The organism is Anabaenopsis sp. FSS-46 (assembly GCF_029891665.1).
Lineage (GTDB): Bacteria > Cyanobacteriota > Cyanobacteriia > Cyanobacteriales > Nostocaceae > Anabaenopsis > Anabaenopsis arnoldii.
Genome location: NZ_JANQDG010000111.1, coordinates 57,672 through 173,014, shown reverse-complemented (window position 1 = coordinate 173,014; position 115,343 = coordinate 57,672). Strand labels below are relative to the sequence as shown.

General features: G+C 41.3%; 113 protein-coding genes, 6 pseudogenes, 1 CRISPR repeat array and 1 riboswitch (2 of these 121 cut by a window edge). Of the genes and pseudogenes, 44 read left to right on the top strand and 75 right to left on the bottom strand.

Annotation, left to right across the window (positions count from 1 at the left end; translation table 11 throughout):
• The 7 genes from NWP21_RS13655 to NWP21_RS13625 form a co-directional block, all read right to left on the bottom strand.
• Positions 1-1,346, bottom strand: the 5' portion of a protein-coding gene (locus NWP21_RS13655) for a WYL domain-containing protein (RefSeq protein ID WP_280793106.1). 775 nt of this gene lie to the left of the window's left edge; only the first 1,346 of its 2,121 coding nucleotides appear in the window; it begins with the start codon at positions 1,344-1,346; the stop codon falls past the left edge of the window.
• A 300-nt stretch (positions 1,347-1,646) separates the two neighbouring features.
• Positions 1,647-3,197 carry a hypothetical protein gene (locus tag NWP21_RS13650; protein WP_280793105.1) on the bottom strand — a complete coding sequence of 517 codons (1,551 nt, stop codon included), beginning with the start codon at positions 3,195-3,197 and terminating at the stop codon, positions 1,647-1,649.
• 3 nt (positions 3,198-3,200) lie between these two features.
• Positions 3,201-4,805, bottom strand: a complete 1,605-nt coding sequence (locus tag NWP21_RS13645) for a hypothetical protein (protein WP_280793104.1) — start codon at positions 4,803-4,805, stop codon at positions 3,201-3,203.
• On the bottom strand, positions 4,798-5,208 hold the full coding sequence (locus tag NWP21_RS13640; RefSeq protein WP_280793103.1) for a hypothetical protein: 411 nt from the start codon (positions 5,206-5,208) through the stop codon (positions 4,798-4,800). Before NWP21_RS13640 ends, NWP21_RS13645 begins: the two co-directional genes overlap by 8 nt.
• Before the next feature lie 5 nt (positions 5,209-5,213).
• Positions 5,214-6,029, bottom strand: coding sequence for an RAMP superfamily CRISPR-associated protein (locus tag NWP21_RS13635; RefSeq protein WP_280793102.1), 816 nt, complete (start codon positions 6,027-6,029; stop codon positions 5,214-5,216).
• 1 nt (position 6,030) lies between these two features.
• A complete protein-coding gene (locus NWP21_RS13630) occupies positions 6,031-7,032 on the bottom strand; it encodes a CRISPR-associated protein (protein ID WP_280793101.1) in 1,002 nt (333 codons plus the stop codon).
• Positions 7,017-8,552, bottom strand: a complete 1,536-nt coding sequence (locus NWP21_RS13625) for a type III-B CRISPR-associated protein Cas10/Cmr2 (RefSeq protein WP_280793100.1) — start codon at positions 8,550-8,552, stop codon at positions 7,017-7,019. The genes NWP21_RS13630 and NWP21_RS13625 overlap by 16 nt, the downstream gene beginning before the upstream one ends.
• A gap of 688 nt (positions 8,553-9,240) precedes the next feature.
• Positions 9,241-11,859: direct repeats of the CRISPR family, unit length 36 nt; unit sequence GTACGCTTCCCTCTGGGAAGCGGAATTAATGGAAAC.
• Between the two features lie 107 nt (positions 11,860-11,966).
• Between NWP21_RS13625 and NWP21_RS13620 the strand changes: the two genes are divergently transcribed.
• The 6 genes from NWP21_RS13620 (at position 11,967) to NWP21_RS13595 (ending at position 15,261) form a co-directional block, all read left to right on the top strand.
• Positions 11,967-12,605 carry a histidine phosphatase family protein gene (locus tag NWP21_RS13620; RefSeq protein ID WP_280793099.1) on the top strand — a complete coding sequence of 213 codons (639 nt, stop codon included), beginning with the start codon at positions 11,967-11,969 and terminating at the stop codon, positions 12,603-12,605.
• Positions 12,606-12,834: 229 nt separating this feature from the next.
• Positions 12,835-13,059, top strand: a complete 225-nt coding sequence (locus NWP21_RS13615) for a DUF433 domain-containing protein (RefSeq protein WP_280793098.1) — start codon at positions 12,835-12,837, stop codon at positions 13,057-13,059.
• A gap of 106 nt (positions 13,060-13,165) precedes the next feature.
• Positions 13,166-13,393 carry a DUF5615 family PIN-like protein gene (locus tag NWP21_RS13610; protein ID WP_280793097.1) on the top strand — a complete coding sequence of 76 codons (228 nt, stop codon included), beginning with the start codon at positions 13,166-13,168 and terminating at the stop codon, positions 13,391-13,393.
• 148 nt (positions 13,394-13,541) lie between these two features.
• Positions 13,542-13,880, top strand: coding sequence for a hypothetical protein (locus tag NWP21_RS13605; protein ID WP_271731942.1), 339 nt, complete (start codon positions 13,542-13,544; stop codon positions 13,878-13,880).
• Between the two features lie 12 nt (positions 13,881-13,892).
• The gene (locus NWP21_RS13600) at positions 13,893-14,897 is read left to right on the top strand and encodes an LLM class flavin-dependent oxidoreductase (protein ID WP_280793096.1); all 1,005 of its coding nucleotides are present in this window, start codon (positions 13,893-13,895) and stop codon (positions 14,895-14,897) included.
• Positions 14,890-15,261, top strand: a complete 372-nt coding sequence (locus tag NWP21_RS13595; protein WP_200988012.1) for a hypothetical protein — start codon at positions 14,890-14,892, stop codon at positions 15,259-15,261. Before NWP21_RS13600 ends, NWP21_RS13595 begins: the two co-directional genes overlap by 8 nt.
• Before the next feature lie 51 nt (positions 15,262-15,312).
• On the opposite strand, the gene hypB is transcribed toward NWP21_RS13595, so the two are convergent.
• The 11 genes from hypB to NWP21_RS13540 all read right to left on the bottom strand — a co-directional run bounded on the left by hypB (position 15,313) and on the right by NWP21_RS13540 (position 25,425).
• The gene (hypB, locus tag NWP21_RS13590) at positions 15,313-16,167 is read right to left on the bottom strand and encodes a hydrogenase nickel incorporation protein HypB (RefSeq protein WP_271731946.1); all 855 of its coding nucleotides are present in this window, start codon (positions 16,165-16,167) and stop codon (positions 15,313-15,315) included.
• Positions 16,158-16,499: a hydrogenase maturation nickel metallochaperone HypA gene (hypA, locus tag NWP21_RS13585; RefSeq protein WP_280793095.1), complete on the bottom strand. Its 342-nt coding sequence runs from the start codon at positions 16,497-16,499 to the stop codon at positions 16,158-16,160. The genes hypB and hypA overlap by 10 nt, the downstream gene beginning before the upstream one ends.
• Before the next feature lie 42 nt (positions 16,500-16,541).
• Positions 16,542-17,615: a hydrogenase expression/formation protein HypE gene (hypE, locus tag NWP21_RS13580; RefSeq protein WP_271731950.1), complete on the bottom strand. Its 1,074-nt coding sequence runs from the start codon at positions 17,613-17,615 to the stop codon at positions 16,542-16,544.
• A 38-nt stretch (positions 17,616-17,653) separates the two neighbouring features.
• Positions 17,654-18,793, bottom strand: a complete 1,140-nt coding sequence (gene hypD / locus NWP21_RS13575; RefSeq protein WP_280793094.1) for a hydrogenase formation protein HypD — start codon at positions 18,791-18,793, stop codon at positions 17,654-17,656.
• Between the two features lie 46 nt (positions 18,794-18,839).
• On the bottom strand, positions 18,840-19,091 hold the full coding sequence (locus tag NWP21_RS13570; protein WP_271731954.1) for a HypC/HybG/HupF family hydrogenase formation chaperone: 252 nt from the start codon (positions 19,089-19,091) through the stop codon (positions 18,840-18,842).
• A 74-nt stretch (positions 19,092-19,165) separates the two neighbouring features.
• Complete coding sequence (gene hypF / locus NWP21_RS13565; RefSeq protein WP_280793121.1) at positions 19,166-21,544, bottom strand: carbamoyltransferase HypF; 2,379 nt, start codon at positions 21,542-21,544, stop codon at positions 19,166-19,168.
• A gap of 44 nt (positions 21,545-21,588) precedes the next feature.
• The gene (locus NWP21_RS13560) at positions 21,589-22,767 is read right to left on the bottom strand and encodes a hypothetical protein (RefSeq protein ID WP_280793093.1); all 1,179 of its coding nucleotides are present in this window, start codon (positions 22,765-22,767) and stop codon (positions 21,589-21,591) included.
• A gap of 135 nt (positions 22,768-22,902) precedes the next feature.
• Positions 22,903-23,739, bottom strand: coding sequence for a NifU family protein (locus tag NWP21_RS13555; protein ID WP_271731958.1), 837 nt, complete (start codon positions 23,737-23,739; stop codon positions 22,903-22,905).
• Between the two features lie 204 nt (positions 23,740-23,943).
• Entirely contained in the window at positions 23,944-24,165 is a 222-nt protein-coding gene (locus NWP21_RS13550) for a hypothetical protein (protein WP_271731960.1), read from the bottom strand.
• Between the two features lie 8 nt (positions 24,166-24,173).
• Positions 24,174-24,413, bottom strand: coding sequence for a hypothetical protein (locus NWP21_RS13545; RefSeq protein ID WP_271731962.1), 240 nt, complete (start codon positions 24,411-24,413; stop codon positions 24,174-24,176).
• 34 nt (positions 24,414-24,447) lie between these two features.
• Entirely contained in the window at positions 24,448-25,425 is a 978-nt protein-coding gene (locus tag NWP21_RS13540) for a hypothetical protein (protein WP_271731964.1), read from the bottom strand.
• Positions 25,426-26,162: 737 nt separating this feature from the next.
• Between NWP21_RS13540 and NWP21_RS13535 the strand changes: the two genes are divergently transcribed.
• Both NWP21_RS13535 and NWP21_RS13530 read left to right on the top strand, forming a co-directional pair.
• On the top strand, positions 26,163-27,125 hold the full coding sequence (locus tag NWP21_RS13535; protein WP_271731966.1) for a hydrogenase small subunit: 963 nt from the start codon (positions 26,163-26,165) through the stop codon (positions 27,123-27,125).
• A gap of 48 nt (positions 27,126-27,173) precedes the next feature.
• Complete coding sequence (locus tag NWP21_RS13530; RefSeq protein ID WP_280793092.1) at positions 27,174-28,769, top strand: nickel-dependent hydrogenase large subunit; 1,596 nt, start codon at positions 27,174-27,176, stop codon at positions 28,767-28,769.
• A gap of 66 nt (positions 28,770-28,835) precedes the next feature.
• Here the strand turns inward: NWP21_RS13530 and NWP21_RS13525 are convergent, their stop codons facing one another.
• Entirely contained in the window at positions 28,836-29,627 is a 792-nt protein-coding gene (locus NWP21_RS13525; protein WP_280793091.1) for a Uma2 family endonuclease, read from the bottom strand.
• A 153-nt stretch (positions 29,628-29,780) separates the two neighbouring features.
• On the opposite strand from NWP21_RS13525, the gene NWP21_RS13520 reads away from it, so the two are divergent.
• Positions 29,781-30,203 carry a hypothetical protein gene (locus tag NWP21_RS13520; RefSeq protein WP_280793090.1) on the top strand — a complete coding sequence of 141 codons (423 nt, stop codon included), beginning with the start codon at positions 29,781-29,783 and terminating at the stop codon, positions 30,201-30,203.
• A 109-nt stretch (positions 30,204-30,312) separates the two neighbouring features.
• Here the strand turns inward: NWP21_RS13520 and NWP21_RS13515 are convergent, their stop codons facing one another.
• The gene (locus NWP21_RS13515) at positions 30,313-31,299 is read right to left on the bottom strand and encodes a metallophosphoesterase (RefSeq protein WP_280793089.1); all 987 of its coding nucleotides are present in this window, start codon (positions 31,297-31,299) and stop codon (positions 30,313-30,315) included.
• 112 nt (positions 31,300-31,411) lie between these two features.
• Between NWP21_RS13515 and NWP21_RS13510 the strand changes: the two genes are divergently transcribed.
• Positions 31,412-31,873: a hydrogenase maturation protease gene (locus NWP21_RS13510; RefSeq protein WP_280793088.1), complete on the top strand. Its 462-nt coding sequence runs from the start codon at positions 31,412-31,414 to the stop codon at positions 31,871-31,873.
• On the opposite strand, the gene NWP21_RS13505 is transcribed toward NWP21_RS13510, so the two are convergent.
• The 4 genes from NWP21_RS13505 to NWP21_RS13490 all read right to left on the bottom strand — a co-directional run bounded on the left by NWP21_RS13505 (position 31,874) and on the right by NWP21_RS13490 (position 33,358).
• On the bottom strand, positions 31,874-32,248 hold the full coding sequence (locus tag NWP21_RS13505; protein ID WP_271731978.1) for a hypothetical protein: 375 nt from the start codon (positions 32,246-32,248) through the stop codon (positions 31,874-31,876).
• 18 nt (positions 32,249-32,266) lie between these two features.
• A complete protein-coding gene (locus tag NWP21_RS13500; RefSeq protein WP_280793087.1) occupies positions 32,267-32,401 on the bottom strand; it encodes a hypothetical protein in 135 nt (44 codons plus the stop codon).
• A gap of 294 nt (positions 32,402-32,695) precedes the next feature.
• Positions 32,696-33,013, bottom strand: coding sequence for a hypothetical protein (locus NWP21_RS13495; RefSeq protein WP_280793086.1), 318 nt, complete (start codon positions 33,011-33,013; stop codon positions 32,696-32,698).
• A gap of 132 nt (positions 33,014-33,145) precedes the next feature.
• Complete coding sequence (locus tag NWP21_RS13490) at positions 33,146-33,358, bottom strand: hypothetical protein (RefSeq protein WP_280793085.1); 213 nt, start codon at positions 33,356-33,358, stop codon at positions 33,146-33,148.
• A 260-nt stretch (positions 33,359-33,618) separates the two neighbouring features.
• Here NWP21_RS13490 and NWP21_RS13485 point away from each other — a divergent pair, with 260 nt between their 5' ends.
• Positions 33,619-34,845 (top strand): RNA-guided endonuclease TnpB family protein, encoded by a 1,227-nt coding sequence (locus NWP21_RS13485; protein ID WP_280793084.1) that lies wholly within the window; start codon positions 33,619-33,621, stop codon positions 34,843-34,845.
• A 112-nt stretch (positions 34,846-34,957) separates the two neighbouring features.
• On the opposite strand, the gene NWP21_RS13480 is transcribed toward NWP21_RS13485, so the two are convergent.
• Positions 34,958-35,422 (bottom strand): ankyrin repeat domain-containing protein, encoded by a 465-nt coding sequence (locus tag NWP21_RS13480; RefSeq protein ID WP_280793083.1) that lies wholly within the window; start codon positions 35,420-35,422, stop codon positions 34,958-34,960.
• Between the two features lie 462 nt (positions 35,423-35,884).
• Positions 35,885-36,081, top strand: a riboswitch (cobalamin riboswitch).
• A 21-nt stretch (positions 36,082-36,102) separates the two neighbouring features.
• Here NWP21_RS13480 and NWP21_RS13475 point away from each other — a divergent pair.
• Positions 36,103-36,531 (top strand): DUF1636 domain-containing protein, encoded by a 429-nt coding sequence (locus NWP21_RS13475; protein ID WP_271731982.1) that lies wholly within the window; start codon positions 36,103-36,105, stop codon positions 36,529-36,531.
• A gap of 189 nt (positions 36,532-36,720) precedes the next feature.
• On the opposite strand, the gene NWP21_RS13470 is transcribed toward NWP21_RS13475, so the two are convergent.
• From NWP21_RS13470 to nifH, 13 genes and pseudogenes are all read right to left on the bottom strand, one after another.
• Positions 36,721-37,020, bottom strand: a complete 300-nt coding sequence (locus NWP21_RS13470) for a 2Fe-2S iron-sulfur cluster-binding protein (RefSeq protein ID WP_200987994.1) — start codon at positions 37,018-37,020, stop codon at positions 36,721-36,723.
• Between the two features lie 117 nt (positions 37,021-37,137).
• Complete coding sequence (locus NWP21_RS13465) at positions 37,138-37,509, bottom strand: iron-sulfur cluster assembly accessory protein (RefSeq protein ID WP_271731985.1); 372 nt, start codon at positions 37,507-37,509, stop codon at positions 37,138-37,140.
• A gap of 53 nt (positions 37,510-37,562) precedes the next feature.
• Positions 37,563-38,363 (bottom strand): HesA/MoeB/ThiF family protein, encoded by an 801-nt coding sequence (locus NWP21_RS13460; protein WP_271731986.1) that lies wholly within the window; start codon positions 38,361-38,363, stop codon positions 37,563-37,565.
• A 10-nt stretch (positions 38,364-38,373) separates the two neighbouring features.
• The gene (nifW, locus tag NWP21_RS13455; protein WP_271731987.1) at positions 38,374-38,691 is read right to left on the bottom strand and encodes a nitrogenase-stabilizing/protective protein NifW; all 318 of its coding nucleotides are present in this window, start codon (positions 38,689-38,691) and stop codon (positions 38,374-38,376) included.
• A complete protein-coding gene (locus NWP21_RS13450; RefSeq protein WP_271731988.1) occupies positions 38,688-38,897 on the bottom strand; it encodes a CCE_0567 family metalloprotein in 210 nt (69 codons plus the stop codon). The genes nifW and NWP21_RS13450 overlap by 4 nt, the downstream gene beginning before the upstream one ends.
• A 245-nt stretch (positions 38,898-39,142) precedes the next feature.
• On the bottom strand, positions 39,143-39,619 hold the full coding sequence (locus NWP21_RS13445; protein ID WP_271731989.1) for a NifX-associated nitrogen fixation protein: 477 nt from the start codon (positions 39,617-39,619) through the stop codon (positions 39,143-39,145).
• A 20-nt stretch (positions 39,620-39,639) separates the two neighbouring features.
• Positions 39,640-40,029 (bottom strand): nitrogen fixation protein NifX, encoded by a 390-nt coding sequence (gene nifX / locus NWP21_RS13440; protein WP_271731992.1) that lies wholly within the window; start codon positions 40,027-40,029, stop codon positions 39,640-39,642.
• A 70-nt stretch (positions 40,030-40,099) separates the two neighbouring features.
• Positions 40,100-41,428, bottom strand: coding sequence for a nitrogenase iron-molybdenum cofactor biosynthesis protein NifN (nifN, locus tag NWP21_RS13435; RefSeq protein WP_271731993.1), 1,329 nt, complete (start codon positions 41,426-41,428; stop codon positions 40,100-40,102).
• A 134-nt stretch (positions 41,429-41,562) separates the two neighbouring features.
• The gene (gene nifE / locus NWP21_RS13430) at positions 41,563-42,942 is read right to left on the bottom strand and encodes a nitrogenase iron-molybdenum cofactor biosynthesis protein NifE (RefSeq protein WP_271731995.1); all 1,380 of its coding nucleotides are present in this window, start codon (positions 42,940-42,942) and stop codon (positions 41,563-41,565) included.
• A gap of 174 nt (positions 42,943-43,116) precedes the next feature.
• A complete protein-coding gene (locus NWP21_RS13425) occupies positions 43,117-43,446 on the bottom strand; it encodes a Mo-dependent nitrogenase C-terminal domain-containing protein (protein WP_271731997.1) in 330 nt (109 codons plus the stop codon).
• A 137-nt stretch (positions 43,447-43,583) separates the two neighbouring features.
• Entirely contained in the window at positions 43,584-45,119 is a 1,536-nt protein-coding gene (gene nifK, locus NWP21_RS13420; protein WP_271731999.1) for a nitrogenase molybdenum-iron protein subunit beta, read from the bottom strand.
• Positions 45,120-45,323: 204 nt separating this feature from the next.
• On the bottom strand, positions 45,324-46,826 hold the full coding sequence (gene nifD / locus NWP21_RS13415) for a nitrogenase molybdenum-iron protein alpha chain (RefSeq protein WP_280793082.1): 1,503 nt from the start codon (positions 46,824-46,826) through the stop codon (positions 45,324-45,326).
• A 125-nt stretch (positions 46,827-46,951) separates the two neighbouring features.
• A pseudogene (gene nifH / locus NWP21_RS13410) lies at positions 46,952-47,413 on the bottom strand (nitrogenase reductase); the annotation flags it as partial.
• Positions 47,414-47,523: 110 nt separating this feature from the next.
• Here nifH and NWP21_RS13405 point away from each other — a divergent pair.
• The gene (locus NWP21_RS13405) at positions 47,524-48,927 is read left to right on the top strand and encodes an integrase (protein WP_280793081.1); all 1,404 of its coding nucleotides are present in this window, start codon (positions 47,524-47,526) and stop codon (positions 48,925-48,927) included.
• A 225-nt stretch (positions 48,928-49,152) separates the two neighbouring features.
• Here the strand turns inward: NWP21_RS13405 and NWP21_RS13400 are convergent, their stop codons facing one another.
• From NWP21_RS13400 to NWP21_RS13390, 3 genes and pseudogenes are all read right to left on the bottom strand, one after another.
• Positions 49,153-49,467 (bottom strand): type ISP restriction/modification enzyme, encoded by a 315-nt coding sequence (locus NWP21_RS13400; RefSeq protein ID WP_280793080.1) that lies wholly within the window; start codon positions 49,465-49,467, stop codon positions 49,153-49,155.
• Between the two features lie 40 nt (positions 49,468-49,507).
• Positions 49,508-49,981, bottom strand: a complete 474-nt coding sequence (locus NWP21_RS13395) for a restriction endonuclease (RefSeq protein WP_280793120.1) — start codon at positions 49,979-49,981, stop codon at positions 49,508-49,510.
• Between the two features lie 1,155 nt (positions 49,982-51,136).
• A pseudogene (locus NWP21_RS13390) lies at positions 51,137-52,156 on the bottom strand (site-specific DNA-methyltransferase); the annotation flags it as partial.
• Here NWP21_RS13390 and NWP21_RS13385 point away from each other — a divergent pair.
• Positions 52,125-52,433, top strand: coding sequence for a hypothetical protein (locus NWP21_RS13385; RefSeq protein ID WP_280793079.1), 309 nt, complete (start codon positions 52,125-52,127; stop codon positions 52,431-52,433). The pseudogene NWP21_RS13390 and the gene NWP21_RS13385 sit on opposite strands and share 32 nt — an antisense overlap.
• A 464-nt stretch (positions 52,434-52,897) precedes the next feature.
• On the opposite strand, the gene NWP21_RS13375 is transcribed toward NWP21_RS13385, so the two are convergent.
• From NWP21_RS13375 to NWP21_RS13325, 11 genes and pseudogenes are all read right to left on the bottom strand, one after another.
• Positions 52,898-53,089 (bottom strand): hypothetical protein, encoded by a 192-nt coding sequence (locus tag NWP21_RS13375; RefSeq protein ID WP_280793078.1) that lies wholly within the window; start codon positions 53,087-53,089, stop codon positions 52,898-52,900.
• Positions 53,082-54,416, bottom strand: a complete 1,335-nt coding sequence (locus NWP21_RS13370; RefSeq protein ID WP_280793077.1) for a type ISP restriction/modification enzyme — start codon at positions 54,414-54,416, stop codon at positions 53,082-53,084. The genes NWP21_RS13375 and NWP21_RS13370 overlap by 8 nt, the downstream gene beginning before the upstream one ends.
• Positions 54,417-54,509: 93 nt before the next feature.
• Positions 54,510-56,264, bottom strand: coding sequence for an N-6 DNA methylase (locus NWP21_RS13365; protein WP_280793076.1), 1,755 nt, complete (start codon positions 56,262-56,264; stop codon positions 54,510-54,512).
• 347 nt (positions 56,265-56,611) lie between these two features.
• Positions 56,612-57,046, bottom strand: a pseudogene (locus NWP21_RS13360) (AAA family ATPase); the annotation flags it as partial.
• Positions 57,016-57,189 (bottom strand): hypothetical protein, encoded by a 174-nt coding sequence (locus tag NWP21_RS13355; protein WP_271760943.1) that lies wholly within the window; start codon positions 57,187-57,189, stop codon positions 57,016-57,018. The gene NWP21_RS13355 and the pseudogene NWP21_RS13360, both read right to left, overlap by 31 nt.
• Positions 57,190-57,340: 151 nt before the next feature.
• On the bottom strand, positions 57,341-57,697 hold the full coding sequence (locus NWP21_RS13350) for a group 1 truncated hemoglobin (RefSeq protein WP_271731348.1): 357 nt from the start codon (positions 57,695-57,697) through the stop codon (positions 57,341-57,343).
• Between the two features lie 191 nt (positions 57,698-57,888).
• Positions 57,889-58,791 (bottom strand): Fe-S cluster assembly protein NifU, encoded by a 903-nt coding sequence (nifU, locus tag NWP21_RS13345; protein ID WP_280793075.1) that lies wholly within the window; start codon positions 58,789-58,791, stop codon positions 57,889-57,891.
• Positions 58,792-58,883: 92 nt separating this feature from the next.
• Positions 58,884-60,080, bottom strand: a complete 1,197-nt coding sequence (gene nifS, locus NWP21_RS13340) for a cysteine desulfurase NifS (RefSeq protein ID WP_280793074.1) — start codon at positions 60,078-60,080, stop codon at positions 58,884-58,886.
• Positions 60,077-60,430, bottom strand: coding sequence for a 4Fe-4S binding protein (locus NWP21_RS13335; RefSeq protein ID WP_271731345.1), 354 nt, complete (start codon positions 60,428-60,430; stop codon positions 60,077-60,079). The genes nifS and NWP21_RS13335 overlap by 4 nt, the downstream gene beginning before the upstream one ends.
• Before the next feature lie 72 nt (positions 60,431-60,502).
• Positions 60,503-61,951, bottom strand: a complete 1,449-nt coding sequence (gene nifB / locus NWP21_RS13330; RefSeq protein ID WP_271731344.1) for a nitrogenase cofactor biosynthesis protein NifB — start codon at positions 61,949-61,951, stop codon at positions 60,503-60,505.
• 1,324 nt (positions 61,952-63,275) lie between these two features.
• On the bottom strand, positions 63,276-64,124 hold the full coding sequence (locus NWP21_RS13325) for an HIT domain-containing protein (RefSeq protein ID WP_280793073.1): 849 nt from the start codon (positions 64,122-64,124) through the stop codon (positions 63,276-63,278).
• Positions 64,125-64,843: 719 nt separating this feature from the next.
• On the opposite strand from NWP21_RS13325, the gene NWP21_RS13320 reads away from it, so the two are divergent.
• From NWP21_RS13320 to nifT, 5 genes and pseudogenes are all read left to right on the top strand, one after another.
• Positions 64,844-65,143, top strand: coding sequence for an Asr1405/Asl0597 family protein (locus NWP21_RS13320; protein WP_271731342.1), 300 nt, complete (start codon positions 64,844-64,846; stop codon positions 65,141-65,143).
• A gap of 36 nt (positions 65,144-65,179) precedes the next feature.
• The gene (locus NWP21_RS13315) at positions 65,180-65,377 is read left to right on the top strand and encodes a DUF2949 domain-containing protein (RefSeq protein WP_271731341.1); all 198 of its coding nucleotides are present in this window, start codon (positions 65,180-65,182) and stop codon (positions 65,375-65,377) included.
• A 471-nt stretch (positions 65,378-65,848) separates the two neighbouring features.
• A complete protein-coding gene (nifV, locus tag NWP21_RS13310) occupies positions 65,849-66,979 on the top strand; it encodes a homocitrate synthase (RefSeq protein WP_271731340.1) in 1,131 nt (376 codons plus the stop codon).
• Positions 66,969-67,287 (top strand): annotated as a pseudogene (locus NWP21_RS13305) (nitrogen fixation protein NifZ). Before nifV (NWP21_RS13310) ends, NWP21_RS13305 begins: the two are co-directional and overlap by 11 nt.
• On the top strand, positions 67,232-67,435 hold the full coding sequence (nifT, locus tag NWP21_RS13300) for a putative nitrogen fixation protein NifT (RefSeq protein WP_271731339.1): 204 nt from the start codon (positions 67,232-67,234) through the stop codon (positions 67,433-67,435). Before NWP21_RS13305 ends, nifT begins: the two are co-directional and overlap by 56 nt.
• A 111-nt stretch (positions 67,436-67,546) precedes the next feature.
• Here the strand turns inward: nifT and ylqF are convergent, their stop codons facing one another.
• From ylqF to NWP21_RS13275, 5 genes are all read right to left on the bottom strand, one after another.
• Positions 67,547-68,431 carry a ribosome biogenesis GTPase YlqF gene (gene ylqF / locus NWP21_RS13295; protein WP_280793072.1) on the bottom strand — a complete coding sequence of 295 codons (885 nt, stop codon included), beginning with the start codon at positions 68,429-68,431 and terminating at the stop codon, positions 67,547-67,549.
• Positions 68,432-68,485: 54 nt separating this feature from the next.
• Positions 68,486-68,860: a VOC family protein gene (locus tag NWP21_RS13290; protein WP_271731351.1), complete on the bottom strand. Its 375-nt coding sequence runs from the start codon at positions 68,858-68,860 to the stop codon at positions 68,486-68,488.
• An 88-nt stretch (positions 68,861-68,948) separates the two neighbouring features.
• Positions 68,949-69,419: a CYTH domain-containing protein gene (locus tag NWP21_RS13285; RefSeq protein WP_280793071.1), complete on the bottom strand. Its 471-nt coding sequence runs from the start codon at positions 69,417-69,419 to the stop codon at positions 68,949-68,951.
• Between the two features lie 316 nt (positions 69,420-69,735).
• A complete protein-coding gene (locus NWP21_RS13280) occupies positions 69,736-69,906 on the bottom strand; it encodes a hypothetical protein (protein ID WP_280793070.1) in 171 nt (56 codons plus the stop codon).
• 236 nt (positions 69,907-70,142) lie between these two features.
• Positions 70,143-72,011 carry a tetratricopeptide repeat protein gene (locus NWP21_RS13275; RefSeq protein ID WP_280793069.1) on the bottom strand — a complete coding sequence of 623 codons (1,869 nt, stop codon included), beginning with the start codon at positions 72,009-72,011 and terminating at the stop codon, positions 70,143-70,145.
• Positions 72,012-72,192: 181 nt separating this feature from the next.
• On the opposite strand from NWP21_RS13275, the gene NWP21_RS13270 reads away from it, so the two are divergent.
• Both NWP21_RS13270 and NWP21_RS13265 read left to right on the top strand, forming a co-directional pair.
• Positions 72,193-73,476 (top strand): ATP-binding protein, encoded by a 1,284-nt coding sequence (locus NWP21_RS13270; protein WP_280793068.1) that lies wholly within the window; start codon positions 72,193-72,195, stop codon positions 73,474-73,476.
• On the top strand, positions 73,469-74,080 hold the full coding sequence (locus NWP21_RS13265; RefSeq protein WP_280793067.1) for an RloB family protein: 612 nt from the start codon (positions 73,469-73,471) through the stop codon (positions 74,078-74,080). Before NWP21_RS13270 ends, NWP21_RS13265 begins: the two co-directional genes overlap by 8 nt.
• A 127-nt stretch (positions 74,081-74,207) precedes the next feature.
• Here the strand turns inward: NWP21_RS13265 and NWP21_RS13260 are convergent, their stop codons facing one another.
• Positions 74,208-75,443: an LL-diaminopimelate aminotransferase gene (locus tag NWP21_RS13260; RefSeq protein WP_280793066.1), complete on the bottom strand. Its 1,236-nt coding sequence runs from the start codon at positions 75,441-75,443 to the stop codon at positions 74,208-74,210.
• 241 nt (positions 75,444-75,684) lie between these two features.
• On the opposite strand from NWP21_RS13260, the gene NWP21_RS13255 reads away from it, so the two are divergent.
• On the top strand, positions 75,685-75,957 hold the full coding sequence (locus NWP21_RS13255; RefSeq protein WP_271733921.1) for a GlsB/YeaQ/YmgE family stress response membrane protein: 273 nt from the start codon (positions 75,685-75,687) through the stop codon (positions 75,955-75,957).
• Positions 75,958-75,971: 14 nt separating this feature from the next.
• The gene (locus NWP21_RS13250) at positions 75,972-76,331 is read left to right on the top strand and encodes a pentapeptide repeat-containing protein (protein WP_271733922.1); all 360 of its coding nucleotides are present in this window, start codon (positions 75,972-75,974) and stop codon (positions 76,329-76,331) included.
• A gap of 68 nt (positions 76,332-76,399) precedes the next feature.
• Here the strand turns inward: NWP21_RS13250 and dcd are convergent, their stop codons facing one another.
• Both dcd and NWP21_RS13240 read right to left on the bottom strand, forming a co-directional pair.
• Positions 76,400-76,981 (bottom strand): dCTP deaminase, encoded by a 582-nt coding sequence (gene dcd, locus NWP21_RS13245; RefSeq protein WP_271733923.1) that lies wholly within the window; start codon positions 76,979-76,981, stop codon positions 76,400-76,402.
• Positions 76,982-77,067: 86 nt separating this feature from the next.
• Entirely contained in the window at positions 77,068-77,604 is a 537-nt protein-coding gene (locus tag NWP21_RS13240) for a P-loop NTPase family protein (protein WP_271733924.1), read from the bottom strand.
• Positions 77,605-77,864: 260 nt separating this feature from the next.
• Here NWP21_RS13240 and rph point away from each other — a divergent pair, with 260 nt between their 5' ends.
• The 6 genes from rph to NWP21_RS13210 all read left to right on the top strand — a co-directional run bounded on the left by rph (position 77,865) and on the right by NWP21_RS13210 (position 84,878).
• Complete coding sequence (rph, locus tag NWP21_RS13235; protein ID WP_280793065.1) at positions 77,865-78,608, top strand: ribonuclease PH; 744 nt, start codon at positions 77,865-77,867, stop codon at positions 78,606-78,608.
• Positions 78,609-78,794: 186 nt separating this feature from the next.
• Positions 78,795-79,517, top strand: coding sequence for a 6-phosphogluconolactonase (pgl, locus tag NWP21_RS13230; protein WP_271733926.1), 723 nt, complete (start codon positions 78,795-78,797; stop codon positions 79,515-79,517).
• A 213-nt stretch (positions 79,518-79,730) separates the two neighbouring features.
• Positions 79,731-80,492, top strand: coding sequence for an FHA domain-containing protein (locus tag NWP21_RS13225; protein ID WP_280793064.1), 762 nt, complete (start codon positions 79,731-79,733; stop codon positions 80,490-80,492).
• An 84-nt stretch (positions 80,493-80,576) separates the two neighbouring features.
• Positions 80,577-81,320, top strand: a complete 744-nt coding sequence (locus NWP21_RS13220; protein WP_280793063.1) for a M50 family metallopeptidase — start codon at positions 80,577-80,579, stop codon at positions 81,318-81,320.
• Between the two features lie 38 nt (positions 81,321-81,358).
• Positions 81,359-83,116, top strand: a complete 1,758-nt coding sequence (locus tag NWP21_RS13215; protein ID WP_348519779.1) for a protein kinase — start codon at positions 81,359-81,361, stop codon at positions 83,114-83,116.
• 580 nt (positions 83,117-83,696) lie between these two features.
• The gene (locus NWP21_RS13210; RefSeq protein ID WP_280793062.1) at positions 83,697-84,878 is read left to right on the top strand and encodes a M20 family metallopeptidase; all 1,182 of its coding nucleotides are present in this window, start codon (positions 83,697-83,699) and stop codon (positions 84,876-84,878) included.
• 110 nt (positions 84,879-84,988) lie between these two features.
• Here NWP21_RS13210 and NWP21_RS13205 read toward each other — a convergent pair whose 3' ends face one another.
• Positions 84,989-86,044: a hemerythrin domain-containing protein gene (locus NWP21_RS13205; RefSeq protein ID WP_271733931.1), complete on the bottom strand. Its 1,056-nt coding sequence runs from the start codon at positions 86,042-86,044 to the stop codon at positions 84,989-84,991.
• A gap of 545 nt (positions 86,045-86,589) precedes the next feature.
• Here NWP21_RS13205 and NWP21_RS13200 point away from each other — a divergent pair.
• The gene (locus NWP21_RS13200; RefSeq protein ID WP_271733932.1) at positions 86,590-87,138 is read left to right on the top strand and encodes a DUF2231 domain-containing protein; all 549 of its coding nucleotides are present in this window, start codon (positions 86,590-86,592) and stop codon (positions 87,136-87,138) included.
• Positions 87,139-87,323: 185 nt separating this feature from the next.
• Complete coding sequence (locus tag NWP21_RS13195; protein ID WP_280793061.1) at positions 87,324-87,551, top strand: DUF167 domain-containing protein; 228 nt, start codon at positions 87,324-87,326, stop codon at positions 87,549-87,551.
• Between the two features lie 42 nt (positions 87,552-87,593).
• Here NWP21_RS13195 and NWP21_RS13190 read toward each other — a convergent pair whose 3' ends face one another.
• Positions 87,594-88,217 (bottom strand): glutathione S-transferase family protein, encoded by a 624-nt coding sequence (locus tag NWP21_RS13190; protein ID WP_280793060.1) that lies wholly within the window; start codon positions 88,215-88,217, stop codon positions 87,594-87,596.
• A gap of 226 nt (positions 88,218-88,443) precedes the next feature.
• On the opposite strand from NWP21_RS13190, the pseudogene NWP21_RS13185 reads away from it, so the two are divergent.
• The 3 genes and pseudogenes from NWP21_RS13185 (at position 88,444) to gatC (ending at position 90,077) form a co-directional block, all read left to right on the top strand.
• Positions 88,444-89,073: pseudogene (locus NWP21_RS13185) on the top strand (SOS response-associated peptidase).
• Between the two features lie 58 nt (positions 89,074-89,131).
• Complete coding sequence (locus NWP21_RS13180) at positions 89,132-89,653, top strand: photosystem I assembly protein Ycf3 (protein ID WP_271733935.1); 522 nt, start codon at positions 89,132-89,134, stop codon at positions 89,651-89,653.
• 130 nt (positions 89,654-89,783) lie between these two features.
• Positions 89,784-90,077 carry an Asp-tRNA(Asn)/Glu-tRNA(Gln) amidotransferase subunit GatC gene (gene gatC / locus NWP21_RS13175; RefSeq protein WP_271733936.1) on the top strand — a complete coding sequence of 98 codons (294 nt, stop codon included), beginning with the start codon at positions 89,784-89,786 and terminating at the stop codon, positions 90,075-90,077.
• 243 nt (positions 90,078-90,320) lie between these two features.
• On the opposite strand, the gene aroA is transcribed toward gatC, so the two are convergent.
• Entirely contained in the window at positions 90,321-91,670 is a 1,350-nt protein-coding gene (gene aroA, locus NWP21_RS13170) for a 3-phosphoshikimate 1-carboxyvinyltransferase (RefSeq protein ID WP_280793059.1), read from the bottom strand.
• A 133-nt stretch (positions 91,671-91,803) separates the two neighbouring features.
• Here aroA and NWP21_RS13165 point away from each other — a divergent pair, with 133 nt between their 5' ends.
• Complete coding sequence (locus NWP21_RS13165) at positions 91,804-93,354, top strand: FAD-binding oxidoreductase (RefSeq protein WP_280793058.1); 1,551 nt, start codon at positions 91,804-91,806, stop codon at positions 93,352-93,354.
• Between the two features lie 36 nt (positions 93,355-93,390).
• Here NWP21_RS13165 and nifV (NWP21_RS13160) read toward each other — a convergent pair whose 3' ends face one another.
• From nifV (NWP21_RS13160) to arsM, 4 genes are all read right to left on the bottom strand, one after another.
• Positions 93,391-94,506, bottom strand: coding sequence for a homocitrate synthase (gene nifV / locus NWP21_RS13160; RefSeq protein ID WP_271733939.1), 1,116 nt, complete (start codon positions 94,504-94,506; stop codon positions 93,391-93,393).
• A gap of 115 nt (positions 94,507-94,621) precedes the next feature.
• Positions 94,622-95,632 (bottom strand): arsenosugar biosynthesis radical SAM (seleno)protein ArsS, encoded by a 1,011-nt coding sequence (gene arsS, locus NWP21_RS13155; RefSeq protein WP_280793057.1) that lies wholly within the window; start codon positions 95,630-95,632, stop codon positions 94,622-94,624.
• A 64-nt stretch (positions 95,633-95,696) separates the two neighbouring features.
• Complete coding sequence (locus tag NWP21_RS13150) at positions 95,697-96,632, bottom strand: inorganic phosphate transporter (RefSeq protein ID WP_280793056.1); 936 nt, start codon at positions 96,630-96,632, stop codon at positions 95,697-95,699.
• Positions 96,633-96,670: 38 nt separating this feature from the next.
• The gene (arsM, locus tag NWP21_RS13145) at positions 96,671-97,639 is read right to left on the bottom strand and encodes an arsenosugar biosynthesis arsenite methyltransferase ArsM (protein WP_280793055.1); all 969 of its coding nucleotides are present in this window, start codon (positions 97,637-97,639) and stop codon (positions 96,671-96,673) included.
• Between the two features lie 252 nt (positions 97,640-97,891).
• On the opposite strand from arsM, the gene NWP21_RS13140 reads away from it, so the two are divergent.
• Positions 97,892-98,512 carry a class I SAM-dependent methyltransferase gene (locus tag NWP21_RS13140; protein WP_280793054.1) on the top strand — a complete coding sequence of 207 codons (621 nt, stop codon included), beginning with the start codon at positions 97,892-97,894 and terminating at the stop codon, positions 98,510-98,512.
• Between the two features lie 9 nt (positions 98,513-98,521).
• Here NWP21_RS13140 and NWP21_RS13135 read toward each other — a convergent pair whose 3' ends face one another.
• The 5 genes from NWP21_RS13135 to psbB all read right to left on the bottom strand — a co-directional run bounded on the left by NWP21_RS13135 (position 98,522) and on the right by psbB (position 103,718).
• The gene (locus NWP21_RS13135) at positions 98,522-99,100 is read right to left on the bottom strand and encodes a Uma2 family endonuclease (protein WP_280793053.1); all 579 of its coding nucleotides are present in this window, start codon (positions 99,098-99,100) and stop codon (positions 98,522-98,524) included.
• Between the two features lie 104 nt (positions 99,101-99,204).
• Entirely contained in the window at positions 99,205-99,939 is a 735-nt protein-coding gene (locus NWP21_RS13130; protein WP_280793052.1) for an HAD family hydrolase, read from the bottom strand.
• Between the two features lie 592 nt (positions 99,940-100,531).
• The gene (locus NWP21_RS13125; protein ID WP_280793051.1) at positions 100,532-101,611 is read right to left on the bottom strand and encodes a 30S ribosomal protein S1; all 1,080 of its coding nucleotides are present in this window, start codon (positions 101,609-101,611) and stop codon (positions 100,532-100,534) included.
• Between the two features lie 298 nt (positions 101,612-101,909).
• Entirely contained in the window at positions 101,910-102,017 is a 108-nt protein-coding gene (locus NWP21_RS13120; protein ID WP_089093525.1) for a photosystem II reaction center protein T, read from the bottom strand.
• 171 nt (positions 102,018-102,188) lie between these two features.
• Positions 102,189-103,718, bottom strand: a complete 1,530-nt coding sequence (psbB, locus tag NWP21_RS13115; protein ID WP_280793050.1) for a photosystem II chlorophyll-binding protein CP47 — start codon at positions 103,716-103,718, stop codon at positions 102,189-102,191.
• An 843-nt stretch (positions 103,719-104,561) separates the two neighbouring features.
• On the opposite strand from psbB, the gene NWP21_RS13110 reads away from it, so the two are divergent.
• The 5 genes and pseudogenes from NWP21_RS13110 (at position 104,562) to NWP21_RS13090 (ending at position 110,547) form a co-directional block, all read left to right on the top strand.
• Positions 104,562-106,202 (top strand): ABC transporter substrate-binding protein, encoded by a 1,641-nt coding sequence (locus NWP21_RS13110; protein ID WP_280793049.1) that lies wholly within the window; start codon positions 104,562-104,564, stop codon positions 106,200-106,202.
• Positions 106,203-106,325: 123 nt separating this feature from the next.
• Complete coding sequence (locus NWP21_RS13105) at positions 106,326-107,351, top strand: ABC transporter permease (RefSeq protein ID WP_271733949.1); 1,026 nt, start codon at positions 106,326-106,328, stop codon at positions 107,349-107,351.
• A 320-nt stretch (positions 107,352-107,671) separates the two neighbouring features.
• A pseudogene (locus tag NWP21_RS13100) lies at positions 107,672-108,088 on the top strand (WD40 repeat domain-containing protein); the annotation flags it as partial.
• Positions 108,089-108,542: 454 nt separating this feature from the next.
• Positions 108,543-109,331: an ergothioneine biosynthesis protein EgtC gene (egtC, locus tag NWP21_RS13095; RefSeq protein WP_280793048.1), complete on the top strand. Its 789-nt coding sequence runs from the start codon at positions 108,543-108,545 to the stop codon at positions 109,329-109,331.
• Positions 109,306-110,547, top strand: a complete 1,242-nt coding sequence (locus tag NWP21_RS13090; RefSeq protein WP_280793047.1) for an ergothioneine biosynthesis protein EgtB — start codon at positions 109,306-109,308, stop codon at positions 110,545-110,547. Before egtC ends, NWP21_RS13090 begins: the two co-directional genes overlap by 26 nt.
• Here the strand turns inward: NWP21_RS13090 and NWP21_RS13085 are convergent.
• A complete protein-coding gene (locus NWP21_RS13085; RefSeq protein WP_280793046.1) occupies positions 110,544-111,245 on the bottom strand; it encodes a serine/threonine protein kinase in 702 nt (233 codons plus the stop codon). The genes NWP21_RS13090 and NWP21_RS13085 overlap by 4 nt on opposite strands.
• A gap of 267 nt (positions 111,246-111,512) precedes the next feature.
• Here NWP21_RS13085 and egtD point away from each other — a divergent pair, with 267 nt between their 5' ends.
• A complete protein-coding gene (gene egtD / locus NWP21_RS13080) occupies positions 111,513-112,544 on the top strand; it encodes an L-histidine N(alpha)-methyltransferase (protein WP_271732326.1) in 1,032 nt (343 codons plus the stop codon).
• A 149-nt stretch (positions 112,545-112,693) separates the two neighbouring features.
• The gene (locus NWP21_RS13075; protein WP_271732327.1) at positions 112,694-113,425 is read left to right on the top strand and encodes a hypothetical protein; all 732 of its coding nucleotides are present in this window, start codon (positions 112,694-112,696) and stop codon (positions 113,423-113,425) included.
• An 11-nt stretch (positions 113,426-113,436) separates the two neighbouring features.
• Here the strand turns inward: NWP21_RS13075 and NWP21_RS13070 are convergent, their stop codons facing one another.
• Both NWP21_RS13070 and NWP21_RS13065 read right to left on the bottom strand, forming a co-directional pair.
• Positions 113,437-114,567, bottom strand: a complete 1,131-nt coding sequence (locus NWP21_RS13070) for a quinone-dependent dihydroorotate dehydrogenase (protein WP_280793045.1) — start codon at positions 114,565-114,567, stop codon at positions 113,437-113,439.
• 183 nt (positions 114,568-114,750) lie between these two features.
• Positions 114,751-115,113, bottom strand: coding sequence for a four helix bundle protein (locus NWP21_RS13065; protein ID WP_280793044.1), 363 nt, complete (start codon positions 115,111-115,113; stop codon positions 114,751-114,753).
• A 119-nt stretch (positions 115,114-115,232) separates the two neighbouring features.
• On the opposite strand from NWP21_RS13065, the gene NWP21_RS13060 reads away from it, so the two are divergent.
• Positions 115,233-115,343, top strand: partial view of a hypothetical protein gene (locus NWP21_RS13060; protein ID WP_280793043.1) — the start only. The gene runs 282 nt beyond the window's last position; 111 of the gene's 393 nt are visible here — the first part of the coding sequence; it begins with the start codon at positions 115,233-115,235; the stop codon falls past the right edge of the window.

Here is a 115,343-nt window from a genome sequence, read left to right as displayed (position 1 = left end):
ATATTTTCAGTATTATCAATGATATGTGTTTGTAATAGTCGTTGCTTAAATGTTTCGTAGATAACTAAAGCTTGGGGGTCATTTAAACTATTGGCTTGAGACTGAATAATGTCAAATACTTTGATTAACTCTGACTTAGAAAGGATACCAGTACCCGCAAAGTAACCGTTACGCATAGGAAAACCAGATAAGATTCTGTAGGGTTTTAAAACTTTTTCGATATCTTTACGAATTGTAGCCTTTTCACTTTGGGGGTGATAAATTACCCCAGCTTGTGCAAGAGATTGAGTCAGAGTTTCTAAACTACCTCCACCTGTGTTAGGTAAAAAAGGGTAGTGGAGAATAAAACGAATTGTACCGATTAAACGTTCAAAAACCTGTTTATCTGAGTAAGAATGTAACCTATGGAAAGATTGCCATTCATGGGAGTTACATTCTGGGCGATTTTGACTGACTAGGGGGAAAGTAGAATTAATGATTCCTTGAGTTTCTAGCCATTGTAAATCAGCGGCGATCGCATGGGATTGGGCGTAAACTCCACCCACCAACTTAGCCATAATAGCAGTAATTTCCGCGATAGAGTTAGTCAACTCCGGTACATAACCCAGAAGATTTTGTAAAAATTGAGGTTGAGTGAGATGAAATTTACCAATCCCAGGATAGTTAATGATTAAAAATATTAAATACATCAAACGTTCAAAATCTAACAGCTGACTATAAGGATGGGGTGTGATATTTCCGTAGCGATTTTGAAAGTTGATAATTTGACGGGGAATATCTGCAATGAGTTTAGTGACTTGGTGTGGAGAAAATTCCGGTGCGGTGACATCAATTTTATTCACCGTGGCGAATCCTTCCCCAATTACCGGTGGAAAATCCTGCAATATCCTATACATACTTTCAATAATTTCCGCAGGAACTTGGCGTTGGCGTTGTTGATTCCACTTGATACAAGTTAACAGTGGAGTTTGCAAATACCAGCCAATCCAATCAGGTGGGGTTAATTTCCATTCTGCCAGTTGGGTGTCGGTTTTGCGTAAAAAGTCCATGCGGAAACAACGCTTATAATTAGTCGCATCATAGATTACACTTTTACCCAATCTAAATATAGTACAAATGCGGTTGATGACCGTGGTTTCTATGGTCTGCCATTCCCCTTGAATAGCTGGGTCACCATATAACTCAGCGCGGATATTGTCAGTAGAGATGATTTCGTAATTTCCTAGGTTGGATAGTAGTTTTGCAAAGGTTGATTTACCGCTTCCTGGTGTCCCGATGAGAACATGAGCAATCCCTTGAGAGTTGGTTTTAGCTATCTGTTGATTGGGGAATCGGGATCTGGGCATATAAGGTATATATGAGAATATTTACAGCAGGTTGTATTCTTTAGTTAACAGTGGGCAGTGAGTGGTAAATAGTTACTAGCTACTATCCCTCATAACTGTATTTATTTTAGTCAGGGATAAATCATGATTGTACATTGCTCCTGCGAATGACTAACTGGGATATTTTGTTAAACCAACTTCAAACAGGAGTAGTATCTGACAGCTTCCACCACAGAGATCCCGGACTTCTGGAAGAAGTCCGGGATCTAAAACCCCATCCCAAAGCTGATCAATTTCCCACTGGTTGGGATATTAATTTTATCAAAGAGAATCTGCTATTTCTTGAAGTCTTTTAACTAGCTTCTCTCGGTTGTAAGGTAAATTAAAATAGTTGATTGCTGTTAAAAATGGTTGTTTAACATAATCTATATAGACTTTCATCACATCTGTTGACTGATGTTCTTTACCTGCTGATAAATAAGCTATTAACTCCTGATCTTCAACTCCACGCAAGTTGTGCATAAATTGGTTACGTAGGTCATCATCTGTATTTCTGGAACCGCGACAATACGATACTAATAACGGCCATTGCGGAAAATTATTATCTATATTATTTAACCAGGCAATCATACCAAAGTTTCTATTAGTTATCTGAAAATCATAATCTGTTACCAATGAAAATTTTGTAACGGGAAATTTTAATTTTTCTAAAATCTCAACTTTGATATCAACACTGGGATATTTAACAGATTTGTCTTTGTCTAAAAATAAACCTGATCCAGTCCATACCAAGAATTGGGAAACTTGGTGAGAACTACCATTGAAATTCACAGTTTGATTAATCGTTGCTACCCGTGATAAGATAGCTACCTTTAAAAAAGTTTCCTGAGCCGCAGCTAGGAGAGTAATACCTTGAAGATAATTCTTTTGCTTGAAGAAAAATCCAACTAGTTCTAGGGTATCAACAATACGCTGAGTAGCTTGGGGAATGGTCAAATCTTGACTACTATCTGTTAGTGGGCTATGGAGATTAAAGAAATCAACGATTTTCTTTAACTCACCAATGGCGGTTTGATCTATTCCCTCTATATTATCTAATAATTTCAGTGCTGCACCGGGGAAGCCGCTTGTAATTAACTGCTTGGCTTTTTGAATCTGCATTCCTCGCCAATAATTAGAGCTTTCTATGGCCTCAGCTTTCGATTGCTTTTGGTAATTGTCGTCGAAATATTCGTTACTAATTAGAAACTTAACTTTGGGAAATCTTCCTAAGCTGATAAATTGCACCGCCGAAGATATAGCAGGTGTACCCGCCTGATGGCTAATATAAACAGTTTTGGGTGGACTATAGTTTAATGGGTATAATTGCTCTTTTACCAAAGAAAGTGTTTCATTCCAATTATCTATACCTTTATTATTTTGGTTTGTGGGGGATAAAACTAAAAACTCAATCTCACAAGCAAAGTGCTTTTGCAGATACCATTTTAATAAAGGTTTGAGAGTATAAGTATCTTGCCAGTAAGGACATTTTTCATAAATTATCTGTTCTTCCTGGAATATTGGCTTTTGATCTGTTAATAAAACTATAATTTTTTCCAGCTTGATTTTTGCTTCTAGTAGATATTGAGTATAAGTGTCAATCAAGGGAAACTTTAAATCAGAGTCGTAATGACCAGTTTGATTTTCATATACTAAACCTAAAACTCTTGCAGGCAAAGTGTAACCTGCACTTTTATCATTAGAGTCTAATGGTAAGGGGGCAAATTCTGTACATTCCAAATCATATCTAATTTGACTGTATAAACTACTCCAGTTTTTATCATGCTTGAGCATGATATCACTATTACCTGTTGTTAGTATCCAGATACTCATAGTTTATTCTCCCCAAAGTTTAGTAAAATCACTATCGCCTAAAAACCTTAAAAAATCCCGTGTAATTTCATCTTTTTTATCAGGGAAGATTGTCAGTAATTCAACATACTCTCTACCTTTACGGTTTATTTGTCCTTCTTTATTTCTAGTATGGCGTGGGTACATACGATGCCAAATTCTGCCTATTTGTCCCATTCTCCCGGTGAGACTTGAACCCTTGATTGAGCTATGTTTATGGTAATTACCATGAAACCATTTGACGGCTAAACTATCATCTTCTTCTTCCGCAATACGTCCCCACACTTGAACTTTTTGCGGATGAAATGATTCACGCCATGTACTTACCTGATTAGATGATTGTTTCCCTTTGAATTGCAGCCAATTATTGACTTCTTTTTGAACATTGTTGAGAATGTTAGTGATATGGCTGAGATTATTTACAGGAAAATAATATGTATTTGATGGTTGGTTAAATTGCCAATGACAACCAATTGAATGTCTATCATATTCTTCAAAAAAAATGCTATGGTCAATGCGTCGCCAGGATTTACCAAAACCACCAAGGAGCATAGCAAATTTTAAGATTTGTTTGACTAGTCTTCTTAATTGTTGATTGTATTCTGGGGAAACATCGCTCATGGTGAGAATGGTCAGGGTTCCCGCATTTAACTGATAAACAGGGATTATGGTATTTGCACCATATTGATATTCCTCCATCTCTAAATCTGTAGTATGAAAAGCAATTCCCAACTGTCCTACAATCGGACCATTTTGGCTGAAGCCCCCCCAAAGTTCTTGAGTTAATTCTTCGGCGGTTCTTTCGTTGGTAACACCACTGAATAAACGTAAAGTGTGACCACGCAAGGCGGCTTTAAAAATATTGGGTCGAAATTCACCTGTTTCATCAACTAGCGTTGAGGCTAAACCTTGTCCCCGCAAGTTAACAGAGAGCAATTTGGTTTGGGGATGATTAATAGGTTGACCGTAACCAGCACTGACTCTAGAACCAATACCTCTTTCTATAGCTCTGTCCCAAATACCCCAGATAGTTTCCCACTCACTAGCTGGGAGGGTTTCAGTACTAGAAATACCAAACACTAGGGTGGGTTGATAAAGGGAGATTTGAATAAAAGCTGAGTGGTTGCTATGATTTTTAACTTGCCAATCTTGTTGAGGATGAACTACATCAATTAAAGATTGTTCAACCCATGTTCCATCTTTGGGATAACCACCATGAAACCGGAGTATTCCTGGTTGGGTATCCTGAGTTGTCAGTTGTCCACCGCAATATCTGCGACGTTGTTCTGGTGTACAACTACGTAAAAAAGCACCTTTCATGCTTGCACCTGGATAAAAGGGAAATCCTTTAGCAGCAATGACTGGTCGGATGATATCTTCGTCTTGTCCACTGTTGGAAACAAAACGCCAAGTAATTTTATATTCTTTTGTTTGCACATTGGTGCTAAATCGAGGCGCATCCCGTGGGACACCTTCTACCCATTCATCAACCCATCTCTCGGATTGTTCACGATTGCCAATATAGTGAATTTGTCCCCGTCCTGAGATTTGGGCTTGAAACATAAGGGGGACTTCTCTACTATTAGTCATCATCGCCTCCTAATTTTTTGTACCGTTGAGTCCACCAAACTAAGCTGTCACAGAATTGGGTCAGAACAGCTAAACAAATTCTTTGGTCTTCAATGGGGAGTTCCCACAGTTGGGTTGCAACTTCTTCAATTTTCCCTGTGTTACCAGTGCTAACATCTTCTTGGGGAAGTTTGATTCCTCCCCTGAGCATGATTGCTGCAAAGCTTTTCCAGGTATCGCGCCAGTATCGGCCTTTGGGTGGTTCTTTGTCTAACAGTCGTAATTGTTCTCCCCAGAACCGTTCTAAACCGAAAGCTACAGTTGTTCGCATTTTGTGTGATTGACCAATGACCCCTTTTTGGTCACGGTGTTTCAGGACTAAGCGTTGTGCTTCTTGATCTAATCCGTAGGATTTCCAACTCATATATTTTAGATTCCACTTAAAGTCAACTGACAATGACCAAAACCAATAGATTCTAAGCCACCAAGATAAATATCTGTACTGTGATCACCATTGAATGGGTCCCATTGTTTCCCAGATTTATCATCCCTAATCGCAATGGGGAAAACTAAAATGGTTCCTTCTGGTAAAGCTTCAGTGTTGAAAAAACCATGACCATCAACTACCTTTTGGTCAAGTTTTAAGCGTACTCGACTTTGACGATATAAAGCCATGTTATGAATCATAGCAATATCACTGTCATCTACGATAACTGCTGGCTTTTGTTGTCCAGAAGGGAACCAGGGTGATAAGTCTACGGTTTTTGTGATGGTTAGGAAACCTAAATTGAAAAATAAGGTTTTTTGACCTCTTGATTCTCGTGCTTTTAAGTTTCTTGAACCTGTATAGGGGTCGGGTATATCTATGTTTTTGAGAGCGTCACCAGCAATTCTTTGGTAGCGTTGCAGTAGGCGAGGACTACTCACCCACACGATGGGTTGACCGGGACAAAATACGGGTAGCCACAATATAGAAGCGTATTCAAATTTGATGATAGATTCATTATTGGTTTCTGATTGTTCCGCACCGGATTCACTACCATACCAATAATTTGCCGCTTGGTCTCCATCTATCAAACGCATTTCTGAACGCAGACGACCACGAATTGAACTACCTGGAAGTATACCTGTTTGGGTAAATTGGTCACGGAAAATCAGGTTTAAATTACCGCTTTCTTCTCCAGCAGTTGCACCTACATGGAGCGGTGCTAAGGTTTCAATGATACCATAAGCTTTCTTGTACATCTTATGCTACTCCTTTAATTTCTATTGGTAAACATAAACCGCATCCTACTTGTTTGAGGCTGTAACCTTCTTTAGGAAACCATGCTGTATCCCACTCCCACCAAGACTTATTTACAGATGCTTCTAAAACGTACACACTACCAGGGGGAACCGCATAACGTCCCCTACCTAAATTACCTTTAGCACGGAAGCGATAAGGTATTGCTTTATCAGTTAGCATCTCTAGGGTTTGGGGGAAGTTTTCATGGTGAGGATAACGGTAAGACAAGCGATTAGAACCCCAAATACCTGGGGTAATTAAGGCAAAAGTGCGTTGAATGGGTTGATTTAATAAATCTAAAAGTTTTTTGTTTTTAATTTCCTCACACTCAATTTCTACAATATGATTTTCACCGCCAAAGCGATACCAACCAGATTCTAGGGGATAGGTTGATAAATAAACTAAACAGACATCTTCAGGTATTTGGACTGAGTTTTCTAGAAATAAACCATCAGACTTTTGTACACAACGTTGTGAGTACTTGAGTGTTGGGTGGTTGATTTGGGGATGTAAGAAAGGAAGATATTCCCAAGGGTTTGCTGCTACTGATTTATTAGATTTAAGGACTTTGGGAGCAAGTCCCCAAGAGTTGATTGTTTGCCAACGATAATCCGGCTCTAGTTTCTCACTTTGATTTTCTAACTGCCATTGACCATTGTTAAATTGCCACTCATCTACTCCTTTATTAGCAATTATTTTACTCCAGGGAATAGGAATATAAAAATTTTGTTTGTCCTGAACTTTAGCCCAAAATGGTCCGGCGACAAATAGATTAGCACTCAAATCATGTTGAGTAAATTGCTGATTAACTTTGTTAGCGCTAAATATTAAGCCGGATAAGGTTGCAGCTTCTGGAGGAAATTTAGCGCCTGAACGACCAACTAAATTTTCAGGTGACAGAAATGCTCCCGCACTTCCATACATCAACCCTAAAGGATGAATAGTAACTAGGTACTTAAACATAAATGCCAACCTACTTTAATTAAATCACTTATCCAATCAATTTTCGCTTTTGTTCTATCAGCATCATCAGCTTCATCACTAAAACCTACGATATATTTGGATTGTTCATAATTTAATAATATTTGACGCTCTCCTGGAAAGTAAATATCAAAGAAATTAAGAGCAAATTCTTCTGATAGTTGTTTTTTCTCAAGATTAAAAGCACGTCGTGCTTCTAATTGAGCTAAATCTTGATAAACATGACTCCAGTTATTTTTACCTTCCCTGTCTTGATATTTTGTCAATATATATAGATAATCCCAGGGACAAGTCCACTGGACATATTGACCACTATTAAAGACAACTCTAATAGTAATTCTTCCCCGACCTGAAGATTTTGCTAGTTTTTCTGCTTCTCGACAATGTTGTAAGATATCTCTTTGGGGAATGCCAGATCCTGCCCAAATAAAGCCCACACTTAATCCGATCTTCTGCCCATGTTGTTGCCAAATTTTGGGTAGTTTAATTAACCATTGAAAAGCTTGATTGGCTGTAATAGGTTCTTGGTTTTCTTCGCGGTAAATTACGCCTAAAAAATCGTCCCCACCTGCATAAACTACCCGACCAATTTCTTTAGGAAAGTCTCTGGTAAAGTTGTTTCCCCAGTCGCGCATCGCCTGACTAAAGTTTTTGAGTTCATCATCACCATTTGGTAAACCTGCTAATTTTTTGAGATGTTTTCCCACTTCATCTCCATCACCCATAAACCAACCTGTCCAGAAACTCGGGCCACGATGGATTTCACTAAAGCTTTCTACTTTAGACATTCCCAACTTGTTAGCAATTTCTGATAAAGTTACTAACCGTTTAACCAATTCGGGAATACTTAATTTTTCATTCAGAGCAAAAATAATCCCTTCTGGTTCCTTATTTGGTGGACAACGTTCTGAGACACAGGCCAGACTTCTATAGAATTGTCGAATATTATCTTTTTCTGCTGTCCATCGGCGATTGTTAGGGTTACGTGTTTCTGCACCTAATTCGGGAAAAGCAATCCCATCGGTACCAGTTAAGCTAGAACTTTCACCAATCCAATTTACTGCAGTCCAGTCCCGAGAAAGTTTACTGGTTTCTAAATCCTCCATTGCAGCTTGGATACTTACACCACTTCCTTGAAATACTTCCCAAGTGTAACTACCCCACAGTTTCCACTCTCTTTCCCAATGATAGGTATTTGTGATTCTGTCTTCTATCCATTGGCGACAAACTTGTAAAATATTTTTCCAAGCAGAAAATAAAATTTCTTCAGTTTGGGCTTTGCTCACATAACCTCTAATGAGAATACGATTTGGCATCCCTTTTTGCAAGTTGTGACTAGCTGGAGAAATCACTTCTGTTTCTGGGGGTTTATGAAATTCTTGTACTAGCTTTTGACTTAGATAAGAAAGTATTAAAGATGCACCATATAAATCTCTGAGCTTTCGTGATTTTTCAATGAATCCCTGAACTGGTGCAAAGGTGATAACAGTATATTTGTCCATGTACTTTGTATCTCCTTTTGGTGCTTAATTCTTAAGATACACGCTTTAGTTAAAATTTTCTGTGGTAAAACATTTTGTAATTATTGGTAATACTGAAAAACGTTTTTTATGTAAAAATATTAACTTTGTTGAGCTAAATATTTATTTTTATTGATATATAAAGAAATACATCAATAAATTTAACTATATTTTTCAGTATGTATCCTTTAGTGGTTTTGTGTCACGTTTTCATCTTATCTGTGACCACACCAATGTAAAATCTTTTTCGTGCGAATGACGAAATTTACCCTATGGGGGTGGTAATAAATCTGTGATTGTCTTGAAAATACTAGATTGATCAGCATTTCCTGAGTGGTGTACCCAGTTACCACCGGAATGACTATCTGTAATAGCGATCGCACTCACCCACCGGAATGACTAGCGTTTAAGCTGACATAATATATATGAGGTCATCAGGCTATATTACCACTGGGTTACCTACCGGATCGAGGTATGGCTAACTCCATAGGACGGAAGGTCAGGTAAAATGGCTGGAATAATGATTCTTCTGTTTTGAACCTCGGTCGCTTACTGGGTAAGGGTTTCAGAGTTTTTACTACTATGCCAAAGTCCATTTCAGCCGTTAACTTTTTTGAACCTCGGAAAGTGCCTCTGGACTTCTTACGAGGTAAGGGTTTAGAATGGAGGGGTACGCTTCCCTCTGGGAAGCGGAATTAATGGAAACTAGAGAAAGGATTGGAGTCAGCACCCCCATTACCTTTGTGTACGCTTCCCTCTGGGAAGCGGAATTAATGGAAACTAAGAGAAACACCAAATGACTTTAATCTTAGGTAGATTGTACGCTTCCCTCTGGGAAGCGGAATTAATGGAAACGAGAGAAGTCCCCCGCCAGCAAATTTCTTCATATCTACGTACGCTTCCCTCTGGGAAGCGGAATTAATGGAAACTCGTCTGGAATATCTACTTCTAGATAACCCTCGGAAAGTACGCTTCCCTCTGGGAAGCGGAATTAATGGAAACTCTTGTTTAGATAAAAAAAAAGCTTTATATCTTTTGTACGCTTCCCTCTGGGAAGCGGAATTAATGGAAACTCACCGACCTGTGACAGTCTTTCTACCTGTTCCTCTGTAGTACGCTTCCCTCTGGGAAGCGGAATTAATGGAAACTGAAATTGGTGGTGTTCCCAAAAATATACTCGACCGTACGCTTCCCTCTGGGAAGCGGAATTAATGGAAACAGCTAGACTCTCTTATTACACCGTTGGTTCTTATTCTATGTACGCTTCCCTCTGGGAAGCGGAATTAATGGAAACAGTGGCGGAGATCCCAGACCAGCTAAGATTGAAAGTGCGTACGCTTCCCTCTGGGAAGCGGAATTAATGGAAACCCTCTATCACATGGAGCAAAAAGTAGTGTGTCATTTTTTGTACGCTTCCCTCTGGGAAGCGGAATTAATGGAAACTAGGATTGTTTCTACCCTCTTCTTCTTTTCTAGCCGTACGCTTCCCTCTGGGAAGCGGAATTAATGGAAACAATGCTGTACGCACTGTCCAGCTATAGGCAGTGGACGGTACGCTTCCCTCTGGGAAGCGGAATTAATGGAAACTAAAACCCTCTGTTCTAAAAGAACTGAATCTATAGCATGTACGCTTCCCTCTGGGAAGCGGAATTAATGGAAACTATACCAAGACATCTGCTCAACTCTAACTGTCTGACTTTACCGTACGCTTCCCTCTGGGAAGCGGAATTAATGGAAACAGCCCCTCCAGTGCTGGGGACCTGATAACCTTAGCATGTTAGTTGTACGCTTCCCTCTGGGAAGCGGAATTAATGGAAACCAGAGGGGGAGGTTTTTTGCGTTGCAAGCTAGGTAGACGTACGCTTCCCTCTGGGAAGCGGAATTAATGGAAACAACCCAATGATCTCATGTCTAACCCCATACACTGAGATAGAGTACGCTTCCCTCTGGGAAGCGGAATTAATGGAAACCAGGCTGGGTATGTGTGGTGCTAAGTCGCTGCACAAAACGTACGCTTCCCTCTGGGAAGCGGAATTAATGGAAACCTATTGTCTTTCTTGACAAACAGAATTTTGGGCTCGTACGCTTCCCTCTGGGAAGCGGAATTAATGGAAACTTTTTTAACTAAGCTACTCACGACCTTCTCTTTAGAGAGTACGCTTCCCTCTGGGAAGCGGAATTAATGGAAACATCTTTCGGCAATATTCAACATCGACGCGAACGTTGACGTACGCTTCCCTCTGGGAAGCGGAATTAATGGAAACCTTCTAACCATTTCGGTATTAATACCGACGTAAAGGAGTACGCTTCCCTCTGGGAAGCGGAATTAATGGAAACCTTTTTGCATTGGCTGCAAACTCAAGGTTCCTTTTGTACGCTTCCCTCTGGGAAGCGGAATTAATGGAAACTAACTCTAGGGGATTGAATCCCGAGTCGACTAAAGTACGCTTCCCTCTGGGAAGCGGAATTAATGGAAACAACAATTCTATTGCCATGTTTGGATTGGTTTTCACGTACGCTTCCCTCTGGGAAGCGGAATTAATGGAAACTTCTATCAAAATAGATTTTGTCTTACTTGACTGAATGTACGCTTCCCTCTGGGAAGCGGAATTAATGGAAACTGAATGACAAACGCTAGTATATCCCCTGTATCCAGGTGTACGCTTCCCTCTGGGAAGCGGAATTAATGGAAACTCGAAAATCCATTCAGGGTAAAGAGCAGTCTCATCTAGTACGCTTCCCTCTGGGAAGCGGAATTAATGGAAACACCAAGAAGCAGGTTGTTAGACCGGTAGTATGCCTGGTACGCTTCCCTCTGGGAAGCGGAATTAATGGAAACAACAGGAAAGTGTTTTAACTGTACAGCTATCATTGAAGTACGCTTCCCTCTGGGAAGCGGAATTAATGGAAACATAGAAACTCAAGTTCTAGGGGGTCGAATCCCCAGTTTGTCCGTACGCTTCCCTCTGGGAAGCGGAATTAATGGAAACCTTTTGAGAGTTTAGGGGATTTAAGCCCATACCTTCGTTGGTACGCTTCCCTCTGGGAAGCGGAATTAATGGAAACTGTCTCTTTCCATAACTTCTACGGATAGTCCTGTCAACTGGTACGCTTCCCTCTGGGAAGCGGAATTAATGGAAACTCCTCAGGCTTGTATGCTCCTTCTTTGAGGAACTTTTCGTACGCTTCCCTCTGGGAAGCGGAATTAATGGAAACTTTTCGGGCGAATCTGTACCAGGTCAAAGGTAGACTCGTACGCTTCCCTCTGGGAAGCGGAATTAATGGAAAATGTCTAGGCTTTTACCTGGAAGTGAGAAGATAACTACATATTCAATAGCCAAGTCTGTGGTAGTTTATTTCTGCACAAGCTCCTTAATTTCCAAAGCCACGGCAGCTATGACACTTAATTTATACTTACTACGACATGGAGAAACTACTTTTAGCCAAAGTGGTAATTTTTGTGGTCAAACTGATGCAGATTTGACTACAGCAGGAATGGAAATGGCGGAGAGTTTTGCTAGTGTTTATCAAAAATTGGACTGGTCAGCGGTTTATGTTAGCCCCATGAAGCGCACAATAGCAACGGCCAAGCCGTTTTGTGATGCTGTGGGTGTCAATATGCAGTTGCGTGACGGATTGAGGGAAGGTAGTTATGGCGAATGGGAAACTAAGAGTAAATCCTTTGTGCAAGAGAATTACTCAGAAAACTATGTTAAATGGTTAACAGAACCGGCCTGGAATGCGCCCCTAGGTGGAGAAACGGCGGTAGAGATTGCTAACCGTTCTATGGCGGTAATTGCTGAAATTCAAGAAAAACATCCTCAAGGTAATGTTTTGGTAGTTTCCCATAAAGCTACAATTCGGATTATGCTTTGCAGTTTACTGGGAATTGATTTAGGACGCTATCGCTATCGGGTCAATATTTTAGTTGCATCGGTAAGTATGCTTAAATTTGATGTTAATGGTCCCTTGTTAGAAATATTAGGCGATCGCCATCACATACCCGATCATCTGCGCTCTCGTCCGGGAACTTGATAATAGGGTCTGGGTATAAGTTGACCTTGAAATCATACTCACTTACAAAGTGCGATCGCCGATCCTGTAGGGTGCGTTAATGAAATGTAACGCGCCATTTTTTTATTGATGCAGCCAGCAGAGTTGGCGGTGATATGATAGATAGGTTAGGTTAAGGAAACAATAGCTTTTTGCTGCTCTACGTCAGGATAGAGTCAATTTAGGTAATAACGGAGGTAACAAAACCTTAATGGAAAGTCGTATCCATATCCATCCAGATATTTGTAATGGAAGACCCATTATAGCTGGAACCCGAATTTCTGTGCAAACAATTATGGAATTTTTGGGAGCAGGAGATTCTATTGAAGAAGTCCTTGAAGAATATCCTTCTCTGAATCGAGAAGATATTTATGCGTGTATCCAATTTGCAGCAAGATTGATGGCGAATCACTATGAAGTAAGAAAAATTGCATGAATGGTTTTTTCTTCGATGAAAATTTACCAGCTAAAATCCTGTTCACTCCATCTTTACCCATCGTTCATGTTTCAGTTTTAGGTACGAGTCCAAGTGATACGGAAATTTGGCAGCAAAGGAGAAAAAACTGGTTATTGTTACGAAAGATGCAGACTTTTCTGATCGACTGATGCTTGATTTTTCCCCACCTAAAGTAGTACATCTCCGTTTTGGCAATATGCGAAAACGCGAATTTCATCAGTTTTTAGCTCGTACTTGGCCACAGGTTGAAGCTTTGGTAATTGACCATAAATTGGTTAATGTCTATTTAGATATAATTGAAGCATTTAGATAATTTTTGCGGTTCTTCAGTGCGATCGCCGATCATGCAATTTGTACTTATTCCTTTGTAAAAATAGAAATAAATCCTATAAGTCAGGTTTAATTGACAATAATATGTTATATTAAATAGCGTGATGACCGCTACATAAATATCAGTTGATATGATTGCTGAACATATCCTGGCTAAAGAATTCACAAGAGTCGTAACTCAATATTACCCAACACTTGGGGAATTACTAGACGGGTGTCATGTGAAAGTTATCACCTGTTTTTGGGGACGACCAGCTAAACGTTTGCAATATATAGGAATTTATTGCTGTGAAGAAATACTTCCTCATGTGCAAGCGCAAAAACATATACTCAGAGAACTAGCACATAATATGGGGCTAGTGGAAGTAGTCTGTATGAACGCGAAGCGACTGCTACGCGATCCGATGTCCAAGCTCAAGCAGACCAATCCCCGGTTGTGGTTGGAATTGCAATGGGTGACAACTAAATAGCGATCGCCAAAAATGAAAACCGGAATTTTTTGCAATTACGAAAACCATGATCAAAATACTAGTCACAGCATCTGGGAACAGGTAGCGCTAGTAAAAGAGGCGGAGAGTTTAGGTTTTGATTCAGCTTGGGTAAGTGAACATCATTTTAATGAGTTCAATCTCAGCTCATCTATGTTGGTGTTGATGGGACACCTTGCGGGACTAACTTCAACTATTCAATTAGGTACAGCAGCAGTATTATTACCATTTCATAACCCGATCCGAGTAGCGGAGGATATTGCTACTCTCGATAATTTGTGTAATGGTAGATTATTATTTGGGGTGGCTAAGGGTGGGCCATTTCCCCAACATAACAAGCATTTTGCTACACCCATGGGGGAATCTCGCGCCAAAATGTTAGAGGCGATCGCCCTGATTCAACAGCTGCTGTATGATGCTGATGTTTCATTTAAGGGAGAGTATTATCAATGCGATCGCTTGACAATTACCCCCAAACCCTTGCAGCATAGAATCCCAGTTTACATAGCCACTGGTGATGATCAAGGTATACAATTTGCGGCTGAAAATTCCTTTGGCTTAATGGGGGGGCCGCCATTCTCCTTAGAGAGATTAAAAAATACCGTCGCTAAATATCGATCTGTGAATCCTAGTGGCGCTGAGAAACTAGTATTAGCACGGTTCTTTTATGTTGGTAAAACAAACGATGAAGCAATCAGCGCCGCATTACCATTCATCCGTAAATTCAGCCAAAAAATGCAAGCCAACACGGCGCAGATCATCCAGAAAGGCTCAAATCCTCACCAGAAACCATTTGACCGCACAAATATTTGTTTTGATGAAGACTACTTAATTGAGAACTCAATTATTGGTGATGTGAGGACTTGTCGCGACAAAATCACCAGATTTCAGGGCGAGTTAAATCTCGACACACTAGCGCTCAAACCCTCCTCCTTTGTTTTGCAAAACAACTTAGAGAGTTTGCAGCGTTACAACCAAGAGGTTCGGAATTATGTCTAAACTACACCAGCTTCCTCCTGATGATTTACCTCCCACCGAGGTAACAAAACAAGATGGAATGCTGCATCTAGAGTTAGAGCGGTCTACTGGTATATGCTTTTTTCAGGCCTGCGATCGCATTACTCAAGTACTCTTATCTAAATGTCAATGGTATCTCACCAAGAATAGTACCACCCTGACACTAATCATTGACTGCCCTGATATAGTATCTTACTGGCATATAGTCAGTAATATTCCCCAGTTAGGAAACAGGTTAGAACGGTTTACCAGTGATGCCAAAATTCGCGTTTATCCTCCCTTTGGCAAAGGTACACCCTTTGAAATCAGGGTGAATGAGATTTCCGCTTATCGGGATTGGCTATAATACCCAACCTGTCCCATCATATTCACCCTTCCCGTCCTGCGGGGAGGGAATTTAACTGAGTTCAACAGAAACTGGGAGAAAATCAGCAACAGTTGCTGATAACCACCCATACCAACCTTCTAAACCCATACCAGTAGTAGCAGAAACCTGGAAAACCTGAATTTTAGGGTTAACCTGTCGCGCATACTCAATACATTTTTCTACATCAAACTGTACATAAGGCAATAAATCAACCTTAGTGAGAATCATAATTTCACTAGCGCGGAACATATGGGGATATTTTATCGGCTTATCTTCTCCCTCAGTCACCGAGAGAATCACTACCTTAGCTTGTTCTCCCAAATCAAATAAAGCTGGACATACTAAATTTCCCACATTTTCAATCATCACCACAGAATTGAGAGGGGGGTTTAACTGCTGTAAACCCCTAGCAATCATAGCAGCTTCTAAATGACAACCAGTACCCGTATTAATCTGCACAACCTTACAGCCTGTTTCCTGAATCTTTTGAGCATCATTAGCTGTTTCTTGGTCGCCTTCAATAACACTAATAGGTAACTGGTGTTTTAAATCTTGAATCGTCCGGGTGAGCAGAGTGGTTTTTCCAGCACCAGGAGAACTCATTAAATTTAAAGCTAAAATATTGCGTCCTTGAAACCATCCCCGATTCTGGGCTGCTAACAGATTATTTTTAGCTAATATATCTTGTTCTAAAGATATAGTTGTGCCATGAATTTTAGCATGAATTTGAGACTCTTCACCCTGATGATCATGGGAATGGGTAATTACAGTACCATCAGGTAAACTGTGAGTATGAGTGTGGTGATGATTATGTTCCACCTCACCTGTGGCTAAATTAGTGATTGTAATGTGAGCATTATCAGAGCAACCGCAGGTTACACACATAATTCCTCTATTTCTATTTCTTTAATTTTCAGTTCTTCACCGGTTATTAAATCTAATTCCACGCTACCACAGCTACATATACCAAATGGTTTATTTAAACTTATTTCCGCTTTGCAAGTACGACAGCGTGCTAAACCAGGGATTATGTTAATTTCTAATATGGCTCCTACTAATACTGTACCTTGAGTACAGATGTCAAAACAAAACTCTATAGCTTCCGGTAAAATCGCCGAAAGTGCGCCAATTTCTAAAACTACGCGGTTAACTTTTGCCCCTTGGGCCTGTTCGCTCACAATAGCGACAATATTTTGTGTAATTCCTAATTCGTGCATATTTTGCTCAGATTTGAAACCACAGATACACACAGATAAAAATTAACAAATTCTCGGTAATTGTTCCCCCACTAACATATCAACAATTCTTTGAGTCCCAAAAGTTGTTTGTAATAAGACAACTCCCGGAGGTGAAGCAATAACCTCACCAATTATACAAGCATCTTTACCGGCGGGGTGGGACTTCATCGCTGATAATACAGTTTCTGCGTGATTACCCCCTACCACCACAACTAATTTACCTTCATTGGCTAAATATAAGGGGTCTAAACCTAAGATTTCACAAACTCCTTGTACCTCTTCCCGTATAGGAATAGATGGTTCATGGACACGAATACCAACATCAGAACTGAGAGAAAATTCATTTAAAACCGTCGCTAAACCGCCCCGTGTAGCATCCCGCATGGCGTGAACTTCAGGACAAACATTCAGGATAGTTTTTACTAAACTGTGTAATGGTTGACAGTCACTTTCTATATGAGTTTCTAATGCTAATTCCCCACGAGCGATTAAAATCGCCGTACCATGATTTCCCAACTCACCATTAATAATTACTACATCTCCCACTTGGATATTATGGGCAGAAATGTTAATTCCTTCAGGAATTACCCCAATACCTGTAGTATTAATAAACAGTTTATCCGCCGCGCCACGATGCACAACCTTAGTATCACCTGTGACAATCTGCACGCCAGCTTTTTGGGCGGCTAATTTCATACTCCCAACCACCCGGCGCAAGGTTTCTACAGGTAGACCTTCTTCTAAAATTACGCTACAAGTGAGGTATAAAGGTGTAGCACCACTAACGGCTAAGTCGTTAATGGTACCATTAACGGCTAATTCCCCAATGTCACTACCGGGAAAAAATAAAGGGTCTACTACATAGGAATCTGTGGTAAATGCCAGTCTATCACCTTGTGCTGTGAGATGAGTTAACTTTAAACTGGCTTGGTCTTCTAGTTGTGCAAGAATTTGATTATCAAAACTGCTGACAAAAATATCTTGGATTAAATCCCGCATGGCTTTACCCCCGCTACCGTGGGCGAGGGTAATATGAGTATCTCTAAGTTTAGTTTTGGGGGGGTTTTGGGTTTTGTTGTTGGGGAAAATATTCATGTTTAAATATTGAGTCAGCAGCAGTATTGATGATTCTGCTATGGGGTTAAGGCAATTTTTGCGGCTTTTTTACTCATGGCAGCAAGTCTGCCATATTTGTAATAGGCTGCACAGGCTCCTTCGGAGGAAACCATACAGGTTCCTATAGGTGTTTCTGGTGTGCAAGCTGTACCAAATACTTTACATTGCCAAGGTTTTAAGGTTCCTTTCAGGATTTCTCCACATTGACAGGCTTTGTGGTCTCTGACTTTTAAGTTAGGAATAGTAAATTTTAGTTCTGCGTCAAATTGGGCATATTCAGGACGGATTTTTAAGCCTGATTTAGGTATGTCCCCTAAACCCCGCCAGTCAAAGTTTTCTCTAACTGCAAAAACTTGGTTGATGGCTTGCAATGCGACTAGGTTTCCAGCTGGTTCTACTAATCTGTTATATTGATTTTCAACTTCGCAACGATTTTCTACTAGTTGCTGTAGCAGCATCCAAATTGATTGGAGTATATCTAAGGGTTCAAAACCGGAAACTACTATAGGTTTATGATATTTTTGAGAAATAAATTCATAGGGTTCTGTCCCAATTACCATACTCACATGACCAGGGCCAATAAATCCATCTAGTTGTAAGTCGGGGTTATCTAGTAGGGCTTGGAGGGCGGGAATTACCAGGACATGATTAGAAAACATACTAAAATTAGTGATGTTCTCCGCTGCTGCTTGTAAGATGGTGAGGGCGGTACTGGGGGCGGTGGTTTCAAAGCCTAGGGCAAAAAAGACTATTTCTTTATCGGGGTTGTCTCTGGCGATTTGTAGACTATCTAATGGCGAGTATACCATGCGAATATCTGCGCCCCTAGCTTTGGCTTGCAAGAGGCTAGTATGGGAACCGGGAACCCGCATAGTGTCCCCAAATGTGGCGAGGATAACGTTATTATGTTGGGAGATGGCGATCGCATCATCTAATCTTCCCTTTGGCATCACACACACAGGACAACCGGGGCCATGTATCAGTTCTAGGTTATGGGGAAGGATATCTTCAATACCATATTTAAATATAGAATGGGTATGTCCCCCGCATACCTCCATGATTTTAATAGGTTTTTCTAGCTGCTGACTAAGTTTAGTGATTTGCTTGGTTAAAGCTGCGGCTTTTTCCGGTTCTCGAAATTCATCAACGTATTTCATAAAAGTATTTTTGCTGATAGCGTAGCGTGGCGTAACCCGTAGACCTTTAATTACTCACTGCTTGAGCTAGTTCTGCTAGTAGTTGTAATGTTTCCTTTGCTTCTTCCTCATTAATCCGATTCATAGCAAAACCAACATGAACTAGTACCCAATCACCAATACATTTTTCTGGGGGATGTTCTTCATTAACAATACAAGCAATATTGACTTGACGTTTAACTCCACCGATATTAACTATCGCTAATTTATGGTTAATATCGCTGATTTCGATAATTTGACCGGGAATTCCTAAACACATTGTTTTTTTCTGTAAGAATAACCATAGGGTAGCCGTACAACCTTACTTTGGGGGAAATTAACCTCAACAGCATTTTAAGGAAGATTCATTAATTGTGCTGCTGTAATCACCCCCTGTCCCAATGATATATTGCCATCATTGGCAGGAAATAAATTATGGGTCAGTACATGGATACCTAAGTTTTCTAAACCTGCCTTTACCTGTGCTAATAAGATACAGTTTTGAAATACACCCCCTGTTAAAGCCACCTGATTAATTACATTTTCGTGACACAGATGTTTAACTAAATTGACAATAGTTTGAGATAAACTTGTATGAAACTTTCTAGCTATATCTGATGGCTTAACTTGTTTTTGTAAGTCCCGAAGTAAGTCTGCCCACATTGGTTTGGAGTCTATATAGTAAATACTATCGGAAAAATTCACCTCAAAAGGATAAATTAGAGTTTCTTCATAATTATTTAAGCTGTGAGGATTAACTAAAGCCTCCATGGCGATCGCAGCTTGTCCTTCATAGCTGCATTTTTCGGGATAAATACCCATAGCAGCTGCTACCCCATCGAATAACCTCCCAACGGAGGAAGCGAGGGGGGAATTAATTCCCTGTGCTAGAGCTTGATTAATCAGCTTTAAAGGCTTTTGCTGTAAAAATTTGATAATTTCCAAGTCAGAATATTCTTGTTGACAAGTCTCCCAAAGATCGGCGCTGAGTAAATGGGCGTAGGTGTTACGCCAAGGTTGATAAATAGCCTGTTCACCCCCAATCATAGCTACAGGCTTAAAAGTTGCTAATCGCTGAAATCGGCGATAGTCTGCTAACAGAAATTCACCCCCCCAAAATGTAGCATCTTCGCCATAACCTAAACCATCTAAAGCAATACCTAAAACTGGGGGTGCATTTAAAGGAATACCATTTTCTGCCATACAAGCAGCAATATGGGCGTGATGATGTTGGATGTGATGCAGTTTAACTTTATTCACAGGTGCGACTTCCTTACCCAGTTTTGTCGCCAGATATTCAGGATGTTTGTCAACAGCGATCGCCTGGGGTTGATGTTCAAATAAATTTAAATAGAGATTGAGGGTATCATGATAGCTATAAAAAGCCCCTGCATTTCCTAAATCCCCCAAATGCTGAGAAACAATCGCCTCATTTTCCCGCAACAGACAAAAAGTATTTTTTAACTGACTACCCATTGCTAAAATCGGCGGTACCTGCTCAAATCCTGGGGGTAACTTCATCGCTGCTGGTGCGTATCCCCTAGCTCTGCGAATGATTTTTACTCTATCATCAACCACCCGCACCACAGAATCATCAACTCGGTTGACAATTTCGCGATTGTGTAAGAGAAAATAATCAGCTATTTTACCTAACTTTTCCCTAGCTTCGCCATTATCAATACATTGTGGTTCATCAGCAATATTCCCACTAGTTAACACAATAGGGCGATTCATCCGCCGGAGAATTAAATGATGTAAAGGCGTATAAGGTAACATAAAACCCAGGGTATTTTGTCCTGGTGCAACTGCAGGCGCAATGGGAAACTGAGGAATTATCTGCCCATCTTCATTTTCCCATGGTTTCTGATGTAACAATACAATCGGCGCAGCGGGACTCTGTAGTAATTCCCTTTCCCTGGGGTTGACTATACAATATTGTTCAATAATAGAAATATCCCGCGCCATTAAAGCCAAAGGCTTATAATCACGGTGTTTACGTTGACGGAGTTTTTGCACAACCGCTTCTTGAGTTGCATCACAAGCTAGGTGAATACCACCCAACCCCTTAATAGCCACAATCTCCCCTTTTTGCAGCAAAGTACAAACAGCATCCACATCATCGAGCATAGAAAACATGGAAGCCGTCACAGGTTGACCATCGGCGCGTTCTAACCAAGCTGTGGGTCCGCAAGTATGACAAGCTACAGGTTGGGCATGAAAGCGGCGATTTTCCACATCATTATACTCCTGCTCACATTCCGCACACATAGGGAACGCAGACATACTGGTATTGCATCTATCGTAAGGAATCCCACGAATAATACTGAAGCGCGGACCGCAGTGAGTGCAATTAGTAAAAGGGTAACGAAAAAACCGACTAAAGGGGTCAAAAATTTCTTGTTGACATTGGGGACAAGTCGCCGCATCAGGAGCAATTTCAGTTTTAATAGAACTGCTGACACTGTGAGCAATCACAAAATCAGGAAAACTCCACTTACCCTGATAAGGTGTGCGAATCAACTCCTGAATTTTTGCCAAGGGGGGACATTCAATATATAGTCGTTCTACAAACTCAGCGATCGCCTCCTCACTTCCAGACACCCGAATCAAAACCCCCTCACCATCATTACAAACTTCACCACACAACCCCCCAGCTTTAGCTAGACGATAAACAGTAGGGCGAAATCCGACACCCTGAACAGTACCACGAACTCTAATTTCTTGGGTTACCACATCTTCCATGGTTCTTTTTTTGCGCCTGAGAATTTAAAAAACTGTTACTGTAACCGCCACAACAAAACCCGATTATTTCCAGAGTCAGCAATCACCGCAGTATTACCGCAAACCTTCACCCCATAACACCAATTTAAACTATCTCGCCTGGGTAACCCAAAATTACGATTTTCACCTTTACTCTGAAAATTTGCTTGTCCGGCGATCGCATCAGCCACCGCCCCCTGCAATAATAATAAAGATTTCCGTCCTTTCCATCCTAACAACCGGGAATTAGCAGTATCAGCAACCAGCAAGCAATCATTACCAACACCTACACCATAAGGCATACTCATACTACCAGCACTAGGAAAATAAACACCTTGATTCATTTCCACAACATCAAAGCTTTGTTGTCCTAGAACCACCGCACAAGGCGCATTATTTTCTGTAGGTATTCCCTCCCAAATCATTACCCGATGATTCCCCGCATCAGCCACCACTAAATTATGATTCCAAATTGTCATATCATGACACCAGCGCATACTCGCAGCAGTAGGAGCACCCCCCCCATTTTCATGGCGCGATATCAGATTTGGTTGTCCCAAAACTAAATCAGCTGGTTGACCATTTTCTGTAGGTAATTCATGCCAAATTAATAACCGCCGATTTCCCGTATCAGCCACAAATAACTTACCTTGATGATAGAAAACACCATAGGGCCAGTGCATAGTATCAGCTGCTGCTAGAGTACCTCTATTGGGTTCACAATGGCTAAAATCAGCTTGACCTAACACTAAATCTGCTGGTACATGACTATCCTCCGGGACATTTTCCCAAATCAATACCCGATGATTCCAAGCATCAGCAACCGCTAACCCATGACCACAAGCACAAATTCCCGTAGGAACACTAAAAGTATTTCTTCCTGGTGAACCTTTAGCATTTTGTCCCTCATGGTGAAAATCCGGTTGTCCAATTACCCAGTCAGCTGGTTGACTATCTCTAGTGGGTAAATTTCGCCATCCCAATAAGCGGTGATGTCCTGTATCGGATACCCATAATGGACCGGTTGGAGATAATAAACAAGCACCACGGGGGCCAAACATAGATACCGCACTAGGTACTATAGGCACTGCTAATATTTCTGGTGTAATTATATCACCTAAAATCACCTCTGCACCATGAGGGGATAATAGTAATAACTGGGACGCAGGATTAATAATATTGATGGGTATATCCATTAACCACAGATCAAGATTGATAAATACAGGGTATTTTTTTTGAGGGAACAGGGAATAGGGAATAGGGAATAGGGAACAGGGAATAGGGAACAGGGAATTGGTGTGTACTTCATGAGAATGTAAAAACTGCTGATATTAAAGAGAATATTTAGGCAATTTTACAAACACTTTATCGGTTTTAATGTGTACTGGATAAGACTGTAATGGAATATCCGCAACAGTTAAACATTCACCAGTTTGTAAGTTATACTGAAATCCATGAGATGCACAAGTGAGAATGTGATTATCTAACTTACCTCTATCTAAAGGAGTTGCTAGGTGTGGGCAAGCATTCAGGTAACAGTTAACATTTTCACCATGACGATATAAAATCAGGGAATTCTTGCCTATTTTACCTGTCAATATTCCAGATGGGGGAATTTGATCCACTGTTGTCACTTTCACCCAAGTCGCTGTATCCTCCGGATAAAATGCACTATTGACAGCGGTAGCACTATGATTAACAGCAACAACTTTAGTAATTTCGGGACAATGATTTTTTATCGCCTGTTCCACACTTTGAGTTAAGGTTAAATTGGAAGTGGGACAGCTGCTACAAGTACCAATTAATTTAACTTCTACTGTATCAGGTGCTTTGAGTGCTGAAAATTCTACATCCCCGTTATGGCTTTTTAAGCCTGGTCGAACTTCTGCAAGAGCTGCTTGAATTCTGTCTATTAAAGGTGCTTGTGGCGGTTTAATTAGTTCGTGGTACAGCAGAACTGAATATACTATGTCATCATCTACTGCTCGGCGCAAGGCCGATATTGATTCTTTTTTGACGGTTTTAATTAAACTGGTCAGTGCTGCTTTATGTAAATCTTCAATGGCTCTTTTTAGTCCTACAGCTACACACCTTTGGCTTTCATCCCATTGGGATATAATCGCTTCAAATCGGTTAATCTCTGTAACTAATTCTTCCAGCTTGGTCATGAGATATTGGTCGATAGTTGGTAGTATTTGGCTGACTTGGTGATAGAATTATTAGCCAAGTTATCAATTTTCTTATAGGCTCGGTATTTTCCCGCCCTCTCATTTAAATAAAATTTGCTGCAATTAACTACTAAGCGCAGGGTATACAGATGAATACATATAAATCCTGATTCATCTGTATTTGATTAATTGCAGATGGTAGATTTATTTCATTTTGAAATCTTTCAATAAATATGGCATCATGGCACCTGTAATTAAACTAGATACTGTCACTGCTAGGTAAAAAGGGAGTGCAGTTTGAGATAATATCAATATGAGAGAACTAATACCTGAAGCCATGAGAATTTTTTGGAAAAAATCCCATGGGTCACGCAGAAGTTTACCTTTGAAAAATAATTTGGCAGATAGCCATCCCAGTTCTAACATTATGCCTCCTAATAACTGCTGAATAGGTTGAGTAGAGCAAAACTTAATAATATGGCGGGAATCACACCAGCAGGGGCAAATAATGCCCCTAAAGTGGCAGAAAATTGATAGCCAATATCTTTTCCTGCTAATATCATGGCACTAATTGCACCACTAAACATTGATAATGCTGTAGCTATCAATATCCAGGTAATTTCTGTGGTTAGGTTTAAGTTACCATCTGCTAAGTTGGTGAGTATTTCTGTCATGGTGATTCGGTGATAGGTGTAAGTAAATTCCCAACTAATCCATAGTTACGCGCATTTGTACTTCTATATCTTGTATAGCTTGGGTAACAATTTCTGCTTGTTCTTGCTGTTCGTGTTTGGTGAAAATTGCCCAAGCTTCTTGATAGTAATTATATGCTTGGAGGAGGTTTTGAGGATTCCCCAATTCTGGCTTTTCTACATCGTCGGGTAAGTTGAATAAGGCGTTGGCTTTATTCGATATGGTGTTGGCGTATTCTAGGGGGGTGTCTCTGGGGTTACGGACTTTGAGGGCTTCGTCATAAGCTGCGATCGCCCGTAAGTTATTATCCAAAGGATGGGAACTGACTAAATATTGCAAAGCATTACCCAAATTGTTTTGCAACATGGCATATTCACGAGGATGGTCAATTAAGTTAATGTGCTTTAATGCTACTTCAAAGGATTGTACTGCTAACCCTTGGCGTAGGTATTCTTGTTGTGAAGCCATGGGCATAGACAAGTAGGCGATCGCAATATTATTGTATAAAATTGCGTATTCCTGTGGGTAATCCTCCCAAGTAAACACCTGTAAAGCCTGATGATAAGCTTGGATACTGTCGGTCATCCGTGCCAGATTGAATGGTACTAACGACTGCAAAACCAGCCCCAGATTCATCTGTGCCTCTGCCACTTCTTCCGGTAATGCTAATTGCTGTAAAATTGGCAAAGCCTGCTGATAATTTGCTTTGGCTTCTAGCAGCAGTTGAGAACCGCCATCAGGTATACTTTGTAACGTCCCTGCCATCCCCACCAAAGCCCTGGCTTGCAATAGGGGGTATTCCTCACCACACATCTGATAGGCTCGGTAATATAGACCCATTGCATTGCGTAAATCTTGGGCCGTTTTGGGCTGCTTATGAAAGCCTTGAGCCATTTCAATCAGCATCTGGATTTTTTCTGCTACTGTGGCCGACTCCGAGCCAATAGCTGCGATCGCTGCTTTTACTGCTGAATCTGTAATAGTGGGGTTCATAACTGCCGTGATTTGGTCAAAGCCCATTAGTGGGTAAATTTATCAACTCGGCGGATGTACACAGGTTTAAAATCCCATAAATCAACACTTGGCAATTAAGCCCAAAATCAAATCCAAGTAGGTAAGAATGAAATCGGCGCTATAGCATTTCCCATGCTCGTGAGGTACAAAGTTTTTTAGTTTTAGGGAGCAGGTAACGAATTAGTGTGTACTTCATTAGACACATCAAAAAGCTATAGATTAGATTAATCTATCTGGAAAATTTAGAAAATCAATTCTTTTACCATAAGGCATCTGTTGAGCAAAATCAACCGGTAAATTGCCAATATTGATATCACCTTTAAACACCTGAAATATTTATAGAATTTCCCATGATCGTGAGGTACAAAGTTTTTTAGTTTGAGGGAACACCGGAACAAGGAATAGAGAATAGGGAATTGGTGTGTACTTCATGAGACTGAAAAAGGCTTTAATTTACAAACCCTTTGATCTGATTTAAGCAGAAAATGACGGGCACCGATGCCCAACCCACAAGATTTATGATATTTATTTACTTAAAAACTGCTGTAAAAGGTATTTGTACGTTGGTAACTTCAAGAGTATATTATCTTTTGATGAAGAAAAAATAATCAATTCAAAAATTAAATTATAATAATGAATATTGATTAACAGGTGATACTCTACAAGTCTCATCACCTCCATCAGTGCATAACCAACAATACAAAAATGTGTAGCTAATGACTAACGTACTATGGCTGCAAGGTGGTGCGTGCTCAGGTAACACCATGTCATTTCTCAACGCCGAAGAACCGACAGTGTGCGATTTAATTGCCGACTTTGGCATTAAGGTACTTTGGCATCCCTCCTTGGGACTGGAACTAGGTAACGACTTACAAACCCTCCTCTGGGACTGCTTCCTAGGCAAAATTCCCCTAGATATCCTAGTGTTTGAAGGCAGCGTTGTAAATGCTCCCAATGGTACAGGGGAATGGAACCGTTTCGCCGATCGCCCCATGAAAGACTGGTTAACCGACCTATCCCAAGCGGCTAAATACATTGTAGCAGTCGGAGACTGCGCCACATGGGGGGGAATCCCTGCCATGTCACCCAACCCCAGCGAATCAACAGGGTTGCAATATCTCAAGCGTCAACCAGGGGGCTTTTTAGGTCAGGATTTTGTTTCTAAAGCCGGACTACCCGTAATTAATATTCCCGGATGTCCCGCCCATCCCGATTGGATTACGCAGATATTAGTGGCGATCGCCACTGGACGCATAACCGACATCGCCCTAGATGAATTGCATCGTCCCCAAACCTTCTTCAACACATACACCCAAACAGGCTGTACCCGTAACGTTCACTTTGCTTACAAAGCATCCACAGGGGAATTTGGTCAACGTAAAGGTTGCCTATTTTATGATTTAGGTTGTCGTGGTCCGATGACCCACTCATCCTGTAACCGCATTTTGTGGAACCGTGTTTCCTCCAAAACTCGCGCCGGTATGCCTTGTTTAGGTTGTACAGAACCAGAATTCCCCTTCTTTGACCTCCAACCAGGAACCGTATTTAAAACCCAAACAATCATGGGAGTACCTAAAGAACTACCCCCCGGAGTCAAACCCAAAGACTACGCCGTGTTGACCATGGCCGCTAAAGATGCAGCCCCAGCTTGGGCAGAAGAAGACTTTTTCACAGTTTAGAGAATGGGACTAGAGACCCCATTCCTGAATTAACTACAGGAGAGGAGAATGGCAATTAAAACATTAGATATTTCCCCCGTTGGTAGAGTTGAGGGGGATTTAGATGTGCGCGTTGATATTGAAAATGGGCGGGTAGTCAACGCCTGGACACACGCCGAACTGTTTCGCGGCTTTGAAATTATCTTACGCGGCAAAGACCCCCAAGCCGGATTAATTGTCACACCCCGGATCTGCGGTATCTGCGGTGGTTCCCATCTCACCAGTGCATCTTGGGCATTAGATACACTTTGGGGTACAGAAGTACCCCGCAATGCCATATTGGCCAGAAATTTGGGTCAAATTGTGGAAACAATGCAAAGTATACCTAGGTATTTTTATGGATTGTTTGCCATTGACCTCACCAATAAAAATTACCGTCGTAGTCGCTTTTATGAAGAAGCTTGTCGCCGCTTTGCAGCTTTCACTGGTAAATCTTACGAAATTGGTGTGACAATTTCCGGCAAACCTGTAGAAATCTATGCTTTATTCGGCGGTCAATGGCCGCATTCTAGTTACATGGTTCCTGGTGGTGTGATGTGCGCCCCCACCCTCACCGATATTACCCGCGCTTGGGCCATCCTGGAATACTTCCGCACCAATTGGTTAGAGCCTGTATGGTTGGGTTGTTCCCTAGAACGTTATGAACAAATCCGCACCTATGATGATTTTATGGCCTGGCTAGATGAAGACCTGAATCATCGTGAGTCTGACTTGGGTTTTTATTGGCGCATGGGTTTAGATATCGGTCTTGATAGATATGGCGCTGGTGTTGGTAAATATGTCACTTGGGGATATTTAGCCCATGAGGACAAATACCAAAAGCCCACCATTGCTGGGCGCAATGCTGCCATGATTATGAAAAGTGGTGTATATGACAGCTTCAGCGATACTCACACTTTAATGGAGCAGTCCCAAATCCGGGAAAATACCACTCATTCCTGGTATGATGAAGGTATCGCAGATATTCACCCAACCAACCGCACTACTAAACCCACTGTTAATAACAGTAAAGACTTTGACAATGCTTACTCTTGGTCTAGTGCTGTACGTCACCAAGATTTCGGACGATTAGAAGCTGGACCACTAGCCCGGCAGTTAGTAGCTGGTGGTAATCACGGCGAATCCTGGCAACACCATGACGGATTTATCCTAGATGTATTTAAGCACATGGGTGGTGCTAGTGTTCACTTACGCCAGTTAGGACGATTGCACGAGATTGTCAAATTATATCGCCAAGCTGAACACTGCTTACGGGAGTTTAAATTAAATGACCCTTGGTATATTAAACCTACAGAAAAAGATGGCCAGGGTTGGGGCGCAACGGAAGCAGCGCGGGGAGCTTTGTCTCACTGGGTGGAGGTAGAAAAGGGTAAAATTAAAAATTACCAAGTAATTGCTCCTGGTACTTGGAATATTGGCCCCCGTGACGGAGAAGGTAACCGCGGTCCGATTGAAGAAGCTTTAATCGGGACACCCATAGAAGATTCTACCGACCCGGTGGAGGTTGGTCACGTGGCGCGATCGTTTGATTCCTGTTTAGTGTGTACTGTTCACGCTCACGATGCGAAAACTGGCGCAGAGTTGGCACGTTTTCGTACTGCTTAGGTGTAGTTTGATGTCTTGGTAGCAGCAAGTTGTTAATTGTTGCTATCAATGATTATTTGACCCACCCTACAAAATATCAGGATCAATTCCCCGGGATTGTAAATAGGCTCTGAGTTTTTCCTTTTCTTGGCGTTCTTGTTCTGCGCGTTGGCGTTCTTGTTCTGCGCGTTGGCGCTCTTGTTCTGCGCGTTGGCGTTCTTGTAAAATCTTCTCCACCGCCCAGGGTAACAAGTTACCTTGATTATCCCACCATCTCAACCAATAACCACTGCGCCCTTCCTTGTCTCCCCGCCATGTTCCCAAAAATAGCCCCATACTCTCTACCCAGTGGCGGCCATTTTCATCCGCTGACTTTAACTCATACCGCCCATTTTCTAACTGATAATATTCTAATAGTCCTCCCTCTGGCTCAAAAATTACATACACTGGTACTTGTAAAATTTGTTCATAAAAAAACCATTTACCGGGTGGGTATGTACGTTTGACTGAATATTCCCCCCCCTCTTTATCTGAAAGAAACTCCATGACTATGGCGGGAATATCTCCCTCTATGTGGGGTGTATAGCTTTTCCTATCTGGTAATATTTCCTTAACTACCGGTACATATAACCAATCCGGGGCTTTAGCAATAAACTGGCCATCAAGGGTAGCAGATAGCCCAAAGTTAGCGGCGATTAACATTTGTGGTTGGATAAAACCAGCAATTTCTAAACTTTCTCTTAATGCACCTGCTAATAGTGGTTGTCCTGTATTATCCACCGGTTCATCCTCTAGGTCTAAGTCCTGCGGTAATGGTTCCCAAGTGATAACTATCCCTGGGGGTGATGTGGTTTGACTAACTAGGGAGGATGTTACCATAAACACTACCTGTTATTTATGACGATTATAATCCAATTTCTCAACAATGCCCATTATAAAAATATCGTAGCTTAACATACTAAAAGTAATAGCGGTAATGGGTTAGGCTAGCTATGATGCACCTCACAAAAAATCAATTTACACGGTAAGCCTGTGTCTGATATACCGCTACATAGATATCTCCCTCGCCTCCCTGAAGCCGCACTACAAGAATTCATAGAATGGTGTGTTTTAGAGCAAGCAAAAGCCGCCGAATGTAATTTTACTCCAGACCAAAGTAAGTTAAATAACTTACCACCCACAGAGTATATTACCCAACTCATTGACCAGTTTATGAAGGTGAAACCTGACCCCATTAAAGCTGGTTTAGTAGCTGCGATCGCCGGGAAAGAAGCTGACCAACATGGTTTATCTGGATTGGCAGTTATAGCCGATTTTATAGCACTTTATGTCAAGTATTTAATTCCTAAAGATGGCAATACTCCACAACAAGCAGAAATGATCCTAACTGACGCATCACAAAAGCAGTGTGAAAAATTTATGGAAATTGCCAAAAAATATGATGTAACTTTTTAGTTAGCTGACAGGGTTTGTCTCATTAAATAGACAAACCCTGCACAACTAACCTGATTAGTTAAATTGGCAAATCTGGAAATCTGAAAATCCTGTCCATCCAGCAACCGGATTATTCCAAAATTTCTTGATTGATTTCAAATAAATTTGGATTACGTGGATCAACAGTTACTCTTAACCAATGAACATTGGGGGAACCAAAAGTCTCAACACGGGTAAAATTGGGGATAATTCTGCCCAATGAATTGTTTAGAGGTTTATCAATACGAAAGTAATGACTATCTCCATGTACCAGCATCACTGGCTTGCTATACTCTTCTAATTCAAGTTTTAAGGCATTAATAAAATCCTTAAAACCATTATTTTCAGCATTGGCAGGTACTCTAAAATCATCGGGGTTAGCATGGATCACAATTACCATACCCAAGTTATTATTACTTTTAGCGATCGCAAATGATTCCCTTAACCAAGCTAAGTTAGCTTCGTTACGTTCGGCATACTCAATATTATTTTCTGCATTGCGTCCCAGGTTATTGTTACTACCAATAACATGAATACCACTAAAGAAAACATCACCATGAGTCCAGTGAACGTTTTCACGAAACTTACTGTAAACAGGGTTATTACTTTGACGGTTGAGTGTAATTTTTCTGCGTCCAAAGCTGACATTTCCAGGTGTAAACATAGAGCGCAATTTTTCTAAGCGCTCAATAGGATCATATCCACCCGCGGCCGGACGATGACAGTCTGTCCACTCATTGTCACCAAATATATAAATTAGAGGATCTCTAAATTGTTGGAATGATTGTAACCTATCTGCAAACAACTCATCTGAGCAAAGACTAGAACCGCTCTTAAAATCCCCATCGTGAATGACAAAACGCACCTGAGATTTATTAATGTCTGTAATCAGCTTTTCATACTCCACTTCTTGCCGATCATCATAAGGGATATCCCCAATTAAAGCAAAGTCGAAGCGTCTGGGACTGTAACCACCACTATCAGACCTTATTTGTGCATTGGAGGGAGAAACCAAACTGACAGAGACACCAAATAAACAAAAGGGTATCAGGGTTGTAAGTACTTGTTTAAATTTCATATCCTGGGGTTTTTGCTCACAAAAAATTTATTTGATGCTAATAGTTTCGGATTAAGATCATCTTAAGTATATATTTAGCAAATATTAAATTTTCCACTCAACTCATACCATTATGCTAACTATTATCGGTTGCGGTAACCTCAACCGCAGTGACGACGCTGTAGGCGTAATTATTGCTCAACGCCTACAACAATATCTAGCCCAAAATCCCCATACCCATGTGCAAGTATATGACTGTGGAACCGCAGGGATGGAAGTAATGTTTCAAGCTAGAGGTAGTCAAGAATTAATAATTATTGATGCTAGTTCTACAGGTTCAGAACCAGGTGCTGTATTTCAAGTCCCCGGACAAGAACTAGAAGCATTACCAGAACCTAGTTATAACTTACATGATTTTCGCTGGGATCATGCTTTAGCAGCTGGGAGGAAAATCTTTAATCAAGACTTTCCCCAACAAGTAACAGTTTACCTTATTGAAGCTGCCAATCTTAATTTAGGACTAGAACTAAGTCCGGTAGTGCAAAATTCTGCTGATTTAGTTTTTCAAGAATTAGTCAGTAAATTGAATCACTAATTACGCCCAATCACGATAAACTGAAAGTTCATCTACCCTCATTTCAAAAGGTACACCCTGACTATCGGGGGGACAAACCCGAATTTTAGCACTGCTGATAATAGAGTGAAGTAATGTTCCCATGGGGACAATTTTTTGTAAAACCCGCCAGTTAGTAACTTGATCCGGACATTCAATTACTAGTGTCATCGCATTAGCGCGGGTTGTGACATACCAGCGACAATTAGAGAGTAGATTTTGAATGGTGCGATCGCACCCGTGATAAAAATACCTACTAATAGAATACTCTAGTTGTTGCCGTAGTATAATATCTGCCGATGTCGGCTGCATAGGATGAGAATCATCACTATCAAAATAGAAATTATTCTTAGCCATCTCTCGTTATGATCCTAGTTATTTGCCAATAGCCATTCCATAGAGAACATCTTGAGTTTCCTCATCATAAAAAGCACCAATTACAGTACAATTAATTCCCAAATAGTTGCTAACTAAATAAATTTTGTTTCCCACAAAACCAGCTAATTGCATAGCTGTTTGATAATTTGTCTATTCAGATACCAAAAACCAAGTTACAGCGCCACCTCTGACAATGAATGGCCTGATTGACGCATTAGTAACCCGTCTGTTCTCTGAAATCACCCGCTTTGAGCAAATGTGTACCTTTATATAATCCAGATAACATCCCCTCTACGCGATAACAGAGTAAATTTCGATTTTCTCAAAATCATCTGTTGGTATTGGTTGTGCGATTTGTCGCCAGAGATATAGATAATCTTCTTGAGAAATAAACTGTTTCCGGAAACGTCTCGCTCAACGTCTATTTCACACAATAGGATAAAACTTATCTCTGTCAAAGTTAAACTGTGGCTGTTGTAATGGCTGTACTGGACTCTGCTGCAAAGCGGTTGCTTGATACCTATATTGAATAAATTGATCAGCTTCAAAATAATGTGTACCCCAGACAAAAGAAACCCGCAGTCCCAAAGCTCTAATTGGCTTGTCTTGGATTTGGACTGAGATTACCCCAGCAGTGATAAGCTCTTTATTTTTCAAGCCTAACAACCTATTGACATCAAGTTTATCAAAGTCAAAAATAAGTTGTATATCTTGGTTATGGAGATCAGCTGATGTTGCAATCACCCCTAAATGATGACCGCTATCCAGAAAGCAATATCTTAGTCTCCTATCCTGATATTTCCAACTAGACCTATAATAAACACAACTAATTTAAAAAAAGCATCACTTGATACTTTTTGCTGGTATAATATGATTTTATACTCCATCATCAATTAATTCATAGGTGAGTGCGAGAGAATTATTGTCAACTTCCAAATGATAGATACCATCCACCATTCCCCACATCCCACGAAGTAGATAAACCTCCCTAGGATATAAAGCCCTTTCCTGGGTAACTGCACTAGTTAGCCAGATAAACGAATGCAGGGGATTATTGAGATTTAATTTCACCCCCCTAAAATTTGGCATAAACTTTAAATTAATGGGGGAGCAAACTGCAACTTAAATTATACCCACATATAGACATTACTACCATTATGTACACATAATAGAGTGCATACAGTGAGGTAACTCTATTATGGACAACAATCAAATGACTATTTCCATGGGCGACACTGCTCAAGAGCTAGGCGTGTCAGTAAAAACGGTTAGACTTTCGCATTATGAAAGGTGATGTAAGTCCTATGGGTATATAATGTTAAAGTTAAGAAAACATTGGAGGTCGAACAATGTTACTCAGTTTTCAAACAGCACTGATACCAAACAACAAACAGGTGTCAGCTTTCCGTAAAGCTTCTGGTACTGCACGACACGCCTATAACTGGGGAAATGCTGCAATCCTAGAAGTTTTGAAACTGCGGGAAACTGATAAATCTGTCAAGATTCCATCTGCAATTGATTTACACAAACGATTAGTTGCACAGGTAAAATCTCAGCATGATTGGTATTACGAAGTTAACAAAAATGTCCCACAAAAAGCTTTAGCCGATTTACGCCAAGCATGGGATAGATGTTTCAGAAAAACATCTAAACAACCCAGATTTAAGAAAAAAGGTCAGCGCGATTCTTTTTATTTAGAGTCTGGGACTAAAGCCAAACCAGGGATTCAAAATGATGGTAAGCGGGTCAAGCTTCCTAGTATTGGCTGGGTGCGATTAGCAGAACCGTTACCAGTTACAGCAATTCATAATTGTGTTATTAGTCGTCAAGCTAACCGCTGGTTTCTTGCTATCAAATATGAGATAGAAAAACCTACCGTTAACGCTAAACGCCCTAGTGTTGGGGTAGATATCGGTATTAAGGAATTAGCTGTAACTAGTACAGGTCAGGTATTTTCTAACCCTAAAGCTTATCGCCGGATGAGTAAGCGCTTAAAGCGTTTACAGCGTCGCGTGAGCAAGAAAGTAAAAGGTTCTAAAAATCGCGCTAAAGCTGTTAAGAAGCTGGCTAAACTGCACGCTAAAGTTGTCAATATCCGTAAAGATTCAATCCATAAATTGACTCACTATCTAGCTAAGAACCACAGCGTTATTAAGATAGAGGATTTACACGTCAAAGCATTTCTCAAAAACCATAAGTTAGCAGGTGCAATTGCTGACTGTGGTATGTATGAATTTAGGCGGCAGTTAGAGTATAAAACGGAGAAATTCTCAAGTCAACTAATCATTGTTGATAGGATGTTTCCCAGTTCTCAGATTTGCTCTAACTGTGGTAATCATAGGCATAAAATGCCACTGAAAAACCGTGTTTATATCTGTCCCGATTGTGGACACACTGAAGACAGAGATTTAAACGCAGCCAAAAATATTGACCGGTGGTTTGAGAATATTTTTATTCCTGAACGGTCAGAAACGGTAAGCTTTACCGGGATTGCTTGCGAAGCGGACAAACCTCTGAGAAGTCATTCTCAGACCGCGATGAAACAAGAAGTTAACGCTAAAATTGCCAGTGGGTAGTTTTGGGTAAGTTTAACCGAGCGGATGAGTGTAAGGATCTACATAATTTGGACTCACCTGTACAGATAAGTAATAATGCTTACTAGCATATCAGTAAAGCCTGTCTAAATTATTAACTTTCGGCGTTTTGAAGTAACCTTAATATCTCCATATTGCTAGCTAAATCTATAGCCATACAATCATCAAAATTCCTTAAATTTAAGTTAGGTTTGTGTTGTATAAGTAACTTAGCCACCCCCGTCTTCCCTGCTGATGCTGCATACATTAAAACAGTTGCACCGTTATCATTTTGGTTATTAATATCAATTTCTGTAGCTAGGAGTAAGCTAATTAGCTCATAATGATTACCACAACAAGCAAACCATAAAGCATTATTGCGATCATAATTTTTGGCATTAATATTCACGCCTAAGTCAATTAGCTCTTTGACTACTGCATATACTCCTTCTCTAGTAGCTTTTATCAAGGCTGTGTCGCCATTTTTACCTTGTCGATTTAAGTTATTGGGATTATAACCATTTGCTATCAGCCATTGCTGGGTAACTTCACTCAATTTTTGCTTTTTGATCTGATTCATAACTAATCCTTGATATCCCTAAACGGACTCATCAATTTGAATAGAGGTTTATAGCGAAGTAGAAAAAGTCCAGAATAAGATTTACGCAGATTATCATGATTTTTTTGTTGCATCTATCTCCGGTCATGCTGAAGTTTTAGCTGCACCCAAGTTCAGAGATAAATCTTGGCAGGGTTTTTTGAGATTTAAGTTCACTAGCAACAATTTAGCTTATTTATATATTATCACTCTGATAAGTTTGAATTATGAATGATTTATAAAGATCCCCATACATCTGTAGAATAATTGGCTGAAGAAAATCTAAAAATGCAGCTAAATTACAAATCTAATAAACTAGATATTTTTTGGTATCGTTTGTATTTAGTCCATGTTGTAGCTTACTTACTGCTACTGATGCCGTAAATGCCTTACAGGATGTCTGAACTTTCTGATTTAATGTGTGATAAATTTGACGAAAATATGCTAAATTACTATATATTCGGTTCTAATATAAATTAACTATTAGAGGTAAGGGGGAAAGTTCGGTGTAAGTCCGGCGCTGTCCCGCAGCTGTAAACCGATTTTAGATTTTTAGTTTGAGATTTAAAACACCAAAAACACCAAATTTAAAATTTAAAATTGCCTAAGTCAGAATACCCGCCGATATAAAAGTAAATTAAGCTACAATCTACGAGGTATAGATGAGAGCAGAACATACAATATTTGTTTGTACAACCTGTGGGAGTAAGTGGGAAGGCGGTAAACGTGTAGGTGAAAGTGGCGGAGAAATACTTCTCAAGCACTTACAAGCACATTATCCCCATTGGGAATTGAACACAGAGTTTAGGATTCAACCGGTAGAATGTATGAGCGCATGCGATCGCTCTTGTGTTGTTTCCTTTGCTTCACATGATAAATATACTTATCTTTTCGGGGATCTGTCTCCTGAGCTATCGCCAGCAGAAGTAGAGGGTATATTCCAGTGTGCTGGTAAATATTATGCACACCCGCAAGGTTTGTTACCCTGGGGTGAACGTCCAGAACCTCTCAAGAAAGGAATTTTAGCTCGTATTCCAGCAGTACCTACGCCCTTACAGATAAATTGTACTGAGGCAAAAATCTGTAATTAAAAAAAAAGATGAAGGATATACTTCATCCTTCATCTTGATTGCAGTTTAGCAGTGGGTGTAGTAGATGAAAAGATAATGAAAGACAGATAAACACAGATAAACACAGATGAATATCAATAAATCTTGAGTTTATCTTGGTGAAAACTGCTGTAAGCAAATATTGCTGATAGTAGCGGTTTAAGCAATATTCTATACAAGATATGCTTCTTGGTGGGTCTTAATTGTGCAATTAGAGCGAGGATAGGTAACGCAAAGTAAAGCGAATCCTTTAGATACTTGCTCGTCATCTAAGAAGTTTTGATCAGATTGATCAATTTCACCTTCTACAACTTTTCCTACACAACTCGAGCAAGAACCTGAGTGACAAGAGAAAGGTAATTCAATACCATTTTCTTCTGCTGCATCCACAATGTTAGTATCTTCATCTACTTCAATTGTGGTGTCCAGTCCTTCTTTTTTGTTGATTAATCTCACTTGGTAGGTAGCCATTTTCCGATTCTCCTCAAAATTTAGACGATCAGATGGATGTCTCGAAGTTTATCTAGTGAACTCTGCGAGTAGCAACGCGGAAGACAGCAGCACATTGATGGGGTTCAATTCCAAGTACTATTTGCAAGGTATCCCCGTAGGTGTGCCATCATCTGTTTTGAAGGATTTTCCGCAACCGCAGGTATCACTTGCATGAGGGTTAGTGAACTTAAAGCCACTTTCCATTACCCCTTCTACAAAGTCGATGATTACCCCTTCTAATAACGGCGCACTTTTGGCATCAACATAAATCAGCACATTCCCCTGCTGAATTACCAAGTCATCTGGTTTTGGTTTGCTGGTGATCTCAAGACCATATTCATAGCCACTGCAACCACCATTTTGCACAGATACACGGATACCTTTTTTAGTCTCGTTATTATCAGAGGCTGAACTTCGTAAAAATGCCCGCAGACGAAATTCTGCTTTTTCTGTTAAGCTAACAGCCATTACCTTTCCTGCCGATTTCTAGTGTGGGGATTTGTGTCAATTATGACTAAAAACTACGTTGTACAATTGCTGGTAGCTTCCATTGATGGGGAGTGACCATATCTCCAAGGCGCAGTGTTACCACATACGGGACAAGCGCGATCGCGCTGAGAACGGCGCTTGGCAAATTCCATGCGATTCAAGTCAATGGTCAGCAATTGCGATAACAGAGGTTGACTAAACCCAGTAATCAGCTTGATGGCTTCCAACGCTGTTAGACAAGCTAGTGTCCCAGAGACAGCGCCGAGAACTGAAAAAGCACGTCTGTCCCATTCCGGCTTTTCTGGAAACAAACAGGATAAACAAGGAGTTACACCTGGAATAATGGTAGTTAAGTAAGCCTCCATCCCGTCCATTGCTGCTTCCACCATCGGTTTACGCCAGCGTACACAAGCTTCATTGAGCAAATTGCGTTCTGTAAAATTGTGCGCGCAATCTAGCGCCATATCAGCCGATTGTACCAACGAGTCTACATTTTCTGGGGTGATGTAATCATGAACTACTTCCACCTGGACATCAGGATTAATTGCTTCCAGAGTTTCTTTAGCCTTGAATACCCTTGGCTTACCTACCCAATCATCAGTCATTAAAATCTGACGATTCATATCATCCAAGCGCAAGTCACCACCCCGGACTAGGATTAGCCGCCCAACGCCCGCTACTGCTAAGTAAAGCGCCGCCGTACCGCCTAATCCCCCCACACCCGTAACCAGAACTGTTGCAGACTTCAGGCGTTTTTGAGCTAGTTCGCCAAAATTTGGGAGCATCATTTGGCGACTATAGCGTTCCAACTCGGTAGGCGTTAGGTTGATCACTTTTTACCTCCTAATCAGAAGTGATTTCTGTCAGCGTAACTACATTCTTGGGCTTCTCATTAAACACCTTGAACAGCTTTTGTTCATGGGGGGTTGATTCCAGGAAAACATCATAAGCTTTTTGCAAAGCCAAAGAATATTGATCAAGTCTTTCTTCTGTACTCAAATCAGGAGCATGATCATCAACTTCCGCCATATATTGCGAAAATTTCTTCAAAATATGTAACCGATTTACATTGACAATTTCTTGGTCGTAGGGCAAATTAAAAAAATTAAAAAATTCCTCCGCATCTACCAGCTTTTTGAATTCATTCATAGTTCCACTCATTGAGAATTCTCCAGAATTTTGAGTTGTTGCTTAAGCTCATCTAGCTGTTGATAGATTTTATAAGTCGCAGCCGCCACATCCATAAGTGTTTTGTAATCTGTGGGCAAACCTTCGGCTAAATCATGCAGATCCATCTTCATTTGACCAGCTTTACTATTCAGGCGCTTAATTTGGTTTTTCAGTTCTGTAATACTTGTTTCGCTCACTAGTACTCCTTATGATCAACACCGCATAAAAATCCCCATAAACACCTTTGTATCTATAGTCATCCTATTTGACTTGAGAAATTATGAGTGAGGAAAGGGAACAGGGAACACACCAAACAGGGAACAGAAATTGTTCATGAATCATTTAGGATTGCTATATTTAGCAGTTTCAGATCCCGGACTTCTTTCATAAACTCCAGACTCTTGAGCATCTACACCAGAAGTCCGGGATCTCCAAAGCTGTTTTAAAGGTTACCTACCTCGGCGAATCTTTTACCTAATTCAATACCTTTCTGCACATAGGCTTCTCCCTCCTGGGCTAATTTTTCTAGGGAGTCAAAACCAAATCTGTGCGCATCACGCAAGGTTTTTTTAGTTAGCAAAAGACGACCAGAAAAAACCAGCGCCCAGCCAAATCCTTCATGACTTAAGTCAAGCACTACCTGAGAAATTAAGCCTGTTTCCTGTTCTACACCAGCCGCTACAGCGCGGAAAAATGCCATAATCCGAGCTTGAGTAATCGGATCAACTTCACCCTCTAGGGAAATTTCCCGTTTCTTCTGTTTCGTAACTACAAAGGGTTTGAGTATTAATTCATCTGACCAGTTACGATAAACGCCATAAGTGTCTTGTCCACGGATTTGCTGGACTAATGTCTTGAGAAAGGGCGAGTTGAAGACTACTGTATCACTGCTTCCGTTCACACTATTATTTGTACTCATACCGTGGCTTAAACTTCAAGTTAATCTGCAAAGTTAGGAGTGGTTTGTCTCAATGCTTTACGTAACCAAGGGGGAGGATTACCTTTGAGGGTTTTTACTAGTTTTGTGAGAACTTCACTAATTTCTTCTGCTTCTGATTTGGCTTTGACTGGGGTAACGCCTTTCTTAATTAAACGGGCTGCGGCACTACCACCAATGGCAGCAACATAAACGATGGTACAATCCACTAAAGCATCAAGTTTAGGGGTGATTTTATCCTCGTTACCATCTTCTTTGAGATCACCCTCAAATTTGAGAGTTTCCAGAAATTGATATCCCTCGTCAGAGATTTCATAAACATCAATTTCTCTAGCCCACCCGAAGTGAGCATTAATATGAACTCGGTCACTGGTGGTAAAGGCAATTTTCATTCTCTTTTTTTTGTGAATTAAGGATCGGGTATTGCGTGTAGGGTATGGGGGATTGAGAAGTAATTGATTCTTAATCCCCATTCCCTAAGTTCCATAAGTGTTTAACTCTCTCTTCTTCAGCCTCTAAAAATAGATTACCAATGCCAAATAACAGCTCTATAGTGCCTCGGTAGCCCACTTTAGTAAAGTATCCATTACCCAAGCGGTCGTAAATGGGAATACCTAGACGATAGAGAGGAACTGAGAGACGTTTCGCGATCGCACCTAGATTAGAATTTCCAATCAATAAATCAGAACCCAGGGCTAATTGCTCAAAATCATCTAAATCGCCGATGGTGACACTTTTTACCGGGAGTTTTTCCAACAGCGGCGATCGCGTCGTAGTCACCGCCCCATGAATTTGACTTCCCATGGATTGCAGAAAGTTAACCATTGACCATAACAAATCCGGTTCTAACGCCAAAGACACTCGCTTGGCACTAAAGTAAAAATGACTATCTAACATCGCATCTTGTAACTGGCGACGTTGACGGCGGTATTTTTCCGGTACGGGATTGCTACTGAGAATAGATAATGCTTGCAGGAACTCATCTACCGGTTCCAATCCCGTCAGTTCACCAAACACCTCGTAGGGGATATTAAACCGATCCTCCAGGATTTTAGCCGCCGGTCGCATACTCTCGCCCAAAGCGATGGTAAAGGCTGAACTACCTACATCTCGTAGTTGTTTTAAGGTAGTACCACTAGCTGTAATAGCAGTATAACCATCTTCTAAATGACCATCAAGAGAAGCCCCCAGGTCAGGAACAAAGATTGGCACTAAACCAAAGGCTGTTACCATCTCTTTAATTTCCTGTATATCCCCCGGTGTAAACGCAGAACCTGCCAAAATAGTAACTTGTTCAGTTCTGATACCACCAGCTTGGGGGATTTCCCTGACTATACTTTCCACAGCCGCCCCAAATCCATCTTGCAACGCCCCCTTAAAGTCTGGGGTAGTAGCATATACAATGGGCAGATAATTTAGGGACTGATGGCGATCGCGGATTTCCTTGAGAAACCGCTCTAGCTCATCTCCTCTAGTTTCCGTCAGTCCTGTACTACATAAACCAATAATTTCGGGACTGACCTTCTCCACCAAAGTGAGAATTGCTTGTTCCACATTCTCCTCACCACCCAAGATAGTAGTAACTTCGGTCATGGCTGTAGTGGCTAGGGGAATAGCTTCCCGAAAATGCCGTACAAGCACAACTTTAGCGAAGGCAGTACAACCTTGGGAACCGTGAAATAAAGGAATCATCCCCTTCAAGCCCAAAAAAGCTAAAGATGCACCTAAAGCTTGGCTTTGTTTCAGGGGATTAACTGTAAGTGGTTTATGAGGAAGATTAACAATCGCCATGGCATTTATACTTATTCGTTGGTCTATTGGAGATCCCGGAGTTCTGGTGTAGATGCTCAAGAGTCTGGAGTTTATGAAACAAGTCTGGGATCTGAAACTGCTAGTCGTTGGTCATGAGCCTACAACCCTTCCCCTCATCTCTCAGACTCTTCCCAAGGGGCGGGTTTACGTATTTGTTCCCAAATAGGGCTATACAGAGCCTCATATAATTCCCGTGCCATCTCCACCATACCCACATAACCAGCATAGGGATGGTGGCGTTCTTGGTTGATATCCAGGAAGGGAATCCGGGCTTTTAACGCCGTGTATTGATTACGACCCCCGGCGATCAACATATCAGCGCCGGTGTCCTTCACCAGCTTTAACAATTCCTTAGCGTTACCCTTCTCCATCATGATGCCATCATTACCAATCAACCTCTTGATCCGGGCTTTATCTTCCTCAGTACTTTTTCTAGTACTAGTAGCAACGACTTCTATACCCAAGTCCTTAGCTGCGGAGATAATCGACCAACTCTTGACACCACCGGTATATAATACAACCCGCTTCCCTTGAAGTCGAGCGCGATAGGGAGCCAAAGCCAAATCAAGAGCTGCAGTTTCTTGGGCAATTAACTTTTCTGTGCGCTCCTGCAAATCAGCATCGCCCAATTGCGCCGCAATATTTCGCAGACAGCGATTCATATCATCAATGCCATAGAAAGACTCTTCAATGTAAGGAATGTTGTAACGTTCCTCCATCTTTCTAGCCATATTCAGCAACGCACGGGAACAGATCATCACATTGAGCTTGGCCCGGTGGGCGTAACGAACCTCGTCATAGCGAGCATCACCCGTTATTTTAGATAAAACACGAATGCCTAACTTTTCCAGCAGTGGTGTGACTCCCCACATTTCCCCGGCAATATTATACTCACCGATCAAGTTAATATCATAAGGTGTAGTTGTTTCCGGTTCTGCCGTACCAACTACATATTCCAGCAAAGCCTCACCACCAAAGCGGTTACCCAGGTTCTTACTACCAATGAACCCCGGAGCAATCACAGGAATCACAGGGGTACCAGTTTTCTCAGCCGCAGCCTTGCAAACAGCATCTATATCATCGCCAATCAAAGCAGTGACACAAGTAGCGTAGACAAAAATGGCTGGGGGATTGTAGCGTTCTTTAAGTTGCAGAATCGCCTGATAGAGCTTCTTTTCACCCCCGAAAATCACATCATTCTCACTCAAATCGGTAGTAAAACCCATCTTGTAGAGTTGGGGACCAGAGGAAAGACTACCACGACTACCCCAAGAATTACCAGCACAGGCAATAGGCCCATGGACCAAATGAGCCGCATCAGTGATTGGCACCAAAGCAATCATTGCACCATCAAAAGCGCAACCTCCTTGAGCCGCACCGGGCTGGGCTTGTTGGGTACAAGACTTATTTTTCTTCTCACCCTGTTTGTGCTGATTGTGTTCACATCCCGACTCACTCAGCAGCTCATTAATTTTGCCTTGGGTAATTTTCATGTCTCTTCTCTTGCTAGATCGACGTGTTAAATAGTAACTAATAGACTGCTTGCAAAACTCCTCTCCCGACCACATTCACACCGGATAAACCATTAATAATAATCTGTGTTCATCTGTGGACTACTTATCATAAAATGTACTTTTGCAAGAGCATTAAAAAATCAATATCACTGCCTAACAAATATACTTGGTGACATCTTCCCCACGTTCATCAGCCAGAAAAGATAAAGCCCGAAAACGCATAGCCACCAACTCATCATATACAGGATTGAGTTTACACAAAGCCGGAATATGGAAAGTCCGACCGAATAAATTAACATTACGCTCAAAGGGACAACAGCAAGGAATGACCTGGCAGATTATATGAGCAAGATGATAATTTCTCACTTCAATCCCATCTATTAAACCACGCAGAGGATTGAAGATTTTCTGAAACCAACCAGACTTTTGATAGTTAGGTGGATGGTAATGATGATCAGAGTGAGTATGATGTATAGTTTCCATAATAGATACCTCCATTAAAGATGTAATTTGCTAGAAAAAGGTAAGTAGCGGCTCTAGGGGCGCTGGGGATGAGTATCACCCTTTTTGCCCCTAGCCCTTACTCCCCTTCCTTACCTTTGATTAGCACTCTGCAATTCTTAGCGAATCAAGTCGTAAGAAATATCTGTTTTAGAAGGAATATTGGTGTTGCGATCGATTTCTTCAAAGATTGTATTGACAATCCAGTTGAGCAAGTTGATCACACCTTGATAACCGATAGTGCTGTAGCGGTGTAAGTGGTGGCGATCCATGATAGGATAACCAATTCTGACGAGGGGAACCTTACAATCACGCCACAGGTACTTACCATAGGAGTTACCAATCAGCAAGTCTACAGGTTCAGTGAACAGTAAAGAACGCATATGCCATAGGTCTTTACCACCCCAGATGGTTGCGCCTTGACCAAAAGGACTAGAATCTAGTAGAGCTTGAAGTTCTTTTTCAAACACATCATTGGAGTTGTGAACCAAGATATGCACAGGTTCAGCACCCATTTCTAACATGAAACCAACTACGCTGTATACCAAGTCTGGCTCACCGTAGATAGCGAAGCGCTTACCGTGTAACCAAGCGTGGGAGTCGGTCATGGCATCAACTGCGCGACCGCGTTCGATTTCCAACTCTTGGGGAATGGGCTTACCGCTCAATTCACTGAGTTTCATCAAGAACTCGTCAGTAGCCTTAATACCCCAAGGACGGGAAACTACAACTTCTTGCTTCCATTCTTTTTCAATGTACTCACGGGTCTTAACTGTGGAGTGCGCTTGCAGAAACACTGTAGCCTTAGCGTTGATGGAGTCTGCGGCATCTTCCAACTTAGTACCACCGGGATACATATCGAATTCACCTGTGTTGGGTGAATCCAGGTAGTCACTGTTATCAGCTAGAATGGTGTAGTCAAAACCGAATAAACCTGCAATACGCTTGATTTCACGGTTGTTACCTACGTAGGTGTCAAAACCTGGGATAAAGTTGATTTTGCCATTGCTGGTAGCTTTCTTCTGACCTGCGGTGAGGTTAGAAAGAATACCCTTCATCATGTTGTCGTAACCAGTGATGTGGGAACCAACAAAGCTAGGTGTGTGAGCATAAGGGACTGGGAAATTCTTAGGAACTGAACCAGCATCCTTAGCGTTGTTGATGAACGCTTGTAAGTCATCACCAATAACCTCAGCCATACAGGTGGTGCAAACAGCAATCATCTTGGGCTTGTAGAGTTGGTAAGAGTTAGCCAACCCATCAATCATGTTCTGCATACCACCGAATACCGCTGCGTCTTCAGTCATGGAAGAAGACACACCAGAGAATGGCTCTTTGTAGTGACGGGTTAAGTGGGTACGGAAGTATGCAACGCAACCTTGAGAACCTTGTACAAAGGGTAAAGTGCCTTCAAAACCCACAGCAGCAAAAATTGCACCTAAAGGTTGGCAACCTTTAGCAGGGTTGATGGTTAATGCTTCACGAGCAAAGTTCTTTTCGCGATATTCCCAACCCTTGGTCCATTCTGCAACCCGTTCGATTTCTTCGGGGCTGTGACCGTTTTCAAATTCCTTCTTGTTTTGGAAGAGTTGTTTGTACTCTGGTTGGTGGAATAACTCAACGTGGTCTTGAATTTTATCTGGATTCTGAGGCATTTGCTGGTTCTCCAAGCTTACATGATTCGTTAGTAATTGGGAAATTTGACCGGAATTTAAGGATGGGGGTGGGAATGTCACTCAAAATTCAGAATGCAAAAATCAAAATTAACTTTTAACTTTTGAATTTTGAACTTTGAATTCCCAACTCCTCCCCTGGGGCTAAGACCCCAGGCCATCCCTATTTATCCTTTTTCCACTGATTTAGGCGGTAGCTTTGGCTTTAGCTTTAGCGTCAGCCTTTTTGCTCCAGGGAGCGCCAATTAGTCCCCAGGTTGGGCTATTGAGTGCCAAATCCATATCGCGAGCGAAGATAGCGAAGCCATCATAACCGTGATAAGGACCGGAGTAATCCCAAGAGTGCATTTGACGGAAAGGTAGACCCATCTTTTGGAAGACGTACTTCTCTTTCACACCAGAAGCAATTAAGTCTGGTTTAAGAGCCTTAACAAACTCCTCAAACTCGTAAGCAGTTACGTCGTCGTAAACGATGGTGCCATTTTCGATGTAGTGAGTGGTACGTTTGTAGTCGTCGTTATGAGCGAACTCATAACCAGTACCAATCATTTTCATACCCAAGTCTTGGAAAGCTGGGACAACGTGGCGAGGACGCAGACCACCAACCATCATGGCGACAGTCTTACCTTCCAAACGGGGGCGATACTTGTTAACGATCGCATCCATGGTAGGCTGATACTTAGCGATCACCTTCTCAGCGTTTTCTTGGATCTTGGAGTCAAACTTAGAGGCAATTTCCCGTAAGGACTCAGCAATCTTGGTAGGACCAAAGAAGTTGTATTCTAACCAGGGAATACCATATTTCTCTTCCATGTGACGGCTGATGTAGTTCATCGAGCGGTAACAGTGGATGAGGTTCATCTTGACGTTGGGGGTCATCAACATTTCGTTGATGGTACCATCACCAGACCACTGAGCAACTACACGCAAGCCGATTTCTTCTAGTAAGATCCGGCTAGCCCAAGCATCACCACCGATGTTGTAGTCACCGATAATGGCTACGTCATAGGGGGTAGATTCAAAGTTAAGTGTACCGTCAGCCTTAGCTTTGTCAGCTCTGGGGAATACCCAGTCACGAATCATGTCGTTAGCGATGTGGTGACCCAAGGACTGGGAAACACCGCGGAAACCTTCGCAACGTACAGGAACAACAGGCTTATCAATCTCTTTTGCTGCTTTTTTCGCTACAGCTTCGATGTCATCCCCAATTAGACCGATGGGACATTCAGACTGAATAGAAACACCACGGTTTAGAGGGAATAATTCTTCCAACTCTTGGATTAATTTCAGTAGTTTTTTGTCACCACCGAAAACGATATCCCGTTCTTGGAAGTCAGAGGTAAAGTGCATAGTACCAAAGGTATCAACACCTGTAGTACCAATGTAGTAGTTACGACGACCAGACCAAGACCAGTAACCGCAACCTACAGGACCGTGGCTGATGTGGATCATGTCCTTAATAGGACCCCAAACCACACCCTTAGAACCTGCATAAGCACAACCACGGGCGGTCATTACACCAGGAAGAGATTTGATGTTAGACTTAACACCGCAATCGCTCTTACCTTCTTCAAATACGTTTAAGTGCTTTTCGCGTTTTTTCTTAGCTTTATCAGGGTAAGCTTCTAGAACTTCTTTAATAAGTTCTTTTCTTTCTTCAACAATCTTGTTGTTTTCTGGAGGTGTCATTTTAGCCTCTCAAGTTAGTAAGGATCTGGGGATAAGGTAGATGGAATTCCCCTAAAGGATAAGGGGAAGGTCAAAGGTAAAAGGTCAGAGATAATTCTTACCTTTTCCTTTTTCCCTGTGTGTTATTACTTAGCGGCTGCTTTATCTGCTGCTAACAGTTTTTCTGCTTCTTCGTCGCTTTCGAGAATACCGAACTCGATCAACAGTGCTTCTAATTCATCCATCTCGATAGGAGTGGGGATGGTGAGGTTTTTGTTGTTGATGATCTTCTTAGCTAATTCACGGTATTCATGAGCTTGATTGCTGTCAGGTGCATACTCGTTAACTGTCATCCGACGCAATTCAGCGTGTTGAACAATGTTGTCGCGGGGTACGAAGTGAATCATCTGGGTGTTCAAACGTGCAGCCAGAGTTTCAATCAATTCGATTTCGCGGTCAACCTTACGGCTGTTACAAATCAAACCACCTAAGCGCACACCGCCGGTGTGAGCATATTTAAGAACACCACGAGCGATGTTGTTAGCAGCATACATCGCCATCATTTCACCGGAGGTAACGATGTAGATTTCTTGTGCTTTACCTTCACGATCAAGAGCGGTAATATTGTCCTTATAGGCTGTAAATGTTCATTTTTAACAATGTTTGCTGTCATCATTGTCAATGATGAACAGTTTTTTTATCAGGGTAAATCTAGGGTATGAACAGAACACAGGAAGCATTTGCCGATTTTCACCAAACAGCCAGGAGCGATGGGGGATATATAGGTAGAATGCAAGCAGTTACAAATCAAGAAAATCACCTGATAGCAAAACTAGAAACGGAATTAAAAGCTGTAAATAATAGACTCAAAGCTGCTAGGGTGAATGTTTCCGTCAGAAAATCTGGTAAGTCACTACAACTGAGAAGCACCCTACCCATTAAACCAGGAGATTTTGACAAAAACGGTATAGGAACAAAGCAATATGATATTTCTTTGGGTATTCCCTTTAATTTTGATGGCTTACGGACTGCAGAAGAAGAAGCCTATGAGCTAGGAAAGTTAATAGCCAGAAAACAGTTTCAATGGACTGAAAAATACTTAGGTAAAACTCGCAATAAAGTTACAAACAAAACCATTGGTGATTTAATTGCAGATTTCGAGGTGAATTATTTTCAAACTAGAAAACGTAACCTGAAAAGTGAAAATACATTTAGTAGCTATTTTTATATTGCTCAAAAACACCTACCCAAGGAGAAATTAGCAATAGATATTAACTTTATTACAGCTGTAAAACTTTGTAATTCTTCAGATAGTGTGAAAAATGAGCTAATTAAAGTTATTCGGGTGCTGTGTAAATCTTCTGGTTTAGAAGTCCCAGAACTGAGTAATTTAAAAATCAAACCGACTGCTCAACGTCAGCGTGATATACCCAGCGATGTAGATATAGAGCAAGAATATCTCAAGTTTGAAACCTACTCAATCAACCGCCCTAGTAAATTACTCACTAGGGAAGATAGGAATAATTGGAAACTATGGCGCTGGGTATACGGAATGTTAGCCACCTATGGATTAAGACCTAGGGAAATTTTTGTTAATCCTGATTTAGATTGGTGGTTATCTTCAGATAATATCATTAATACTTGGCGAGTAAATCAAGAGTGCAAAACCGGTGAAAGGGAAGCTTTACCATTATATCCCCACTGGGTAGAAACCTTTAATTTAAAGACTGACACAGAGGCTATTGAATTATTAAAAGCCAAAATTCACGGTAAAGTTACCAATAAACAAATTAACTCTGCTCGTCATGGTACGGACAGATGGTTTAGATTTGTGGGTATTCCTTTTCAACCTTATGATTTACGCCACGCTTGGGCGATTCGCGCCCATTTAATGGGGATTCCTATTAAAGCTGCTGCTGATAATTTGGGTCATTCGGTAAATATGCACACATCTATTTATCAAAGGTGGTTTAGTTTAGAAAATCGCAAGGTGGCTATTGCACAAGCTATTAATAAAAAGTCGCAGATGGAAGAGTTGCAAGATATGATTTTTCAGTTGCAACAGGAAAATGAACGGTTGAGATTTGAAAATGAACGCTTGCGTTTACGGTTGAATGTTTAGGTTTAACAGGTGTGGTTAATTACAGTATATTTCATCTGAGTAGGTACAAGGGCGGGCAAGATGCCCACCCCACAAAAGTTTTATCACTCATATCTGTATTTCAGATTCATGCAAGGTGCTGTAAATCGTTGGAGAAAATAAATTTTAGGCTGAACTACTCCGCGGATGAATCCGGGGGGTTCCAACTTACTACGTAAGTTTCGTTCTTCTTTTGCTACCTCATGCTTAATCATTTGGTAAGCCTAAATCTGGTAATTCTTCTACAATCTTCACAGTTTCTAAACTAACGGTAATGATTTGTTTAACTAACCTGACTATATACTGCTCATCATCAAGGCGGTTGGGATCATTGGTAATTCCGCTGAGTTTATCTGTCTTAACTTGATATTGGTCTATAATCCAATCCAGGGCGGAACGGTTACCCAGGCGGTAGTTAAAGACTTCTGGGGGTATACCGCTTAAGGTGAGAAAGTCATTATATTTGATTTGGGTTTTATCTTTGGATAGGCGCATTTTTTCCACAAGCCAATAAGAGTTCACAACTTAATAGTAAGCAGCATTGGTTTTTGAAGAAAAAACTTTAATCTTCTTCAAATTCACCGTCGAAATCAGTCAGTGATGCCTCTTCTGTTTCAATTTGATCAATTTCTTCATCAATCATTCCTAGTTCCTTCTTAGCAAATACACGCCGCGCCCGTTTATCTAAGATTTTGATAATGTTAGTTTTATCCCGCTTGATAGATTCAATATCTTCTTTTTGAATTAGCACCATATAGTAACGAGACACTTCCATCATCCGATAGGCATAGTGAAAAGCATCTCTGGTAAACTCCCCAGTAGTTACAATCATAACGACATCAGCCCCAGTTACAAAAGTCATACCGACTTCTTTCGCCAGCACTTCAACATCTACACGCTTGGTATTTTTGCATTGAATTTGCCAACGGTGATAAACAAAGCGGTCTGATGCAGCTAATACATCTACTTCACCTTGGCCTGTTTCATAATCCCTTTTACGCCACTTAGTAAAACGTAGGCTAGTTAGACGAATCATCCAGATAGCAAGCAATTCTAGAGCTTTACCTTTAATATGCTTATCAGGATTGTCTAAGTCTTGGACAACATCATCAAAGCTACGATTTAGTTCAGTTTGGGATATTTCTGTTATGTCTGCAATAGATTTTAGTAGTTGAGATAATAATTCCCTCTGTGCTTTCTCAGTTAGCTTGACAAGATTGGGTTTAGCACCCCGTCCCCCTGTTGTTTTTTCGGTTTCAATTAATCCTGTATTTACGAGAGGTTGAATAATATCTTTCACAAATAACTTGGAAGGAAATCTTACTTTATAAACACTGATACAATATTTAACAATTTCATTCCATTTAGTTAGCTCTGTGATGCTCATTTGGAGCATTGCCAATAAGAAATACTTTTGTTCCGAAGTGAGCGTGTAAAGTTTATCAATATCATCCTTATCAACTTCTAGGATATCGTATACTTGATCCCAGTTAATTTGATCTGTTTTCTCAAAAATTCCAGCCTCTTGTAACCATTGTCGCATCGTGCTGGCATATATAGCATTGGGAGATAGAGAATAGCCCATCTCTTGTAATTCGTAACCAATTAAATCAAGTTTTGGTTTATCACCTCTACTATTGATTGCCTCAATTGCTTTTAAAAGCGACATACCGGCTAAGTTGGTGAGGACATGACGCGCAAAAATTTTAGCTACTTCTTTAGGATTATCCTCATTGTCTAAAATTTGATTACCGAGGTCTGATACCTGATACTGCCAATCATCATCTCCTATTGACTCAACTAACTTATAAGCACGAAGAGAGAGAAATGTATTCATAGCAAGTTTACTACGATTATCTTCTTGCTGAGAGTTATTCTGTGTTGAGTGATTGGAGTAATACGTTCTTGAAATTTCATTTTGTAGGGCGTGGCGATCTGGCTGAGAAGATATACATAATCTAACCAAATCAGGTAATTTCATCTTTTTCGGTGTAAACTGATGCCCATAGGTAAACTTAAGTTTTTTATCTGTCATATTGCTGTTCTCTGATTGAAATAGATCCAACTGACGTGCAGTACCTTGATGATCAGGTTCTGGTGTAATCTTAACAACATCAGGTGCTAATTCCAAAGCTTTAATTTTGACCGCTTTTTTATCTATCAGTGGAGTAACAACCAATGGGGCATCATTTTCAAATCGAAATTTTGATGCTTTAATATAATTCTGATCTAATTCAAATGCTAACCAGCGTCGTTCTAGTGTCTCAGCAACGCGCCCTGTAGTATTTGATCCAGCAAAGGGATCTAATACTAAATCACCTGGTTCTGTGCAAAGTCCAATTACAAACTCTGGTAAAGCTTGAGGAAAGCGGGCGGGGTGAGGTTTAATACCTTCTTCTTTACACCGCCTTTGATAGTAATCATTCGATGCTGTATTAGAAGCGGAAATGACATTTACAGGTTGTGCCATGTCATTTTCTAGAATCCAATTAAACTCACCTAATACTGGTTTACCAATGAATGCAGATGAACCAAATTCTGAATCAATTATGATATTTGGGGGAATTGCACCGCCCCGATCATTTTTGAACTTCTTGGAAATATCATGTCCAGATGGGCGTAGTTTTGCTTCATAACCATTTTTTAATAGGTTTTTCATTGCATCACTATAAGGGCGTAAAACGCGCTTATTATTTGCTTTAGGATGGGGATCTTTCGACAGCCACCAAACAGTATTTACAGCATCTTTCACCCGTTCTCTACGTACTGTCACCCACTCAGCAGGAGTAGGAAGTTTTGCAGGGTTGTACCAAAAAAGCTCCTGAGCTAGATGAAAACCTAATCCGCCCTGGGATTTTGGTTTGCATAATTCTACAACTAGCTCAAAATGATAAAGTGATCGCACTGGTACTCCCTTATGCCAAGTACCACCAATATCTATCACCAGCGAGCCTTGAGGCTTGAGAACACGGTAAAATTGACTGGCAAAGGTCTTAAACCATTTAATGTATTCATGAGCATCTACATTACCATACTCTTTTTTACGCACTAGAGCAAAGGGAGGGGAAGTACAAATTAAGTCAATACACTCATCAGGTAACTCTCGCATCAGGTCTAGGCTGTTACCTAAGTAAGCAGCACCTAAATGAGTAAAATAGTATGGCTGACTAGTAATATTTATGAAATTATCAAAAATTGTTGGAGTACGCATAATCCTATTATTCTATAAAAGTCCAAGTAAATATATACAGTTACAAATTTTCATAAAAATCAGTATAAAAAATTGGAACTTTAATCAAGAGTGTAAAACCGGTGAAAGGGAAGCTTTACCATTATATCCCCACTGGGTAGAAACCTTTAATTTAAAGACTGACACAGAGGCTATTGAATTATTAAAAGCCAAAATTCACGGTAAAGTTACCAATAAACAAATTAACTCGGTTGAATGTTTAGGTTTAAAAGGATGTTTTATAAGTTTTCAGCCGTAATTGTCATCAAATGATAGGGGTATTCCTAGTTTCCCTGTGGTTTAGAACCCCACCCCCAACCCCCTCCCCTCTTGAGGGCTATTCATTACTCACATCTTTCTTAACAATCTTGAAACATTTATGTGGCAATGGTTTCAACGCTTGAAAATTTCCCTACTCTTGACAAAATGTACCTTATTTTTCTTGAGAAAACCCTTATTTTATTGAGAATCATCAACGGAGGATTAAGGTTTGGGGGTTTGCGAGCGATCGCTCTCACGAATGTTAAGAAAGATCCGGGTAATGGATAGCCTCTTGAGGGGAGGGGGCTAAGAAAAGGTATAACATTCACACTTGCACCCCTATCTAACAAGGCCATAACTTCTAAAGAACGGTTTTTGTAAGTCAATGTCAATGGTAAATAAGGCATAGTGCTAGAAACGCCAGGAGTATTACTCCGCTGAATGAAGGGAAAGCTTCTACCCTCAATCACGTTTTTCCTCCTTTTGTGCGGTCAGCAGATCAGATAATGTTTGAGCAGCTTCATGAGCATCATAGGGAGACCAGAAAACAGCTTCTGTAGATGCTAGTTGCTCTAACAGCAGGTTTTCTTGTTCTTGATGGTTAGCTAATTCTAAATTGTATCCTTCTTCTTTTGCTACCTCATGCTTAATCATTTGGTAAACCTAAATCTGGTAATTCTTCTACAATCTTCACGGTTTCTAAACTAACGGTAATGACTTGTTTAACTAACCTGACTATATACTGCTCATCATCAAGGCGGTTGGGATCATTGGTAATTCCGCTGAGTTTATCTGTCTTAACTTGATATTGGTCTATAATCCAATCCAGGGCGGAACGGTTACCCAGACGGTAGTTAAACACTTCTGGGGGTATACCGCTTAAGGTGAGAAAATCATTATATTTGATTTGGGTTTTATCTTTGGATAGGCGCATTTTTTCCACAAGCCAATCTATGGGTAAGTCTTTATTTTCTAGATGTTTGAGGCGATATTGGGGCTGTTTTTCGTAGTTGATATGGATTTCTGCGAGTCGTTTTCCTGCGGTGACAAAGGGGTGAAAGTCAGGAGCGTAGGGAATGCGGGGAAGTTCTTTTTTGAGGTTGGCTGCGTAGCGTTCCCGGTAGTGGGGATGATGGAGGACTGCATAGATGTAGTAGAAGATGTCCCATTTTGTAATTGTGGTATCTTGGTAATGGTGGCGATATGCTGATAATGCCCAGTCTGTGATGTTTTCTTGGCGGTTTGTTCCGTCTTCCTTGTAGGTGTAAAAGGGGAAACATTGAGCTTTTTCAAAGGCAAAATCTAAAGATAGAATAAACCTTGAGATGAAAACACCAAAATCTTTTCTATTTCCCACTCCTGGAAGACAAATCACCCGATTTTCTGCTTCAGTTTCAGGATTGGGGAATATTACAGGGAAATTTCCACGTCTATCAATTAAAACTTGATCAAAATAAACATACTGTGAAGTAAATGGCCTATACAGAGCTATTCTGATGTTGGCTAAATTAAATTCTGTAGAAACACCAGCATTTAATAATTGTTTTAATTTACTACTCCATTTGATTTTTTCGTCATCATATAAAACAAAAGAGTCAATATTTTGTTCAGATTTGGCGCTGGTTTTCCACTTAAAAACCTGTTCGTTATAAGTTTCAACTAAAACATTGATATTTTTAATTAAATCCTCAACTTGATAACTATAAACCCAATTATCCCTATTTGTACTAATACCTAAGCTGTAAAGTGAAAAAATTGCTGAAGTCTTTACAGATGTAGATTTTGTCTCTTTATTACCTATGGGTAAAAATTCATGATAATCTAGTGTTAACTCACTGGTTAACCAATTATAATTTTTATCTGGTGTAATTTCTTGCCATTCTACATTACCAGTATGCTCAAGTTTTTCTAAATAGGCTAACTTTTGTTCTTTTGTCCAGGTGTCATCTATTGCAGCGTAATATATTTTGGCTTGTTTCATAAATCCTTTGGTTCTAACCCGGTTTTCTTAGCAATCTGAGCAAGCATTTTTGAGCCAATTTCATCACCATCTCAAATTCTAGTTTGTCAGCAATCACTTTTTCTTCACAAAGATATTCACACTCACACCTACCTGAATACCAAAGACATTATAAACAGGTTTATCTGTCCGCTTTCTGATATTACCGCCTAAATCAAAAATATAGATGTTAGTAAATTCTTTTTCCAGAAATTCACGCATCCCATCAAAAGACAGCGCATCAATAAAACCGTTATTAGTGACAAAAGCAATAATCCCCTCCTCCCCAATTCTATCACTCGCCCAGCGAATCGCTTTGACATAGGTATCTGAAAGTTTATTTTTTAATGTCGCCTTTGAGGCTTTGGCGTAGGTTGCAGCTACCCGGTCATCTATACCAGTTTTATCTTTATTAGTATATTTCCTATTTTTATTATTATCATTTTCATTCATCTGACCGACATTATAAGGAGGATTCCCAATAATCACAAATATATCTGATTGTCTTTGTCTTTTCACCCGTTGCATATTTTCCGGGCTAAATAAATCTAACTGTGTAATATTTTGGTCTTCAAAGGTATCAACTAAACATATTCCTGGAAAAGGTTTATATTCTCCTACCTGCTCAAAATATTCATGTTCAATATTGAGGGAGGCAATATAATAAGGTAATAACATCACCTCATTACAATGTAACTCATGGTCATATTTGTGAGGTAAAGCGGACTTTTGGATCTCGACAATTTCCCGCATTACCCGGATGATAAAGTTACCAGTCCCCACAAAGGGGTCAAGGATATGTACACCTGGGTCAACTAAGGACTGATTAAACTCTTTTTGTAAAATCTCTTCTACACTCCTGACCATAAAATTTACAATGGGTTGGGGAGTATATACAATCCCGTGGGTATCTGCAACTTTGACGGAAAAACCTTGAAAAAATCGCTCATAAATTTTATTGAGAAAGTCTTGCTTACGAGAAAAATCATCAATGGTGGCGGCGGTTTCTTCAATTGCACCGTAAAATCTATCTAAACTACTTAAAAAATGACTCCTACTAAAAGACCTGGAAGTTAATGCATTAATTACCTTCTCAATTTCTGCTGCAATAATATTACGTTGGGTAAAGTCAGGATTGTTAAAGACACTTCTAAAAATTCGCTCGGTTAATAAATGTTGAATTAACATTTCTTCTACCGCTGCTTCTGACAAGTTCGGGTTAATTGACTGGCGACAAAGTTGGAAGAAATCACCAAAAGCATCAATAAACTTTTTATTCTTCTTTTTTTGTTCCCGAATTAATTCTAGTAAAGCCGTTGCGTGTTCCTTCACCCTCACACCAAACTCTTCGACTGCTTTATCCCATTGTTCAATAGCTGGGGGGCGATATTCAAATAAATGTCGGACTACATCGACTAAATTTTGGGGGTTGGTGATGTCTTCATCTAGAATACATTTACCATCTTGGTAGAGAATGGCTCGATCTGGTTGCTGAAAAATAATATTATCTTTGGGGTAACCCTTAGCAAATTTTTTCTGTAGTTCTTTTTTTAGGTCGTCTTTCGTGTCTTTAGCTTCCCAGTAAGCACGGGGTAAATTATAGTCATCTACTAAAGCTCCATCTATTCTTAGCTGTTGTTTTTTTTCTCTTTTTAGGCCATATTCTTGGATGAGAGTCCATTGGAACTGTTGACCGCAGGATTCGAGTAACTTTTGAAAAGCAGCTTTAACGGCGGTTTCGTGGACAACGCCCATTTTTTTAAACTGTTCTAATTCTTGATAATACTGCTTAACGGGTTTGTGAGTTGTCTTGAGATTAAGAGTAAGCATATAAACCCTGATATTTAAATGATTAAAAAATCCAGATAAAAAATCCAGATTGTCAAAATACTATACTGTAAATTTTTAGTGTAATGACTGTATTTGTAAAAGTGGTAAACTTCTCAAACAAAAGTATTATTTTTTAAAAGTCTGTAACCCGTTTATCAAAATTTATGTATACCTCTTGACACTAAGAAATAAATAGGGTAAAAATATCAATAAAAAGCCAAGAAAAAGCCGACAAAACGCCTCTTTTAGAAAATTTACTGCGGTGAAATTAGGGCAAACTTAGGGCAAGATTAAATCATCATCTGATTCCAAATAATAGGAGAAACCCTAGAAATCAGGGCTTAATCTTCACGGATAGGCATAGCAAAACCACCACATACAACGTCACCCAATACGTCGTAAGATACGAAATCAACGTCTTGGTAAGCGCCGTTTTCTTCTAAGAAGTTGATGGCGGTGATAATACCACGACCTGCACAACCTACACCGGGTTCTGGACCGCCGGATTCCACGCAGCGAACGCCACGGAAACCGGTTAACATTACTTCTTCAAGTTCCAAGTCTTCAACTGCACCACGTTCAGCAGCCAAGTGAAGAACGGTGGTTTGAGCTTTACTGTGGAGCATCAAACGGGTGGAGTCAGCTTTGGGATCACAACCAACGATGAGGATGCGCTGACCCATTTCTGCCATAGCCGCCAGGGTGTTTTGAGAAGTGGTAGATTTACCGATACCACCTTTACCGTAGAAAGCTATCTGTCTAATTTTCTCGTCAACTGACATGATGATTTTTCTCCTGCGATTTGTTGGTTTGTGTGGTTCTGTGTGTTGACGTTCACGCCTGTTGAGCTACAGCAGTGAGCGCGTGTTGTAGAACGTCGCGGGGGCGATCGCTCCACAGCATAATTGAAGGGTTTTGGTGTCATAATAGTTCGGGGTTAAGTTTTTGTTTAGTTGGTTTCCCGTGTCATTTGTCCAGTGGAGACTGGACAAATGACAGAGAAATTACACACATTAGAATAGGTAGAGAAAACAAGTAGGATGTGAAGGAGTGATACGCCAATCAATGCAGATTTCTTACTTGTTCAAAATAGCGGCTTTGAGGCTAGAGACTTTAGCCATTGCAGCGCTAGCGTCTTCTGCTGACACTCCACTGGCGGTCATGGCTGCAGTCAGGTGCTTGCTCACAGCTTCAAAGTGTTGCTCACTGAGCTTCATCCCTGAGTGGGTTTTGTCCATAGCACGGCCAGAGTATTGCTTTGGACCTTCGAGAATTTGAGAGAAGAAAGCAATTTGATGAGCGCGTTGTTTCGCCATATCGGTTTTAGCGAAGAAGCCTTTGAGGCTGTTGTCTGCCATAATGCTGTTGTGAAAGGCATCAACTACTTTCTCAATTGTTGGCTGTCCACCAATTTTGTCGTACAATGTACTCATGTCCTGTTCCTTTCGGTGTGAGTTGGATAATGCTATCGGCAATGAGGTGTGAAATACTTTCACCTATGTGCTGTTGCTGTCCTTGTTCAGTAGGAATGAATTGATGTGGCGATATCTATCTGCTTCAACTCCTACTTGCCGAATATTCAATGGTTAACAGGTTATATTTCCGCTGTGTGTAAGTCTCAAAGTTATGGTTCCACCGCTTCTACTACCAAGTTTTGGCTCACACGTTCTTTTAACCTAGCTTCAATAGCAATCTTGAGAGTAGCTGTGCTGCTAGAACAAGAACCACAAGCGCCTTGGAGTAGTACCTTGACTTTATTGCCTTCTACGTCGTAGAGTTCCACATCTCCACCATCAGCAATCAGTACGGGTCTAACCTCTTCATCGAGAACTTTTTGAATGAGTGCAATTCTTTGCACATTGGTTAAAGGTTTTGATGATGGCTGGGGAGAGTTAGCAACTGCGACTTTATGCTTACTGTCAGCGGTTAAAGCGGCTTTTTCCTTTACATCTCTTATAATATCATCAATATTCGCTAAACAGGAACCGCATCCGCCACCAGCTTTTACATAATTTGTTACTTGTTCGGCTTCCGTAAGATGATTTTCTACAATCACACGGCGAATTTTGGCTTCAGTAATACCAAAGCAACTACAAATCAATGCACCCTCTTCATCGTCATCATGGGTAGGGAGGGCTATACCTCGATAGTTATAAATAGCCGCTTCTAAAGCTTCTTGTCCCATGACAGAACAGTGCATCTTGGCTTCTGGTAAGCCACCGAGGTAATCTGCAATCTCTTTATTAGAGATTTTCAAAGCTTCATCGAGGGTTAAACCCTTGACCATTTCAGTTAAAGCACTCGAAGAGGCGATCGCACTAGTACAGCCAAAGGTTTGAAAGCGAGCATCTAATATTTTATCAGATTCGACCTCAACTTTGAGGTGTAGTCGCAGAGCATCACCACAAGCAATACTCCCAACCTCACCGGTGGCCACCTTAACACCAGGTTCGCTGGTTTCTTCAATAGCTCCCTGATTTTTGGGATTGTAAAACAAGTCTAATACTTTATCTGTGTAGTCCCACATGGTCAATTTTGGATTTGAGATTTTGGATTTTAGATGAGGGACTAGGAACTAGGGATGAGAAAAAATTCTACATACCCCATACCCAGCAGTCCCTAGCTATGAATGAGTGCTTGTTCTTGCAGCCAACCGGCATTATCATTCTGGAAAGGGGACATAGCCCGTAAACGTTGGACAATATCAGGCATTACCTCTATAACCCTGTCAATTTCAGACTCTGTAGTGTAGCGAGACAGACTAAAACGAATAGAGCCATGTAAAGTAGTATAGGGTAAACCCATTGCCCGCAAAACGTGGGAAGGTTCTAAAGACCCAGAAGTACAAGCAGAACCAGAGGAAGCACAGATACCATGCTTGTTCAGGGAGAGCAGAATTGCTTCACCTTCAATATATTTGAAACCAATATTAGTGGTGTTAGGTAATCTCTGCGTTACATCCCCATTGACTTCACAGTCAGGGATTTTGGCCAGTAAGGTTTGCTCTAAGCGATCGCGCAATTTTCTTTCTCTGGCGGTAGCCTCTTCTAAATGTAATAATTCTAACTCTGCTGCCTTACCTAAAGCAATAATACCCGGAACGTTTTCTGTTCCTGCCCGACGGCCACGTTCTTGGTGTCCACCAATCAGCAAAGGACGGAACCGCACACCGCGCCGGACATACAAAGCCCCAATTCCCTTAGGAGCATGGATCTTGTGACCAGACAGAGTTAACATATCTATGGTACTAGTCTTCATGTTCATGGGAATTTTGCCCACAGCTTGCACCGCATCCACATGAAAGATAGCGCCAGACTGTTTGACTCTTAACCCAATTTGCTCAATAGGAAACACCGTACCTGTTTCATTATTGGCATACATAATTGTTACCAAGGCGGTGTTCCCAGTCAGAGAAGCTTCTAACTCATCTAAATCTAACTGTCCCTGAGGATTTACCGAAAGATAGGTAACAGTATAACCTTGAGTTTCCAGTTGTTTGCAGACATTCAAAACTGCTGGGTGTTCAACCTGGGTAGTAATGATATGTCGCTTTTGGGGTTGTGCTAACAATGCAGCCCGAATGGCGGCGTTATCTCCCTCTGTACCACAACTAGTGTAGACAATTTCCGACTCATCAGCACCAATCAGGGCGGCTAGTTGTTGGCGTGCTGTTTTCACAGCTTTGCCCAGTTGTCCACCAAAGGTGTGCATACTAGAAGGATTACCGTAGTAGTCCCGTAGATAAGGCAACATCACCTCTAAAACTTCCGGGTCTACTTTTGTTGTAGCATTATTGTCTAGATAAATGATGATCATCCTGATACACCTACTACTTCGCTCTGATGTCGAGATAATTGCTCGGAGAATTTTTGGGAGTAATAATTAAACCAACGCTCCCAATAATCTTGTTTTTTGGTTAATTTTGCTAAAGAGCGATTGTAATTAGCAAACCAGCTTTCCCAATAATCGTGGGGTTGTTTTACACAACCATTAGAAGTAGGACAAATAGCTTGACACTGAGGGACAGAGTAAATACTACCGGCGCAGTTTGTGCAAAGTGCAGCATCAATTACATGATGACCGTCAATTACTTTAACTGCGTCATTGGGACATACAGACAGACAACGATTACAGGAAATACATTGGCTAGTGATTTGATAAGCCATGATTATTCTCCTTTGTGATTACTGAGTATGGGGTACTGGGTATGGGGAAATATCTCCCCTATTCCCTACTCCCTAATCCTGATTGGCTAATTCCTGGATATATTGCTCGTAAAATTCCAAAGCAACTTTTGAAATCACGTCGTAAGCTTCAACAGTCTGTATTCCCGCTGCTTGCAATTTCTCTTGAGGACAGTTACCAATCTTAGAGACTAAAATTGCTTTGCAATCTGCGATCGCTGCCATAATATGCTCAAAAGTGGCTTCTTCTCCAAATCCACCTTGACAATATTGGTCAATTTTACGATGACCAACAAAGCTAACTTGATTACCATCCACCTCATAAATCTGGAATTCCTTCGCATGACCGAAGTGTTGGTTAACCAACCCACCGCCCTTGGTGGCTACTGCAACCAAGATTTTAGGATTATTGGCAAATTTCTTGCCCTTCTGCGCCTTTTCCTTGGCTATTTTTAGTTCTTGTTTAAACTTCTCAATCCCTTCATGAACAACAGTCCGTTGTTCCAGGTCATATTCTGGAGACATTTCCAAGAACTTATCCTTAGTAAATTCCTGGCTGCGGTCTTCTCCTAATAATCCTACCGCATCGGCTCGGCATTGACGACAATGGCGCATCATTTTCATATTACCGGCGCAATTGTCTTGTAGTGCCTTCACTTCCTTAGGTGTAGGGCCACGTTGACCTGTTAAGCCAAAATGTGTACCATGTTCCGGTGCTGAAATCAAAGGCATAATGTTGTGCAAGAATGCACCATTTTCACGAATCATTTTATTGACTTCGATCAGGTGCTGATCATTAATCCCCGGAATCATCACGGAGTTAACTTTGCACAAAATATCAGCTTCTTTGAGTGCTTGTAATCCTTCCATCTGCTTCTCTAGCAGAATTTTAGCACCTTCAACACCTCTATAACGCTTGCGCTTGTAGTGAACCCAAGAATAAATCTGAGCGCCGATTTCTGGGTCTATGGTATTCAGGGTAATAGTAACGTGATCTATATTTAGTTGTTTGATGCGGTCAATGTATTCTGGTAACATTAAACCATTAGTTGAAAGGCAAAGCTTAATATCTGGTGCCTTGTCTGCAATCAATTCAAATGTACGGAAAGTCTTTTCAGGATTCGCCAATGGGTCACCAGGTCCGGCAATTCCCACCACTGTCATTTGGGGAATTTTACCTGCAATTACCAAAGCCTTGTGTGCAGCTTCTTCTGGTGTCAGCAGTTCGCTCACTACTCCAGGACGACTTTCGTTAGCACAATCGTATTTACGGTTACAATAGTTGCATTGAATATTACAGGCTGGTGCAACTGCAACGTGCATTCTGGCGTAGTGGTGATGAGCGTCTTCGCTATAACAGGGATGTTTGGCGATACGTTCTTGAAGCTTTTGATCCATTTCTCCGGTGGTGCTGCTGTCGCATCCACAACCACCTGATTTTGCTGGGTTTGATGCTGGTTCCTGATGCTCGGAGGTGAGGAGTCCGCTAGACGGTAGTGTCATTGAATTTCGCAAGGGTTCAGTGGGCTAAAGGCCACAGTGGGAGATGCCGTTGCTACTGTCTTTACCTAGGAAATGAAGTCGCGTCTTCTCATCACTGCAGTTAACAGTTTGATAACTATTGACTGAGGTGTGGCTGGTGTGTGTCAACTTTTTGATCTGGGGTCGAAGTTATTGAGTACAGCCGCGACTTCTCTTCACAAAGGCATGGTGCTATCTCATCCCTCCACTCACTCTTCGCTGTTCCTTGTGTTTAGGGCGTTGAGTGATTGGCGATATAAGATTTATAGCAGTACTTCTCAAATACTTGCCGATCCTATGGAGGATAGAATTTATTGGATTTATTACCCTTGTACTCAAATTTTACCACCCCGACTGTGTGGGTTTTACAAAGATTAATAATTTTTTTTTCGGGTAGGGGTTCTAGTATTTTTCAATTGGGGTACGAGAATTTATAAATAGGGGTTCAGGATTTCTTAGTACTCAGTTCAAACCCATTTATAGTTAGGGTTTTAGCCTATTATTTATCGACTTTCAGGTACATAAATCTGTACTCAAAACCGCCTTAAGTCCTATTTCTCATTACCAGGAATAGCGGCTCAATGGGTGAAAAACACAGAGCAGGTTTATGTCGTACCACTCCAAATACATGGGAAATTCCATTCTGTATCTAACCTATCATTTTTTTTGACGTAAAAATGCAGTTCATCTTTATTTAATTTTTACTGACAATTAACCTCAAGTCCTAGCACCTGGCTAAATCAGGCGGTTTGTTGAGAAAAAATAAAACTTAAACTCTTAATTTTCCCTGGCACAACCGCTGTTAATCAGGTGCTTTTGAGAATGATGGAATATCTGAAAACTCTGGATACATTGCATAATCAACACTCAACAAACAACTACATTAACTCTGATCATACAGCTATTGAGAATTAATGGCTATAAGCAAAAATGATCAGTTCATAGTGAGCATATATCCCTAAATAGGCAGAAGTTGAGGATTTTGCAAAGTCAAAATTGAGAAATGGCGACAGTTTAATTATGTATCTAACATATCATTTTTTCTGGCGCAAAAGTTGCCTTTTATATTTATTTAATTTTCTCCTGATAAAAATACCTAAAAAATGCTCAAAAGGTTTGAGAAATCTTAATTCCAACAAGTTTAGATATGGTAAACTTATCCGGTGAAAAGTAGCTTGAATCATACAACAGGTTTCCAGCAAATCAAACCAACATAAATCTTCTGGGGTGGATATCTTACCCCCGTCTGTATACTGGTCAGTTCAGGAATTGGGCGCTTAAACAACCCGGAGGAAACGGCAATTTCTCATGTCCGAGGGATCACTTTTCTGATACCACTTTTACCAACAGCATCACCTTTGTAACGAGGGATAACATGAATACTGGCGTGCATAATATTTTGACCCCCCGCTCTATTGACGTTCATACCGACATTAAAACCATCAGGAGCAAATTCTGTTTTGAGAATTTCCTGGACTTTATTCACCATCAACCAGCAAGCAGACTGTTCTTTGAGTGGTAAGTCAAAATAATTACTAATATGACGTTTAGGAATAACTAAAGTGTGACCTTTACTGATGGGATAACCATCAAACATAGCATAGGCGGTCGCTGATTCTGTCACTAATCTGAGATGTTTGTGAGGATTACAAAATATACAATAATTGGTAGAATTTCGCTGTTGATTATAATGAACATATTCATATATTTCGCGCATTTCATCTGAGTACAATGAGTTAAAGGGAAGTCTAGCTAAACATTGATATGTAGGCTTTTTGTGGACATAATGTTCTCTAAATCCTTCCCTTTTGATATCTCTCCTCACGGCATAATAAGCTTTACCTCCTGGTTTTAACAGATGAGATACTTCCATGAGGATATTAGCTTGTTCTTCAGGGAACACAACATTTAAAACATAAAAACAAATTATTGTGTCAAACTTGACTTGAGGATATTGGGGAAAATAATGAGGGTCATAGCCTGTAATATCAAGGCCTTTTTGACTGATCATCTTGACATCATTGCCAAAACCGCAACCAAAATCTAATATTTGGCCTTTTAACAGGTTTTGATTTAATAAAAACTCTGCCGGAAATGATAAGGAAGTTCTTTCAATGGCGGTGAGATGGCTGAATAGATTTTTCTGCTGTTTCATGGAATTTGGCAATGCACACTATCGGTGTATTAGCACAAGTAAACTTGCGTAAATAAATTACACTCTAGCATTCCCCTGAGTGTCTTCTGCAGATAAGTAAAGTTTGACAAAGTTTATATTAAGAAACGTATACATATACACAGACAAAAAAACCTAAAACAAAATAAAGAAACCTGTTTTTTCCCTGGCGAAATCCTAGAATAGGAATCGTAGCTGGCTATACAGATATAGCATTTACCATGCTCGTGAGGTACAATTTTTTTTAGTTTTAGGGAACAGGGAACAGGGAACAGGGAACAGGGAATAGGGAATTGGTGTGTACTTCATGAGCCTGAAAAAGGCTTTATATGACTTATCATGCTGTTTACCTCATCTTGACGTGCCAGTGAGTACAACTTAATAAATTGCAAAATAACTTGCCTAATTCGCTGCAAACTCTTACAGGTGAAGTATTTTGTATTGAGTAGAAAAATGCTGAACCCCCTCACCTCAGAAAACTAGAACCCCTATTATTCAATACTAGTACCCTACCCCCAGGAAAATTTTAAATTTCCCTGAAATCACCCTTGAAGATACTTGAGTACAAATGTAATTAATCCAATAAATCCAATCAGCATTGGTTGTAGTGTCCTGTTGGGAGTCACCTGATATAAGCAGAAAATAGCACAAGGCTTTTTGATGTAAACCCAGGACGAAGAACTATTGACAACTTATTCATCATGTTTACACCTCATAGTTCTGATTTCCCAGACGAGCAAGTTTTGCAGATTTCCTTATGCGATGGACCAAGCGCTGTTTTTGGGATGCGCGGAAAGCTCTTGTCAATTCGCTGGACCATTGCTCAACGTTTGCAAGAATTAATGATTCCCTGCTGTTGTCACAGTGATGGTTCCTTAACAGTCCAAGTCAATAACGTGCTAGAAGCCATCCTGATTCGCAGTATCCTAATGCAATTTCTCGCTTCTCGCCAGGAATTAGTAGATTGGCTAGAACGTTGCTCCGATGCAGACAACTCCTAAATGTCCTCTCTTATTTGTTCATTTTCCTATCAAGTTATGACTACCTGTAACAGTGAAAGAAAATTCATCAACTTTTTACATCAGGAGATAGAACTGACAAATGCAGATATTGCTGTAGCTTTACGCCACCGTCAGTTTGATAATGGTCCGTTACCAATGCTCCTGTGGCAATATGGACTGGTTAACTTAGAGCAATTAGAGCAGATTCTAGATTGGCTAGATAACCATCGTTAACAGATGTCATGTCTAATTTTCATCGGTTGACCTCAGCTAACTGACCAAATGATTATTTTTCTCAGCTTTATGCTCTAATTTACTAATAGTTAAATAAAGCAATCCTAAATGATTCATGAACAATTTCTGTTCCCTGTTCCCTTTCCTCACTGATAATTTCTCAAGTCAAATAGGATGACTATAAATTAATCGCTATTACAAAATAGATGATTTAGCAATAGTGAAAATAATTCTAAAATATACCTATATTTGGTTTGATGTCATACAGATATGATGTGTTAATTTAGTTATGATTTAATAATCATGAAGATGAAATATTAAATCTGAGAGTTTATAGCATTTACCATTCATCCTATGGTTACGCCACGCCGGGTATCAGCATTTGCATTAGGCATTTACTAAACTTTTCAGGGAAATAAGCTGCCAAAACACAAGGAATATTAAGAATGGTTCCTAAGAGGGATGTTTGAGATGAATGAAATCTTAATTAATGACACTACATTACGTGATGGTGAACAAGCAGCAGGTGTTGCTTTCACTTTTGAAGAAAAAGTCGCGATCGCCAAATTTCTGGACGCTATTGGTATTCCCGAGTTAGAAGTGGGAATTCCAGCCATGGGAGATGCAGAGACACACGCCATTATAGCAATTTCCCAGTTAGGTTTGCAAGCCAAGCTTCTGGGCTGGAACCGGGCTGTAATTTCAGATATCAAAGCCTCCATGACCTGTGGTTTACAGCGAGTACATATTGCTATTCCGGTTTCTGGAATCCAAATCGCTGCTAAATTTCATGGTCAATGGCGGGTAAGTTTACAAAAACTCAAAGACTGTATCAGCTTTGCAGTAGATAAAGGTCTTTGGGTAGCAGTAGGCGGTGAAGATTCTTCTAGAGCTGACCCCAACTTCCTGTTAGATGTAGCACTTAATGCCCAAGAATGGGGCGCGTCACGTTTTCGCTTCTGCGATACTGTGGGCGTTCTCGACCCCTTCAGCACCTACGCCAAAGTTAAACAATTGGTTTCGGCTTTGTCCATTCCTGTAGAAATTCACACTCATAATGATTTTGGCTTGGCCACTGCTAACGCCCTAGCTGGTATCAAAGCTGGAGCTACATCTGTAAATACCACAGTTAACGGCGTAGGGGAAAGGGCGGGAAATGCAGCTTTAGAAGAAGTGGTCATGTCCATTAAACGCATTTACGGCATTAATTTGGGTGTTGATACTCGCCGTTTGTTGGAACTATCACAACTGGTTGCTTCAGCATCCAATTCTCATGTTCCACCCTGGAAAGCAATTGTGGGCGAAAATACCTTCGCTCATGAGTCGGGAATTCATGCTCACGGCGTATTGCAAAACCCCCTCACCTACGAACCATTCGCACCGGAAGAGGTAGGTTGGGAAAGGCGTTTGGTAGTGGGTAAGCATTCTGGTAGACATCACATTAATAGTTTGTTACAGCAAAACGACATTTTTCTTGACCCGGAGGAAACCCAGTCTGTATTGGATGCAGTTCGCCAGCAGTCAATTAAGCAAAAACGCAATCTGACTGTAGAAGAACTTTTGAGCTTGGTAAGAGAACAGAGGTACTCTCATGCAACGTGATGAATTAGAACTAAACTTACCGCCTGTTTTTGAAATCGGTCAAAAAGTCAGACTTCGTAAACTAATCAAAAACGATGGTACATTTCCCGGTCAAGAAATCGGGGCTGTTTTAGGTAATATAGGGGATATTGGCTACATAGCGAGTATAGGTACTTATCTACAAACTTCCTATATTTATGCGGTGCATTTTCTAGAGACAGGGTTCGTTGTCGGTTGTCGGAAAAGAGAACTAGAATCGGTTGAGGAGAACTCATGAAAGTAATGCTACGGATGAACGATGCTGGCCATTTAGTTGCTTACGTTGCTAAAAAAGACCTTGAGGAAGAAGTAGTTAAACAAACAGATGGTAATGATGGGATAGTTCTCACTTTAGCCAATGGCTGGGAATTAGAATTTGCTCAATTACCAGATGCGGCTAGTTTACCGCTAACTGTGGAAGCTAAACGCCTGGCTTAAAAGGGTGATCGCCTGGGGAGGCTCCGGCGCACAACTCACTACAGCATATTTATCTCTTGTGAGGTACAATACTAGCGGGCAAGATGCCCGCAGCACAAGAGTTTTACCATGTTAGAAATTACGTGGTAATTCTAAGGGGATTGTACCCAATAAGCCCTTACGAAAATCTGTTAACAGATGTCTGGCTGTGCGTTCTACGTCCCCTTGATAGCGATGTTCTGCTAAGGCGTGTAAATAGCTTTCGCCTGTGTACAGCACCGGGTCAAGTTGGTAGCGGGTATATAGGGGTGAGGGTGGTAATAAGTTTCCTGCTGTCTCTTGGAGTTGGTTGAGTAAGTCGATCAAAGTAGATGCTACTAGTTGATTATCATAAGATGCTTGACCAATGTCATCACAAATTGCTAACTTGGCGGCCGCTTCTTGATTTCCCATTTTTAAGGGAATAACCCCAGGAGCATCTAGTAATTCTAAGTGTTCAGAAATTCTCACCCAGCGTAAGGAGCGAGTCACCCCTGGACGCGCAGCACTTTCTACCACTCGCTTTCCTAAAAGACGGTTAATTAAGGCTGATTTCCCGACGTTGGGAAATCCAATGACTACTGCGCGCACTGGACGAGGTAACATCCCGCGATCGCGTCTTCTTTGATTGAGTTTTACCCCTGCTGCTTGGGCGGCCTTGGCGATCGCCACCACACCTTGACCTTGTTTAGCATTGGTAAAATAGGCAACTTGACCTTGATGTTTAAACCAATCTACCCAAAGCGATCGCACTTGGGGGGAAATCATATCTAATCGGTTTAATACCAATATCCGCGCCTTATCCCCCACCCATTCATCTATTTGGGGGTGGTGTGTTGCTAAAGGAATCCGCGCGTCTCGTACTTCCAACACCACATCTACCCGGGTCAGCTGTTCTTTGAGCTGCTTTTCCGCCTTAGCAATATGACCTGGATACCATTGGATCAGGTTTAATTTATAGTTTTGAGTTAAAGACATAATTAATGGCCAATAGGTAGTGATTATAGCACTCTTTTGTACAAAAGCGATGGATCAGGTGTATTTTTGATGTAAAATTAAGCGGTTGCCATCGGGGTCATAAGCATAAATTTCTCTCCCATGGGAAGGTGTGGAGATTTTACCGGGGGGTGGGTAGCCTAAGTTTGTCAGGTGAGCGATCGCTGCTTCTAAATTACTCACTTCTAAACATAAACTGATCTTACTCTTAGCTGATGTGGCAAATTCCCATGTGTGGTTCTTGTCAGGTTGAAAAATACCCAATCTTAAACCCGGAAGTTGAAACTCTGCATAGACACTGGGGATAAGAGAAGATGGTTGTTCCTCAAGTAGCTGAGTATAGAAATTAACTAATTTTTCCCAGTTAACAGATGCTATAGTCACCAGGGCTTGGGTATATGCAAAAACCATATTTTCTTCAAAACATCCGGCTAAACAAACTTGGACAGTCTCAGTATAATTAGTAATATTTATTTCGTCGGTGACACCCACCGCGAAGCTATCTTAACCATTGTGAAAATGGGTGTTTGACCAAATAGCTGTTAAAATATCTGTGATCGTGAGATACTTCTTCCCCAATCCAAGGGGGTAGTTCAATTTCTTGATTGGCATCCTTGAGTTCAACTTCTGCTAGAATTAGCCCTTTGTTTAAACCATCAAACTCGTCTATTTCCCATGTCAACCCTCCCCATTCTACTTTGTATCTAATTTTTTCAATCCAAGGCTGTTCACACAATGTATTGAGCATTTCTTGAGCATCTTCCACAGGGATGGGATACTCAAACTCTAACCTTGAGCATTCAACACTAGGTCCTTTAATCGTTAAATAACCTTGTTGTCCTACTATACGCACACGTACAGTCACTTGATTTTTCGTCGGAATATATCCTTGACAATATACACTTCCTATGGATAATTCGCGCCAACTATCCCCTTGGAGCAAATATTTACGCTCTATTTCTTGAGCCATTTTGTTAAATGATGCTTTTTTTGCTAAATATCCAGAATATTTTTAATATTCAACTGTATAAATTTTATAGTATCTTGTTTGGGCTTTGGTGTCTATTCACAGAAATTTAAGAGAAAATAACAGGTCATCAACTAAATGACCTGGGGGTAATAGTATTTTATGGCGATAGCTTGGCCAAGTTCTGGATTATGGTATAATATCCAGAATAAAGGATTGGCGACAGGTTCGCTAACCAAGCTATCTACGTCTTAATTTCCTCCATGAATATTTCAGTAATCACTCAAATGAGGGAATACTTCATTTAATGAAGGCGAATTTAGTAACCCGTGGCAATGCGTCCAGATCCACGGTCGAAGTTAAGTCCAGTGTCATACATCATAAATTTACACTCAGGTAGGTGTTTAGTACTATTGTTTCCTAGGGAAATAGGCAGAGAGAAGATAGCAGCCTTCAAACCTACAAACAAGCGATAGGTGAAGCAGTGCATAATCTTAGGTCGGTAAGTTAATCGCAATTTCTACAAGCACAGGAAGTTTACGAAGAGAAGATTCCACAAAGCCTTGAATATACTCTAGCAAAATTATTGTTTAAGCAACAGTATTACCGGTCACATTAACATAATTTGAGAAAAAGAAACATAAAACTATACAATTTCGTACAGTTATTTTCTAAATATCTGGTAACAAAAATGTGGAGGTGCTGCATAGAAGTTTTATACGAAGATTAGAGACGCTCAAGCTGTGCGATCGCTTCGAGAATTGGTTGATAATACTCCATATTTCCTTCTTGATAATAGATATCAGCACATTTTTGAAAATCCCCAATTGCACCTTCATAGTCTTGTAGACGACGGCGGATATCAGCTCTGAGCATATAAGCTGAAGCCCAATAAGGTTGACGTTCTAAAGCTTGGTTTAAATCAGCCAACCCAGCGGTTAGGTCTCCCAACATAGAAAGGGCGCGACCTCGATTGTACCAGTCTTCCACTATACTAGACTCCATAGAAATAACTTGACTATAATCTTGTATTGCTCCTTGATAGTCCTCCAGAGCATAGCGAGCATTGGCGCGATAGCGAAGCCCATGTGCAAGCAGATCGCGGTAAAAAGCAGATAGAGGCTCCCTTTTGAGTGCTATGGCTGCGCCACGCAAGCTATTGGTGTAGTCTGCAACTGCACTCTCATAGTCTTGGAGCTTGTAACACACAGAGGCTCGATTGTAGTAAGCTTCTATCAAATCGGGATTGATTTCTAATGCTTGATTATAATCTGCTATGGCCTTATCTTCCTCGCCTAAAAGACGATAAGCATTACCCCGATTACAGTAAGCTTGGGAAAAGTTAGGAAGTAACTCTATGGCTTGAGTATTATCTGCAACTGCGGCGAAGAAATATTCCAAATTATGGTGAGCAATACCTCGACCATAATAAGCTGCAACTAAATCAGGAGTAATCTTTAATGCCGTGGTATAATCATCAATAGCCCCTTGATAATCTCCCCAACTAGACAAAGTTGTAGCACGATGGTAGTACCCTGTAGCCAAATGCGGCTCAAGTTGTATAAGTCGATTACTATCATCAACTGCTCCTTGAAAATCTCGCACAAGGCGACGTACATTCGCGCGCAAACCGTATACTAAAGCTAGAGTTGGGTTTTTTTGCAGTGCTTGGCTATAGTCCTCCAGGGCTTGGTGATAATCTCTTAAAGTTTCTCTAATCAGACCCAGTTCAGTGTATGCTTGCACATCATCAGGGTTCAACTTCAGTGCTTGGTTAAAGTCAGCAATTGCTTGCGTAAAATCTTCCAGGCGAGAATAAACAAGACCCCGATTGTAGTAAGCTTCAGCAAAGCCAGAGTCAATTTTCAAAGCCCGATTGTAATCCTCTATCGCGGCCTGATTTTCTCCCAGGGCATAGCGGGCATTACCTCGATTATGATAAGCTACAGCCAAATTGGCATCTATTTGTAAAGCCCGTTCATGGTCGGCGATCGCTTCAGCATACTTCCCTAAAATATAGTAGATATTACCTCTAGCGATGTGAGCGGCAGCAAAATCAGGATACCATTGTAAAGCTTGCTGCAAATCCGCAAGCGCTCCTTGATAATCACTGCGATGACAACGCTCTACACCCCGATTATGTAAAGCCTTAGCAACATCAAAGTGGATATCAGTAGCTAAGTCAGGATTTTTTTCTATCGCTTGTTGATAATCCGCGATCGCTTGGTTATAATTTTGTAAACCTAGGTAGGCATTACCCCGACCGTGGTATGACCCCGCAAAATTTGGCTCGATTTCTATAGCTTGCTCAAAATCGGCAATAGCACCCTCATAATCCCCTAAGAAGTAACGGGCATTACCACGATTGTAATATGCACCGGACAGAGTGGGATTGATTTCTATAACTTGATTAAAGTCGGCGATCGCCCCATAATAATCTTTGAGTTGACTGCTGAGAATCAGACCTCTATTGTGGTATGCCTCGGCCTGGCCTGGCTGAGTTGCAATAACTTGAGTATAATCTGCTATGGCTTCTAGATAGTCACCTTGCAAATGTTTATTGAATCCCTCTTGGAACAATTCGTCAGCATTCATCTCATTTCTCTGGGTGATTACGCTCCCGTCAATCATTGTAATCTAGAGGTACTTTCACATCAATTTATTCATGCTGACTTGCACCAGAGTATTTATACTCCCTCGTCTCAATCACCGTTATGCTTAAAATAGATACTTGTGAAAAAATCACAAATATGCCCTTTAGCAATAAAAATTGACTATGCTCATAGAGTTTAGTATTGGTAATTACAGATCATTCAAAGATAAAGTCACCTTTAGCATGAAGGCGGCTAATATTGTCGCCCAAGACACAAAAACTGATGAACACAATACTTTTGTTGTAGATGATCAACTGACATTACTTAAAAGTGCTGCCATTTATGGTGCTAATGCTAGCGGTAAAAGTAATCTAGCAAAAGCCATCAACTTTATGAAATGGTTTATGATTAACTCCTCTAAAGAAACTCAGAGTACGGAACCAATAAATGTGGAACCATTTGCACTTAGCACCGAAACTGAAACCCAACCATCTTTATTTGAAATTGTATTTATTTTAGATGATAAAATATATCGATATGGTTTTGCAGCTACTGAAAAAAATATTGTTTCAGAATGGTTATTTTATGTGCCTAAAAAAAGACAGACTCGGCTTTTTGAACGTAATTATCAACACTTCAATATATCTAAAAATTTTCAAGGAGAAGACATTCAATCAAAAACTAGAGAAAATGCACTGTTTATATCAGTAGCTGCTCAATTTAATGTTGAAACAGCTAAGAAAATCCTAGAGTGGATAACAAAAAAAATACAAATAATTTCCGGTTTAAATACTTATTCAAATTACACAGTTAAGTGTTTAGAAGCAGGTCATGATAATAGAGAAGAAATCATTCAATTAATCAAAAATCTAGATTTAGGTATCCGAGACATCAGGGTCACAGAAAGAGAGGTTACACTTAACCCTTTGTTAATACCAGAAGAACTATTAAAAGAAGTTAAGAGCGCAACTGTAAAAGCAACATCACGAACTATAATGACCATCCATCAAAAATTTGATCATCAAGGTAATTTTATATCTCTGGAGTCATTTGATTTAGACAATCAAGAATCGGAAGGAACGAAAAAAATATTTTCCATAGCGGGACTTTTAATAGATACCCTTAAAAAAGGTAATACTTTAATATTTGATGAATTTGATGCAAGACTTCATCCTTTGATGACTAAAGCAATTGTGGAAATGTTTAACTCTCAAGACACCAATTATAAGAATGCACAATTAATATTTATGACTCATGATACCAACCTTCTGAATAACAAACTATTTCGTAGAGATCAAATCTGGTTTACAGAAAAAAATAAATATGGCGCTACAGATTTATATTCCTTAGTGGAATATAAAATTAGGAATGACGCTTCATTTGAAAGTGACTACATTAAAGGAAAATATGGTGCTATTCCCTTTATTGGTAACTTGAGCCAGATCTGGGATGATAATAATGGCTAAAAAAAAGATGGAAGCCTCATCTAGTGGTTATTCTGAGAGAAGAGTTGGAACACGGAAATTACGAAAAAAATTTTTAATTGTCTGTGAGGGTGAAGAAACTGAACCAAACTACTTTAAATCTTTTCGTGTTCCGAAAGATGTAATTGATGTGCGAGGATTCGGCTATAATCCAAGTAACCTGGTAAAAAAAGCGCAAGAATTGAATACTGAAAATAAAGGAGAATATGACCAAGTTTGGTGTGTATTTGACCGAGATGATTCGCCAAAACAAGATTTTAACAATGCAATAGCAAATGCTGAAAGAGTAGGATTTAAAGTTGCTTATTCTAATGAAGCTTTTGAATTATGGTATGTTTTACATTTTGAATTTCTCGATACCGGAATTACCAGAGAAGATTATATTAAGAAATTAAAAACGCACCTGAAACAACAATATAAGAAAAATAGTAATCAAATTTATGAACAAATAGAACATTTACAAACTACTGCCATTAAAAATGCTGAAAATCTTCTCAAACAATATAATCCACCCAACCCAGAAAGTGATAATCCTTCTACAACAGTACATCTTCTAGTTAAAGAATTAAACCAATTCATCCCATAAAGCATAAAAATTTAACGCTAAACTTACACCTGGAAGTTTGCCTAATATATTCAAATATTTAACCCCATATTATTAATGTTAACCTGATCATATTTGATCTGGGGTGGGCAATGCCCACCACAAACTTTTACAGCTTAAACTTCTGAGTAATACGCTTCATAGCTTCCTCCACATTTTCCCGACTATTAAAAGCCGAAATGCGGAAATAACCCTCACCCGCAGCACCAAAACCAGAACCAGGGGTACCCACCACATTTACAGTATGTAGCAGCTTATCAAAAAAGTCCCAACTAGATAAATCATTGGGGGTCTTCACCCAAACATAAGGAGCATTGATCCCACCATATACAGCCAAACCTGCGCCAGAAAGTTGCTCACGAATAATTTTGGCATTTTCTAGGTAAAAACTTACCAATGCCTGAATCTGTGCTTGTCCTGCTTGAGAGTATACAGCTTCAGCACCCCGTTGGATGATGTAGGAAACCCCATTAAACTTAGTGGATTGGCGACGGTTCCACAACTTCCACAATTCCACATCCGAACCATCAGCAGCTTTAGCGGTTAGAGTCTTGGGTACAACAGTTAACGCGCAACGGGTTCCTGTAAAACCTGCATTCTTAGAGAAAGAACGAAACTCAATAGCACATTCCCTTGCGCCTTCAATTTCATATATTGAGTGAGGAATGGTCGGATCAGTGATATAAGCTTCGTAAGCAGCATCAAAGAAAATAATTGAGTTATGGGCCCTCGCATAGTCTACCCATGCTTGGAGATGTTCCTTGGTCGCAGTTGCGCCAGTAGGATTATTGGGGAAACACAGATAAATTAAATCGACTTTCTGGGAGGGAATCTCAGCTGTGAAGTTATTTTCAGCCGAAATCGGCAGATACACTAAACCCGCAAATTCCCCTTGATCATTAGCTTCCCCGGTATTACCAGCCATAACATTAGTGTCCACATAGACGGGGTATACAGGGTCTGTAACTGCAATAATGTTATTTTTGCCAAAAATGTCGAGAATGTTGCCTGTATCGCACTTAGAACCATCAGAGATAAAGATTTCTGAGGCATCTATATCAGCTCCTCTGGCTTGAAAATCTTGAGCGGCAATCTTTTCTCGCAGCCAAGCATAACCTTGTTCCGGACCATAGCCTTTAAAAGTAGTGCGATCGCCCATTTCTGCCACAGCTGCGATCATAGCCGTGCGACAGGCTTCTGGTAGAGGTTCAGTAACATCACCAATACCCAAGCGGATAATTTTCGCATCAGGATTTGCTTGAGCAAAGGTATTCACCCGCCGAGCAATTTCGGGAAACAAGTAACCAGCTTTCAGCTTCAGATAGTTGTCGTTAATTGTTGCCATAGTAAAGTTTAAACAATTAGCCTAGATAAAATAGCTTATCTGTTTTTTTGTAAAGCTGCGCCAAAATCTCTCTAGGTCTCATCTGGTTGTTTTACCCAAACAGGTATAGACCAAAAGAAGTGCTACTCAAGCAAATACTCTCTTGAAGCTCTCAATAATTAGTTCTGATGACAGATTTAATGCCCAGGGTTGAATTGTTAACCTATGTCTGTAAGTAATAATAGTTACTAAATTAATAATCATGAACATTCTTGCTTGGATTGCTTTAGGTCTAATTGCTGGAGCTATTGCTAAAGCGATTTACCCGGGACATCAAGGTGGCGGCATTTTAGGAACAATTTTACTGGGTATTATCGGTGCTTTTATTGGTGGTAGCCTTGGTATATTCTTTGCCACAGGTAGATTTGCTCTAGCGGCTCCTACTCTTAGTGCTGCAGGCATTATCTTAGCAATAATTGGCTCAATTATTGCTATTTTATTGTGGAACTTGTTAACTTCTCGCCGTGCTGCATAAGTATTGAGGTACATATGGACGTAGATAATTTTCTGCGACGTTACGCTGCAGGAGAACGAGATTTTACACAGGTAGATTTAAGCAGGGCTAATTTAGGTGGATTAATCTTAAATCAAGTTGATCTTAGCGGTGCCAATCTCAGTAAAGCCAATCTGCATAAAGCACATCTAGAAGCCGCAAATCTGAGTAATGCCGATTTGAGTACAACCTATCTGACATCTGCAAATTTAGAAGGCGCTAACTTGGAAGGAGCCAACCTGCACAAAGCCGATTTAGATCGTGCTAATTTAAGAGCAGCAAATTTGACCAACGCCAACCTGGAAGGAGCGAATTTTCGTAATGCTATCCTTCCGGATGGCACTATCTCCGACTAAATATTAAATATTACTCAATTTTGATTCCTGCTCAAAAATTCACAATTTTTGAGCGGTAATTGTGGAAACTAAACCTTGGCAATGGTTACAGTTTGGGCTTGATTTTGATACTTACCAAAGCGTTCCGCGTAGGTTGTTTGACATGGTTCACCTTCCAAAAATAGGAGCTGCAACACGCCCTCATTAGCGTAGATGCGACAGTCAGCACTAGAAGCATTGCTAAATTCCAGAGTTAAGAAACCTTCCCAGGAGGCTTCAGCGGGAGTGATATTAGCAATAATCCCGCAACGCGCCATAGTTGATTTTCCGATACAAATAACTGTGATGTTCGGAGGAATGCGCAATCTTTCCAGGGATACACCCAAGGCGTAAGAGTTGGCGGGAATAATAAAAAATGATCCATCTTCATCGGTTTGTAGTGGAATCGATTCTAGGTTCTCAGGATTAAACCGCTTAGGATTAACAATAGTACCTGGAATGTGTCTAAAAATCCGAAAATCTGTGGGAGCCAATCTTAAATCATAGCCATAGCTAGACAAGCCATAACTAATGACTCGCCTATCTTCAACCTGGCGCACTAGAGAATTTTCAAATGGAGAAATCATTCCTAGTTTGGCTTGTTCGATAATCCATTTATCATTTTTTAGCACGTTTGACCTCTGTGTAAATAAATCTACAAACATCAACAATCATTTCGCTTACCTCTTGGATGCGTGGATAAGCCTGGGGTATGAGGTTAAGGTCGATGACTACGACGGATTTCGGTAATTTGGTCTGCTACATCTAACAGGGATTTTGGCATCTCTGTTCCTGTAAGGATAATATCAACATGAGCCGGGCGTTGTGCGAGAAATTGTAAAACCTCGGTTTCGGGAATTAAGCCAAAATTAATTGCTAAACTTAATTCATCTAAAACCACAAGAGAATATTTACCCGCACTTACTATTTTTTGCGTATATTGCCACAACTTTTGTAAAGCTTCCCCTTCCGCAAGGTCTAGATGGGGTGTGTCGATACAGCGGGGGACATCACAGCGAATCCAATCTAAATTTTGCCCTAATTGAATGGGGCGCTCTTGACCTTGACGAATACCACCTTTGAGAAATTGTACTACTAATACTGGTGTACCTTGACCTGCGATTCTCAAGGCTTGGGCTATGACACTAGTAAAAAAAATACGTTTTTTACTAGTAAAAACTTGCACTAATCCTGCCACTGGATAGGGTAAGCTCAGGGTTGAACTGGCGCTGGGAGTTTCTAATTGGGCAATCATAAATCAGTTAAAAAAATAGCAAAGAATTAGAAAATTTTACACACATTAGTAAAATCTACTGGGATAATTATAGTAATTACTAGAAAAAAAAGGACTGGGATGAGTTCGATTTCTTCTGTGTTTATACAAAGTTAAAACTCCTATCAACGCACTAAAATATAACAGATTTTGACCATGAAAGATTGTATCTGCTAATCTGATAGCTTGCGGGGCGTAGCCATAGGCAGTATAGTCTGTATAAAATTTCTGAGGTAATTCTCATGGTTTGGCAACGCCCCGATGGTCGACAACCCTATCAAGTCCGTCCTATCAGTTTTCATGGGGGTTTTACCCGCTTTGCTCCCGGTTCAGTCCTCACAAAATTTGGAGACACTCAGGTACTGTGTACGGTCAGTGTGAGTGAAGGTGTGCCTAAGTTTTTAGCGGGAACTGGCAAAGGTTGGTTGACATCAGAGTATAGAATGTTGCCTTCTGCTACGCAAGAACGGCAATCTCGGGAATTGTTGAAATTGTCTGGACGAACTCAGGAAATTCAACGTTTAATTGGACGTAGCCTACGAGGAGCAATTGATTTTGAGGCCTTGGGAGAAAGAACCCTGACTGTGGATGCTGATGTCTTACAAGCCGATGCTGGAACTAGAACAGCAGCGATTACAGGGGGGTTTGTGGCTTTAGCTCATGCAGTTTCTCAATTGTTGCAGCAAGGTGTATTAGAGCGATCGCCTTTATCTGGACAAGTAGCAGCAATATCCGTGGGTTTATTGCAAGGCGAGCCATATTTAGATTTAAACTATATTGAGGATGTGGCAGCAACAGTAGATTTTAATGTGGTTATGAACCAAGATCTGGGTATAATTGAGATTCAGGGCACAGCAGAAGAAGGCAGTTATAGTCGGACTCAGTTAAATCACCTACTAGATTTTGCGGAAAAAGGCATTCAGCAACTGTTAATATTGCAGAGAGAGGCCATCTCAGACTGGGATAAACTGTTACCAGTCAACTAAAGATGTAATTAACAGCCTGTGTATAAAGTGATCAGCCTTTGTCCCTGTACAGCTTAAGTAGCCCATCCCATGGCAAATGGGAAATTCCGTGGGAATTCCTTAAAAGTTTGAAAAGTTAAAAAGGGCAATGGTCATAAATTAGTTATGGTATTGCACAGAAGTGGGCGATATTATGATGATTAAACTATGAATAACAAGGTTGAAGTTCTTCCGGGTATTTCCGACTTAGTGGCGCGATCGCTAGACTTGATTCTATCCAAGTTGTCAACCGCCATTAAGGAACGCGGACAATTTACCATCGCCCTAGCTGGTGGTAGTACACCGAAGCCATTGTACGAAGCGATAGCTAGTCAAAAACTCCCTTGGGATAAAATTCATGTCTTTTGGGGAGACGAACGTTATGTACCCCCAGATCATCCTGATAGCAATGAACTGATGGCGCGGCGTGCGTGGTTAGATCATGTTGATATCCCTGCCACTAATATTCACGCTATACCCACTTTAGACGGAGATCCAGCCCTATCAGCCACCAAACATGAACAGCATCTGCGAGAATTTTTCCATTCTCCCGCCAACGAGTTTCCCGCTTTAGATGTGATATTACTAGGAATGGGTGATGATGCACATACCGCTTCTTTGTTTCCCCAGACTGCGGCTTTAAAAGTCCATGACCGCTTGATTACAGTGGGCAACAAAGACGGAAACCCCCGCATAACCTTCACATACCCATTTATTAACGCTGCTCGCAGTGTGATTTTTATGGTTGCTGGTGCTAATAAACGACCAGCTCTAGCTCAAGTCTTCGCCCCTGTGGCTGATGATTTTACTTATCCATCCCGCTTGATTAAACCCCAAGGCGAACTGTGGTGGTTGCTGGATGCAGCAGCAGGTATGGCTCTACCACGCTAGCTATGAGAACTCCCAGATTGACTTTCCCATCAGGAGTAATGATTACCATCACAAGCTAGAGTTTTTTCCTGAGCGAATCTCTAATCGCCGGGAGATTCAGGCTTGTTCCTGGCCGCTTTTCTGTGTGACACTGTTCCAGAATTTTGGTGTCTACAGTGTTTTGTATGTTTACGAAGAGTATCTTACGATGATCTTGAACAAGGACCTAAATCGATGATCGTCTGTCCTAATTGCAATCACCCCAATCCAGACGGCGCTGTCCAGTGTGAAGCCTGTTATACGCCGTTACCAACCATTGGTCACTGTCCCAACTGTGGCGCAACTGTCCAGGCTGATGCTGCTTTCTGCGGTCAATGCGGTTATAACCTGCATTCTAATGGAGCAGCTACCCCCGCATCTGTGGCAATTCCCAACATCCCAGTAGAAGTACCGCAGTTAGTACAGCCTGATCCCCCTTTAGAAGTTTCACAACCTGATGCTTTGGGAACTAACCCAGACCCCAACACCAATCAGCCGGTTATTTCACCCCTACCACCAACGATAATTTCAACAGCTGTACCCGAACCCGCACCCGTGGTACCCGAACCCGCACACGTGGTACCCGCACCCGCACCCGTGCCATACCCTTCTATGACGCAACTACAGCAGGTAACTGCACGGTTATTCCACGTCCAGAGCGATCGCGAAATTGAATTACCACAAGGTCTATCTGTGATTCATATCGGCAAACCCAATGACCGGATTCCCCCAGATATTGATGTTTCGGGATTTTCCAATTCGGAAATTGTCTCGCGGATACATGCAGATATTCGCGTTGAGGGAGATTTTCACTACATAGAAGATGTGGGAAGTTCTAATGGGACTTACATTAATAACTCGCCCTTATTACCCGGTAACCGACACCGCCTCAGACCAGGCGATCGCATCAGTCTGGGTAAGGGAGATTTAGTCACGTTTCTATTTCAACTTGCCTAACTGATTTTTGCCATCCGAGAACAGTTCTCGGATGAGTAAATTATCCACTTCAAACCAGGGACGGATGTTTACCAAAATTTACCTATGAAGGAACCAGGAAAAGATTTTTTACCAAAGCTGACACGCGTTGCTCCGCCCGTAGTAGAACCTATGGGACTAACTTGGCTAATTTCAGCAGCCATAGTGACTATCCTGTTATGGCAAGTTCCGGCAGGTGATTATATTTTATACCCTTTTAGTATCCTGGCAACTTGGTTCCACGAAATGGGTCACGGATTGATGGCTATGCTGTTGGGAGGACGGTTTCATCAATTACAAATTTTTAGTAATGGTTCCGGCGTTGCTAGTTATAGCATCTCCCAAGCTCTATCGCCAATTGGACCGGCTTTAGTCGCCGCCGCCGGTCCCATGGGTCCACCTATTGCCGGTGCTGGTTTGATTCTGGCTTCCCGTAATTTTACCACTGCTTCCCTGAGCTTAAAGATACTGAGTAGCGTTCTGTTACTTTCCACATTACTTTGGGTGGGTTCTGGGTTTGGATTGCTGGCGGTTCCCATATTGGGTGTAATTATTCTGGGAATATCCCTGAAAGCTCCCCAGTGGGTACAGGGATTTGCTATTCAATTTCTGGGTGTACAAGCTTGTGTCAGTACGTACCACCAACTGAATTATTTATTTAGCTACAGTGCCGGATCATTAGGAATTTCTGATACGGGACAAATGCAAAGGTATCTACTTTTACCTTACTGGTTTTGGGGCGGGTTGATGGCGATCGCATCTCTGGTGATTCTATTCCAAAGCCTGCGCATTGCCTATCGTGGGCAGTAATGGGTTAAAATCAATTCAGTCTCTGTATTATAGCAAATGTGCCCGACATCACTAAGAATGCGGTTCACTGCATAAATCCTGAATGTAAACGTCCTTATCCTCAACCTTGGGGCAATAAGTTTTGTAACAGTTGTGGCACATTGCTACGGATGTTAGACCGTTATGTGCCTCTGCAACCCTTGGGCGCGGGAGGATTCGCGCAAATTTACACAGTTTGGGATCAGAAGACCCAGACGGAAAAAGTACTCAAAGTTTTGGTAGAAAATTCACCAAAAGCACTGGAATTGTTTAGACAAGAGGCCGAGGTTTTAATTAAGTTGCGGCATCCGGGTATTCCCAGGGTAGAATCTGATGGTTATTTTCAAGTCAATGTACCCAATTCTAAACCGCGTCAACTAGCTTGTCTGGTGATGGAAAAAATTAACGGCTCGACTCTCGAAGAGATCCTGCAAAATCATCCTCAAGGATGTCCAGAGGATCGGGTGTTAACTTGGCTGTCTGAGGCTATAAATATTTTACAGGAACTGCACAAACTCAAGATTATTCATCGCGACATCAAACCTTCTAATTTGATGTTACGAACTTCCTCCCCCACTGTTACCCTGACTCCGGGGGGAAGCAAGGAAGAACTGGTATTGATTGATTTCGGCGGGGTCAAACAATTTAACACCGCTAAGGTACGTCGAGAGTCCAGTTCAACTAAGTTATATTCTTCTGGTTACAGTCCCCCAGAACAGGTGACCGGTAGTAATATTAGTCCTGGGGCTGATTTTTATGCCCTTGGTCAGACGATGATTGAATTACTTACGGGTAAGCATCCGCTGGAATTACGAGATCCTCAAACTGGTGTGCTGCGGTGGCGAGATCAGATAAAAGTTAATCCGCAACTGGCAGATTTACTAGATGAAATGGTACTAGAAGATGTGCGATCGCGTCCAGGAAATGCAGGAATTATTCAGAAAAGATTAAATAAGATTATCCACCAATCTTCCGGGACTAGCTTATTTTCCCACATCAAGGAATCTGTGGAGCAAGGAGCAGCAAAACTTGCCGCTAAGTTTATACTTTTAATACAGGCCATTAAGAATCTATTCAATCATCTCACCAATGCCATAGGTAAAACAATTGTTTTGATAGCGCAAGCAATTCTCAAGGTTTTACAAGCTTGTGGGGCGACAATTTGGGCTATGCTACTAACTAGCCTTGGCACTTGCCTAGGTACGATTATTGGTTTCTTTGTAGCTGATCGTACGGTATTAGGCGAGGAAGTTTCAGAATATATTTTGCGTCAGCTACCGGAATTAGTAACTAATACTCAAGCTATGGTAGCCACAGAAATGATAGTGTTTGTTGGCGCCGGTTGGGGAACCGCATGGGGACTAACCATCTCGGGATGTTTTGGTCAACGAAAACGGTTTTTAGTAGCATCGCTCATGGGTATGATCAGCTATGGGTTTAGTTGGTTAGTTTGGCAATTCATCACACCCAAAGATAGCGGTGAAGGACTATTGACAGTAATTTTAGTTGCGGTTTTTCTATTGACCTTGAGTATAGACTTTCGCAGCCATCACATAGTTCATGCTGTGGTGGCTACATTGGGTACTGCAATTGTCTTTGCACTGTTAATTATTTTTGGTTTCCCAACTACTGTTTTTGAATTTTCTGGTCAGTCCATCTTTTTAACATCATACCTGCCCATTGTTTTTTTGAGTTTGGTAGGTCTGTTAATGAGCTTTTGGTTAGGGGTGAGTTATTACCTGATTGTCCCCGGTTTGCGCTGGTTGGGGTGGCGTTAACGGGGTGGGGTAGAGATGGGATTTTGCCCACGCCTAAAACAAGATACCCCTAGCCGAAACGAAAAGAAAGCCAGGGGTATCACATATGTGGTACTCTATAAGGATTTCAGTATAGTGCCTTAGATTGACATACTCACCGATCTTGAATATCAGTGATTCTTGACAGTTCACAGTAACTCGCTGCCGAAGCAGTCTTATAGTCACTCCCTGTCCATTTAAAGTCGTGCCGATGCCCCAAGCCGACTATTGCATTTTAGCTTTTTGTTGTTTTTTAGGCAAGTTTTTTTCCAAGAATCAAAAAAGCCGTCGTAGAACAACGGGGTTTTAAACCCATTTTTTCGATAACTATTTTAAAGCCTAAATCCAATTTTGTATAGTCCTTGAAGTAAATTTCTCAGATTTTTATAGTTTCTTGATCAATAGGTTACATTTGTGTTCTAGTGAAAATTAGTATATTTAATGACAGTTTAATCCTCATGTTAGACAACCCTATCCTCACATTGTAGCTGTAGAGGAAAAGCATTTTGTTCGGGAACACTTCTCTATGATGGAAACAAAGCCTGTCACATAAAATAGAGTAATGCTAACCCGTATTAAAGACTTAGTCGCAACATTAGCGCCCCGCTTAATTGAAATTCGTCGCCATATCCACTCTCACCCAGAACTCAGCGGTCAGGAATACCAAACATCTGCCTTTGTGGCTGGTGTGTTGTCTTCTAGTGGTCTCCATGTAGAGGAGGGAATTGGTAAAACTGGGGTGATGGGAGAACTTCAAAATACTGGGATAGATGAGCGTTTATTGGCAATTCGTACTGATATGGATGCTTTGCCAATTCAAGAACGGACAAATTTAGATTATGCTTCCCGTGTACAAGGTGTGATGCACGCTTGCGGTCATGATGTTCATACCACAGTGGGTTTAGGAACAGCAATGGTGCTTTCCGAAATAGCCGAGGAATTGGGCGCTAAGGTGCGGTTTTTATTTCAGCCTGCTGAGGAAATCGCTCAAGGCGCAACCTGGATGGTCAAGGACGGCGCAATGTCCCAGGTCACAGCTATATTAGGTGTTCATGTTTTCCCCTCTATCCCCGCAGGATCTATTGGTGTACGCTACGGTGCGTTGACCGCTGCGGCTGATGATTTAGAAATTATCATTATGGGAGAATCTGGCCATGGGGCGCGTCCCCATGAAGCCATTGATGCAATTTGGATTGCTTCACAGGTGATTACTGCGTTACAACAAGCTATTAGCCGCACACAGAATCCTCTACGTCCTGTGGTTTTGAGTATAGGGAAAATTACGGGGGGGAGAGCGCCAAATGTGATTGCTGACCAAGTACAGTTGTTGGGAACAGTGCGATCGCTACATCCGGAAACCCGGAGTCAACTCCCCAACTGGATTGAAAATATTGTGGCGAATGTCTGCCATTCTTTTGGGGCGCGTTATCAAGTTAATTATCGTCAAGGTGTCCCTAGTGTGCAGAATGATTATGCCATTACCCAATTGTTGCAATCTTCAGCTGAGGAAGCCTGGAGTAGCGATCGCGTCCAAGTTTTACCTGAGCCTTCTCTAGGTGCTGAAGACTTCTCTGTCTATTTAGAACACGCTCCCGGTTCGATGTTTCGCTTAGGTGTAGGCTACAAAGATAGAATTATTAATCACCCACTACACCATCCAGAATTTGAAGTCGATGAATCAGCGATTATCACCGGGGTTGTAACGATGGCTTATGCTGCTTATAAGTATTGTCAAAAAAGATAAAACTGCAACAAAAACAGCCTGTACCCGGACATACCCCAACATAGTAAAACCCACGCAAGTGGGTTTCAAATCCTTTTAATCACCTTCATCAATGAATGAGGGCGACTTAGCTAAACATTCGCTCCGGTTGTACTACCCCCCAATCTTGCTTGAATTTTGCTTTTAGCGGCTTTAAATTGTGTCGCCAGTTGCTCAGTTTGTTCAGTACTCAAGTTATTACGAATAGCAGCAAACATTGTGGTTTCTTCTTGACGAATATGATCGCCGACAATATCCATCAAATTTCTGACTCTATCTTTAAATTCCGCATCTGAGGGATTAATAGCGCGGATTTCTTCTAACAGCCGTTTTATGTGAGCATGTTCATCATAAAGTTCTTGGGTGTCGGAGTCACCATAGAAAGAACGTACTCTGGGGTAAACAACTTCCTGTTCAGCTTCGGTATGAGTCGTCAGGTCTTTGTAAGCTTGACCAAAATACTCCTGAATCTTTTGGGGATCGTTGCTTTGTAGTAATTCTGTAAACAGGATATTCACCTTATTGTGATCCATGCGGATAACATCCTGGATATTCATATCTTTTTTGTCACTGGTTTGGGTAACCGCGCTACCTACCGCACCACTAAAGGCTGCGATCGCATCTTGAACTCGTCCCCAAATCCCTTGATCTGCATTTTGTCCAGTCAGTTCACGCACACCTAAAACCTCTAAAAAACCTTTGAGTTGTTCTTGGTGAGCGCGGTTTTCAAAGTTAACCGTATTCAAAGGGCTAATGGCGGCCATGACATCAGCACCAACCTTTTGAGCCGCCTTGTGAATCAGTACACCACACATTACCTGTTGATGTTTTAATAATTCATGTTGAAATATTTTTTCATAAAAACTCAATTGAGATCCCTGCATTAATTCCCGGACTTGATTACACATTTCTTGAACCATTGGTTCTGGTTCTTTTCGGATGCCATACTGAATAATTGTAGTTTCCAGAACCCCTTGATTTTTCTGGTCATCTTCTAGCATCTTCCGGAGACGTTCAGATATTTCCACATCTGTTGATTGCGTCAAAAACAGTTGCTCATTTTCTATAAGCAACTGTTGAATTAGTTGCATACTTGCCAATTTTATGCCGATAGCATTTCGTTTGGTATCATCTAATGTCGTTACCATCTCCAGTTCTCCTCTGAAATTATTTCGTATTATTACTCTGTCTAAGAGTGACATATAATTTATGTAAGTTACATCTTTCTTTTGAATGATCGCCTTCACAACTCAAGATATAAAAATCAGATATAGTCATCCTATTTGACTTGAGAAATTATGATTGAGGAAAGGGAACAGGGAACAGGGAACAGGGAACAGAAATTGTTCATGAATCATTTAGGATTGCTATATATATACAAAAAGATTAGAATTATACTTGGGGAAATATAACTGTATAGCTGTAAATACCCCACGAGGAAGATAAAAATTTTTGGCAAATTTTATAAATTGACTCAAGGATACTGAAATAGATTTTCTCCAATAATACTAGAGCATCCTAATGGATAGGTATATTCAGACATTTAACCAAGCCAGAGAATTAATTTTGATGTTGGGGATGAAGTTATTTTCATAACTTCTCACTCAATAAACATCAAATCCGAGAAATTAACCTTACATATAGCGGCTCATATTCAACAAATTTCTTTTAGCTAAAAATAGGATAATAAATCATGGAAAGTACAGGAACAGAATCCAATTCCACACCATTTCCAAATATCCCACCAATTATTGAAAGCGACAACAGAGAGTATCAAGATAGCGGTGTACCTAGCACAGTGGCGATCGCTGGACATCCTTTACACCCCCTAACAATGATTTTTCCCATAGCCTTTTTAGCTGGCGGACTGGGGAGTGACTTCGCCTATTGGTTAACTAAGGATTTTTTCTGGGCCAGAGCGTCACTATGGTTAATTGGACTCGGACTTATAGGAGGACTCATCGCCGCCATCACAGGGATGAGTGACTTTTTGAAAATTGAACGTGTTCGCAAGCGCACCGCCGGCTGGATGCACTTATTTCTTAATGTCACTATTTTAGCGTTAACATCCATCAACTTAATTTTACGTCTGGGCGATGCTGAAGCCCGAATATTACCTTGGGGATTCTTCCTGTCCCTAGTTGTGGGTACGCTCACAAGTATCACTGGTTGGTTTGGGGCTGAACTTTCCTATCGGCACAAAATTGGTGTAGTAGGTGCTGGTAGCAGAAGATATCCCTAGTTCTTTGTGATGGAGGGTTAATAACTAATCCTCCTCACACTTCTGGGTCTAAATACAGAGAGATTCTGAATTCAATCACTCCTCAAGGTTTGTCAGCTCTCATCTTGGCTATTTTGCTCGCCATCAGGAAACAGGACTTGTAACTATATATTATAAATAGGATATATAACTAACAATAATGGGATATGCAAAGAAGAGTTAAAGTTAAACCTAATTGTAAACAACAAAAAATTGAAGAACAAAGTGACGGGAGTTTGACTGTCAAATTAAAGTCACCCCCAGTAGATGGTAAAGCAAATGAGGAATTAATTAAACTCTTAGCGGAAAAGTTTAAGGTATCAAAATCTCGGATTAGTATTAAATCTGGTTTATCCTCTCGGCAAAAGCTGATTGAAATTGATACAGATAATTAATTGCTTTATTGTTATATCTAGTACAATCTACCAGTGAGTTTTCTATTCAATATTGATATCTTGTGTAATGGGAATATATCTAGATTGAGATTTTACTCGTTTGATCCACGCTTTGATACCGGGGAAATTTGTCAAATCAAAACCTCCTTCATGTGCCACATGAGTATAAGCAAACAAGGCAATGTCGGCAATTGTATAACGATCGCTCACAAAAAACTCATGAGTCATCAAATGATTTTCCATAACCTTTAGTGCTGCATACCCAGGGTCACGTTGTTGTTCTATAGCTGTGCGATATTCCTCAGGTTTACCTAAAATAGAGAGCCAAAATCTTGATTTAGCGATAAAAGGTTGATGACTAGATTGTTCAAAAAATAACCATTGCAATACTTGTGCTCTGAAAAAGCGATCATATGGTAAAAATTCTGTACCTTCACTCAAATACATTAATATAGCATTTGATTCTGCCAAATACTTACCAGTATCAATTTCTAAAACTGGTATTTTCCCGTTAGGATTCTTACTTAAAAATTCCGGTGTGCGAGACTCTCCTTTCAAAATGTCAATGGTTACTGTCTCAAATGGCATACCCATTTGTGTTAATAAAAGTCGCACTTTGTAGCTATTACCAGATGGTAAGAAATCATACAGTTTGAGAATTTTCATGTGAATAAGAATATAACAATCAATATCAAAATAAGTGATGCACTAAAATACAATATATTACGAAACAAAGTTGGAAAAACAGGATATATATTGTGAATATGCAGCATATTCACATCTGATTAAATTATATAAAAAAACCACAAATAACAGAAATGATAGTATTATTTAATGCTGGTGTTTAAAATTGCGATTTTATTCAGTGGAGTAAGATAAAACTATCTAGGGAATATTTACTTTAAATCAGTCATCAGCGGCTTTAATTTCGTGATTTCGGTTAGATAAAATTCGAGATTTAGTTGCTCAATATAACATTGCAGTTACGCAAAAAGTGGCAACTGTACTAAATAATCCTGAAACTCACAAGCGTGAATTGCAGCAGTTAAATGGGGGCTGAATATCTGCTTGGGCGAAAATTCACCAAAGGGGTGTGAAGCTTATCAATGCTAGGGTAGAAAAAGTTGAGGAAAAACCAGGGTAAGCTCAGTATTCAAGCACCGAGCCTTGGCTGGTTTCTGGGAAGTATGGCAACCTCCACAGGAGAACTGCCAAGGCGAGTAAATTAAATCTTGTACAATTTAAACAACGGCAGGTAATGAATTAGTCCAACCAATTCATCATCGTATGCCGGTTATTTTGGCTCCACAAGATGACGATTTGTGCTTAAATCCCCAAATGGCAACACCGCCAAACACTACAGCAGCTATTGTGTCCATATCAAGTTCAAGTAATGACTGGCTACCCAGTTAATAGCTTGGTGAACAATTCTCGACATAATTATGCTGAGTGTATCATTCCTGTGAGTGAAGATCACCCACTTCCTGAGAATAGCTGTTCACAGTCCTTGAGCCGGACTTAGGGAAGGCGAAGTCTGTGGGTGCTTCACGCCAATTGCTGTATAATCTATAGAGGCAAATATGCCAAGAACACAGAAAAACGATAATTTCATTGACAAATCCTTTACAGTGATGGCGGATATCATCCTGAAAATCCTCCCCACCAACAAGAAAGCTAAAGAAGCATTTGTGTATTACCGAGATGGGATGTCAGCCCAGGCTGAAGGAGAATATGCTGAAGCCTTAGAGTACTATGAAGAAGCGCTGACACTAGAGGAAGACAGTAATGATCGCGCGTATATTCATTACAATATGGGGCTAATCTATGCCAGTAATGGTGACCACGATACAGCTTTAAAAATGTATCACCAAGCGATTGAATTAAATCCACGGTTACCCCAGGCCTTGAATAACATTGCGGTGATTTACCATTATCAAGGTGAAAAGGCCAAAGAAGCTGGGGATAATGACGCTGGCGAGGCATTTTTTGATCAAGCCGCAGATTATTGGATTAGAGCCATCCGCATGGCTCCTAATAATTACATTGAAGCCCAGAACTGGCTGAAAACTACCGGACGTATGCAAATTGACGTATTCTTTTAATATTCTCTAGGTTGGGTTAAAGCTTTGCCAAACCCAATACCAAGAAACTCACCCCCACCTCCACAAGGGAGGCGGGGCGGGTTTGTCTCTCCCATTGAGCATAAGAAAAAAAATTAACCATTGAGAAACCATGATTGATCGGGAACAAGTTCATAAAGTAGCTCTTCTAGCTCGGTTAGAATTAACAGCACAAGAGGAGGAGAAATTTACCACCCAACTGGGAAGTATTCTGGAATACGTGGAACAGTTGAATGAAGTAGATGTGAGTGATGTGTTGCCGACCACAAGGGCGATTGATGTTAGTAATGTGACTCGAAAAGATGAGTTACAACCATATCCTGAGCGAGAAGCCATTCTTAATAGTGCGCCGGAACAAGAAGGGGAATTTTTTAAAGTCCCAAAAATTTTGAATAGCAACGAGTAGGGATAATTGCCTTTTTTTGGCGCTCCGTTTGTGGTGAAAACCATCCCAAGTTTTAATAGCCATGGTTTTGTATATTTCTTGGGCTTGTCCTGACTCGGATTGTACCAAAATGCCTTGCAATTGATTTTAATGCCCCTCATAAGGGCAATGAAGTAGTTAAAAGAACATTAAATTAAAGATAAACACAGATAATTTATCTGTGTTTATAGACAGGAGGAAATTATCCCCTGTTTAACTCGCAAACTAACACAGCACTTTTGTAAGTGTGGCTGTGAAGTTGGGGTAAGAAATGGCTGCTGCTTCGGCTCGGTGAATGGTGGTGATCCCAGTAGAAACCAGAGATGCGATCGCCAGACTCATGGCAATGCGATGATCTGTATGACTATCCACATCAATACCGACTAAGGGCGTACCGCCAGTAATTTCCATACCGTCGGGTAATTCATTAACTTTTGCGCCCATTTTATTGAGTTGCTGCGCCATCACAGTAATGCGATCGCTTTCTTTGACTCGTAATTCCGCAGCATCTCGAATAATGGTTGTGCCGGTGGCAAATACTGCTGCTACTGCTAGGATAGGGATTTCATCAATCATTCTGGGAATAATATCCCCCGCAATGGTGCAGCTTTTTAAACCACTCGAACGCACTCTTAAATCTGCGACCGGTTCCCCAGCGACTTCCCGCTGGTTTTCCAGTTGAATATTGGCTCCCATGAGTGCTAAAGCCTCTAATATCCCGGTGCGAGTGGGATTAACACCGACGTTTTCTATCAGTAATTCAGAATCAGGTACAATTGCCCCAGCTACTAACCAAAAGGCTGCGGAACTGATATCCCCGGGGACAATAACTTTTTGTCCGTGTAATTGGGCAGGTCCCTTCAAAGTGACGCTATTGGTGTCTGGGTCAATAGTCAGTTCAGCACCAAAAGCCCGTAACATCCGCTCGCTGTGGTCACGAGAAAGGGCGGGTTCTGTGATGGTAGTTTGTCCTGGGGTTAATAAACCTGCAAGTAATAGGCAAGATTTAACTTGGGCCGAGGCGATGGGAGAATGATAATGAATCGGTTTGAGGGCTTGACCTTGAATTGCTAAGGGTGCTAAAGAATTACCCTTACGCCCCCAAATTTCCGCCCCCATTTGTTGTAAGGGTTGAACCACACGGGACATCGGGCGCGATCGCAAAGAACTATCACCTGTAACCGTAAAAAACCGCCCTGGATGAGATGCTAAAAGCCCTAACATCAGTCTGAGTGTAGTACCAGAGTTGCCAGCATTCAACACATCCATTGGTTCTTGGAGTTGTCCCAAACCAATCCCCTGAACCCGGACTAATTCGGTGTTCAGTTCAGAAATTTGCGCCCCCATAGCTTGAAAACAGCTAGCAGTGCTACGGGGGTCTTCGCCTAAAAGCAGCCCTTCAATCTGGGTTTCACCTTGGGCGATGGCTCCTAACATTAAAGCACGGTGTGATATGGACTTATCACCCGGAACACGAATACAACCCTGTAAAGACAGACCAGTAGAGGGAGGGTGGATAATTAACTTGTGAGACTGGTCTGTTTGAGTTTCTAAAGTTATGACAGCAGCGGACATGAGGTTACCTAAAATCAACTTTTATTACTTGTTTGTGTTTGCATGTCGTGAATACGCAACCACTTTGTTGTCAGGGGTTTTCAGCCAGTCAAAGATAGGATGAATATTAGTAGTCTGTTGACATCAACTTTATATGTCCCCATCTTTAACTGAAAAAATTCTCTCTCAATTACCAGGTGATGTTCTGGGAGCGTTACGTCAAGGCGATCGCCTGCTAGAATGTTTGAGAGAAAATACAGCACCAGTCCCCACAGTAGTTAAACACAGTCAGCAACCATTAGAAGCTGTAGACTGGGATGTAATTGTCTGTGGTGGGACTTTAGGGATTTTAATTGGTTGCGCCTTAGCAGTAAAGGGACTGCGGGTAGCGTTAATAGAAAGGGGAATTTTACGGGGAAGAGTACAAGAGTGGAATATTTCCCGCGCCGAATTGCAAGTATTTCTAGAATTAAACCTACTGAGTACCGCAGAATTAGAACAGGCGATCGCTACTAAATATAACCCAGCACGGGTAAGTTTTGCCGGTGGTACCGAAATCTGGGTAGAAGATGTCTTAAATATCGGCGTAGATCCAGTTTACCTACTAGATACATTAAAAAACCGATTTATCGCTGCTGGAGGTAAGTTATTAGAAAATACGCCATTCACTCAAGCTATAGTTCATCCAGAGGGAGTCATAGTCAATAACCAATATAAAACTAGATTATTAATCGATGCTATGGGAAACTTTTCTCCTATTACCAGACAAGCACGCCAAGGTAAAAAACCAGATGCTTTGTGCTTAGTAGTAGGAACTTGCGCCCAAGGTTTCCCAGTAAATACCACTGGCGACTTATTATTTTCCTTCACATCCTTAGAAAATCAATGTCAATACTTTTGGGAAGCGTTCCCAGCCAAAGACGGTAGAACCACTTACTTATTTACCTACATGGATGCAGAACCACAGCGCTTGAGTTTAGCCGAATTATTCGAGGAATATCTGCGACTACTACCAGAATATCAGGGTGTGGAATTAAACCAATTGCAATTTCAACGAGCGCTGTTTGGCTTCTTTCCCAGCTATCGGGAAAGTCCGATTAAAACCCCTTGGAACCGCCTGTTAACCGTGGGAGACAGCAGTGGTAGTCAATCTCCCCTAAGTTTTGGCGGCTTTGGGGCGATGATACGTCACCTCAAGCGGTTAACATTTGGGATTCATGAAGCAGTGCAAACTAATCAATTATCCGCCCAAAACTTAGCACTGCTGCAACCCTATCAACCAAATCTCACAGTAACTTGGTTGTTTCAAAAAGCCATGAGTGTGGGTGTAAATCAGAAAATCCCCCCAGAGCAAATTAACGAACTACTCCGGTCTGTGTTTCAGGAAATGCAACAACTAGGGACACCAGTTTTGAAACCATTTTTGCAAGATGTGGTGCAATTTTCAGGACTGACAAAAACACTGTTAAGAACTGGTTTATTGCATCCGCTATTAGTGGCTAAAATTATTCCACAAGTTGGTATACTCAGCTTAGTGGACTGGATAGTACATTACACTAATTTAGGGGTTTACACTGCTTTATTTCAGTTAACCCCCATATTACAAACATGGATTAACAATCAACCCGCAGAACAGAAATATTATTGGCATCGTTTAGTTGATGCTTGGAAATATGGTTCTGGTAGTGACTACTTTGATGTTTAACGGCAATTATCATAAATATCCGCCCAAGTATTGAGTCTACTGGTGTGTTTGTGCTAAATCCAAGACTTCTTGGGTAGTTAAACTCCGTTTGTGCTCCATAGACGCTTGTCGCACCGCCTCTAAAACAGATTTCGTTGCTTCTGGGTTTAGAGAAATACCATGCTGCTGCAACAAGTTTAATAATAAATGCCTGCCAGAATGTTTACCCAGAAGTAAACGCCTCTCCCCACCTACCTCTTCGGGAGCAAAGGGTTCGTAAGTATGAGGGTTTTGCAGTACACCATGACCATGAATACCTGATTCATGAGCAAAACTATTTTCCCCCACTATTGCTTTCCAGGGATGTACATTGTGGCCTGATGCTGATGCTACCAGTCGGGATATTTCCCATAAGTGAGCAGTATCAATGCCTAAATTACTATTATGGATGTGTTTGAGAGCCATAACAACTTCTTCTAAAGCAGCATTTCCTGCTCTTTCACCTAAACCATTAACTGTGGTATTTGCTGATAAAGCACCCGCCTTGATCCCGGCTAGAGTGTTGGCTGTGGCTAAACCAAAATCATTGTGGGTATGCATTTCTACAGGTATAGACAATGCGTTTACTAATTTTTTAACTTGCGTGTAAGTATTGAAAGGATCCAGGACTCCCACTGTATCACAAAAACGAAACCTTGATGCGCCACATTCTTGAGCATCAAGTGCTACATCTAAGAGGAATTTTTCTTCCGCTCTAGAGCCATCTTCCCCACCTACGGAAACAAACAGTCCATGATCAAGGGCAAAGTTGATACTGTCTCGCAGTTTTTGTAAAACTAACTGCCATTTACCCTGAAATTTAGCATTTATTTGAATTGCTGATACAGGGATGGATATATGCACTCGCTGCAAACCACAATCTATGCTAGCTTGAATGTCGGAAATTACGGCGCGGTTCCAACCCAGGAGTTGAGCTTGTAAACCTAAGTTGACAATTTTGTTTATGGCTTGTTGTTCTGTTTCACCCATGGCGGGGGTCCCAACTTCTAGCTCATGAACTCCAATCGCATCCAGTAATTGGGCGATCGCTATTTTTTCTTGTAAGTCAAACACCACACCAGCGGCTTGCTCTCCATCCCGGAGAGTAGTATCGTTAATTACAATTCTACTCATTTCTTTAGTGTCTGTGACATCATACCTTAATATACAGAAGTTTCACCAAAAAAGTAAGTAAAATTACAATTATTATCGGTAATTTTTAAGTAAATCAAAATACAATTTTACATTTCTATTCAATCAAAGCCCCACCACAACTGGAACCGCAGCCAGCAGTACAGCCATAACAATAGTTAGCTGTTTGAATTTCAGTAATTAAGTCTAAAGTTCCAGACTCTAGCAATTTACTGACTGTTAATGATTCACCATTACCAGTTTTAGCTGGTAGGTTCATCATTTGATTAAAATCACAATCATAGACATTACCGAGGTAGTCAACCGACAGTTCATTACCACACATTAAGTGCTCAACTGTACTGTGATTAAAATGGGACTCTAAAAACTGTAAGTAGCTAGTATGCAGACTTTTTCTTTCTAAATATATTTTAGTTCTGCCAACCGGTAGATTAGTGATGGTAAATAAGTTGTTAAACACAATATCAAAATGCTCTTGCAAGAACCTTTTGTAATCTCCTTCTAGTTTAGTTTGCTCAGGGGCTAAAGAGAACTTTTCGCTAGTGGGTAAAGGTGGATTATATACTAAGTCCAAAATTAAATCAGATTTCTTGCCGTAACCGACTTTATTCAGCCATTGTAAGGCTGTAATTGAAGCATCAAAAACACCATGACCGCGCATTTTATCAACATTATCGGCCAGGTAGCAAGGCAAAGAAGCAACAACTCTTACTTGGTGTTTGGCAAAATATTCTGGTAAATCACCAAAACCCTCTTCAAAATAAATTGTTAAATTAGACCTGACAATCACCTGCTTACCTGTAGATTTTGCCGCTTCTAACAAGGGCTTAAATCCATAATTCATTTCTGGAGCGCCACCAGTTAAATCTACAATCTCAATCTCCGGGAACTGGTGGATTAAAGTAATTAACTGTTGGCAAATTTCGGGAGAAAGTTCTTCTACACGTTTCGGACTGGCTTCGACATGACAGTGATTACAAGCAAGATTACACCGCCTACCTAAATTAATTTGGAGAACAGAAATACTTTTTTTTGTCAGAGGAGAAGTAAGTTTATCTTTAAATGATGTTATGACTGGTGTGAATATATTTGTTTGAATATTTGACATGATTTTATATTCCCAAATTAGTTAACATTATTATGGTTTATCTAATTTATAGTACTTTTTACTATCATTGTAATAATCTGTAAATAATTCCACTAATCATCATGGCAATGGGTAAAGTTAAAACCCACGATAATAAAATCTGATAAAAGACGCGTAAATTAGATTGGTTGTCAATCAGTCCTACACCAAAAATAGAACTAACTGAAACTTGAGTAGTGGAAATAGGCAGACCAAAATAACTAGAGGCTATTACTAAAATCCCCGTTACCATATTTGCAGATAGTCCCTGGTTATGATTGATGTCGGCAATTTTTTCGCCCATAGTTTCGGCAATTTTTTGGGAGTTGAGTAAACCACCGAGTCCCATGGCCATTGCTATGGTTAACATTCCTCCTTGAACCGAAAAATAATCAATAATTAAAATGAGGGAAACAATCTTAGGCGTGTCATTTAAACCTCTGGTAAAACTGATAATACCTGCACTGATCAAGTGGCAAATATTAACTATTTTTTCGTCGGGTTGCAGGTGAACTTTAGAACCGATGTATTGGAAGAATCGATGACTTCCTGCTGCTAAACAAATAGCAATAATAGGACTGAGAAAGAGGGGTAAAATAAATAAGCTGCCCAAAACTGCAAAGTTAACCTTGAGTCCAATAGCCACTAACCCTGCCCCCAGTATAGCACCTGTGATAGTGTGAGTTGTGGAAATGGGAAATCCTGTGATGGCAGCAAATAGCAAGGTTAAACCGGTGGTGATGGCTACAGCTAAATGGATTTCTGGTGCATTAGCGATCGCATCTGGAAATATACCTTGAGCAGTAAACCTTGGTACTAATGTACTTGCCCAGAAAACCGCAGCTACAGCACCAGCAAAAGTTGTAAAACTTGCCCACAAAATTGCTGTTTGGTAACTCATTGTGCGGCTACCAAACAGTGTTGCTACACCTTTAAAGTTGTCGTTGGCTCCATGGGAATAAGCTAAAAAAAGCGTAGCCAAAAATAAACTAATTATTAACATTTTTGGGGCGTTCAGAGTTAACAGCAACCACCACCGCTATAGTGCCAGGTAGAATCGGTGATTAAAATTTCTGCTGGCTTGAAGGCGGCCAGTTTAGCCGCAGTTTTATCACAGACTGCTGCGGGAATACCACGCTGTAGCAGATGTCCATCCCCATCATTAAAACAAGATTCTATACCAGCATAAATTGCCGTTTTCCCTGTAAATATACAAGGGCCATCTTCGGGAATATCAACTTTAAAAGCAACAGAATCAAGACTTTCTAACAGGAGATGTGTTTCTAAGTTGTAAGTGTGGGAATCTAACAGACGGTAAGGGCGGCGGGCGCGAATTTCAATTTGACCAAAACCGGCATTAACGATACTTTGAGTATATTCCTCATAAGTGAGCGCCCCGGATAAACACATAGCACGTAGTCTCTCATCCTGTTGTAAATGAGCAGGAATTGCACGGGTAGCAATGGGGTCGCTCATCTGCAAGCGTCCACCTGATTTTAAAACTCGATATGCGGCTTTTAAAGCACGGCTTAAGTCTTCTGGCTCAAAAATGTTAAAAAGGCAATTTTGCGCCACAATATCGACCCTAGCATCACCTACGGGCAGATTAAAAGCGTCGCCTTCCCGAATTTCTACAAAGCTGGGATCAAACCAAGGGTTTTCTCTAGCGGCAATTTCTAGATTACGTGCGGCGGCTTCTCGCATAGCTGCAACTGGTTCAATGGCAATTACAGCACCTGGATAACGAGAAAAATAGGCGAATTGCAGTGCTTCCAATCCACCACCCACACCGACATACATCACCGTGGGTTGGTTGGAAAGTTCATTATGGTGAACGGTGGTACCACAACCATAGTTCATTTGCTGCATTTCCCGGGGAATTTTCAGCCCTGGGAGTTGCACGGGTGTAGTTTGGACACAACACAGTCCCACTTCTGGTGTTTGTGCAACTTGACTGTAAAACTGTGCTGCTGTTTCTAGATAGGTCATTATAGTTTTGGTCTGATATGTTGTGTCTAGATGCGGCCTTGTGCATCCTAATATAGCTAATCATGATTTAAATCAAACAAGTGCAGATTTATCGATTCTTATCTGTAATTAGTTATTTCTTCAAGTACTATGACTAAAATTCGGATAATTAGTGATGTTTTCCCCACTCGTTGCATCTACCCCTGAACTTGAGTAACACTTGAGAGGGGTTACTCCCTTTGAGTTTTAACCAGATGCAAGGGTGATTGATGTATGACTTCTAACTTTTTGAGCAACAAAAAGCGCCTGTTTGATCAATGGGCTCCCAGCTATGATTGGCTTTTTCCTTCGGTAATTTACCAAGCTATCCACAAGCGGTTATTGGAGTATGTGGATTTACCCCGGGGAGCTAATATACTTGATATGGGCTGTGGAACTGGAAAACTTCTTGACCGCTTACTAAATGAATTCCCTGATGTCCGTGGTACTGGTTTAGATTTGTCTCCAGAAATGTTGCGGATAGCCAGACAGGGCGATCGCCACCATTCACGTTTAATTTATATTCAAGGTCAAGCGGAATCTTTACCATTTGGTGAAGGTGAGTTTGATGCTGTATTTAGCACTATCAGCTTCTTACACTATTTGGAACCTGAGCAGGTACTAAGGGAAGTAGCGCGGGTGCTTTCTCCGGGAGGGCGGTTCTATTTAGTGGACATTACCACCAAAAAACAGACAGCGCCCCAAGTGTTACCAATGTCTGATGGGAGGATGAGATTTTATAGCCCTCAACAACGTGAAGTTTTTGGCTCATCGGCGGGATTATTGTGTGTGACTCACCAGTATTTATTAGGTCCTGTTTTGCTGACAATTTTTGCTAAACCATCTGAGATTTAATCAGAAATATTACTTAACTGGTGGTAGCATTTCTAAAACTAGAATTTGTAAATCAGGAAACGCCAAGGGGGAAATAGTCGCATCTTCTGGCAAAATCGCTGCGCTTTCATACCCTAACTGAGTGGGTTCCCGAAAAACGTGTAATTGACGGCTAGTTACATCTAGCACCCAATAATCTGTAATTCCGGCTTGGGAGTAGGCTTTTGCTTTAGTGTCACAGTCTATTTTCAGACTACTATCTGCTACCTCAATAATCAGATAAACTTCTGGTGGTGTAGGATGATGGTCTGCATAGTCTAAAGGATCTACTTTGACGACAGCAATATCTGGCTCTGGTTCAGACATTTCATTTAACTTAATGGGGTCTTGAATGGATACCCAAGCCAGATTTGCTAATCTGTTCTTGAGCAAGTAATCTGTTCTTCCCACTGCTGACCTATGAGCTGTTCCTTTAGCAATCATCCATATAATCTTTCCTTCTAGAAGTTCCACTCGCTCGTCTACAGCAAAAATCCCAGCCGCAGCTATCCGGTGGTATTCTTCAACTGTCCACAGGCGAAGCGGTAAGGTTGTTTCTGTGTTTTGCATGATTTGTATAGCAAATGTGAAAATCGCCGGTATTCACATTTTAACATTTAATATTGACTTTTTTCTATTTCTGTGATAATGAGGTGACAAACATCAATAATCACTCAATCTGCCAAAATTTGAATTTCATCTAGTTGATTAATTACCACATCCGCACCCCGGACATGATCTGATTGACCCACCCAGGTAATACCAATGCAACCTGCGGCTTGAGCATTACGCCCCATTTGCATATCACCGACCGCATCCCCTACCATCAAGCTATGACCAGGTTCTACCCCCAAAGCCTGACAAGCCTGTAAAAACAAGATGGGATCTGGTTTACTCGGTCCGTCATCTACTCCTTTTTGCACCTGGATGTAATCATGCAATTGGTATCTGGTGACAAAATCACGGACTTCCGCTGTGGTGGAGGCGGAAATTATCCCCAGTTTGATTCCTGCGGCTGATAAGGATTTTAATAGCTCTAAACTACCTGGAAATAGTGGCGCTGGAGTGGTACTAAGATATTTTTCCGCTTCCTCTAAGGATTTGCGAGCGATTGTTAAAGACTCAAACCATCCTCTCCCAGTTTCGGCAATATATGCAGCTGCGGCGATTTCTGTTTCCCTGCGACTAGCTACCGAGATTAAACCGGCCCGGTCTAGGGTGTCGCTGTTGATACCAAAAGCCATTAATAAGGGCTCGCCAATACCGGGTATTTGCGCGTCTATGATCCGCACTGCTTTTTGTCCTAGCGATCGCAAATAGGCTTCTGAGTCTTCCAATGTACCATTTTTATCAAAAAAAACTGCCTCGATCTGATCAAAACTGATATTTCTACATTTAATATTTACCAAGCCATTTCACCTCATATAAACAGTTTTTAGTAGAGAATATAGTAAAAAACTCCGATAATTACTCCCATAATTATGGGAGTAATTATGAGAGTTTTGCACTTTTGGTCATCTGAGATAACAGGTTTTAACCGATACTTTTTTGCTCACTAAGGCTAACAAATACATAACTTAAGATTGTTTCTCAACCAGGGGGTATCAAGCAATGCACTCCAGATAAATTAAGCGCGCACCTGTTAAAAAATTCCTGAATCTAAATCTATAATAAGACCTTGGTTCTCGGCTTTATGTTTGAGAATTTCGTGACCAGGATTTTTTTAACCTTGTTTTAACAAAAGCATTATTGACACTCTCAGGTCTAAAGACACTGATATTCTGCTGACAGAATAACTTTATGTCCAACCCCACAGTCTTACTCTCGCTATGATCGTCAAATACCGTCTACCCAGTCGGCTAAAGTCTAAGCCTAGCTTACTGGCTACTTTTCACAAGCAAAGACAACGGTGGTTGTAACCACCAAGTCGCCTCCCTGTCAGGGCTAAAGCCGCTGAGTTTCCCGCTTACCGCGATATTTTTATCAAAGAAAGTGAGCAAATCATTCCTGTTCAACAGCAGACGGAATCTCGTCTTCAAAATCGGTTGCTACTGGGGCTTCCGCATCTATTGTAGTTACAGCTGATACTTCTTCTGTAGCCGGAGCTTCTGCTGTAGCTTCTAGCGCCTCCTCAGCAGCCACAACCTCCTCAGCTTCGGTAGGCGCAGCGGTAATACCTTGCTGTTTAGCTAACATCTGTTCGCGATACTTAGCTGCCATTTCTTCGGCTTTATCATAAACCAAATCACGGTTTTTAATCATATCACCGGGTTCTGGTTCCAGCTGCTTGGTAGACAGGGAAATCCTACCTCTTTCTGCATCCAAATCAATGATCATGACTTTAACTTCATCATTGACATTGAATACGCTGTGAGGTGTATCAATATGCTCGTGGGAGATTTCCGAAATGTGTAGCAGTCCGCTCACACCACCAATATCAATAAATGCACCGTAGGGTTTGATACCACGAACCGTACCGATGACCACTTCGCACACTTCCAGACGGTTCATCTTGCGCTCAACCAGCGCTCGACGGTGGGAGAGAACTAGGCGGTTGCGTTCTTCGTCCACTTCTAGGAATTTTAATGGTAGTTCTTCGCCCACCAATTCTTCTTTGGCTTTGCGGGTACTAATATGAGATCCGGGGATAAAGCCGCGTAATCCTTCAATGCGGACTAATGCACCACCGCGGTTAGTAGCAAACACACCGGAGCGAACAGTAGCATCTTCTGCTTGTAACTGCCGCACACGTTCCCAAGCCCGCATATATTCGATGCGACGAATGGAAAGGGTGAGCTGACCATCTTCGTTTTCATCGGTCAGGATGAAAAATTCTCTGGTTTCGTTGGATTGTAAAACTTCTTCCGGGGCATCGACCCGGTTAATAGACATTTCTTGTATAGGTATGTAGGCTGCTGTTTTAGCACCTATGTCAATCAGAGCGCCGCGCGGCTCTATACTGAAAACTGTGCCCGGGACAATATCCCCAGGGCTAAAGTGATAGTCATACTTATCAAGTAGAGCAGCGAAATCTTCGTGAGTGAATCCAATTTCTGTAGCGGTTAAGTTCTGATTGACCATGCTGATTTGTTCCTGGTTCTAGTCTCCGTAAAGGTTGTGGCATAGGCGTGATGTATATGCAAGGCACTACGAGGCAGGTACACCTACATCTTTTTTTATATTAGCTTATAAAAGCTAGTATTAAAACATATTAACTTCCAGATATTAGATTATATCATATTATTTTATGACTGCAATGATTTTTTTATGCTGATTTAACACTGCCTGGGTATTGACAAAATGACATATCCGCCGATCACACCATTGTGATCGGCGAATAATAAGATTTAAATGCCCTTAACATTCCGGTAAGAGCAGTTTATTTTTCTTCTTTCTTTTCGATGCGGGGGGGTTCGCGGAATGCGATCGCAAAGAAAAGAACTCCTATGGCCAAAGCCAAAATCAAGATATATGCAACGCTTTCCATATTAAAAGCTCCTGCGTCATTAATTAGTCAGTAATTATGGTTTTTGAGTATTTGACGACTTTTGTGGCTAATTACCAGGCATCAAGCGTCTTTGTTACGGGTAGGTCTTGGGACTGGGTTATGGCAAAAACCATTCCCCAGCCCCTAATCCTCAGAAATCAGAGGAATTGCTTACGCTTCCTTACGTACACGGGTGGTCTTGTCACCAACTTTCTGGAACAGACCCCATTCAACTTGTTCTTCCAGGTCAGCATCAACACCGGCAAATACGTCTCGGTAGATTGTCCGAGAACCGTGCCAGAGATGACCAAAGAAGAACAGAAGAGCAAATACAGCGTGTCCGAAGGTAAACCAACCCCTGGGGCTGGTACGGAATACACCGTCAGAGTTCAAGGTTTCGCGGTCGAAATCAAAGATTTCGCCACCTTGAGCCTTACGGGCGTACTTCTTCACATCGGCTGGATCTGTAAAGGTTTGACCATCTAGGTCACCGCCATAGAAGCTAACGGTAACACCAGTTTGTTCAAAGCTATATTTGGATTCTGCCCGACGGAAAGGAATATCAGCGCGGATGACTCCATCAGCATCAGTCAAGATCACTGGGAAGGTTTCAAAGAAGTTGGGTAGACGACGCACGGTCAATTCCCGACCTTCACCATCTTTGAATACCGCGTGACCTTGCCAAGATTGGGCGATACCATCACCCTTGACCATTGGGCCTGTACGGAATAGACCACCTTTAGCTGGGCTATTACCCACATAATCATAGAAAGCCAGTTTTTCAGGAATTGCTCCCCAAGCTTCTGAGAGGGTAGCGCCTTCAGCCAAACTGCTTTGTACGCGACGCTCAATTTCCTGAGTGAAGTAGTTTTGATCCCACTGATAACGAGTAGGTCCAAACAGTTCAATAGGGGTGGTAGCGTTACCGTACCACATAGTCCCAGCAACTATAAATGCTGCGAAGAACACCGCCGCAATACTGCTAGAAAGTACGGTTTCAATGTTCCCCATCCGTAGGGCTTTGTATAGCCGTTCGGGGGGTCTAACTGTCAGGTGGAATAAACCCGCAATAATACCAACAACCCCTGCGGCGATATGGTGAGCCACAACGCCACCAGGGTTAAATGGGTCGAAACCCGCCGGACCCCATTCTGGCGCTACTGGCTGAATGCTACCAGTGATTCCGTAGGCGTCAGAAACCCACATACCAGGGCCAAATAGTCCGGTGAGGTGAAAAGCACCAAAACCAAAACAAAGTAGACCGGATAAGAACAAGTGAATGCCAAACATTTTTGGCAAATCTAAAGCAGGTTCACCAGTGCGAGGATCTCTAAAGAGTTCCAAATCCCAGTAAACCCAGTGCCAAACGGCTGCTAGGAACAATAAACCGGAAAGGACGATGTGAGCCGCAGCTACACCTTCAAAAGACCAGAAACCAGGGTCACTTGCAGGTCCACCGGTGACGCTCCAACCACCCCAAGATTCGGTAACGCCTAAACGGGCCATGAAAGGTAGTACAAACATACCTTGACGCCACATCGGGTTAAGAACTGCATCACTGGGGTCATAAATAGCTAGTTCGTACAATGCCATTGAACCAGCCCAGCCTGCAACTAGGGCTGTGTGCATCAAGTGTACAGAAATCAACCGTCCTGGATCATTCAGAACGACTGTATGTACTCGGTACCAGGGTAGTCCCATCGACTACGCTCCTCCTCGATGAATTATGTTTACAAAGGAATTTTCTTACTGAGGTTCTGAGGGACGGAACCGTTTAAGGTTTGCAGTGGCTTAGGTGGGTTTAATCCTCCTATGTCGCTGTTTTACCGCCATTCAGCCAACTCTTTGAGTTTTTTTTATTGCCAGTCTGCTATATAAAACCTAGACAAAGCTAGACTTTACTTTCTACTTCAACGGGAGCATGGGAGCGGTTATCCCTCAGTAGACTTGCACGCCTTAGCCAGACGCGATATTTCTCAAGTTGAGATTTACAAGAAAGACTACCGCTATCATTGCTTGGTTTTCGCCTTGGCAATAGTCTTAATTCAATACTTGATATCGTAGGATTATATATCAAGTGGGCGATTTTCTTAACTCACTTATGTCAATGCTTGTCAACATAAGTATATTTTTGTCTATAAAATAGTCGGTTTAGGACTACCTCAGAGACTATGGCTAGTTTGGCAATATTGTCGGACTCTGGGGAACTTGACTCTAGAGAGTAGGCGATCGCCTGTATGACTTTAGAGGGTTTTTCTTTGTGGAAAATTCCTCACTGGTGTTTGAGTAACCAGCCAAACGCCTGTAAAACGTTGGTAAATCAGGAAATGCCGCCCTTAAGTCAGCCACCTTTTGAGCGTCTCAGCAATTGCCAAGCAAAAAATGAGAATGTTTTAAAAAGTGTAACTAATTGGTGCCCTTGTTTGCAAGCGTGTCATTAAGACTCTTGAAACTCCTAATCCCAACTATGTTGCGAATAGTTAAGTATTTAGCCTATGTGTCATAGTATGATAGTTGACCGCTAATTGGAAAAATCACAATAGTATGATCTCGTTTTTCTTGACCGTGAGACGATGGAGCGCCATCACAAAATTTTTATCATGGTTTTCTCTTTGTCTACTTTTGGTTGTCAGTTGCGCTCCTGGTAAGCAGACAGGGAATTTACCCACTCCTACCGGTGACGGTCGGATTACTGTCGGTACAACTCTCAAACCCAGAACCCTCGACCCCGCAGATACCTACGAGTTGGCTTCCTTGGGTTTGGTGTTCAATATGAGCGATCGCCTGTACACTTATGAACCAGGTAACACAGAAATTAAACCCCAATTAGCAACAGCATTACCCCAAGTCAGCGCTGATGGTTTAACTTATACCATCCCCTTACGTCAGGGAGTGGTTTTTCACGATGATACTCTGTTCAACGCCCAAGCTATGGAGTTTAGTATGAGGCGATTTATGGAGAATAAAGGTAAGCCATCTTTTTTACTATCTGATACAGTAGAATCAGTAAAAGCGACAGATGATTATAAGTTAACCATTAAGCTCAAAAGACCATTTGCCGCCTTTCCCTCACTCTTAGCATTTTCTGGGTTGTGTGCAGTATCACCCAAGTCCTACGAAATTGGGGCGGGTAAATTTCAGCCCAATATCTTTGTAGGGACTGGTCCATATAAGTTAGCTCAATATGGCACAGATTCCCTGAGATTAGATGTATTTGAGAAATACTGGGGGGAAAAACCAGCCAATCAGGGGGTTAACATCCAAATACAGACTAGCCCAGTAAATTTATTTAACGCCTTCCGTACAGGTACAGTAGATATAGCCTATCTATCCCTACAACCAGAGCAAATTCGCAGCTTAGAAGCAGCAGGAGAAAAAGGCGATTGGCAAAATATTACTGCTGAGGGTAGCGTAGTGAGTTATATGGTATTCAACCGCAATCAGCCACCCTTAGATCAACCAGAAGTGCGAGCTGCTATAGCGGCTATGATTGACCGTCAACTTTTAAACCAAAGAGTTTTACTTGGTCAAGCCCGGCCATTGTACAGCATAATTCCTACCACCTTTAAAGTTTCCCAGCCAGTATTTCAAGAGAAATATGGCGATGGTAACTTTCAAAAAGCTCAAGAATTATTAACCGCAGCTGGCTTCTCCCCAGAAAAACCCGCCAAGGTCGAAATTTGGCACCCCTCCACCTCAGCTAATCGCAGTTTAGCCGCACAAACTCTTAAATCATTAGCTGATCGAGAAATGGGAGGACTACTACAAATAGAAGTTAATAATGTGGAAAGCGCCACCTTCTTTAAAGACATTTCCAGGGGTCTATATCCAGCGGCGTTACTTGACTGGTATCCCGACTTTTTAGACCCAGACAATTATGTATACCCATTCTTATCTTGTCAAAAAGGCTCCCAGTCTCAAGGGTGTCAAAATGGAGGTAGTCAAAGTCAGGGTTCCTTTTACTACAGCCAAACCATGAATAAACTAATTGCACGACAACGCCAAGAGCAAAACCCCGCAGCGCGTGAGGCAATTTTCCGAGAAATTCAAGAGCAAGTCGCCAATGATGTCCCTTATATTCCCTTATGGCAAACCAAAGATTATATATTTGCTCACAACGGAGTTAACAACGTCCAACTTGACCCCACCCAAAATTTAATTTATCGGAGTATCAGCAAGCAGTAGAAGGGCGATTTGTTACTAAGTCCGGCAGGATAGCGACCCCACAAGACTTTTAGCTGATATCAAGTTTATATAGCTGGTCAATGCCAGCTATCAGATATTCTGTTAACAATTAAAGATTAAAATATGTCTCGTTCTCAGGCTTTACAATATTACATTGCCTCTCGGTTACTTCTAGCACCCCTGCAACTGTTAACTATTATTACTATCGTATTTTTATTACTGCGAGCCACACCGGGAGACCCCGCAGATGCAATTCTAGGGGGACGTGCGCCAGAAGCAGCTAAGGAAGAGTTACGCCAAGAACTAGGTTTAAATCTTCCCCTGTGGCTCCAGTATGGTAATTATCTAGTTAACTTATTGCGCTTTGATTTAGGAACCTCCTTAACCAGTCGGGGACAGGATGTATGGGAGATCATTGGGCAATATTTCCCAGCCACTGTAGAATTAGCGGTATGCAGTATGGCGGTAGCAGTGATAGTCGGTATTGTCGCCGGTACTGTTGCTGCATCTCGTCCCGGTACTTATTTTGATATTGGCGGGCGTTTATTCGGTATTATTACTTACGCAATCCCCATGTTTTGGGCGGGAATGCTTTTACAGTTGATTTTTTCTGTACAATTGCGTTGGTTTCCTACTTCTAACCGGTTTCCCCCTAATCTTCCTGCTCCTGTGTCCATCACTGGACTATATACCATTGATAGTTTGCTCACAGGTAATTTTACCCAGTTCTTGGTATCTTTGCACCATCTAACCCTGCCGAGCCTGACCCTAGGAATATTACTCAGTGGCATTTTTGAGCGCATTGTCAGGGTAAATCTTAAACAAACCCTCAAAGCCGACTATGTAGAAGCCGCTAGAGCCAGAGGAATCCATGAAAATAAGATTTTGGTATCCCATGCCCTAAAAAATGCCCTCATCCCAGTAATTACAGTGTTAGGATTAACTTTTGCTTCCCTCCTGGGTGGTGCGGTTTTAACTGAGGTAACATTTTCCTGGCCTGGTTTAGCCAATCGTCTCTATCAAGCTATTTCTGACCGCGACTATCCCACAGTCCAGGGAATATTAGTATTTTTTGGGGCAATTGTGGTTACCGCCAGCATATTAATTGACATTCTCAACGCCTATATTGACCCACGGATTCGTTATTAGTCGCAAAGCGCTGCTGCAGATCGCACAAGGCACCAGTTAACCATTACCGAAGTTCCAACAAAATGGCTAGAATACTGATTGTTGAATGAAAACATTCTTTTGCAATTTGAGATGATTTTTGAGGGAACCGGGGGTTAGAAACCCCCGTCTAAAAGCTAAAGTCGGATAAATCCGACTGGGTGTTAGATATAACAGTATAATTGACATATCTTCTGGTTGAAACACAGGGGATTCTAAACTATATAATACATAAGTACAATAAATAGCGATCGCTCCTGGCTACCACAGTTGACGTTTGACTCTCATATCCCCGACTTCTGACCATCAAACTGTGGGATGTCGCCACGGGGAGGGAAATCGCCACCCTCACGGGACATTCAAGTAGGGTTACTTCAGTAGCCTTCAGCCCCGATGGTAAAACCTTAGCTTCTGGGAGTGAGAGTTTTCGCGGAATTGATAACACCATCAAATTGTGGGATGTCGGCACCGGGAGGTCAATCGCCACCCTCACCGGACATTCAAATCTGGTTTTTTCAGTAGCCTTCAGTCCGGATGGTAAAACCTTAGCTTCTGGGAGTGAGGATAGAACCATCAAATTGTGGGATGTCGCCACGGGGAGGGAAATCGCCACCCTCACGGGACATTCAAGTAGGGTTACTTCAGTAGCCTTCAGCCCCGATGGTAAAACCTTAGCTTCTGGGAGTGAGGATGGTATCAAGATTTGGCGGGGGCGTTAATGGTCATGGTGTTGACGGTTGACTGTTGACGGTGGTCGGTGAGCGGAGTCGAACCGTTGACGGTTGACTGTTGAGGGTGGTCGGTGAGCGGAGTCGAACCGTTGACTGTTGACTGTTGACTGTTGACGGTTGACGGGTCAGGGGTTAAGAGCTACTCCTCATATCCCCCACTTCTGACCATACAGCAGTTTTCAAGTAAATAAAATACACACCTTAGCATCATAAATCTTGAGGGGTGGGCATCCTGCCCGCCCCTCAATACCTCACTCAGATAAAATGCGCTGTAAATCTCCAGAAAAGTCGGGGATATTGTCCAGCAAAATCAAGCGATCGCATTCTTCATTAGGTACTAAATAGCACAATCTATTTAATCAGTAGAGACATTGAGGGAGAACGTCTATACCCGGCGGGGTAGAATAGAGCAAAATTAGCTCTTATACAGTAAAATTCCCCTATGTGCCGCTTACTTGCCTACCTGGGTCAACCCGTCACCCTAGAAGACATACTATATAAACCGGAACATTCCTTAATAGTTCAGAGTTACCAACCGCGGGAAATGACCGCTGGGGTAGTGAATGCAGATGGCTTTGGTATAGGTTGGTATCATCGCCAAAAAGATACCGCCCCATTTACCTACAGAAATACCCTACCCATCTGGAACGATTTAAACCTGCCTCATCTGAGCCGTTATGTAGAATCTGAATGTATACTAGGTTATGTTCGCAGCGCCACACCGGGACAAGCCCTAGATTTTGCCAATTGTCAGCCCTTCCACCACCAACAACAGCTATTTATTCACAATGGATATATTGAGAACTTTCGTCAATCAATATACCGAAAAATCCGTAATCAATTAACTCCTGATTTTTACGACCACATTCATGGTAGTACGGACTCAGAACATATTTTCGCCCTGCTACTGTCTCAAGGTCAAATCAATCAACAGCTACCTCCCGAAGATGCTTTACACAGTACCTTAGTCATCTTATTAGAAATGGCAAAACTCCATCAAGTAACGGTTTCCGCCAACATAGTCTTTACTGATGGTCATCGTTTGATTGCTTCGCGCTTTTCTAGCAGTACCCCCGCACCATCCCTATATTGGCTCAAAGATGACCTCAATTTTCCCCAATCTGTAATTATTGCCTCCGAACCGTTATTTACTGGTAATTGGACTGCTTGTCCAGAAAATAGCATTATCAGTGTGGGAGAAGACCGTGATATCCAGATTAAATCAATCTAGTCTCAAAGAGGCTATTTTTAACGCTTTGGTGGAATGTCGCCTTAAAACCCAGACCCTGTTTGAGGGTATGGAGGAATCGACATTTTGTAGTCAACCTCATCCTGATTTTAGTCCTGTGGGTTGGCACTTAGGGCATATTGGCTTTATTGAGTCTTTATGGTTACTAGAACATAGCGGGGGTCTCCCTTGTCCTTTCCCCCAATACCGCAAACTATTTGCAGCTGATGGTTTACCTAAATCACAACGTGTACAGTTACCCCATCTGCAGGAAATACTTTATTTCTTGGAAACGGTCAGAAAACAGGTTTTGGAACGCCTGGAAGTGATTGATATTGAAAAAGAAGAACGTCTTTGGCGCTTTTTGATTCAGCATGAAAGCCAACATTGTGAAATTATCAGCTTTGTGCTGGAATTGATGAATCGGGAAAAAGTGAAGATGACAAAGATGATTTCTGGGGGTGAAATCAGCAATATTACTGAGATGATTCTCATCCCCGCTGGTGAATTTGAACAGGGAAGCGATGATGTATATGCTCTGGATAATGAGCGCCCCGCCCATAAGAGATATTTAGAAACTTATTATATTGACCGCTATCCGGTGACTTGTGGACAGTATCGCTTATTTATGGCAGCCGGGGGTTATGATGATTCTCGGTGGTGGTCAGCCGCGGGGTGGAAATGGCGGGAAAATCAGCAGGTAATTCAGCCATTATACTGGAGTGGCGATCGCCATGGGGACAATCATCCGGTTTGTGGTGTTAGTTGGTATGAAGCCGAAGCCTATTCACGATTTGTGGGTAAACGCCTCCCCACAGAAGCTGAATGGGAAAAAGCGGCGAGTTGGGATGCAAAAGCTGGTTGTAGTCGCGTTTATCCTTGGGGGGATAAATTCCCCACATCTGAATATTGTAACTGCGATCGCTCCATTGGTGAGACGACACCAGTCAATGACTACCCTGCGGGAAAAAGTAGTTATGGCTTATACGACACTCTCGGTAATGTCTGGGAGTGGACTAGTACTTGGTTTGATGGTTACAATGGTTTCCAGAGCTACCCTTATATTGGTTACTCCCAGGTTTATTTTGACCAGCAGCACCGGGTTTTAAAAGGCGGGAGTTGGGCTACACGCCCTTGGGGACTACGTGCTAGTTTTCGTAACTGGTATCATCCCCATGTACGACAAATTTTTGCTGGGTTTCGCTGTGCTACTAGTTAAGGTTTGAACAATTTCCACTGAGGTAATCTCAGGAGTACTTGACGACAGGAATTTCTCACAGCAGTTAGTAGACGATAGGATTTACGAATCATATCTAATGTAGAGTATGATACATGCAGTCGTAATGGGGATAACACAGGGAGATAAAACCAGTAATAAGCCGTTTTGAGGTCATTCCACTTTGAACAGGGTTCTTGATGTAGGAAATCTGAGATATCTACTACCAATCCTCTACCCTGGTACATCATCACATTACGACCGTGGACATCATGGGGTCGTAGTCCACGACTTTGAGCATATTCAAGAGCCTGGTCAATATCCCGTATGACTTGTTTGGGAATAGATAATCCCTGGTGTAGACAGTCGTACAGAGTTGTGCCATAAAGCCGTTTCAAAACTAAAAAGTTATCTTTAGCATATAAACACTCAGAGAAAGCCGGGTGAGAACCCAGAAGACGATAGACCTCTATTTCCTCTGTAAAGCCTGGGCGATTAGGGGCATAAATTTTTACCACTAAATCTGGGTGATGAGGATGATAAACGACTACAGCATAATTCCCTTTGCCAATCAGCCGCCAGGGTTGTGGTAGATACCTGACCTTGATGGGATTACGTGAGTCCACACTTTCAATTTCTAAGCTAGGTAGTAGTTGCTGATCAATAATCTCTAGCAAATCCTGCGGGGGTAACTGGTTCATGTTACATAAACTAGTTGGGTCTAATGTTGAGTTTAGCTGTTTGTACTGACTTATCCGATAAATTTCAACTTGACTTAGTTCAACTCGATTCGTTTTTTATATAAAATCAGTAAAGTCGTCAAAAAAACTTGATTAATCTAGCTCAGGCGTGATGTGATGGGCTATGAATATGTGTTTCATTGGGTGGGGTAAAGCTTACCCGAACTTATTTAGTGCCGAAATACACAGTATCCCGTATGCTCAATGAGGAATTAAGTTGGAGGTTGAATGTCAATATCTCAGGTTGCTAGTAGCTTCACTTCTGAACATAGTATTGAAGAGCGCTTACAAATAGAGCATTTAATCCCCAAAAACCCCCTATTTGTTCCCAGTGCTGGGAGTGATGTAATTAAGGGATTAACTCAAACACCCAAAACCCTTCCCGCTCGTTATTTCTATGATGACCGTGGCTCTGATTTATTTGAGCAAATCTGTGAGTTACCAGAATATTATGTCACACGTACAGAAACCAAAATTTTACAGCAATATGCTGGTGAAATTGCCAGGATCACCGGACCTTGTGAATTGGTAGAGTTGGGTAGTGGTAGTTCCACCAAAACTCGTATAATCTTAGATGCCTACGCACAACTAGGCCACACCCTGCAGTATATGCCCATTGATGTCAGTGCAGGGATATTAGAAACCAGTGCTAAACAGCTATTAGCAGATTATCCCTCTTTGAAAGTTCATGCCCTAGTGGCAACCTATGAGTTAGCATTAGCACAAATATCGCCGACAAAATTATTCAGCAGAATGATTAGTTTTATCGGTAGCAGTTTAGGTAATCTCAATCCCCAAGAATGTGATGTGTTCTTTACTCAAATTACCAACGCTTTACAAGTGGGTGATTATTTTCTCCTGGGTATAGATTTACAAAAGCCCAAACATATCGTAGAACCAGCTTATAATGATGCCCAAGGTGTGACAGCAGCTTTTAACCTGAATATGTTAGAGCATTTAAATCACCAGTTTGAAGGGAATTTTGACACCACCCAGTTTGAACACTGGGCATTTTACAATGAAGCTCAAAGTCAAATTGAGATGCATTTACGCTCTTTGCGATCGCAGTCTGTAGAATTAAGCGCCCTCAACCTCACCGTTGATTTTGCTCCGGGGGAAACTATCCTCACAGAAATCTCCCGCAAGTTTAATCTTAACATGATGCAAGAACAGCTCACCGCCGGGGGTTTAGTACCCATCCAGGGGTGGACTGATGCTGATGGCTGGTTTGGTTTATTGCTTTGTCAGCTACAAGCATAAATTTTCAGTAATTTAAGGGGGGGAGGCAGTTTTTCCCCCTCCCTTCACAGCCGATTGGCGGGAGTTTTGCCAAAAGATACAAAAAAATGTCACACTTTTTGCCAAGATGATAGTATTATTTTCCCAAACTTCAATTGGCAATGGTCGGCATGAGTGAAAAAATAATAGACAGCAGCGGGAAAGGTTTTCTCGTTCTGCTTTTGCCAATCTCGTTTTTAATTATTTTCCTGGTTGCTACCTGGAAAATTTTGCTGGTTATGTTAATGGTAATCATTGGCTTCCGGGCTGTGCAAGAATATCAATGGCAAAAGTGGACTGAGCAAGTTAATCCGATTTTTAATGAGTTGCTCTGGGAAACCCAAGGCAAAATTACCGCCATGGATTTAGCAATTAAGGGTAATTTTTCCGGAACAACGGCAAAACGCTATTTAGATAGTAAAGCTAGTGAGTTCGGTGCGAGTATACAGCCTTCACAGGATGGCGGTGAGGTTTATTACTTTATCAGCGCCAGTATTCTCGGCGATATCCTGGACAGTAGCGAACCGGTTACACAAGTTTCACCTTCCTCAGTCACTCAAAGAAACCTATCTCTTTTAGCCCCACCAGCAACCCCACCAGTAAATTTAGAATCAGAAACTGAAGCACCACCACCAGAAACCCATCAAGCAGTTAAGCGCTCACTAGAACAACAGTTAATGTTTGGTTCTCTCATCCAATCGGAACTAGCCAAGCGACTAAATGTGTATTCTAGCACGGTGTATAAACGGCGTAATGATCCAGACTTTTCGGAGTGGAGTCGCAACAGAGACCCTGATAGTATTGCTTGGAAATACTCAGAAAAAACTAAGGAGTTTTTTCCCCTAGAGGAAGGTGAAACATGATTGATGTTTAGTTATTCACAATTGTTGATACCTACAGCCTCGGTGATGGAATTTAACTGATGTTTTTCCAGTTCTAACAGCAAACCTTCCAGAATACGGCGCACCATCATTGGTCCTTGGTAAATCCAACCGGTGTATACTTGAATTAAACTAGCACCTGCAGTGATTTTTTCCCAAGCGTCTTGGGGGGTAAAAATGCCACCGACACCAATAATAGGGATGGTTCCTTGGGTTTGCTGCCAAATATACCTAATTACCTCAGTGGAGCGATCGCGTACCGGCGCACCGCTAATTCCCCCAGGCTCCTCCTGGGGTGATTTGCCTGTTTGCTCAATTACTTGAGTTCTCAATCTATCCCGGCTAATGGTAGTATTAGTGGCAATAATCCCAGCTAATTGGTAAGTTTTCGCTAAACTGATAATGTCTGCGATCGCCTCCCAGGTTAAATCCGGGGCAATCTTGACAAAAACCGGCTTTTGTGTCTGGTTTTCCTGTTGTAATAAATCCAAGATGGTACTCAGCATAGCAGCATCTTGGAGCGATCGCAGACCTGGAGTATTAGGAGAAGAAACATTAACCACAAAATAATCACCCAAGTCCTTGAGTAAGCGAAAACTATGTAAATAATCTTCCCCTGCTTCCTCTAGGGGTGTCACCTTAGATTTACCTAAATTTATCCCTATGGGAATTGTTCGCCCTAAATCTTGGTAATCTGTGCTGAGTCTGGTAGCCATTGCTGCAGCACCACTATTATTAAAACCCATGCGATTAAGAGCAGCTTGATCCAATGGTAACCGAAATAACCGCGGACGGGGGTTTCCTGGTTGGGGTACAAAAGTCACAGTTCCTAGTTCTGCAAAACCAAAACCCAGACTAGACCAGATTTTTGCCCCCACCCCATCCTTATCAAAACCCGCTGCTAACCCCAAAGGGTTGGGAAACCTTAGCCCCCATAAATTTTGTTCTAAGCGTGGGTCTTGCAGACATAAAGACTGCTGTAAACGTCGATTAACCCAATGAGCAGAAGGGTTGCGAGTGTGGGAGAGCCAGTTTAAAGTACTAATAGTTTGCTGATGTAACCACTCTGGGTCAGCCTTGATGACATTAAATAATACGGGACGAATTACTTGGTAAAAATCCATTGTCGGTTTTACTTGAGGGAACAGGGAACAGGGAACAGGGAACAGGGAAGAAGGAATGGGGAATGGGGAATGGGGAATGGGGAACGGGGAACAGGGAACAGGGAAGAAGGAATTAGGAATTAGGAATAGGAGATGCGGAATAGGGAATGAGGAATGGGGAATTAGGAACAGGTGGAAAAAATTTTAATTTTCGAGTTTTTTAATAAGACTAATAATCATTCGGCTTTCCTCTTTTAATAGGTTAAGAATCATTTCTATATCTTTTTCTGTGCATAATCCTACCCGCTCTGATAAAATTATGTGAGTTTCTAATTCATTAACTGACCCTTGCGCTATGTTTAGAAATCTTACATATTCTCCTTTATATCGTCGTCCATATCCTTCAGCTATATTCGCTGGAATAGATACTGCACTTCTTCTGATTTGTTGAACCATAGCATATGACTCATCTTTGGGAAAAAGTTTAGTTAGGAAGTAGCATCTTTCAGCAATATCCATCCCTTTTTGCCAAATCATTAAGTCTTTAAAGTCATTAATATCCGACATTCTTCCCATTCCCCATTCCCTATTCCCTGCTCCCTGCTCCCTGTTCCCTGTTCCCTGTTCCCTGTTCCCTATCCCCATTATTAACTATTTTCTCCCATAAAACTAATTAAGGATGAAATATGGACCCTATTTCTATGATTATTGCGGCTTTAAGCGCCGGTGCTGTAGCTGCTAGTAAAGATACCGCAGAGAAAGCAGTTAGAGATACCTATGAAGGGTTGAAAACCTTA

Coding starts and splice junctions, on each gene's coding strand:
- NWP21_RS13650 (WP_280793105.1), bottom strand. CDS start 3,197: ATGAGTATCTGGATACTAACAACAGGTAATAGTGATATCATGCTCAAG.
- NWP21_RS13225 (WP_280793064.1), top strand. CDS start 79,731: ATGATCGTCTGTCCTAATTGCAATCACCCCAATCCAGACGGCGCTGTC.
- NWP21_RS13605 (WP_271731942.1), top strand. CDS start 13,542: ATGATTGCTGAACATATCCTGGCTAAAGAATTCACAAGAGTCGTAACT.
- NWP21_RS13075 (WP_271732327.1), top strand. CDS start 112,694: ATGAGTGAAAAAATAATAGACAGCAGCGGGAAAGGTTTTCTCGTTCTG.
- hypA (WP_280793095.1), bottom strand. CDS start 16,499: ATGCACGAATTAGGAATTACACAAAATATTGTCGCTATTGTGAGCGAA.
- NWP21_RS13595 (WP_200988012.1), top strand. CDS start 14,890: ATGTCTAAACTACACCAGCTTCCTCCTGATGATTTACCTCCCACCGAG.
- egtC (WP_280793048.1), top strand. CDS start 108,543: ATGTGCCGCTTACTTGCCTACCTGGGTCAACCCGTCACCCTAGAAGAC.
- NWP21_RS13425 (WP_271731997.1), bottom strand. CDS start 43,446: ATGGAAACTATACATCATACTCACTCTGATCATCATTACCATCCACCT.
- NWP21_RS13525 (WP_280793091.1), bottom strand. CDS start 29,627: ATGGTAACATCCTCCCTAGTTAGTCAAACCACATCACCCCCAGGGATA.
- NWP21_RS13350 (WP_271731348.1), bottom strand. CDS start 57,697: ATGAGTACATTGTACGACAAAATTGGTGGACAGCCAACAATTGAGAAA.
- NWP21_RS13270 (WP_280793068.1), top strand. CDS start 72,193: ATGCTCATAGAGTTTAGTATTGGTAATTACAGATCATTCAAAGATAAA.
- pgl (WP_271733926.1), top strand. CDS start 78,795: ATGAATAACAAGGTTGAAGTTCTTCCGGGTATTTCCGACTTAGTGGCG.
- NWP21_RS13385 (WP_280793079.1), top strand. CDS start 52,125: ATGAAATTATCAAAAATTGTTGGAGTACGCATAATCCTATTATTCTAT.
- NWP21_RS13625 (WP_280793100.1), bottom strand. CDS start 8,552: ATGGACAAATATACTGTTATCACCTTTGCACCAGTTCAGGGATTCATT.
- NWP21_RS13240 (WP_271733924.1), bottom strand. CDS start 77,604: ATGATTGCCCAATTAGAAACTCCCAGCGCCAGTTCAACCCTGAGCTTA.
- nifV (WP_271733939.1), bottom strand. CDS start 94,506: ATGAGTAGAATTGTAATTAACGATACTACTCTCCGGGATGGAGAGCAA.
- NWP21_RS13465 (WP_271731985.1), bottom strand. CDS start 37,509: ATGGCTGTTAGCTTAACAGAAAAAGCAGAATTTCGTCTGCGGGCATTT.
- nifD (WP_280793082.1), bottom strand. CDS start 46,826: ATGACACCTCCAGAAAACAACAAGATTGTTGAAGAAAGAAAAGAACTT.
- NWP21_RS13110 (WP_280793049.1), top strand. CDS start 104,562: ATGATCTCGTTTTTCTTGACCGTGAGACGATGGAGCGCCATCACAAAA.
- NWP21_RS13065 (WP_280793044.1), bottom strand. CDS start 115,113: ATGTCGGATATTAATGACTTTAAAGACTTAATGATTTGGCAAAAAGGG.
- hypB (WP_271731946.1), bottom strand. CDS start 16,167: ATGTGTGTAACCTGCGGTTGCTCTGATAATGCTCACATTACAATCACT.
- nifB (WP_271731344.1), bottom strand. CDS start 61,951: ATGACACTACCGTCTAGCGGACTCCTCACCTCCGAGCATCAGGAACCA.
- NWP21_RS13275 (WP_280793069.1), bottom strand. CDS start 72,011: ATGAATGCTGACGAATTGTTCCAAGAGGGATTCAATAAACATTTGCAA.
- nifK (WP_271731999.1), bottom strand. CDS start 45,119: ATGCCTCAGAATCCAGATAAAATTCAAGACCACGTTGAGTTATTCCAC.
- NWP21_RS13615 (WP_280793098.1), top strand. CDS start 12,835: ATGGAAAGTCGTATCCATATCCATCCAGATATTTGTAATGGAAGACCC.
- NWP21_RS13335 (WP_271731345.1), bottom strand. CDS start 60,430: ATGGCTTATCAAATCACTAGCCAATGTATTTCCTGTAATCGTTGTCTG.
- nifW (WP_271731987.1), bottom strand. CDS start 38,691: ATGAGTGGAACTATGAATGAATTCAAAAAGCTGGTAGATGCGGAGGAA.
- NWP21_RS13510 (WP_280793088.1), top strand. CDS start 31,412: ATGCTAACTATTATCGGTTGCGGTAACCTCAACCGCAGTGACGACGCT.
- NWP21_RS13165 (WP_280793058.1), top strand. CDS start 91,804: ATGTCCCCATCTTTAACTGAAAAAATTCTCTCTCAATTACCAGGTGAT.
- NWP21_RS13250 (WP_271733922.1), top strand. CDS start 75,972: ATGGACGTAGATAATTTTCTGCGACGTTACGCTGCAGGAGAACGAGAT.
- NWP21_RS13365 (WP_280793076.1), bottom strand. CDS start 56,264: ATGCTTACTCTTAATCTCAAGACAACTCACAAACCCGTTAAGCAGTAT.
- NWP21_RS13645 (WP_280793104.1), bottom strand. CDS start 4,805: ATGACTAATAGTAGAGAAGTCCCCCTTATGTTTCAAGCCCAAATCTCA.
- NWP21_RS13620 (WP_280793099.1), top strand. CDS start 11,967: ATGACACTTAATTTATACTTACTACGACATGGAGAAACTACTTTTAGC.
- ylqF (WP_280793072.1), bottom strand. CDS start 68,431: ATGTCTTTAACTCAAAACTATAAATTAAACCTGATCCAATGGTATCCA.
- NWP21_RS13445 (WP_271731989.1), bottom strand. CDS start 39,619: ATGAGTACAAATAATAGTGTGAACGGAAGCAGTGATACAGTAGTCTTC.
- NWP21_RS13640 (WP_280793103.1), bottom strand. CDS start 5,208: ATGAGTTGGAAATCCTACGGATTAGATCAAGAAGCACAACGCTTAGTC.
- arsM (WP_280793055.1), bottom strand. CDS start 97,639: ATGACCTATCTAGAAACAGCAGCACAGTTTTACAGTCAAGTTGCACAA.
- NWP21_RS13255 (WP_271733921.1), top strand. CDS start 75,685: ATGAACATTCTTGCTTGGATTGCTTTAGGTCTAATTGCTGGAGCTATT.
- NWP21_RS13140 (WP_280793054.1), top strand. CDS start 97,892: ATGACTTCTAACTTTTTGAGCAACAAAAAGCGCCTGTTTGATCAATGG.
- NWP21_RS13560 (WP_280793093.1), bottom strand. CDS start 22,767: ATGGATATACCCATCAATATTATTAATCCTGCGTCCCAGTTATTACTA.
- NWP21_RS13200 (WP_271733932.1), top strand. CDS start 86,590: ATGGAAAGTACAGGAACAGAATCCAATTCCACACCATTTCCAAATATC.
- NWP21_RS13370 (WP_280793077.1), bottom strand. CDS start 54,416: ATGAAACAAGCCAAAATATATTACGCTGCAATAGATGACACCTGGACA.
- NWP21_RS13470 (WP_200987994.1), bottom strand. CDS start 37,020: ATGGCTACCTACCAAGTGAGATTAATCAACAAAAAAGAAGGACTGGAC.
- NWP21_RS13120 (WP_089093525.1), bottom strand. CDS start 102,017: ATGGAAAGCGTTGCATATATCTTGATTTTGGCTTTGGCCATAGGAGTT.
- NWP21_RS13290 (WP_271731351.1), bottom strand. CDS start 68,860: ATGGTTTTTGCATATACCCAAGCCCTGGTGACTATAGCATCTGTTAAC.
- NWP21_RS13260 (WP_280793066.1), bottom strand. CDS start 75,443: ATGGCAACAATTAACGACAACTATCTGAAGCTGAAAGCTGGTTACTTG.
- NWP21_RS13555 (WP_271731958.1), bottom strand. CDS start 23,739: ATGACCAAGCTGGAAGAATTAGTTACAGAGATTAACCGATTTGAAGCG.
- NWP21_RS13355 (WP_271760943.1), bottom strand. CDS start 57,189: ATGACACCAAAACCCTTCAATTATGCTGTGGAGCGATCGCCCCCGCGA.
- NWP21_RS13220 (WP_280793063.1), top strand. CDS start 80,577: ATGAAGGAACCAGGAAAAGATTTTTTACCAAAGCTGACACGCGTTGCT.
- NWP21_RS13375 (WP_280793078.1), bottom strand. CDS start 53,089: ATGATTAAGCATGAGGTAGCAAAAGAAGAAGGATACAATTTAGAATTA.
- NWP21_RS13325 (WP_280793073.1), bottom strand. CDS start 64,124: ATGAAACAGCAGAAAAATCTATTCAGCCATCTCACCGCCATTGAAAGA.
- NWP21_RS13505 (WP_271731978.1), bottom strand. CDS start 32,248: ATGGCTAAGAATAATTTCTATTTTGATAGTGATGATTCTCATCCTATG.
- NWP21_RS13085 (WP_280793046.1), bottom strand. CDS start 111,245: ATGAACCAGTTACCCCCGCAGGATTTGCTAGAGATTATTGATCAGCAA.
- nifV (WP_271731340.1), top strand. CDS start 65,849: ATGAATGAAATCTTAATTAATGACACTACATTACGTGATGGTGAACAA.
- NWP21_RS13480 (WP_280793083.1), bottom strand. CDS start 35,422: ATGAATCAGATCAAAAAGCAAAAATTGAGTGAAGTTACCCAGCAATGG.
- NWP21_RS13600 (WP_280793096.1), top strand. CDS start 13,893: ATGAAAACCGGAATTTTTTGCAATTACGAAAACCATGATCAAAATACT.
- NWP21_RS13530 (WP_280793092.1), top strand. CDS start 27,174: ATGGCAATTAAAACATTAGATATTTCCCCCGTTGGTAGAGTTGAGGGG.
- NWP21_RS13475 (WP_271731982.1), top strand. CDS start 36,103: ATGAGAGCAGAACATACAATATTTGTTTGTACAACCTGTGGGAGTAAG.
- NWP21_RS13540 (WP_271731964.1), bottom strand. CDS start 25,425: ATGAACCCCACTATTACAGATTCAGCAGTAAAAGCAGCGATCGCAGCT.
- NWP21_RS13550 (WP_271731960.1), bottom strand. CDS start 24,165: ATGTTAGAACTGGGATGGCTATCTGCCAAATTATTTTTCAAAGGTAAA.
- NWP21_RS13070 (WP_280793045.1), bottom strand. CDS start 114,567: ATGGATTTTTACCAAGTAATTCGTCCCGTATTATTTAATGTCATCAAG.
- NWP21_RS13545 (WP_271731962.1), bottom strand. CDS start 24,413: ATGACAGAAATACTCACCAACTTAGCAGATGGTAACTTAAACCTAACC.
- NWP21_RS13395 (WP_280793120.1), bottom strand. CDS start 49,981: ATGATTCGTCTAACTAGCCTACGTTTTACTAAGTGGCGTAAAAGGGAT.
- NWP21_RS13190 (WP_280793060.1), bottom strand. CDS start 88,217: ATGAAAATTCTCAAACTGTATGATTTCTTACCATCTGGTAATAGCTAC.
- nifE (WP_271731995.1), bottom strand. CDS start 42,942: ATGAAAATTACCCAAGGCAAAATTAATGAGCTGCTGAGTGAGTCGGGA.
- nifX (WP_271731992.1), bottom strand. CDS start 40,029: ATGAAAATTGCCTTTACCACCAGTGACCGAGTTCATATTAATGCTCAC.
- NWP21_RS13105 (WP_271733949.1), top strand. CDS start 106,326: ATGTCTCGTTCTCAGGCTTTACAATATTACATTGCCTCTCGGTTACTT.
- NWP21_RS13265 (WP_280793067.1), top strand. CDS start 73,469: ATGGCTAAAAAAAAGATGGAAGCCTCATCTAGTGGTTATTCTGAGAGA.
- NWP21_RS13280 (WP_280793070.1), bottom strand. CDS start 69,906: ATGCACTGCTTCACCTATCGCTTGTTTGTAGGTTTGAAGGCTGCTATC.
- NWP21_RS13205 (WP_271733931.1), bottom strand. CDS start 86,044: ATGGTAACGACATTAGATGATACCAAACGAAATGCTATCGGCATAAAA.
- NWP21_RS13515 (WP_280793089.1), bottom strand. CDS start 31,299: ATGAAATTTAAACAAGTACTTACAACCCTGATACCCTTTTGTTTATTT.
- NWP21_RS13535 (WP_271731966.1), top strand. CDS start 26,163: ATGACTAACGTACTATGGCTGCAAGGTGGTGCGTGCTCAGGTAACACC.
- gatC (WP_271733936.1), top strand. CDS start 89,784: ATGATTGATCGGGAACAAGTTCATAAAGTAGCTCTTCTAGCTCGGTTA.
- NWP21_RS13180 (WP_271733935.1), top strand. CDS start 89,132: ATGCCAAGAACACAGAAAAACGATAATTTCATTGACAAATCCTTTACA.
- egtD (WP_271732326.1), top strand. CDS start 111,513: ATGTCAATATCTCAGGTTGCTAGTAGCTTCACTTCTGAACATAGTATT.
- arsS (WP_280793057.1), bottom strand. CDS start 95,632: ATGTCAAATATTCAAACAAATATATTCACACCAGTCATAACATCATTT.
- NWP21_RS13125 (WP_280793051.1), bottom strand. CDS start 101,611: ATGGTCAATCAGAACTTAACCGCTACAGAAATTGGATTCACTCACGAA.
- NWP21_RS13320 (WP_271731342.1), top strand. CDS start 64,844: ATGTTTACACCTCATAGTTCTGATTTCCCAGACGAGCAAGTTTTGCAG.
- nifU (WP_280793075.1), bottom strand. CDS start 58,791: ATGTGGGACTACACAGATAAAGTATTAGACTTGTTTTACAATCCCAAA.
- NWP21_RS13135 (WP_280793053.1), bottom strand. CDS start 99,100: ATGCAAAACACAGAAACAACCTTACCGCTTCGCCTGTGGACAGTTGAA.
- NWP21_RS13500 (WP_280793087.1), bottom strand. CDS start 32,401: ATGCAATTAGCTGGTTTTGTGGGAAACAAAATTTATTTAGTTAGCAAC.
- NWP21_RS13210 (WP_280793062.1), top strand. CDS start 83,697: ATGCTAACCCGTATTAAAGACTTAGTCGCAACATTAGCGCCCCGCTTA.
- NWP21_RS13630 (WP_280793101.1), bottom strand. CDS start 7,032: ATGTTTAAGTACCTAGTTACTATTCATCCTTTAGGGTTGATGTATGGA.
- NWP21_RS13195 (WP_280793061.1), top strand. CDS start 87,324: ATGCAAAGAAGAGTTAAAGTTAAACCTAATTGTAAACAACAAAAAATT.
- NWP21_RS13315 (WP_271731341.1), top strand. CDS start 65,180: ATGACTACCTGTAACAGTGAAAGAAAATTCATCAACTTTTTACATCAG.
- nifN (WP_271731993.1), bottom strand. CDS start 41,428: ATGGCGATTGTTAATCTTCCTCATAAACCACTTACAGTTAATCCCCTG.
- hypD (WP_280793094.1), bottom strand. CDS start 18,793: ATGAAATACGTTGATGAATTTCGAGAACCGGAAAAAGCCGCAGCTTTA.
- NWP21_RS13490 (WP_280793085.1), bottom strand. CDS start 33,358: ATGCCAAATTTTAGGGGGGTGAAATTAAATCTCAATAATCCCCTGCAT.
- nifS (WP_280793074.1), bottom strand. CDS start 60,080: ATGATCATCATTTATCTAGACAATAATGCTACAACAAAAGTAGACCCG.
- rph (WP_280793065.1), top strand. CDS start 77,865: ATGGTTTGGCAACGCCCCGATGGTCGACAACCCTATCAAGTCCGTCCT.
- NWP21_RS13485 (WP_280793084.1), top strand. CDS start 33,619: ATGTTACTCAGTTTTCAAACAGCACTGATACCAAACAACAAACAGGTG.
- NWP21_RS13570 (WP_271731954.1), bottom strand. CDS start 19,091: ATGTGTTTAGGAATTCCCGGTCAAATTATCGAAATCAGCGATATTAAC.
- nifT (WP_271731339.1), top strand. CDS start 67,232: ATGAAAGTAATGCTACGGATGAACGATGCTGGCCATTTAGTTGCTTAC.
- aroA (WP_280793059.1), bottom strand. CDS start 91,670: ATGTCCGCTGCTGTCATAACTTTAGAAACTCAAACAGACCAGTCTCAC.
- psbB (WP_280793050.1), bottom strand. CDS start 103,718: ATGGGACTACCCTGGTACCGAGTACATACAGTCGTTCTGAATGATCCA.
- NWP21_RS13635 (WP_280793102.1), bottom strand. CDS start 6,029: ATGTACAAGAAAGCTTATGGTATCATTGAAACCTTAGCACCGCTCCAT.
- hypE (WP_271731950.1), bottom strand. CDS start 17,615: ATGAATATTTTCCCCAACAACAAAACCCAAAACCCCCCCAAAACTAAA.
- NWP21_RS13285 (WP_280793071.1), bottom strand. CDS start 69,419: ATGGCTCAAGAAATAGAGCGTAAATATTTGCTCCAAGGGGATAGTTGG.
- NWP21_RS13405 (WP_280793081.1), top strand. CDS start 47,524: ATGAACAGAACACAGGAAGCATTTGCCGATTTTCACCAAACAGCCAGG.